General features: G+C 72.0%; 80 protein-coding genes and 1 pseudogene (1 of these 81 only partly in view). 33 read left to right on the top strand and 48 right to left on the bottom strand.

Features of this window, described 5'->3' with window-relative positions:
• From P1K89_RS26855 to P1K89_RS26840, 4 genes are all read left to right on the top strand, one after another.
• Positions 1-360, top strand: a 360-nt coding sequence (locus tag P1K89_RS26855; RefSeq protein WP_284619609.1) for a hypothetical protein, incomplete at its 5' end; no start/stop codon positions are given.
• Between the two features lie 168 nt (positions 361-528).
• Positions 529-3,510: a S8 family serine peptidase gene (locus P1K89_RS26850; protein WP_284619608.1), complete on the top strand. Its 2,982-nt coding sequence runs from the start codon at positions 529-531 to the stop codon at positions 3,508-3,510.
• Between the two features lie 184 nt (positions 3,511-3,694).
• Entirely contained in the window at positions 3,695-4,765 is a 1,071-nt protein-coding gene (locus tag P1K89_RS26845) for a S1 family peptidase (protein WP_350082212.1), read from the top strand.
• A gap of 21 nt (positions 4,766-4,786) precedes the next feature.
• Positions 4,787-6,016: a saccharopine dehydrogenase family protein gene (locus P1K89_RS26840; RefSeq protein ID WP_284619607.1), complete on the top strand. Its 1,230-nt coding sequence runs from the start codon at positions 4,787-4,789 to the stop codon at positions 6,014-6,016.
• Here the strand turns inward: P1K89_RS26840 and P1K89_RS26835 are convergent.
• Positions 5,986-6,714 (bottom strand): glutamine amidotransferase, encoded by a 729-nt coding sequence (locus P1K89_RS26835; protein ID WP_284619606.1) that lies wholly within the window; start codon positions 6,712-6,714, stop codon positions 5,986-5,988. The two genes, P1K89_RS26840 and P1K89_RS26835, sit on opposite strands and share 31 nt — an antisense overlap.
• A 94-nt stretch (positions 6,715-6,808) precedes the next feature.
• On the opposite strand from P1K89_RS26835, the gene P1K89_RS26830 reads away from it, so the two are divergent.
• Positions 6,809-7,690, top strand: a complete 882-nt coding sequence (locus P1K89_RS26830) for an AraC family transcriptional regulator (RefSeq protein WP_284619605.1) — start codon at positions 6,809-6,811, stop codon at positions 7,688-7,690.
• A gap of 29 nt (positions 7,691-7,719) precedes the next feature.
• Here the strand turns inward: P1K89_RS26830 and P1K89_RS26825 are convergent, their stop codons facing one another.
• Genes P1K89_RS26825 through hpaH form a run of 5 tightly spaced genes read right to left on the bottom strand, consistent with a single transcriptional unit; the run spans position 7,720 to position 12,856 of the window.
• Complete coding sequence (locus tag P1K89_RS26825; protein WP_284619618.1) at positions 7,720-8,691, bottom strand: 2-dehydropantoate 2-reductase; 972 nt, start codon at positions 8,689-8,691, stop codon at positions 7,720-7,722.
• 11 nt (positions 8,692-8,702) lie between these two features.
• Positions 8,703-9,650, bottom strand: coding sequence for a fumarylacetoacetate hydrolase family protein (locus tag P1K89_RS26820; RefSeq protein ID WP_284619604.1), 948 nt, complete (start codon positions 9,648-9,650; stop codon positions 8,703-8,705).
• Positions 9,647-10,522 carry a DODA-type extradiol aromatic ring-opening family dioxygenase gene (locus tag P1K89_RS26815; RefSeq protein ID WP_284619603.1) on the bottom strand — a complete coding sequence of 292 codons (876 nt, stop codon included), beginning with the start codon at positions 10,520-10,522 and terminating at the stop codon, positions 9,647-9,649. The genes P1K89_RS26820 and P1K89_RS26815 overlap by 4 nt, the downstream gene beginning before the upstream one ends.
• A gap of 17 nt (positions 10,523-10,539) precedes the next feature.
• A complete protein-coding gene (locus P1K89_RS26810) occupies positions 10,540-12,012 on the bottom strand; it encodes an aldehyde dehydrogenase family protein (protein WP_284619602.1) in 1,473 nt (490 codons plus the stop codon).
• Positions 12,013-12,028: 16 nt separating this feature from the next.
• Positions 12,029-12,856 (bottom strand): 2-oxo-hept-4-ene-1,7-dioate hydratase, encoded by an 828-nt coding sequence (hpaH, locus tag P1K89_RS26805; RefSeq protein WP_284619601.1) that lies wholly within the window; start codon positions 12,854-12,856, stop codon positions 12,029-12,031.
• An 87-nt stretch (positions 12,857-12,943) separates the two neighbouring features.
• Here hpaH and P1K89_RS26800 point away from each other — a divergent pair, with 87 nt between their 5' ends.
• Entirely contained in the window at positions 12,944-13,864 is a 921-nt protein-coding gene (locus tag P1K89_RS26800; RefSeq protein WP_284619600.1) for a LysR family transcriptional regulator, read from the top strand.
• Between the two features lie 72 nt (positions 13,865-13,936).
• Complete coding sequence (locus P1K89_RS26795) at positions 13,937-14,431, top strand: tellurite resistance TerB family protein (protein ID WP_284619599.1); 495 nt, start codon at positions 13,937-13,939, stop codon at positions 14,429-14,431.
• 28 nt (positions 14,432-14,459) lie between these two features.
• On the opposite strand, the gene P1K89_RS26790 is transcribed toward P1K89_RS26795, so the two are convergent.
• Positions 14,460-14,942, bottom strand: coding sequence for a hypothetical protein (locus tag P1K89_RS26790; protein ID WP_284619598.1), 483 nt, complete (start codon positions 14,940-14,942; stop codon positions 14,460-14,462).
• Positions 14,943-15,054: 112 nt separating this feature from the next.
• Between P1K89_RS26790 and P1K89_RS26785 the strand changes: the two genes are divergently transcribed.
• The 4 genes from P1K89_RS26785 to P1K89_RS26770 are packed head-to-tail and all read left to right on the top strand — an operon-like array spanning position 15,055 to position 16,959.
• Positions 15,055-15,306, top strand: coding sequence for a hypothetical protein (locus P1K89_RS26785; RefSeq protein WP_284619597.1), 252 nt, complete (start codon positions 15,055-15,057; stop codon positions 15,304-15,306).
• A gap of 10 nt (positions 15,307-15,316) precedes the next feature.
• Entirely contained in the window at positions 15,317-16,027 is a 711-nt protein-coding gene (locus P1K89_RS26780) for a penicillin-insensitive murein endopeptidase (protein ID WP_284619596.1), read from the top strand.
• A gap of 34 nt (positions 16,028-16,061) precedes the next feature.
• Positions 16,062-16,520, top strand: coding sequence for a Cd(II)/Pb(II)-responsive transcriptional regulator (gene cadR / locus P1K89_RS26775; RefSeq protein ID WP_284619595.1), 459 nt, complete (start codon positions 16,062-16,064; stop codon positions 16,518-16,520).
• 10 nt (positions 16,521-16,530) lie between these two features.
• Entirely contained in the window at positions 16,531-16,959 is a 429-nt protein-coding gene (locus P1K89_RS26770; protein WP_284619594.1) for an NUDIX hydrolase, read from the top strand.
• Here P1K89_RS26770 and P1K89_RS26765 read toward each other — a convergent pair.
• The 4 genes from P1K89_RS26765 to P1K89_RS26750 form a co-directional block, all read right to left on the bottom strand.
• On the bottom strand, positions 16,941-17,834 hold the full coding sequence (locus P1K89_RS26765) for a hypothetical protein (protein WP_284619593.1): 894 nt from the start codon (positions 17,832-17,834) through the stop codon (positions 16,941-16,943). The two genes, P1K89_RS26770 and P1K89_RS26765, sit on opposite strands and share 19 nt — an antisense overlap.
• 132 nt (positions 17,835-17,966) lie before the next feature.
• Positions 17,967-19,148 (bottom strand): acyl-CoA dehydrogenase family protein, encoded by a 1,182-nt coding sequence (locus tag P1K89_RS26760; protein ID WP_284619592.1) that lies wholly within the window; start codon positions 19,146-19,148, stop codon positions 17,967-17,969.
• A gap of 109 nt (positions 19,149-19,257) precedes the next feature.
• Positions 19,258-19,773 (bottom strand): peptidoglycan-binding protein LysM, encoded by a 516-nt coding sequence (gene lysM, locus P1K89_RS26755; RefSeq protein ID WP_284619591.1) that lies wholly within the window; start codon positions 19,771-19,773, stop codon positions 19,258-19,260.
• A gap of 99 nt (positions 19,774-19,872) precedes the next feature.
• On the bottom strand, positions 19,873-20,421 hold the full coding sequence (locus P1K89_RS26750; RefSeq protein ID WP_284619590.1) for a hypothetical protein: 549 nt from the start codon (positions 20,419-20,421) through the stop codon (positions 19,873-19,875).
• 215 nt (positions 20,422-20,636) lie between these two features.
• Here P1K89_RS26750 and P1K89_RS26745 point away from each other — a divergent pair, with 215 nt between their 5' ends.
• On the top strand, positions 20,637-22,289 hold the full coding sequence (locus P1K89_RS26745; RefSeq protein WP_284619589.1) for a S8 family serine peptidase: 1,653 nt from the start codon (positions 20,637-20,639) through the stop codon (positions 22,287-22,289).
• Positions 22,290-22,368: 79 nt separating this feature from the next.
• Here the strand turns inward: P1K89_RS26745 and P1K89_RS26740 are convergent, their stop codons facing one another.
• The 6 genes from P1K89_RS26740 to P1K89_RS26715 form a co-directional block, all read right to left on the bottom strand.
• Positions 22,369-23,451 (bottom strand): PDDEXK nuclease domain-containing protein, encoded by a 1,083-nt coding sequence (locus P1K89_RS26740; protein ID WP_284619588.1) that lies wholly within the window; start codon positions 23,449-23,451, stop codon positions 22,369-22,371.
• Positions 23,448-23,702: a restriction endonuclease subunit S gene (locus tag P1K89_RS26735; RefSeq protein ID WP_284619587.1), complete on the bottom strand. Its 255-nt coding sequence runs from the start codon at positions 23,700-23,702 to the stop codon at positions 23,448-23,450. Before P1K89_RS26735 ends, P1K89_RS26740 begins: the two co-directional genes overlap by 4 nt.
• The gene (locus P1K89_RS26730) at positions 23,677-24,072 is read right to left on the bottom strand and encodes a hypothetical protein (RefSeq protein ID WP_284619586.1); all 396 of its coding nucleotides are present in this window, start codon (positions 24,070-24,072) and stop codon (positions 23,677-23,679) included. Before P1K89_RS26730 ends, P1K89_RS26735 begins: the two co-directional genes overlap by 26 nt.
• A gap of 187 nt (positions 24,073-24,259) precedes the next feature.
• Positions 24,260-24,598, bottom strand: a complete 339-nt coding sequence (locus P1K89_RS26725; protein ID WP_284619585.1) for a TA system antitoxin ParD family protein — start codon at positions 24,596-24,598, stop codon at positions 24,260-24,262.
• A 23-nt stretch (positions 24,599-24,621) separates the two neighbouring features.
• The gene (locus P1K89_RS26720) at positions 24,622-24,870 is read right to left on the bottom strand and encodes a hypothetical protein (RefSeq protein WP_284619584.1); all 249 of its coding nucleotides are present in this window, start codon (positions 24,868-24,870) and stop codon (positions 24,622-24,624) included.
• A 58-nt stretch (positions 24,871-24,928) separates the two neighbouring features.
• Positions 24,929-25,831, bottom strand: a complete 903-nt coding sequence (locus tag P1K89_RS26715; protein WP_284619583.1) for a LysR family transcriptional regulator — start codon at positions 25,829-25,831, stop codon at positions 24,929-24,931.
• 170 nt (positions 25,832-26,001) lie between these two features.
• Here P1K89_RS26715 and P1K89_RS26710 point away from each other — a divergent pair, with 170 nt between their 5' ends.
• Positions 26,002-26,994, top strand: a complete 993-nt coding sequence (locus P1K89_RS26710; RefSeq protein WP_284619582.1) for a zinc-dependent alcohol dehydrogenase family protein — start codon at positions 26,002-26,004, stop codon at positions 26,992-26,994.
• Positions 26,995-27,161: 167 nt separating this feature from the next.
• Complete coding sequence (locus tag P1K89_RS26705; protein WP_284619581.1) at positions 27,162-28,637, top strand: DUF4139 domain-containing protein; 1,476 nt, start codon at positions 27,162-27,164, stop codon at positions 28,635-28,637.
• Between the two features lie 24 nt (positions 28,638-28,661).
• On the opposite strand, the gene P1K89_RS26700 is transcribed toward P1K89_RS26705, so the two are convergent.
• The 5 genes from P1K89_RS26700 to P1K89_RS26680 form a co-directional block, all read right to left on the bottom strand.
• Positions 28,662-29,261 (bottom strand): DJ-1/PfpI family protein, encoded by a 600-nt coding sequence (locus P1K89_RS26700; RefSeq protein ID WP_284619580.1) that lies wholly within the window; start codon positions 29,259-29,261, stop codon positions 28,662-28,664.
• Between the two features lie 39 nt (positions 29,262-29,300).
• Entirely contained in the window at positions 29,301-29,471 is a 171-nt protein-coding gene (locus P1K89_RS26695; RefSeq protein WP_284619579.1) for a hypothetical protein, read from the bottom strand.
• 80 nt (positions 29,472-29,551) lie between these two features.
• Positions 29,552-30,220 carry a histidine phosphatase family protein gene (locus P1K89_RS26690; RefSeq protein ID WP_284619578.1) on the bottom strand — a complete coding sequence of 223 codons (669 nt, stop codon included), beginning with the start codon at positions 30,218-30,220 and terminating at the stop codon, positions 29,552-29,554.
• Entirely contained in the window at positions 30,217-30,624 is a 408-nt protein-coding gene (locus P1K89_RS26685; RefSeq protein WP_284619577.1) for a YciI family protein, read from the bottom strand. Before P1K89_RS26685 ends, P1K89_RS26690 begins: the two co-directional genes overlap by 4 nt.
• Before the next feature lie 85 nt (positions 30,625-30,709).
• Positions 30,710-31,201 (bottom strand): cupin domain-containing protein, encoded by a 492-nt coding sequence (locus tag P1K89_RS26680; protein ID WP_284619576.1) that lies wholly within the window; start codon positions 31,199-31,201, stop codon positions 30,710-30,712.
• Between the two features lie 146 nt (positions 31,202-31,347).
• Here P1K89_RS26680 and P1K89_RS26675 point away from each other — a divergent pair, with 146 nt between their 5' ends.
• Entirely contained in the window at positions 31,348-31,620 is a 273-nt protein-coding gene (locus P1K89_RS26675; RefSeq protein ID WP_284619575.1) for a DUF2277 domain-containing protein, read from the top strand.
• Between the two features lie 31 nt (positions 31,621-31,651).
• On the opposite strand, the gene P1K89_RS26670 is transcribed toward P1K89_RS26675, so the two are convergent.
• Complete coding sequence (locus tag P1K89_RS26670; RefSeq protein WP_284619574.1) at positions 31,652-32,617, bottom strand: MerR family transcriptional regulator; 966 nt, start codon at positions 32,615-32,617, stop codon at positions 31,652-31,654.
• Between the two features lie 168 nt (positions 32,618-32,785).
• On the opposite strand from P1K89_RS26670, the gene P1K89_RS26665 reads away from it, so the two are divergent.
• The gene (locus P1K89_RS26665) at positions 32,786-34,354 is read left to right on the top strand and encodes a methyl-accepting chemotaxis protein (RefSeq protein ID WP_284619573.1); all 1,569 of its coding nucleotides are present in this window, start codon (positions 32,786-32,788) and stop codon (positions 34,352-34,354) included.
• Between the two features lie 27 nt (positions 34,355-34,381).
• On the opposite strand, the gene P1K89_RS26660 is transcribed toward P1K89_RS26665, so the two are convergent.
• Genes P1K89_RS26660 through ku form a run of 3 tightly spaced genes read right to left on the bottom strand, consistent with a single transcriptional unit; the run spans position 34,382 to position 36,928 of the window.
• Positions 34,382-35,056 (bottom strand): alpha/beta hydrolase family protein, encoded by a 675-nt coding sequence (locus tag P1K89_RS26660; RefSeq protein WP_284619572.1) that lies wholly within the window; start codon positions 35,054-35,056, stop codon positions 34,382-34,384.
• A 19-nt stretch (positions 35,057-35,075) separates the two neighbouring features.
• Positions 35,076-35,981, bottom strand: coding sequence for a tetratricopeptide repeat protein (locus tag P1K89_RS26655; RefSeq protein WP_284619571.1), 906 nt, complete (start codon positions 35,979-35,981; stop codon positions 35,076-35,078).
• On the bottom strand, positions 35,978-36,928 hold the full coding sequence (gene ku, locus P1K89_RS26650; protein ID WP_284619570.1) for a non-homologous end joining protein Ku: 951 nt from the start codon (positions 36,926-36,928) through the stop codon (positions 35,978-35,980). The genes P1K89_RS26655 and ku overlap by 4 nt, the downstream gene beginning before the upstream one ends.
• 285 nt (positions 36,929-37,213) lie before the next feature.
• Between ku and P1K89_RS26645 the strand changes: the two genes are divergently transcribed.
• Both P1K89_RS26645 and P1K89_RS26640 read left to right on the top strand, forming a co-directional pair.
• Complete coding sequence (locus P1K89_RS26645) at positions 37,214-38,296, top strand: Lcl C-terminal domain-containing protein (RefSeq protein WP_284619569.1); 1,083 nt, start codon at positions 37,214-37,216, stop codon at positions 38,294-38,296.
• Positions 38,297-38,333: 37 nt separating this feature from the next.
• On the top strand, positions 38,334-41,225 hold the full coding sequence (locus tag P1K89_RS26640) for a CHAT domain-containing tetratricopeptide repeat protein (RefSeq protein WP_284619568.1): 2,892 nt from the start codon (positions 38,334-38,336) through the stop codon (positions 41,223-41,225).
• A 46-nt stretch (positions 41,226-41,271) separates the two neighbouring features.
• On the opposite strand, the gene P1K89_RS26635 is transcribed toward P1K89_RS26640, so the two are convergent.
• Positions 41,272-42,537 carry an alanine racemase gene (locus P1K89_RS26635; RefSeq protein ID WP_284619567.1) on the bottom strand — a complete coding sequence of 422 codons (1,266 nt, stop codon included), beginning with the start codon at positions 42,535-42,537 and terminating at the stop codon, positions 41,272-41,274.
• A 4-nt stretch (positions 42,538-42,541) separates the two neighbouring features.
• On the bottom strand, positions 42,542-43,918 hold the full coding sequence (locus tag P1K89_RS26630; protein WP_284619566.1) for a D-arabinono-1,4-lactone oxidase: 1,377 nt from the start codon (positions 43,916-43,918) through the stop codon (positions 42,542-42,544).
• A gap of 86 nt (positions 43,919-44,004) precedes the next feature.
• Between P1K89_RS26630 and P1K89_RS26625 the strand changes: the two genes are divergently transcribed.
• Positions 44,005-44,679, top strand: coding sequence for a TetR/AcrR family transcriptional regulator (locus P1K89_RS26625; protein WP_284619565.1), 675 nt, complete (start codon positions 44,005-44,007; stop codon positions 44,677-44,679).
• Between the two features lie 2 nt (positions 44,680-44,681).
• On the opposite strand, the gene P1K89_RS26620 is transcribed toward P1K89_RS26625, so the two are convergent.
• The 5 genes from P1K89_RS26620 to ligD all read right to left on the bottom strand — a co-directional run bounded on the left by P1K89_RS26620 (position 44,682) and on the right by ligD (position 54,139).
• Positions 44,682-47,102, bottom strand: a complete 2,421-nt coding sequence (locus P1K89_RS26620; RefSeq protein ID WP_284619564.1) for a TonB-dependent receptor — start codon at positions 47,100-47,102, stop codon at positions 44,682-44,684.
• 774 nt (positions 47,103-47,876) lie between these two features.
• The gene (gene feoB, locus P1K89_RS26615; protein WP_284619563.1) at positions 47,877-49,757 is read right to left on the bottom strand and encodes a ferrous iron transporter B; all 1,881 of its coding nucleotides are present in this window, start codon (positions 49,755-49,757) and stop codon (positions 47,877-47,879) included.
• On the bottom strand, positions 49,754-50,014 hold the full coding sequence (locus P1K89_RS26610; protein ID WP_284619562.1) for a FeoA family protein: 261 nt from the start codon (positions 50,012-50,014) through the stop codon (positions 49,754-49,756). Before P1K89_RS26610 ends, feoB begins: the two co-directional genes overlap by 4 nt.
• A gap of 92 nt (positions 50,015-50,106) precedes the next feature.
• Positions 50,107-51,375 (bottom strand): HD-GYP domain-containing protein, encoded by a 1,269-nt coding sequence (locus tag P1K89_RS26605; RefSeq protein ID WP_284619561.1) that lies wholly within the window; start codon positions 51,373-51,375, stop codon positions 50,107-50,109.
• A 97-nt stretch (positions 51,376-51,472) separates the two neighbouring features.
• Positions 51,473-54,139 carry a DNA ligase D gene (gene ligD, locus P1K89_RS26600; RefSeq protein ID WP_284619560.1) on the bottom strand — a complete coding sequence of 889 codons (2,667 nt, stop codon included), beginning with the start codon at positions 54,137-54,139 and terminating at the stop codon, positions 51,473-51,475.
• Between the two features lie 214 nt (positions 54,140-54,353).
• Between ligD and P1K89_RS26595 the strand changes: the two genes are divergently transcribed.
• Positions 54,354-54,737: a hypothetical protein gene (locus P1K89_RS26595; RefSeq protein WP_284619559.1), complete on the top strand. Its 384-nt coding sequence runs from the start codon at positions 54,354-54,356 to the stop codon at positions 54,735-54,737.
• Positions 54,738-54,780: 43 nt separating this feature from the next.
• Here P1K89_RS26595 and P1K89_RS26590 read toward each other — a convergent pair whose 3' ends face one another.
• A complete protein-coding gene (locus P1K89_RS26590) occupies positions 54,781-55,413 on the bottom strand; it encodes a CHRD domain-containing protein (protein ID WP_284619558.1) in 633 nt (210 codons plus the stop codon).
• A gap of 436 nt (positions 55,414-55,849) precedes the next feature.
• Here P1K89_RS26590 and P1K89_RS26585 point away from each other — a divergent pair, with 436 nt between their 5' ends.
• Complete coding sequence (locus P1K89_RS26585) at positions 55,850-56,344, top strand: hypothetical protein (RefSeq protein ID WP_284619557.1); 495 nt, start codon at positions 55,850-55,852, stop codon at positions 56,342-56,344.
• Positions 56,345-56,405: 61 nt separating this feature from the next.
• On the opposite strand, the gene P1K89_RS26580 is transcribed toward P1K89_RS26585, so the two are convergent.
• Positions 56,406-58,943 (bottom strand): penicillin-binding protein 1A, encoded by a 2,538-nt coding sequence (locus P1K89_RS26580; RefSeq protein ID WP_284619556.1) that lies wholly within the window; start codon positions 58,941-58,943, stop codon positions 56,406-56,408.
• Between the two features lie 250 nt (positions 58,944-59,193).
• Between P1K89_RS26580 and P1K89_RS26575 the strand changes: the two genes are divergently transcribed.
• Complete coding sequence (locus P1K89_RS26575; protein ID WP_284619555.1) at positions 59,194-61,116, top strand: SagB/ThcOx family dehydrogenase; 1,923 nt, start codon at positions 59,194-59,196, stop codon at positions 61,114-61,116.
• 58 nt (positions 61,117-61,174) lie between these two features.
• Here the strand turns inward: P1K89_RS26575 and P1K89_RS26570 are convergent, their stop codons facing one another.
• Positions 61,175-61,384, bottom strand: coding sequence for a hypothetical protein (locus tag P1K89_RS26570; protein WP_284619554.1), 210 nt, complete (start codon positions 61,382-61,384; stop codon positions 61,175-61,177).
• Positions 61,385-61,545: 161 nt separating this feature from the next.
• Between P1K89_RS26570 and P1K89_RS26565 the strand changes: the two genes are divergently transcribed.
• The 5 genes from P1K89_RS26565 to P1K89_RS26545 all read left to right on the top strand — a co-directional run bounded on the left by P1K89_RS26565 (position 61,546) and on the right by P1K89_RS26545 (position 65,915).
• Complete coding sequence (locus tag P1K89_RS26565) at positions 61,546-62,004, top strand: DUF6841 family protein (RefSeq protein ID WP_284619553.1); 459 nt, start codon at positions 61,546-61,548, stop codon at positions 62,002-62,004.
• Positions 62,005-62,046: 42 nt separating this feature from the next.
• Positions 62,047-63,465 (top strand): hypothetical protein, encoded by a 1,419-nt coding sequence (locus P1K89_RS26560; protein ID WP_284619552.1) that lies wholly within the window; start codon positions 62,047-62,049, stop codon positions 63,463-63,465.
• Positions 63,462-64,310, top strand: coding sequence for a ChaN family lipoprotein (locus P1K89_RS26555; RefSeq protein WP_284619551.1), 849 nt, complete (start codon positions 63,462-63,464; stop codon positions 64,308-64,310). Before P1K89_RS26560 ends, P1K89_RS26555 begins: the two co-directional genes overlap by 4 nt.
• A gap of 92 nt (positions 64,311-64,402) precedes the next feature.
• Complete coding sequence (hemP, locus tag P1K89_RS26550) at positions 64,403-64,618, top strand: hemin uptake protein HemP (RefSeq protein WP_284619550.1); 216 nt, start codon at positions 64,403-64,405, stop codon at positions 64,616-64,618.
• Positions 64,619-64,628: 10 nt separating this feature from the next.
• A complete protein-coding gene (locus P1K89_RS26545; protein ID WP_284619549.1) occupies positions 64,629-65,915 on the top strand; it encodes a DUF2325 domain-containing protein in 1,287 nt (428 codons plus the stop codon).
• A 12-nt stretch (positions 65,916-65,927) separates the two neighbouring features.
• On the opposite strand, the gene P1K89_RS26540 is transcribed toward P1K89_RS26545, so the two are convergent.
• From P1K89_RS26540 to P1K89_RS26515, 6 genes and pseudogenes are all read right to left on the bottom strand, one after another.
• Positions 65,928-66,560, bottom strand: coding sequence for a DUF6151 family protein (locus P1K89_RS26540; RefSeq protein ID WP_284619548.1), 633 nt, complete (start codon positions 66,558-66,560; stop codon positions 65,928-65,930).
• A 52-nt stretch (positions 66,561-66,612) separates the two neighbouring features.
• Entirely contained in the window at positions 66,613-69,834 is a 3,222-nt protein-coding gene (locus P1K89_RS26535) for a protein kinase domain-containing protein (RefSeq protein WP_284619547.1), read from the bottom strand.
• A gap of 68 nt (positions 69,835-69,902) precedes the next feature.
• Positions 69,903-70,352: a carboxymuconolactone decarboxylase family protein gene (locus P1K89_RS26530; protein WP_284619546.1), complete on the bottom strand. Its 450-nt coding sequence runs from the start codon at positions 70,350-70,352 to the stop codon at positions 69,903-69,905.
• 199 nt (positions 70,353-70,551) lie between these two features.
• The gene (hppD, locus tag P1K89_RS26525; RefSeq protein ID WP_284619545.1) at positions 70,552-71,628 is read right to left on the bottom strand and encodes a 4-hydroxyphenylpyruvate dioxygenase; all 1,077 of its coding nucleotides are present in this window, start codon (positions 71,626-71,628) and stop codon (positions 70,552-70,554) included.
• Between the two features lie 83 nt (positions 71,629-71,711).
• Complete coding sequence (locus P1K89_RS26520; protein WP_284619617.1) at positions 71,712-72,809, bottom strand: CaiB/BaiF CoA transferase family protein; 1,098 nt, start codon at positions 72,807-72,809, stop codon at positions 71,712-71,714.
• 129 nt (positions 72,810-72,938) lie between these two features.
• A pseudogene (locus P1K89_RS26515) lies at positions 72,939-73,862 on the bottom strand (hydroxymethylglutaryl-CoA lyase); the annotation flags it as partial.
• A 115-nt stretch (positions 73,863-73,977) separates the two neighbouring features.
• Between P1K89_RS26515 and P1K89_RS26510 the strand changes: the two are divergent.
• Positions 73,978-75,006 carry a LysR family transcriptional regulator gene (locus tag P1K89_RS26510; RefSeq protein ID WP_284619544.1) on the top strand — a complete coding sequence of 343 codons (1,029 nt, stop codon included), beginning with the start codon at positions 73,978-73,980 and terminating at the stop codon, positions 75,004-75,006.
• On the opposite strand, the gene P1K89_RS26505 is transcribed toward P1K89_RS26510, so the two are convergent.
• From P1K89_RS26505 to P1K89_RS26480, 6 genes are all read right to left on the bottom strand, one after another.
• Positions 74,894-76,111 carry a branched-chain amino acid ABC transporter substrate-binding protein gene (locus P1K89_RS26505; RefSeq protein ID WP_284619543.1) on the bottom strand — a complete coding sequence of 406 codons (1,218 nt, stop codon included), beginning with the start codon at positions 76,109-76,111 and terminating at the stop codon, positions 74,894-74,896. The genes P1K89_RS26510 and P1K89_RS26505 overlap by 113 nt on opposite strands.
• 195 nt (positions 76,112-76,306) lie before the next feature.
• Positions 76,307-77,587 carry a glycerate kinase type-2 family protein gene (locus P1K89_RS26500; RefSeq protein ID WP_284619542.1) on the bottom strand — a complete coding sequence of 427 codons (1,281 nt, stop codon included), beginning with the start codon at positions 77,585-77,587 and terminating at the stop codon, positions 76,307-76,309.
• Positions 77,584-78,489: a 2-hydroxy-3-oxopropionate reductase gene (locus P1K89_RS26495; protein WP_284619541.1), complete on the bottom strand. Its 906-nt coding sequence runs from the start codon at positions 78,487-78,489 to the stop codon at positions 77,584-77,586. The genes P1K89_RS26500 and P1K89_RS26495 overlap by 4 nt, the downstream gene beginning before the upstream one ends.
• Positions 78,490-78,567: 78 nt before the next feature.
• Positions 78,568-79,347, bottom strand: a complete 780-nt coding sequence (gene hyi, locus P1K89_RS26490; RefSeq protein ID WP_284619540.1) for a hydroxypyruvate isomerase — start codon at positions 79,345-79,347, stop codon at positions 78,568-78,570.
• A 21-nt stretch (positions 79,348-79,368) separates the two neighbouring features.
• Positions 79,369-81,159 (bottom strand): glyoxylate carboligase, encoded by a 1,791-nt coding sequence (gene gcl, locus P1K89_RS26485; RefSeq protein ID WP_284619539.1) that lies wholly within the window; start codon positions 81,157-81,159, stop codon positions 79,369-79,371.
• Positions 81,160-81,355: 196 nt separating this feature from the next.
• Positions 81,356-82,300, bottom strand: a complete 945-nt coding sequence (locus P1K89_RS26480; RefSeq protein ID WP_284619538.1) for a hypothetical protein — start codon at positions 82,298-82,300, stop codon at positions 81,356-81,358.
• Positions 82,301-82,571: 271 nt separating this feature from the next.
• Between P1K89_RS26480 and P1K89_RS26475 the strand changes: the two genes are divergently transcribed.
• The 5 genes from P1K89_RS26475 to P1K89_RS26455 all read left to right on the top strand — a co-directional run.
• On the top strand, positions 82,572-82,784 hold the full coding sequence (locus tag P1K89_RS26475; protein WP_284619537.1) for a hypothetical protein: 213 nt from the start codon (positions 82,572-82,574) through the stop codon (positions 82,782-82,784).
• A 68-nt stretch (positions 82,785-82,852) separates the two neighbouring features.
• The gene (locus P1K89_RS26470; protein WP_284619536.1) at positions 82,853-83,761 is read left to right on the top strand and encodes a LysR family transcriptional regulator; all 909 of its coding nucleotides are present in this window, start codon (positions 82,853-82,855) and stop codon (positions 83,759-83,761) included.
• A 102-nt stretch (positions 83,762-83,863) separates the two neighbouring features.
• Positions 83,864-85,309: a hypothetical protein gene (locus P1K89_RS26465; RefSeq protein WP_284619535.1), complete on the top strand. Its 1,446-nt coding sequence runs from the start codon at positions 83,864-83,866 to the stop codon at positions 85,307-85,309.
• A 13-nt stretch (positions 85,310-85,322) separates the two neighbouring features.
• Positions 85,323-85,655 carry a hypothetical protein gene (locus tag P1K89_RS26460; protein WP_284619534.1) on the top strand — a complete coding sequence of 111 codons (333 nt, stop codon included), beginning with the start codon at positions 85,323-85,325 and terminating at the stop codon, positions 85,653-85,655.
• Between the two features lie 31 nt (positions 85,656-85,686).
• Positions 85,687-86,977: the 5' portion of a DUF4384 domain-containing protein gene (locus P1K89_RS26455; RefSeq protein ID WP_284619533.1), read on the top strand. The gene runs 362 nt beyond the window's last position; 1,291 of the gene's 1,653 nt are visible here — the first part of the coding sequence; the start codon lies at positions 85,687-85,689; its stop codon lies off the right edge, out of view.

The following is an 86,977-nucleotide window of genomic DNA, read 5'->3' as shown; positions in this document are numbered from 1 at the left end:
CGAGCGCAGCGAGCGAAGCTAAATGGACGGCGCGCCCCCGAGCCGCTCAAGCCCGGGAAGTCGGCCCCCCAGGGGCCGACCGCCGGACTCGCGCGATGCGGCCTGCCCGCCCGCGCCTTTGTCGCTCCACGCATCGCCAGTCCTTCGACCCCAACCCAGGCGAACGACCGCGACGGACCGGCAGCCGATCAAACGGAACGCTCGCCCAGCAGGAACCTTGACGACGCACCATCACCACTTCGATTGACGGCCGACTTGACAACGACGGAATCGTTGAAACGACGCCTAACGCTCATAAACAACGGCCGCCACAAGCACGCCCGCGAGCACCTCGACGCCGCCGACGCCTATCGCCCGTGAAGTGCGTCACGCACACCGCCCATGCACCCCCAGATCGAAGCCGCCATCGCCCCTGCCTAGGGATATCGCGCAGCCCGCCGAGAGGTCGAGCATCACGCCACCCGATGCGCAACCCGGCGCGCGGGCTCCGTGCACTGCCTGCACTCTCTCTTCCCAGGGAGGACCATCATGGCCTCGAGAGACAAGAGCGGCGCTTCCGCGCCCCAGTTCCTGCATCCCACCGCCGGCCCGTCGACGGCCGACTTCTCCATCGTCGCGGTACGCTGGCGCAGCACCAGCAGCGCGGCCGACAAGCGCGCCCTGCTGGACAAGCTGGGCCTCGTGCTGCACACGCTCGAAGGCCGCAAGCCGCAGATCGCGGTGAACCAGACCGACGGCCTGTCGTGGGTCAGCGCCCCGAGCGGCGAACCGCTCGCCGATGCCGTGGTCGATCAGCTCGAGCACAGCGAGCTCGTCGAATGGGTGATGCCCGCGATGCGGCCGCAATCGGACACCGCGGCGCGCCAGCAGCCGCGCGCCGAGCCGGCGCCGCCGGTGACGCCGATGTACACCATCAACCCGTCGCGCTTCTACGTGCGCGACGCGGTGATGGAGCGCGCCGGCGGGCCGGCGTCGCTGGCCGCGGGCCTGTCGGCCGATGCCCGGCACTCGCGCCTGCGCGGCTACGTGACGGTGAACGTGGCCACGCCCAGCTACGCCGGCGGACGCACGGCGATGCACATGGCGCTGAACCTGCCGCGCGGCGCGGCGGCGGCATCGAATGCCCCGAGCGCGGCCGACGTGAAGTTCGAGACCATCCCGATGCTCTCGCCCACCGCGGAAGTGCGCGACCGGCCGCTGGCGCACGTCGGCCACGACAAGCCGGCCCGCGTCGAGCGCGCGCCCACGTGCCGGCCGCCGCAGACCGAGCACACGCCCGACGATCCGATGTTCGCGACGCAATGGGGCCTGCAGCGCGTCGGCGCGCAGCGCGGCTGGCAGATCGCGCGCGGCGTGCCGGCGGTCACCGTCGCGGTGATCGACGAAGGCGTGCAGCTCGACCACCCCGACCTGCTGCTGCATCCGCAGTCGTTGAACGCCTCCGACGACACGCCCGACGGCAGCCCGACCGGCAACCACGGCACGGCCTGCGCCGGCATCATCGGCGCGCGCCTGGACAACGGCGCGGGCGTCGCGGGCCTGGCGGGCGGCTGCCGCATCATGGCCATCGCCACCGAGACCTGGGCCGACGTCGACATCGCCGAAGGGCTGTACTTCGCGGCCGACAACGGCGCGCGCATCGTCAGCATGAGCTTCGGCGTCTACGCGTCGTGGAACTTCTGGGACTTCGACCTCATCCGCGACGCGCTGCAGTACGCGCACGACCGCGGCCTGGTGCTGATCGCCGCGTCGGGCAACGAGAACGGCCCGGTGGCGCGTTTCCCCGGCAGCGATGGCCGCACACTTTGCGTGGGAGGCAGCAACCGCAGCGACGAGCGCAAGCGCATCGGCGATGCGTCGTCGGAGGCCTGGTGGGGAGCCAGCTACGGGCCGGACGTCGACGTCGTCGCCCCGTGCCTGGAGATGCCCACCACCGACCGCCTGGGCAACGACGGCTATTCGCCGAACGACTACTACGACCGCTTCAACGGCACCTCGTCGGCCACGCCGGTGGTGGCCGGCCTCGCGGCGCTGCTGCTGTCGCTGCGGCCCACGCTGTCGAACGTGGAGGTGCGCAGCCTGATCGAGAGCAGCTGCGACAAGATCTCGCCGGCGCTGTACACGTACCAGAACGTGCCGGCCAAGCCGAGCGGCACCTGGAACGACGAGGTCGGCTACGGCCGCATCAACGTCGAGCGCGCCTTGCTCGCGGCCTGCAGCGAAGCCGACTGCGCCTGCGAAGCCGAATGCAGCGGCTGCGGCGACGTCTGCCGCGACCCCACGCCCGAAGAGTGCCGCGGCCCCGAGCCGGTGCCGTGGCTGGCGCACGACCGCTGCATGTACTTCTACGAATCGCGCGTCTTCGACGGCAGCGGCGACCGTGCCGGCGCGCAACGCCTGCGGCTGCGCGTGACCTACCAGCATTGCCTGCGCCTGATCGGCCGGCAGCAGGGGCCGCTGCTGTACACCACCACGCTGCTGCCTAACGAGCAGGTGCGGCTGTACGAGCACGACCGCTACCGCCGCACGAAGGCGTCCTCGGCGCGCATGAGCGTGCACACCTCGTTCCGCCAGACGCTGAGCGCGCTGTCGCAGTCGCGGCGCGCGACGTCCGCCTCGGCCTACGCCGAAAGCATCACCGAGACGCGCAACCAGACCGACGCGTCGGTGTCGGTGGGCGGCGGCCTGGCCGGCTTCCTCGGCCTGCCCTCGGGCAAGGTCGACAGCAGCAGCGAGGTCGAGACCACCGTGGCCAGCGGCGCCAGCGTGCGGACCGTGACCGAGCAGTTCACGCAGTTCGCGGTCACCGCGTCGCAATCGGTCGAGGCCGAGCGCTCGCTGACCGTGAGCAGCTTCGAGGAGCAGGAGCACGTCAGCACCACGCAGCGCACGCTGCGCAACGACAACGACTGCTACGCCGTGACCTACTACGTGCGCCGCGTCAACGAGGTGTACGAGATCCACAGCCGCATCGAGGCGATCGAGTGGCGCCTCGGCGACGGCGGGGCCTGGCGCTCCATCGAGGACCAGCAGGGCCTGCCCGACGTGCTGCGCAAGCTGCTCGACGACCTGATGCGCCAGGTGCTTCGCCACGGCCAGAGCCACCGCGAGCCGCGCCAGATCACGCTGCCGACCGACGGCACGGTGTACGAGGCCGAGATCGCGCACTGCGCCTCCTGCGATCCGTTCGAGGTGACGCGGCACAAGATGCAGATCGAGCAGATGCGTCTGCAGACCCGCCGCGCCTGCCTGGAGAACGAGCTGCTCGAGCTCGAGGTGGCGCGCCGCAAGGCGCTGGCGATGTCGACGCAGGCGGTGGAACTGCAGGTGGGCGCCTGGCCGCTGCTGGCGAATGCCCATTCGAATGGCCATTCGAATGGCCACGTCAACGGCAACGGCCATGCGCAGGCGCTCGGCATGGGCTCGCCACTGTCGCTGCCGTCGGCCAACGCCGCGTCGTCAGGCGGCCTGGCGGTGATGACCCCGGCCGCCTTGCCGGCACCGAACTGAGCGCGTGATGGTGCAGGCGCGCCCGAGGATCACAGGCCCTCGGGCGCGCACCGGCCGGCACAGCGGGGAGTACAGTCGAGCTTCACCGGGGCGCGCTGTTCAGTGACACCGCCCTGACCTGCTTGAAGCGCCACCGGCGGAAGCGTCGCCCCTGACGGGACAAGTCCTTTGAGCGGAGTTGCCCTTGTCGTCGAATCGATCCGATCCCCCGGCCACCGATCCCCCGGCCAGTGATGCGGCGGCCGCTTCCCCCGTCGATCCGCCGGCTCCCGGCACGCCGGCCGCACCGGCGGCGGACAACGCGGAACATGCCGAGCTGCAGCGCCAGGGCGCCAAGGCGGCCGTGCGCGGCGAGGCCCGGGCGTCGAACCCGATGCTCGCCGCGATCAACCAGCCGGACCTGACGGGCGAGAGCCAGCAGGTGTGGTCGGGCCGGCGCGATGCCTGGGAAAGCGGCCACAACTCGCAGCAACTGCCGGTCAGCCTGCCCGTCCAGGCCGCGGGTGGCAGCGCGGCCGACGATCGCGCCGAGGACGAAGCGATCTTCGGCGTCACGCGTGTGCTGACCTTCGCCGGCAACCGGGGCCTCACCTCGGCCAGCGGATTCTTCTTCGAGCGCGACGGCCGTCTCTTCGTCATCACCAGCCGCCATGTGCTGTTCGACGGCCCGAGCGCCCACGCGCCCGACCGCATCGAGATCGACCTGCACACCGACCCGCGCGACCTGACGCGCCTGGTCACGCTGTCGCTGCTGCTGTATCGCAACGGCGTTGCGACGTGGCACCAGGCGCGCGACAGCGGTGGCGAGGTGGACGTGGCGGCGCTCGAGCTGGAACGCGACACCCTGCCGGCCGGCTGCGCGATCCGGCCGTTCGGGCCCCAGCACCTCGCGGCGGAGATCGACCAGTTCGATGTCGGCGCCCGGCTGGCCATCCCGGGCTTCCCGCTCGGCTTCTTCGACACCGTGCACCACCTGCCGGTGGTGCGCCAGGCGAGCATTGCCTCGTACTACGGCGTGCGATTCCAGGGGCTTGGTTTCTTCCTCACCGATGCCCGCATGCACCGTGGCAGCAGCGGCTCGCCGGTACTGGCGCCGCTGGTGCGCACGGGCGCCAACCCAGTGCGCTGGTGCCTGCTGGGCGTGCATTCGAGCCGCATGGACATGGCTTCGCGCGATACCGCGCAGGACGAGTCGCTGGGCCTGAACTGCGCCTGGTATGCCGACGTGCTGATGGCGCTGACGGCTCCCCGCTGATCGCGCTGACCGCCGGCCCGCATGAGCACTCCCGCGCGCGACCTCGTCGTCTTCGGCGCCACCAGCTTCGTCGGGCGGCTCTTGTGCCGCTACCTGCTCGAGACCTTCGGCACGCACGGCCCGCTGAAGTGGGCCGCGGCGGGGCGCTCCAAGGAAAAGCTCGAGGCGCTGCGCGCATCGCTGGGCCCGAAGGCCGCGCGACTGCCGCTGCTGGTGGCCGACGCGGCGGACGACCCGGCCTTGCGCACCTTGTGCACATCGGCGCGCGTGATCGCCTCGACGGTCGGGCCCTATGCGCTGCACGGCGAGCCGCTGGTGAAGGCCTGCGCCGAATCGGGCACCGACTACTGCGACCTCACCGGCGAAGTGCAGTGGATCGCGCGAATGGTGCGCACGCATGAAGCCGCGGCGCAGCGATCGGGGGCGCGCATCGTGCATTGCTGCGGCTTCGATTCATTGCCGTCGGACCTCGGCGTGCTCTTCCTGCAGCAATTGGCGAGGACCGAGTTCGGCGCGCCCTGCCCGCGCGTGAAGATGCGGGTGAAGACGGTGCGCGGCGGGCTGTCCGGCGGCACGGTGGCCAGCATGATGAACATCGCGAAGGAAGCGGTGAAGGACGCCGCGCTGCGCCGCGAACTGGCCGATCCGTATTCGCTGTGTCCGCCGGGGCAGGCGCCGTCGGTGCGACAGCACGAGGTGCGCACGCCGGAGTTCGATCGCGACTTCGGCGCGTGGATCGCGCCTTTCGTGATGAGCGCGGTCAATGCACGCATCGTGCACCGCACGAATGCGCTGAGCGGCCACGCCTATGGCGCCGACTTCCGCTACGACGAGGCGGTGCTGACCGGCCGCGGCCCGCTCGGCGGCCTGGCGGCCACGGCGGTCACCGGCGGCATGGCGGCGTTCATGGTCGCCGGCGCCATCGGCCCGGTGCGCGGCGCGCTCGAACGTTTCGTGCTGCCGAAGCCGGGCGAAGGCCCCAGCCCCGCGGCGCAGGAACGCGGCGGCTTCGACATCCGGTTCATCGGCATCGCGGCCGATGGCCGCACGCTGCGCACGCGGGTCACCGGCGACCGCGACCCGGGCTACGGCTCGACCGCGAAGATGCTCGGCCAGGCCGCCGCGTGCCTGGCGCTGGACGTCGGCAAGGGCGACAAGCCGGGCGGCTTCTGGACCCCGGCGACGATCTTCGGCGATCTTCTGATACAGCGCCTGCAGGATCATTCGGGCGTGACGTTCGAGCGGCTCTGAGCCCGGGGCCACTGCGCCATCCAGCGCGCCATCGCGCCGGTCAGCGCGCGCTGCAGCCCCGCCGCGTGGCGCCGCGCGTCGTCACGCACGGCCTGCGGCTCGATGCCCGCCTGCTGCAGTTCCAGCGCATGACCGATCAGCCAGCGCTCGATGGTGCGCGCATCCACTTCGAGGTGGAATTGCCAGGCCATCGCGTGCGGGCCGGCCAGGAAGGCCTGGTACGCGCACATCGGCGTCGACGCCAGCGACGGCAGCCCGGCCGGCGGCGCGACCTGGTCGCCATGCCAGTGCAGTACTGGCTGGCCCTCGAGCGCGGCCAGCGGCGATGCCCGGCCGGCGTCGCTCAGCGCGATCGGCGCGTAGCCGATCTCCTTCGCTCCCATCGGCTGCACACGCGCGCCGAGCGCCCGCGCCATCAGCTGCGCGCCCAGGCAGATGCCCAGCAGCGGCCGGCCACTGGCCAGGCGCTCGCGCACCAGCGCCGTTTCCGCAGGCAGGAACGGATAACGCGCATCATCCTCAGCCCCGATCGGACCGCCCAGCACCACCAGCAGGTCGACGGCCGCCAGGTCGATGCGGTCGAGCGGCTCGACGCCGACGTCGTGGGTCGCCACCTGCCAGCCGCGCTCGCGCAGCAGCGGCGCCAGCAGACCGAGGTCTTCGAACGCCAGGTGGCGCAGTGCGAGGGCGGTCTTCATCGGGTACAGACGGGGTGGTACGGAACCGCAGTCTCGCGCCGCCAGGCGATACCATCGATGTCATTTCGTCCCTTCGACAACACCGATCGTCCAGATGAGCGCCCCCGCCGACTCCCCCGCCGTCGACCGCCTCTCCGCCCTGCTCGACCGCTTCCGCGTGCGCACGCAGCTGTTCCACAGCGGCCCGCTGTGCGGCGTCACGACCTTCGACGCGCGCCCCGGCCGGGGCTTCCTGCACGTGCTGCGGCGCGGCGAGATGCGGGTGACGCACGCGCGCATCCGGGGCGCGACGCGCACGCTGCAGCTGGACCAGCCGACGCTGCTGTTCTACCCGCGCCCGCTGACCCACGAGTTCCACAACGCGCCGGTGGACGGCTCGGACTTCACCTGCGCGACGGTGGACCTGGGCGGCGGCGACCGCAACCCGCTGCTGCAGGCGCTGCCGCCGGTGGTGGCGCTGCCGCTGGCGCGCGTCGAGGGCCTGGGCCCGGCCCTGGACCTGCTGTTCGCCGAGACCGACCGCCTGCGCTGCGGTTCGCGCCTGCTGGCCGATCGACTGTTCGAGGTGGTGCTGATCCAGCTGCTGCGCTGGCTCGTCGACCATGCCGACGAAGCCGGCATCTCCAGCGGCCTGATCACCGGCCTCGCCGATGCGCGGCTCGCGCGCGCGCTGGTGGCGCTGCATGAGTCGCCCGGCGAAGCCTGGCCGCTGGAACGCATGGCCGCCGCAGCCGGCATGTCGCGCAGCGCGTTCGCGGCCGCTTTCAAGGTGGCCGTCGGCCGCACGCCGGCCGACTACCTCGCCGACTGGCGGCTCACGCTGGCCGAAGGCGAGCTGCGCAAGGGCCGCGCGATCAAGGCCATTGCCGACGAGCTCGGCTACGGCAGCGCGTCGGCGCTGTCGCGGCTGTTCAAGCACAAGCTGGGCGCCTCGCCGCGGCACTGGCTGGCCGACGGCACACCCGGCGCCCGATAGGGCGCTCCCGCTTGCACGGCACCTGCGCGCTACAAGCCCCGGGTGCGCGCGAACAGCCGCGCCAGGCCCAGCAGCGCGGTGGTGTGCGGCGCCACCACGCCGACGCGCTGCGCGATCTCGACCACCGCGCCGACGATCGCATCGAGCTCGACCGCGCGGCCGGCCTCGACGTCCTGCAGCATCGACGGCTTGAAGGCGCCGAGCTTCGCGGTCACCGCATGCCGGTCCTCCGGCGTCTGCGCGATCGGGCAGCCGATGCGGGCCCCGATCTCGGCGGCTTCGCGCATCACGGCCGAGCAGAAGTCGCGCACCGCGGGGTCGGCGAGCACCGCGTCGGCCGTCGCGCCGGTGATCGCGCATACCGGGTTGATCGTCAGGTTGCCCCACAGCTTGTACCAGGTGTCCTGGCGGATGTCGGCCGAGTGCGTGGTGTCGAAACCGGCCTGCGCCAGCAGATCGGCCACCCGCTGCGCGCGCTCGCTGCGGCCGCCGGCGGGCTCGCCGACGATCAATCCCTGGCCCATGCGGTGCCGCACGAGGCCGGGCTCGGGCGTCGCCGTGCTGGCATGCACGACGCAGCCGATCACTTGCTCGAACGGGATCGCGCGGCCGATCGCGCCGTCGGGGTCGACGCTTCGCAGCGGCTGCCGCTCGAAGCCCGGCACGCGTTCGCAGAACCACCACGGCACGCCGTTCATCGCCGGCAGCACCACGGTCTCGGGGCCGAGCAGCGGCGCGATCGCCGCGGCGACCGAGGCCAGCGCCGGCGCCTTCACCGCGATCACCACGAGGTCCTGCACGCCGAGCTCGGCCGCGTCGGCGCTGGCGCGCGCCGGTGCCTGCAGGCGTTCACCCCCCATCTCCAGCCGCCAGCCCTGCGTGCGCAGCGCGTGCAGCGTGGCGCCCCGGGCCAGCGCGCTGACGTCGGCGCGCCCCGCCACCGCGAGCCGCGTGCCGATGAAGCCGCCGATCGCGCCGGCGCCGACGATGCAGACCTTCATGCCAGCGCCGTTCATGCCTTGTTCCGCTCGTGGCGCGACTGCGCGAGGTTGTCCTTCAGATGCTGCGGCACCCGTTCGTCGAAGCCGAGTGCCACACGCCGCACCTCCGGCGTATCGGCGGGCGCATGGCCGACGCCGAGCGCCGCCGCGCGCGGCGCGTCGATGGCGCGCACCGTCGCGCGGAGCCGGCCCAATCCGGTGATCTCGCACTCGATCACGTCGCCGGCATCGATCGAGCGCGAGTGGCAGGGCGTGCCCATCAGGATCACGTCACCCGGCAGCAAGGTGATGTGGCGCGCGATGTCGGCGATCACGTAATGCGGGCCCCAGATCGTCTCGTCGCCGATGTGCGCTTCCTGCACGATCCGGCCGTTGACGAACGTGCACAGCGTCTGCTCGAACAGGTTCACACCGCGCACGAGGCCGGGGCCGATCGGCAGCAGCGTGTCGGCACCCTTGACCCGCAGCATCGAGCCCTGGTCGGTGTCGCGGAAGTCCTGCAGGCCCATGTCGAGCGCCGGGCAGAAGCCTTCGATGAAGTCCCAGGCCTCGTCGGGGGTCACGTTGCGGCAGGTGCGGCCGATCACCACCGCGTACTCGCCCTCGTAGTTGAGGTAGCGGCAGTCGGCGGGCTTGAGCACCTCGCCGCCATGGCCGTTCAGCGCGGTGGTCGGCTTCATGAAGTAGGTGGGCGTCGCGCTCGGCCTGGGCGCGTTGCGCGTCTCCATGCTGCGCGACAGGTAGGAGATGTGCACGGCGATGATCTTGCTCGGCGATACCGGCGGCAGGTAACTCGCGGTCGACGCGTCCAGCAGGCGGCCGTCGTCGAGCTTCAGCGTCACGCCGTCGTCGGCCATCGTGCCCCAGAAGGCGCTGCCGCCGACCAGCACGCGGCGGCGCTCGATCCGCGGTCCGCGCATCACGGCCGGCAGTTCACGCAGCGGAAATTCGAAGTTCATGCCGCCGCTCCGGGAAACCAGACATGGATGTTGCCGGTGCCGCGCGCGTTCTCGTAGGCCGACAAGGGTTCGCCGGCCGTGGTGCAGTCCGCACCGCCCATCGCGCCGATCATCTGCAGGTAGTGCGCGCCGAAGGCCTCCCACGGCAGCTTGCGGTACTCGTCCTGCCAGCGCTCGAGGATCTCGCCATGGCGGCCGGCCTGCATCAGCGCAATGGCCTGCTTGTCGCTGGCGATGTTCTCGGGCCGCGAGACGTTGCTCTCGTGGAAGATGCGCGGGTGGTTGGGCTTCCAGTCGATGTCGTTGAACCGGTGGCTCAGCGCGCCGGAAGCCAGCAGCAGCACGCGCTGGCCGCTGCGGCGGATCGCCTCGCCGACCGCAACGCCCGACTTCAGGAAATGCCGCCAGTCGCAGTTCTGGCACGAGCTGATGCTGACCACCGGCGTGTCGCTCAGTTCCAGCCGCAATTGCTTCACGAGGTTGATCGTCGCGTAGTGGCGCGCCAGGTCCGGATGCTCGATCGCGCGGTTGAAGCCGCCGCGCTCGCGCGAAACCGTCTCGATCGCCCGCGCCAGCTGCGGTTCGCCGCGATAGTCGTAAGGCACGCCGTGCAGGTACCACGGCATCTCGTCGGACGTGTACATGCCGCGGTAGCGCGCGCTGGCGTCGACGAGGTGGTAGCCGGTGGTGAACCAGTGCGAATCGAAGACGATCGCGACGTCCGGCCGCGCGGCGGCGATCTTCTCGCGCAGCCTCGCGTAGCCGGCAATCAGGTCCGAATCCTCGCCCGCGCCCTGCAGCCGGCGGAATTCCTCGCACTGCATCAGGCCCGGGTGGTGCGACACCAAGGCGGCGCCGACGATCTGTCCCATGACGTGTCCTTCTGAAGTTAGCGATGACTGAAGCTGGCGCGGAACGGCTTCTTCGGAATCACGATGTCCTTGACGTCGCTGAAGAACTCGAAGCTCCAGTCGCCGCCTTCGCGGCCGATGCCGGATCGCTTGATGCCGCCGAAGGGCGCCGCCAGGTCGCGGATGCCGAAGCTGTTGATCCAGAGGAAGCCGGTGCGCACGCGTTCGGCCAGCGCGGCGGCATGCGCCGTCTCGCCGTAGCAGACACCGCCCAGGCCGTAGTCGGTGCCGTTGGCCAGCGCGATCGCCTCGTCGTCGTCGGCGAAGGTCTGCAAAGTGAGCACCGGGCCGAAGACCTCGTTCTGCACGATCTCGCTGGCCTGCGCCACGTTGGCCAGCAGCGTCGGCTGGAAGTACTGCGCGCCGAACGGATGGCGCCCGCCGCCCCACAGCACCTCGGCGCCGGCCTGCCGCGCCCGGGCGACGAAACCCTCGACGCGCTCGACCTGCCGCGCATGGATGATCGGGCCGAGCTCGGTGGCCTCGTCGCGCGGATCGCCGATCACCAGCCGCTCGACGTACCCGCGCAGCGCCGCGACGAAGGCCTCGGCGATGCGCGCGTGCACCAGCAGCCGCGTGCCGGCCAGGCACACCTGGCCCGCGTTGCGGTACATCAGCGCGGCGGTGGCGGCGGCGTTGTCGAGGTCGGCATCCTCCAGCACGATGAACGCGCTCTTGCCGCCCAGCTCCAGGCTGGCCGGCACCAGGTTCGCGCCGGCGGCCTGGGCGATGGCCCGCGCGGTCGGCACGCTGCCGGTGAACGAGATGCGCGCCAGCCGCTTGTCCGACACCAGCGCCGCGCCGGTGCTGGCGCCGGCGCCCTGCACGATGTTCAGCACACCCGGCGGCAGGCCGGCCGCATCGGCCGCGTCGGCCAGCAGCGAGCAGGTCAGCGGCGCCCACTCCGGCGGCTTCAGCACGCAGGCATTGCCCGAGGCCAGCGCCGGCCCGAGCTTCCAGGTCGACAGCATCAGCGGCGCGTTCCACGGCGTGATGATCGCGGCCACGCCGGCGGGGTCGTGCCGCACGCGGTGCTCGGCCTGCTCGGTGTGGATCACGCGGTCCTGCAGCGTCAGCGCCTGTTCGGCGAACCAGCGGATGTTGAGCATCGCGCGCGGCACCACGCCATGCCGCATGCGCGACAGCAGCACGCCGGCGTCGCGGCTTTCGAGGCGGCAGAACGCATCGGCGCGGCGGCCGATCTCTTCGGCGAAACGATCGAGCACCGGCTTGCGGCCCTCGGCACCCAGCGCGGCCCAGGCGGGAAAGGCGCGCGCGGCGGCGCCGACGGCGGCATCGACATGCTCGGCGCGGCCTTCGCTCACCGCGCCCAGCACCGCCTGGTCGATCGGCGAGCTCAGCGGGAAGGTCTGATCGGAGGGCACCCGCCGGCCGTCGATGTAGTGATCGGGGGAGACGGCGATGCCGTCGACGTCGAGAAGTCGGTTCATGAGCGGCCGGTTCCTATCACACGAAACGCACGGCGATCGAACCCAGCGGGCCGTAGTCGGCGTGGAACACGTCGCCGGCGGCGCAGGCCACCGGGCGGGTGAACGAGCCGCCGAGCACGATCTCGCCGGCCTGCAGCCCTTCGTCGTGCGCGGCCAGCTTGTTGGCCAGCCACGCGACGCCGTTGGCCGGGTGGTTCAGCACCGCGGCGCCGAGGCCGGATTCCTCGATCACGCCGTTCTTGTGCAGCAGCGCGCCGGCCCAGCGCCAGTCCACCGCATCGGGCCGCATCGGCCGGCCGCCGAGCACCAGGCCGGCGCAGGCGGCGTTGTCGGCGATGGTGTCGCGTACCGTGCGCGGCGCTTTCGTCTCGCGGTCGAACTGCTCGATGCGCGCATCGATCAGTTCCAGCGCTGGCATCACCCAGTCGGTGGCGGCCAGCACGTCGAGCAGCGTCAGGTGCGGCCCCTTCAGCGGCCGCGCGAGCGAGAACGCGAACTCGACCTCCAGGCGCGGCACCAGGTAGCGCGCGGTCTCGACCTCGCCGCCGTCCTTCAGCAGCATGTGATCGAGCATCAGGCCGTAGTCGGGTTCGGTGATCTGCGAGGCGATCTGCATCGCCCGCGAGGTCAGGCCGATCTTGTGGCCGATCGCGCGGCGGCCGGCGGCCAGGTCCAGCGCCGTCCACGCGCGCTGGATCGCGTAACTGTCCGCGATGGTCATCGCCGGAAAGCGCTTCGAGAAATGCGCCAGCGGGCGGCGGGTGGCGCGCGCGTCGCGCAGTTCGCGGGCCAGCGTTGCGTGCTGGGCTGCGTCGAGCGTCGGCTTGGGAGGGGCGTCGTCCATGGCGGGCGAGTGTCTTCCCGCGCCGTCTTGACCACAAGCAATCGATTCGACGCAATCATCAAGCCGGCCTTGATAATCTCCCGCGCCATGCCCTTGACCCGCTTCACGCTGCGCCAGCTCGAGGCCTTCGACGCGGTCGCCGACCTGCACAGCTTCAGCGCCGCGGCGGACCGCCTGGGCTTGTCCGCGCAGGCCGTCAGCCAGCAGGTGGCCGAGCTGGAAGCGGTGCTCGGCTTCCGCCTCTTCGACCGCACGACGCGCCGCGTGTCGCTGAGCAGCGCCGGCCGCGACTTCGCCGCGTCGGCGCTGACGGTGCTGCGCCACGCCGCCGCGGCGGACACCGCAGCGGCCGACGTGCGCAACCGCGCCGCCGGCACGGTGCGCGTGGGCGCCCCGCTGGTGCTGGCCGCCACCGCGCTGCCGGCGGCGATCCAGGCCTATGCGACGCAGCGGCCGAAGGTGGTGGTGCGCATCCGCGACATCGCGGTCGACCGGCTCGTCGACGCGGTGGCCGCGGGCGACGTCGACCTGGGGCTGGGCCCCGACCGCGCGACCGGCGCGGAAGTAGCCGCCGAGCCGCTGTTCGACAGCCGCTGGGTGCTGTGGTGCGCGCCGGACCATGCGCTCGCCAAACGCCGCCAGGTGCGCTGGCGCGAGCTGGCCGGCCACCCGCTGGTGGCCGCCGGCCGCGACCACGAGCGCAGCGTCGCGCAGATGCGCGCGACGGCGCCGGAAGAAACCCGCATCACGCCGGTGGACGTGGTCGACAACACCACCACCGCGCTGGGCATCGCCGCGCAGGGGCTGGCCGCGACGCTGGCGCCGGCCTACGTCGGCGTGCTGGCCAGGCCGATGGGGCTGCAGATGCGGCGCGTGGTCGAGCCGGAGACCATCCGCAGTGTCTGCCTGTACCGGCCGCTGGACCGCACGCTGTCGCCGGCGGCCGAGGGCTTCGCCGCGCATGCGCGGGAGTGGCTGGCGCGCTGGGGGCGCGCGCAGCAGCGCTGAGCGCACGGCACGGCGGCATCGATGGCCGCCCCTTCATGCCGCGCGGAGCCGGGCTTCGGTCATCATGCGGCGATGCTGAAGTCCCTGAAGGCCCTGTTCGACACCCTGCTGCCGCCCGCGCCCGGCGCCGACGCCGCCAGCGCCGAGCACCAGCTGCAGCTGGCCACCGCGGTGATGCTGGTGGAGGTGATGCGCGCGGACACCAGCTTCCACGCCGGCGAACGCGAAGCGGTGCTCGCGGCCCTGCGCGACAAGTTCGCGCTGACCGACGACGAGGCCACGCGTCTGGCGGAGCTGGCCGAGGCCACGTCGCGCCAGTCGACCGACCTGTTCAGCTTCACCTCGCGCATCAACGAACGGTTCGAGATGCCGCAGAAGCTGCGCATGGTCGAGCACCTGTGGCGCGTGGCCTATGCGGACGGCCACCTGGCCGACCATGAGCGCCATGTGCTGTGGCGCATCGCCGACCTGCTGCACGTGCCGCCGGCGGCCTACCAGCACGCGCGGCTGCGCGCCCAGCAGGCCGCCGCCGGCGGGGCACCGGGCCAGGACACGCCGGCGGTCTGATCAGCGCGGGACGCGCCGGCGCGACTGCTCAGCGCGGGACGCGCTGGTCCAGCCCCGCGGGCGCCGCATCGAGCCGGCGCCGGCCGCGCACCAGCAGCTCGCGCTGCAGAAGTTCGTCCAGCTGCTGCAACCCTGGCGAGCGGTCGGCGCCCAGCGCGGGCGCGCGCAGGCTCTCGAGCGCCGATTGCAGCGCGGCCGACGGCAGCGCGTCCAGCGAGCCCCCGTGCGTGGCCAGCGCCCGCCAGAGCTCGCGCAGCGGCTGTGCGGCCGGGCCGCGCGGCAGCTGATGGATCAGCAGCGCCAGCTCCGCGACGGCGGGCCGCGGGGTCGTCGGCAGGCCCAGCGGAACCGGCAGGCGGCGGCGGTCGCGGTCGCGGTCGCGGTCGCGGTCGCGCGCGACGTCGTCGCCCGCACGCGCGGTCGGCGCCGCGCGGAATGCACTGCGCCAGGTGTCGGCCAGGCTCTCGATCACCTGCCCGAAGGACCGGAAGGCGGATTTTCCAGAGCTCATGGCGCAGCACTCCGATGGCCCCGCAGGGGCAGGCGCGGGAAGGCAACGCGCGTGCCCGGGCAGGCACGACGTTTGCCAAACGTGTCGCCTCGAAACGCGCTGGAGGGAAAAGATGCAGTACCCGTCGTCGTCCGCACCCGAGGCCGTCGTCGGCCTGTGCAACGGGGACGTCTGGGTCGGCGGCTCCGAAGCCGCGGGCCGGCGATTCCGCAGCCACTTCGGGCACGTCGTCGAAGTGCTGGACGACGGCCGCATACGCCGCGTCGGCCGCCACCTGAGCTACGCCGGCCCGTGGCTGCTGGTCGACGCGCCGCTGGAGCAGGTGATCGAGCGGGCACTGGGGGACGACGCGCCTGGGGGATGATGCGGTCCTGATGGATCGCCCGGAAATCACCCGCTTCGTCGCATCCGCGCTGCTCGCAACGCTCAGCGCGAGCGCCGCCACCGCGGCGCCGCCGGCCAGCCAGTGCTTCGGCACCGTGTCCAAAGGCCGGCTCGAAAACGGCGTGGCGCTGCCGACGCAAGGCGCCAACTTCAGCGCCTACAGCCGGATCGCCGCGGCGGCGGGTCGCACCCACGTGCACTCGACGGTCGAGGCGATCGTGACCGACGCCTACGCCGCCCTGCGGTCCAGCCAGCCGGCCGTCGCCTATGTCTACGGTGAAACAGGCTGGGCCGATGGCGGCCGTATCCGCCCGCATCGCACCCACCAGAACGGCCTGTCGGTCGACTTCTTCGTGCCGGTGCGCGACGCGCGCGGCCGATCCGTGGCGCTGCCGACCGGGCCAACGAACCGGTTCGGCTACGACATCGAGTTCGACGCCGATGGGCGCTTCGGCGAATACACCATCGACTTCGTCGCGCTGGCCGAGCACCTGCGCGCGCTGGACGTCGCGGCGCGGGCGCGCGGCGCGACGATCGCGCTGGTGATCCTGGATCCACGTTACCTGCCGCGCCTGTTCGGGACGCCGCAGGGCGAAGCGCTGAAGCGCAGCCTGCCTTTCATGAAGCGCGATGCCTGGGTGCGCCACGACGAGCATTACCACGTGGACTTCGCGCTACCCTGCAAGCCCCTGCGCGGCTGAGCTGGCTGCGCGCATCCTCCTCCGCGAGATACCCATGCGCATCGGCGACCTCGCCGCCGCCACCGGCACCCCCATCGAGACCATTCGCTACTACGAGCGCGAGGGCCTGCTGCCGCCGCCGCGGCGTTCGGCCAACAACTACCGCGAATACCGGCCCGAGCATGCCGAGCGGCTGGCCTTCATCCGCCAGTGCCGCAACCTCGACATGACGCTGGACGAGGTGCGCGCACTGCTGCAGCTGCGCGACGCACCCGGCGGCGACTGCGGCGCGGTGAATGCGCTGCTGGACGAACACTTGCAGCACGTGGGCGAACGTATCCGCGAGCTGAAGCGCCTGCAGCAGGACCTGAAGGCACTGCGGGCGCGCTGCAATGCCGTCAACGGTGCGCTGGACGACTGCGGCATCCTCAACGAGCTGGAGGCAGGCGGCGCGAAGACCGCCTCACGCGCCGACGCGACGCCGCCGAAGCGGCATGTGCGGGGTGCGCATTGAACGCTGCGCCATGACACCGACCAAGGCCTGCCCGGTCGTGTTGCGCGGCGAAGGCACCGCCACCGAGATCCTCGCCTTCGTTCATCCGCTGGCCGGCCGGCAACTGGTCAAGGGCACGATCGAGCCGGGCGAGTCGCCCGCGCAGGCAGCGCTGCGCGAGCTCGCCGAGGAAGCCGGACTGCAGGCAACCGTGGCGGCAGGCGCGCTGGGCGACTGGCCCAGCGGCTTTCGCGGCCAGGTCTGGTCCTTCCAGCGGGTGCACTGCGTCGGCCCGATGCCCGATGGCTGGACGCATGCATGCGCCGACGACGGCGGCCATGTCTTCCGCTTCTTCTGGCACCGGCTGCACGGCGCGCCCGGCGCAGACTGGCACGGGGTGTACGTGGACGCGCTGCGCTTCCTGCGCGACGCGCTGGGGCCTCAGCGCGTCGCGAGGTAGGCCGAGTACAGCGGCGCGCTCAAGCTGCGCAGCGCCTCACGGCGTTCCACCAGCGCCTGGTGCTCGCCGCGGCGCTCCAGCCCCAGCAGTTCCAGCAGCAGCCGCAGCGCGCGTTCGGGCGCGCTGTTCTGCGCCGCGGGCGCGTGCGCGAGGCCGGCTTCGAGGTCCGGGCGGTCGATCAGCAGCCAAGCGGGGAACCAGGCCAGGTCGCTTTCGTCGCCGGCGCCGTCGAAGACCGCGGCGAAGCGGCGCACCAGCTGGCACAGCAGCGGGTCGGGCACGGCGCGGCGGGCCAGGTCGGCCAGCGCCGACGGCGCCAGCCACGCCAGCTCGGCGACCACCGGCCAGCAGGCGCCCAGGCCGTGCGCATGCAGCTTGGCCTCGGCCATCCAGGCCAGCGTCTGCGTCTGGCGGCGCCAGTTCTCGATCGACGCGATCGCGCTCGCGGCGGCCTTCCACTGGTGCGCGCGCATGAACAGCGGCGCCGCATGGTCCTGCGGCCGGTCGGGGCGGAACTTCAGCAGCTCGGCGCGCTGGGCCAGCTCGATCCAGTGCGGCGCCAGCCACGCCTGCGCGTCCTTCGTGCCGAACGCGCGCTGCGCCGCCGGGGCGATGCGCTCGTCGAGCTCGCGGCGCGCGGCGGCCAGCGCGTCGTGGTCGAGGAACAGCGCCGTGCACGGCGGAACCAGCGTGGCGACAAGCTCGCGCAGCGCCGGCAGCAGCGCATCGTCGGGAGATTCGGCCGCCAGGCGATCGGCCGCGTCGGCCGCGGCAGCGGCATCACGCCGGTCTATCGCCGCCAGGGCGTCATTGCGCAGCGCAACATCGTGGCTGTGCTCGAAGATGTCCAACTGCGCCGGCCGCTCGAATGTCACGTTAGGCCCTCCTTGACGCGTGGAAGGCGGCTGGCGTGCGTGCCGGGCCGCCGGGGGAGAGCCGTGATGCTACCCAATTCGGTGCATCGCGGCGCAAATCCCCGCTCAGGATAGGCGTTACGGAACCCGGCGTTACAGGTTGCGCGCGATCACCTCCTTCATGATCTCGTTCGTGCCGCCATAGATGCGCTGCACGCGCGCATCGGTGTACATGCGCGCGACCATCGTCTCGTTCATGTAGCCGTAGCCGCCCCACAGCTGCAGAAGCTCGTCGAGCACGCGGCCCTGCGTCTCCGAGCCCCACAGCTTGGCCATCGACGCGGTGGCGGTGTCCAGCGTGCCGGCGACGATCGCCTCGACGCAGCGGTCGACGAAGGCGCGGCCGGCCATGATCTGCGTGGCGGCCTCGGCCAGCTTGAAGCGTGTGTTCTGGTAGGCGGCGATCGGCTGGCCGAAGGCCTGGCGCTCGCGCACGTAGGCCAGCGTCGCGTCGTAGGCGCCTTCCATGCCGGCGAGTGCCGCGACGCCGATGATCAGGCGCTCGTACGGCAGGTCGCTCATCAGCTGGAAGAAGCCCTGGCCCGGCTCGCCGCCAAGCACCTTGTCGGCCGGCACGTGCAGCTCGTCGAAGAACAGCTCCGAGGTGTCCTGGGCCTTCATGCCCATCTTGTCGAGGATGCGGCCGACGCGGAAGCCGGGGGTGCCGGCCGCCAGCCCGGGGTCCTCGTCGGAGGCCCGCCCGGTGTCCACGATCAGGATCGACGTGCCGCGCGCGCCCTGGGTCGGATCGGTCTTGCAGACCACCAGCACCACGCCGGCGAGGTAGCCGTTGCTGATGAAGGTCTTGCTGCCGTTGATCACCCAGTGGTCGCCGCGGCGCTCGGCGCGCGTGCGCACGGCCTGCAGGTCGGAGCCGGCGCCGGGCTCGGTCATCGCGATGGCGCCGACCAGCTCGCCGCGCGCCAGCTTCGGCAGGTAATGCCGCTTCTGCGCATCGGTGCCGTGGTTCAGGAAGTAGTGCGCGACGATCGAGTGCACCGAGGTGCTCATGCCGGTGAGCGCGCGGCGCGCCATCTCTTCGTCGAACACCGCCTCGTGGCGGAAATCGCCGCCGGCACCGCCGAATTCGGACGGGATGTCGGTGCACAGGAAGCCGAGCTCGCCCGCCTTGCGCCACAGCGCATGGCCGACATGGCCGCGCTTGCGCGCCGCTTCGTCGCCGGGCAGCACCTCGGCTTCGATGAAGCGCACGCACGCGTCGCGGAAGGCCTCGAGGTCGGGATCGCTCCAGGAGCGCGTGAATTGCAGCGGCATGGTCTCGCACCCTCCCCGCTTCACGCGCGGGGCGGTGCGAGCTTAGCGCGGGCCGGATGGGTCGCCGGCTGGGCCGCCGGACGGGTCGCCGGACCGCGCCGGCCGACGATCAGGCCGCGGGAACCCGCAGCACCTGGCCCGGATAGATCTTGTCCGGATCCTTCAGCATCGGCTTGTTGGCATCGAAGATCTTCATGTACGCATTGGCATTGCCGTACATCTCCTTGGCGATCTTCGACAGCGTGTCGCCTTCGTGCACCGTGTACAGGCGCGACGGCGGCTCGGCCTGCGCCGCGGCCGCCGGGTTGACGGCGCCTTCGGTGGCCACGGTGAGCTCGTCGCGCACGACCTCGACGCCGTCGACGTTGCCGCAGGACAGCACCACCTTCTCGCGCGTGGCCTGGTCGGGCACCTCGCCATGCACTTCCACCGTGCCGCTCGGGCCGTCGAAGCTGACCTGCAGGTTCTTCACCGGCAGCTGCTGTGCACGGATGTACTCGGCGATCGCCCGCGCGGCATTCGCGCTCATGCCGCCGCCGGGCGCGGTGGCCGGCGCCGCCTTGGCTTCACCGCCGCCGAACAGCTTCTCGCCGGCGTTCCGCAGGAACTTGAACAGGCTGCTCATGGGCTTGTCTCCGTGTGATCGTGTCGGGAGACGGCTTATGGGCAAGCGGTGTGCCCGGGCGGGCGTCCGGGCGTCAAGGGCCCGGCCCGGAAAATTCGGTCAGAAGCCGAGGCGCTTGAAATGGGCGTCGAGTGCGGCGGCGGCGTCCCGGCGGCGGGTGGCCGTGCCGGGGGCCGCGTCCGACTTCATCGAGGCCTTGCGCGGTGCCCTGGTGCTGTTGTCGGCCTGGTGGTGCTCGGACGCATCGACGCCGGCGACCGTTGCGACCGGCGGCTCGGGCTGGAATACGACGTGCTGAACGAGCGTGGGCGCGCGCGAGGGGTCGCGGCGCCGGCGCAGCTTGGGCACGGACGGGGGCTCCGCATCGACAGCGGTGTGGTCGACCCGTTCCGCTTCCCGCGGCGGGGTGGGCAGGGCCGGCGCCTGCAACGTGAAGACCTTGGGGGCCTTGGCCGGCGTGGTGGGCACGTCTTCCTGCGCCACATCGGGCCCTTCGACGAGGCGGCGGCGCTTGAACGTGACGGTGGGGCCGGACTCCGGCGCTGTCGGACCCCAGGGGGACGTTGCTGTCGGGTACGCCCCCTCGTCAGGAGCTTGCGTGCTGGAGCGGCCGAGGCCGAACTGCGGGGCCAGGAAACCGTGATTCATCGTTTCGCGATGGGAAGGAAGACGGGAATGGAGCGTTGGGGAGGATAACAGTCGGCAGGGCTTTGGCGCGCGGCATTGCCATTGACGTTGCTTATTGCGTGCGATGGCGCTGGGCGAAATGCGACGATCCGCTCCCCGCGCATGGGAGGGACAGGTCGGGCGGTAGACTGCGCCAGCGACACCGTGGCTTGCCGGGAGGTCAGATGCATCTAGCGATGGCAACCATTCGCGCGGCAAGACTCAAGGATCAAGTCCGGGAGCTTGCGGGCCAAGTTGTCTGGGCGATAGTGAGCTCGGGCATCAGCGAACGGCACGTGCACTTCCGACGCCACCGCAATCTCGATCTGCCTGCGGGACTCGAGCACATCGATCTGACCGCCGCTGCCGCACAGGGCGCCTCGCCGCTGAAGGATTGGGATTCCCATGGCACGATGATCGCCGGCATCGTTGCCGGCGAAGTGCTGCGAGGCGAGGGCACGCTCGAGAACGGCCTGCCGCTTCCGCCCCAACTGGGCGGCGCCAGACGCAAAGCCAAGTCGTCACCCATTCGTGAGCCGCTGCCGGATCTGTCGGGCGTGGCACCCCCGTGTCGCCTGCTCTCGGTCAAGGTGCTGGGACCCGACGGGCAAAGCGATGACGCCACGATCCTCGAAGGCCTGCGAAGACTCCAGGCCATGAACGATTTCGGGCGCGTGCACAGAGTTCACGGGGTTCTCTTCGCTCTTGGCGGCGAGTTCGACTCGTCGATCTACCCCTGTGGCATGAGCCCCCTGTGCGTTGAAATCGACCGCATGGTCCGAATGGGCATCTGCGTGGTGGTCGCGGCAGGCAATGAAGGCTTCATCGAAGCACATGGCGGCGACGAACGGCCATCCCTCAGATTGGGTTCGATTGACGATCCTGGCAATGCGGAACTTGCAATCACCGTCGGATCGACGCATCGCGAGATACCTGAGACGGCAGGCGTTTCTTACTTCTCGAGCAAGGGCCCGACCCGGGACGGGAGACTGAAGCCGGACATCGTTGCACCGGGGGAGCGGATCGTTTGCTGTTGCCCCAACGAGTCGGCCAAACGCACGGCACCGACATCAGGCTACACGCAGAGCAGTGGTACGTCGTTTTCAGCAGCCATGGTGGCCGGCGCCGCGGCGGCGCTTCAGGGCGCATTTCCTGGGCTCATCGGGCGGCCGCTGGAGGTCAAGCGAATCCTCTTGGACAGTGCGCTCGACCTCAAGCGCGATCAGAACTTTCAAGGGCGCGGCCTTCTGAACCTGGAGGCGGCATTCGATATGGCAAGGAGCCGTTTCGGGCCAATCGCCGCACCGCAGCCGCAGACGGCTCATCGCGACACGATCGCCGTAGCACGCCATGCCGCACGAGCCGATCAAGGCGAGCGACCCGCGAAGCGCATCGTCGTTCGACTGATGTGCAGTTATGCCCATGCAGACCTGACGCTCTGGGAGGAACTGCAGAAGCACCTGGCCGGGCTCAAGCGCCAGGGTTTGCTGGAAACCTGGTACGACCAGGAGATCGATGCGGGGTCGGAATGGGAGAAGGCGATCAAGCAGAGGCTGGAGGACAGTGATGTGTTCATCATGCTGATCTCATCGCACTTCCTGGCCTCCGACTACTGCTGGAGCACCGAGATGACGCGGGCCCTCGAACGCCACAATGAAGATGCGGCAGTGGTCATTCCTGTCATCGCTCGCCCATGCGACTGGGAGGCGGCTCCCTTCGCCAAGCTTGAAGCAGTGCCGCGCAAAGGAAAGCTCCCGGTCACGTCGTTCGACGATCAGCATGAAGCCTGGTCCGAAGTGACGAAGAAGGTTCGCGCCGTCGTCGAACGATTGGTGGAAGAGGGTCGTTGACAATGAGGACCCGAGCGCAGAAACGCCCTGCCGCTCGTAGGTGAGCGCGTCGCGGTCGTCGGCCTCCATGCCGAAGTGTTCATTCGGGGGTGGAATCTTTGTGGACCAGCCGCAGTTGCGCCTGCACCATGGCGTCGTGAATCTTTTGCTGGAACACCTCGCGCGGGGGGAGCACGGTGAGGTACTCGGCCACGTGAATGCCCGACTTATCGAGCTCCAGCAGCTCGATCTGCTCGTGCTTCTTGCCGGTGCACAAGATGATGCCCAGCGGCGGCGCGTCGCCCGGCTCCTGGTCGTTCTTGGCCAGCCAGCGCAGGTACAGCTCCATCTGGCCCTTGTACTCGGCCTTGAACTCGCCCAGCTTCAGCTCGATGGCCACCAGCCGGCGCAGCTTGCGGTTGTAGAACAGCAGGTCGAGGTAGAAGTCGTCGCCATCGAGCTGGATGCGGCGCTGCCGCGCCACGAAGCTGAAGCCGGCCCCCAGTTCGAGCAGAAAGGTTTCGAGCTCGCGCAGGATGGCGTCTTCGAGGTCTTTCTCCAGGTAGCGGTCGTGCAAGCCCAGGAAGTCGAGCACATACGGGTCCTTGAGCACCAGGGCCGGCGTCACCTCGCCCTTGGCGTGCAGCGCATCCAATTCAAGGCGGGTCAGCTCATCGGGCTTGCGAGACAGCGCCGTGCGCTCGAACAGCATCGAGTCCACCCGATCGCGCAAGGTGCGCACGCTCCAGCGGTCGAGGCTGCACATCTGGGCGTAGAACTCGCGGGCCAGCGGGTCCTTGAGGGGCAACAACGCCAGGAAATGCGACCAGCTCAAATGTCGTGACAGCGTCACGACCTTGTCTTCATCGGCAAAGAGCTCGGCGAACTGCACCATGCGCCGCAGGTTCTTCTCTTCGAAGCCACGCCCGTAGTCGGCCGCCAATTGTCGCGACAGCGTCACGACAATCTCGGCGCCGTAGCGAGCCCGCTCACCGCCCAGTACCTCGTGGCGGATGCGCGCGCCGATGCGCCAGTACATCAGGGTGAGGCTCGCGTTCACGGCGGCCGCGGCCGCCCGCCGGGACTGCTCGATCAAGCCGCGCAGATCGGCCAGCAGCCCGGCCGCATCCACCGCCGCCGCGCGGGCCTGCGGCTTCGCGGCCGGGGGTTTGGCCTTGCTCATGCGGGCTCCCTGGCCTTGCGGGCCCGGGGCTTCTGCTGGGTTGCCCGAGCATCCCGTTCGGCGCGGATGCGTTCCAGCAGTACCGAGGCCGGTTCGTCGTTCGGGTCCTGCGGCACGGGCTGGCCGGCGAAGGCGGCGCGGAGGATGTCTTGGCGTTGGGCAGTGGATTGCTTGAGGGCAAGAGCGATGGCGTTCTCCTGTGCAGCAACCTGGTCCAGTACAGATTCAACCAACCGCACAACTTCTGTCATTTCCGCCGGCGGCGCCAATGGCATTTGCGATGCTCTCAACGATGGACTTGTTCAGCGCGGGTTGGTTGTTGCCGCTGGCCCCTCGACGAGTTTGTTCGTACTGGGACCAAAGCCAGCAATACACAATCGAGCGGGGTGCAGGGTCGGCGTTGTCGGTGAAACGGATGATCTCGCCCGTGGCTTCGATCACGCCGCAGGCCGTGCGATTGACGAAGAGCACGTAATCGGCCGGGCCGGTGTCGGTGGGGTACTCGCGCACCGCCACGCCAACCCCAGCGGCGAGGTTGAGCTGCCTCATGTCTTGAACAACCCAGCCGGCGATTTCCAGCTTCTGGTCAATCTGCTGCCGCGCTTTGGCTTCAGGTGTCATGTCACGCGCCACTCCCCCAGTGCCGATCATGTCGATCGGTAGATCGTCTACTACAGTTCACGCGCCAAAATGCGGCATTCGACCCAACTGACCCTCTGCAGCGTTGCTGCGCTTTGGGGTCAGCTCGGCGCCGCGCTCGGTACGGCGCCCGAGACGCCTGCGTGCGCAGTGCCACCCATCGCAAGGCTCAAAACGGCGAATCGATGGCCTTTGCCCGCCGCGCTCGTCCGCCCGAGAACCAACTCATGGACTCGTTGCTCGCCTGGCCGGACTCAATGGCCGCGATGTCGCGCGCCTGCTGTGCGCGCTTGGCAGCCCAGAGCACGCCTTCCGGCCGCTGGCCGCCCGCCATCTCGCCGCGCAGCAGCACAAGCAACTCGCCAAGCGACAGGTCGCTTTGCTCGACCATGGCGCCCAAACGCACCCAGTGGTTGATCTGTTGCGACGCCGAACGTGACAGGATCTCGCCTTGGCGCTGCGCGTGCTCGAACAGCTCGGACGAAATGCGGATCGACTTGCTGCTCATGCCCGGGTGCCCGGTTCGTGTCGTCACGGCCCACTCATCACCGGCGGCTGCGACAGATCCGCGTCGATGTTCATCAGCACACTCGCCAGCTCCAGCTTGCGCCACAGCGACGGCGGCATCGCCATGATCCCCTCGGGCGTGCGCGCGCGGGTGATCCACGCGCCGATCTGGGCGTGCTGGTCGTCGGTCAGCAGCCTGCGGTCTCGCATCTCGTCAAGCGTCTGCATGGTCGCGCCCTCCTCGCTGCGTTGATAGATGGCCGTTTCAAGCATGCAGGATGCCAGAGTTCGGCGCCGGCCCGCAGGACGTCGCGCTTCTCTTCTTCACGCCTCACCCCGCCCTCAACCGCTCCACCAGGAAGTCCACCGCCACCCGCACCTTCGGAATCTGGTAGCGGGTGCGCAGGTACATCAGGTAGATGCCCGCCTCGCCGCCGCGGCCCACCGACACCGGCTGGTCCATCGTCACGGGCAGCAGCTCGCCGCGCTGCAGGTACGGCTTCAGGCCCCATTCGGGCAGCAGCACCAGGCCGCGGTGCTGGCAGGCCATCGCGATCAGGGCGGCGCCGTCGTTGCTGATGAAGGCCGGCGGCACGGCCAGCTCGCGCCAGCCGTCGTCGTCCTGGCCGTGCCACTTGATGAGTGCGTTCGGACCGCGGTAGAGCAAGGCCTGGTGGTCCTGCAGGTCGTCCAGCGTGCGCGGCATGCCCTTGGTCTTCAGGTACTGCGGCGACGCGGCCAGCATGAAGTGGTTGGGATCGAGCTTGCGCGCGACGACGCGCCCTTCGGGCTGACGGGTGCCGCGGATCGCGATGTCCACCTGGTCGCGGCCGAGCTCGACCACCGCGTCGCTCAGGTGCAGGTCGAGCAGGATGTCGGGGTAGCGCGCGCTGAAGTCCTGCAGCGCCGGCAGCAGCAGCACCTGCCCGTAGCTGGGCATCGCGCTGATGCGCAGCGTGCCGCTGGGCGTGCTGCCGCGCTGGCCGACCAGCTCCCCGGCATCGTCCAGCTGGGCCAGGCCGGCGCGCACCTGCTCGACATACTGCGCCCCCAGCTCGGTCAGCCGCACCGTGCGCGTCGTGCGGTGCAGCAGCTCCACGCCCAGCTCGGCCTCCAGGTCGGCGATGCGGCGCGAGATCGACGACGCCGGCACGCCGAAGGACTTCGCGGCGCGCGAGAAGCTCAGCGTGTCAGCGACCTTCAGCAGGTAGTGCATCGCGCGCAGCTTGTCCATGGCGTCCCTCCTGGCGTCTCTTGCTGAATCCCGGCGGGTTCAGGCGCCGGGGCCTGGTTGTCGCCGGCTTTGTTGTCATTCCGACAAAAGAATTTGGCGACTGCGACGGATTCCCTCACGAGTCAGTTTGCCCGAGCATTCACACACCGCAAACTAACCGGCCCTTCATCGTGCTCAAAGCCCAGTACACCCAGCGCGGCCCGGTGCCGCAAGACGTCATCGCCGCCGTGCCCTTCGAAGCCCCCGCCCTCGCCGCCGGCCAGGCGCTGGTGGCCGTGCTGGCCGCGCCGATCAACCCGAGCGACGTGCTGACGCTGACCGGCCAGTACGGCATCCTGCCGCCGCTGCCCGCGGTGGGCGGCAGCGAAGGGGTCGGGCGCGTGGTGGCGCTGGGTCCGCAGACCGAAGGCCCTGCCGTCGGCCAGACGGTGCTGCTGCCGCCGGGCAGCGGCACGTGGGCGACGCACCTGGTGGCCCCGGCCGCAGCGCTGGTGCCGCTGCCGAACCAGGCCGACCCGCAGCAGCTGGCAATGCTGACCGTCAACCCGCCGACCGCCGCGCTGCTGCTCAGCGATTTCGGCCATCTGCAGCCGGGCGACTGGCTGATCCAGAACAGCGCCAACTCCGGCGTCGGCAGCTACGTGACGCAGCTGGCGAAGCAGCGCGGCTTCAAGACGGTGAACGTGGTGCGCCGCGAGTCGGCCGTGGCCGGCGTGCAGGCGCAGGGCGGCGACGTGGTGGTGGTCGATGGCGACGACCTGGCGGCGCGCGTCAAGGCCGCCACCGACGGCGCGGCGATCAAGCTGGGCATCGATGCCGTCGGCGGCGCGGCCACCATGCGGCTGGCGGCCACGCTGGCCGAAGGCGCCACCGTCGTCAACTACGGCGCGCTGAGCGGCGAACCCTGCGTCGTCTCGCCGCGCGAGCTGGTCTTCCGCGACATCACGCTGAAGGGCTTCTGGCTGGCACGCTGGTACCGCATCACGCCGCCCGCCCGCACGCGCGCGCTGCTCGGCGAACTGGCCGGGCTGATCGCCAGCGGCCAGCTCCGCACGGCCATCCAGGCCACCTACGACGTCTCGCAGATCAAGGAAGCCGTGGCCGCTGCGGCGTCGGGCGGACGCGACGGCAAGATCCTGATCGTGCCGCGGCACGAGGGCTGAACGGCACGCGCCCCGGTCGATTGCGCCGGGGTCCGGGCCGCGCCGGATCCACCCGCCTCGACGCCGCTCGCGAATGGGCTTGACCCGCGCTTGACCCCGTTCGCGCTTCTCCGCCGTGCAACCCGACGAGCCCGCTCCGCGGCTCGTCGACGTTCACTGGAGAAACCATGTCGAAGGCGCCCTACCGCCGTCTGTTTCCGTTCGCGCTGTGCACCGTGGCCGCGGCGCTGCTGGCCCTGCCGCTCGCGCAGGCCCAGGCCACCCCGCCCGAACGCCGCAGCACGCTGGCCGACCAGCAGTCGGTCGCGGTGACGATCTACAACGAGAACCTCGCGCTGGTGAAGGACACGCGCAGCGTGAAGCTCGACGGCGGCGCGAATGCGCTGGCGCTGCGCGACGTCAGCGCGCAGATGCAGGCCAAGACCGCGCTGCTGCGCAGCATCACGCAGCCGGGCGCCTTCGAGCTGCTGGAGCAGAACTTCGACTTCGACCTGCTGACGCCGGCCAAGCTGCTGGAGAAGGCGGTGGGCCGCACGGTGCGTGTGGTGCGCACGCACCCGACCACCGGCGCCGAGACCATCGAGACCGCCGAGGTGCTGGCCGCGAATGCCGGCGTGGTGCTGAAGATCGGCGACCGCATCGAGACCGGCCTGCCCGGGCGGCTGGTGTTCGACGGCGTGCCGGCCACCTTGCGCGACCGGCCGACGCTGGTGACGCAGCTGCTCAACAAACGACCGGCCGGCGCCCAGACACTGGAGCTGTCGTACCTGACCGGCGGGCTGTCGTGGCAGGCCGACTACGTGGCCGAGCTGAGTCCCGACGACAGGTCGCTCGATCTCAGCGGCTGGGTCACGCTGACGAACCGCAGCGGCACCGCCTATCCGAACGCGAAGCTGCAACTGGTGGCCGGCGACCTCAACCGTGTGCGCGAGGAGATGCGCCCGGCACAGGACCTGATGCAGCGCAAGGCGCTGGCCGCCGCGCCAGCCCCGGCGCCGATGGTTCAGGAGTCGCTGTTCGAATACCACCTGTACACGCTGGGCCGGCCGACGACCATCGCCGACAACCAGACCAAGCAGGTCGCGCTGATGAACGCGGCCGGCGTGCCGGTGAAGAAGGAGCTGCTGCTGTCCGGCGCGGCGCACTACTACAGCGATTCGGTCGGCGAGATCGGCAAGAAGCTGAAGGTCGGCGTCTTCGTCGAGTTCGGCAACAAGGAAGCCTCGCGCCTCGGCATGCCGCTGCCCAAGGGCGTGGTGCGGGTCTACAAGCGCGACGGCGCCGGCAATGCGCAGTTCGTCGGCGAGGACCGCATCGACCACACGCCGAAGAACGAGACCGTGCGGCTGAAGCTCGGCGAGGCCTTCGACGTCACCGCCGACAAGAAGCAGACCGACTTCAAGCGCCGCGAGCCGACCAACCGCGCGAGCTACGTCTTCGAGAGCGCCTACGAGCTGGTGCTGCGCAATGCGAAGACCGAGGACGTCACGGTCACCGTGCGCGAGCCGGTGCCGGGCGACTGGACGATGCTGCAGGAATCGCACAGGCACGCGAAGGTGGCTGCCGGCACCGCCGAATGGCAGGTGAGCGTGCCCGCGGGTGGCAGCACGACCTTGAAGTACCGGGTGCTGGTGCGGTATTGAGCGAGTCGGTCGGACGGGCGGGTGCTAACGCGTGATTGGCGCGTCGTCGTACGAGAACCGGTCGCGCTGCAGCCAGCGCTGCGCACCGGCCTCGTCGAGCAGGCCCAGCGCCTGCGCGATTGCGGCGGCGAAGGTCGCGCGCGCCCACCACTGCGCGGTGATGAAGGGTGGGTCGACCACCAGGTCGGCGCGCTCGAAGCGCACGCCCGCGAAGATCGGATCGGTGCAGGCCAGCACCTCGGGCGTGGTGTGCTCGGCGGTGTAGTTGTGCGTCGCGCGCCGGCCGACGAGCAGCCCGCTGCGCGCCAGCACCAGCACGCCGGCACAGATGCCGGCCAGCAGCGCGCCACGTTCGCGCGCACTGCGCAGCACCGCGTTCGCGTGGCCGGGATCGATGATCGAGTCCGGGTCGCCGCCGGGCACGATCACCGCCGCCAGCGGCCGGCCGACCGCATCGTCGTACCGGCCATCGGCGAGCAGCCGCGTGCCGTTCGACGCGGCATGCGGCGCGCCGTCGGGCGTCAGGACGTGCAGCGCGCAATGCGGCGCCAGCAGTTCCAGCGCCGGCGCGATCTCCCCGAAGATGCAGCCGGGGTACAGCAGCACGGCGACGTCGGGACGCATCGTCAGGTTCCTTGGGGCAGCGAGTCGTGACCGCCGACTCTACGACTGCGCGTCGCGCTGGTATTCCTCGGCCGGCGCCGACTGCTCCTGCGCCGGCCGCGTGCGGTTCGGCGGCGGGAACGGCGGCGGGAAGCCGACGAAGCACATGAAGACCAGGACCGGCAGCAGCACGTAGAACAGCGGCCGCTTCCAGTTGAGGTTGATCTTCATCGCCACCACGTGGGGGCTGGGCCGCGTACGCACAGGCCCGGAATTTCAACCCCCTATCACCGCGGATGGGTGGAGGCGCGTCAGAGGCAGCCGTCGGCAGATGGTGGATCGGGATCACCATAGCGCAGCCGCAACAGCGGCACCTGCGCTGCGGCCGCAGCGCCTGCGGCCGGCGGGGACGCCGGACCGGCGACCGGCGCGACCGCCAGGCTCAGCACGAAGGCCTGGCCGTAGCTCGTCTCGCACAACCACGGCAGGCGCGGGCCGCCGAGCGCACCGATCAGCATCGGCACCGTGTCACCGTGGCCGACCACCAGCACGGTGCCGCGCTGCGCACGCACCGCCTGCACCAGCTCGGCGATGTGCGCCGCGCCTTCGCCGCGCCGCGCGGCGACCACCTGTGGCTCGATGCCGAGCCGGCGCGCGAGCGGCTTCGCGGTCTCCTGCGTGCGGCGGAACTGCGACGTCACGATCGCCGTCACGCCGGACGAGCCGAGCGCCTGCGCCAGCGCCTCGGCGCGGCGTTCGCCGGCCGGCGACAGCGAGGGGTCGCCCACCGGTTCGCTGCCCTTGTCGGCATGGCGCACCAGGATGACGAGCGATGGCTGCGCTGTTGCTGCGAACGCGCCCAGGCCGAGCGCGGCGGCGACGAGCGCCCGCGCCGCGAGGGTCGCGAGTGCCGCAATGGCCGGGAGGGCCGGGAGGGCCGCCGGCGCCCCGCCAGTCGGCGTCGATCGGCGCCGCGTCACGGGGTGCGCCGGGGCGCCGCCGGCACGGTGCCGGGATAGAACACGCGGAACTCGTGCAGCTCGTAGCGGAACACCTTCGCCTGCATCGACGGGTCCTGCTGCATCATCGCGTTCGCCGCGTCGGCATTCGGCGCGCGCAGCAGCACCAGGCCCTTGTCCGCATAGCGCGCGCCCATCACCAGGTGGCCCTCGTCGCGCAGGCGCTTCAGATTCATCGAGTGCTCGCGAAAGTGCGCCTGTTCCTGCGGCGGTTTCGCCGCGTCCCAGGCCGGGCCGGTGGTGATCTCGACCGCGAACAGCGCGCCGGCCGGCGCCTCGGCGGCGGTGGCTGCGGTTTGCGCGTGCGCGGCCGCGCTCAGCACGGCCGTGGCGGCCAGGGTCAGCATCAGGGACGTGGACTTCATCGCGGATCTCGCAGGCTGGCAACGGCGGCGGCGTGAAGCATAGCCGCCGGCCGGCACGCGCCGGCACGCCGGGTCCGGTCCCGCATCAGGCCGCCGGCCCGAACGGCGTGCCGTCCTTGCGCCGGTAGACGGGCACGCCGTTGGCCACCTCGACCGCGAGGTCGTCGTCGGGATAGACCGCCCGGTCGCCGCTCTGGCGGTCGCCGACCTCGAGGTACCAGACGTCCGCGGCGCTGTCGTTGCGCAGCTGGTGCGCGTTGCCGCTGCCGGCCTTGAAGCCGGCGCACATGCCGGGCTCGAGCCGCGTCTCGCCGGCATCGGTGCGCAGGGTCGGCGTGCCTTCGAGCACGTAGATGAACTCGTCCTGCCGGCTGTGGTGGTGCCGCACCGACGACACCGCGCCGGGTTTGAGCCGCGTGAGGTTGACGCCGAAGTTGCTCAGGCCGAAGACCTCGCCGAGGCGTCGCTTCTCGCGGCCCTTGACCATGGCCGCGAAGGGTTCGGGGTAGGCGGTCTGCCGCGGATGCAGTGCGACGTCGAGGGCGCGCAGCGCGGCGGGGGTCGAAGGGGTCGACATGGCGGATCAGGGAACCGGTCGGATGCCGATCCTACGTGCCCGTGGTCGAGCCGGCGGGGCAACGTCGGTGCCGGCAGGGCAATGCGCCACCGCCGGCCGCAGGCTGGCTACGATCAGCTGATTCGCCGCCATCGAGCCCCTTCCGCATGTGCCGCAACATCAGGACCCTGTTCAACTTCGAGCCGCCCGCCACCGAGCTCGAGATCCGCGACGCCTCGCTGCAGTTCGTGCGCAAGCTCAGCGGCTTCACCGTGCCGTCGAAGGCCAATGAAGCGGCCTTCGAACGGGCCGTGGAGGAGGTCGCGGCGAGCGCGCGCACGCTGATCCGCTCGATGGTGACGACGGCCGAGCCGCGCAACCGCGAGGTCGAGGCCGAAAAGGCCCGCGCCCGCTCGGCCCAGCGCTTCGCGTCGGGGTGAGCGGCCGGCACGCGGCGCTTCGCGCGCCGCGTCAGGCCGTCGGCGGCCGGTCCGCCCCGGCTGCGTCGACGGCGCCGTGCCAGGCCTGCAGCGCGGGCGCGATCTGTTCCAGCGACGAGAAGGCGCGCACGCCCGGCGGCGTGCGCCGGTGCAGCGCGGCACACGCGCCGCCCGCCCACAGCGCGGTCTGCGCGGGCAGCAGTTCGCGCAGGTCGCGCAGCGCGTGCAGAACACTTTCACCATGGGCCGCCGCGGACATCGACAGCGCGACGATGTCGGCCCGATGGTGGCGCGCGGCCTGCGCGATCTCCGGCACCGGCACCTGCGTGCCCAGCGAGACGGTGCTGCAGGCCTCCACCGCCATGATCGACTGCGCCATCAGCAGGCCCAGGCCGTGCAGCTCGCCCGGCAGCGTGCACAGCAGCACGCGCGGCGTCCGGCCCGGCGGCAGCGATGCGAGCGCCGTCCGCAGGACCACCTGCACGACCTCGCAGTAAAGGTGCTCGCCGGCGACGCTCAAGTCCCCGCGCGCCCAGGCCTCGCCGACCACCGTGGTCAGCGGCGCCACCAGGTTCAGCACCAGGCCGCGCAGGCCGTGCGCCACCAGGGCCTGCGACAGCGCCGCGCGCAGCGCCTCGACATCCTGCGCGACCACCAGCGCTGCCAGCGCCTGCAGCCGCGGATCGTCGGGTGACGCACCCGCCGGGCCGCCCGCCGCGCGGCGCTGTTGCGGCCGTTCGAGCAGCGCAGCGAGCTCGTCGGCGCTGCAGCGCATCAGCGCGCCCGGCCGGTGGCCGGCGTCGAGCAGGCGCTTGAGCACACGCAGGCGCATCACCTGGTCGGGCGGGTAGATCCGGTCGCCCCCGGCGTCGCGCTGCGGCGCGGGAAAGCCGTAGCGCCGCTCCCACACGCGCAGCGTGTCCTTGGGCAGGCCGGTATCGCGCTCCACGGCGGCGATGGTCATCGCGCCCGCAGCGGTGTTTCGGCGGGAAGGCATCGGCATGTCTAGGTCAATTTTTGCATGTATTTGCTGAAATCGACAGTTACATTGAAACTTACACTCAACTTGTCCAGGACAAATGACGACAAAGCACGCTGGACTCGCTGGCGCACCCGAAGCGCCCCGCGAGCCCGTCCGAGCAACCGCACGCGAAAGGATGAACACATGAAGAGCCTGATGGACTGGAGGATCGGCGTCCGTCTGAGCCTCGGTTTCGGGATCCTGCTGGCGCTGCTGCTGACCGTGGCCCTGCTGGCCATGGGCCGCATGGCGCAGCAACAGCATCGCATCGAGGAGATCGCCCAGGACAACGCCGAGGTCAAGCTGGCCGACGCGATGCGCATGGCCCTGAGCCAGATCGCCCTCGGTGCCCGCAACATGGTGCTGCCGGCGAACGCGCAGAACCGCGGCGCCGAGCGGGACAGCCTGCAGGCAGCGCGCACAGAGTACGACGCGGCGGAGGCCCGGCTGGCGCAGTTCATCGCGCGCCCCGAGAAGGACCCGCGGGCGAAGGAACTGTTCGCGCGCATCCAGCAGCTGAAGGTGCAGGCGCGGCCGCTGATGGACCGCGTGGTGGACCTGGCGGCGGCCGACGACGTGGCCGCCGCCACCCGCCTGCTGCTGGAGGAGGCGCATCCGGCGCAACGGGCGTGGATGCTGGCCACCGGGGAGCTCGTGGCGCTGGAGTACGAGCTGAACGATCGGGCGGCCGCCGCGGCCGCCGAAAGTTATCGGGAGGCGCGCCTGCTGATGGTGGTGCTGGTGGTGGCGGCCGTGGGCGTGGGCGTGGCGGCCGCGTGGCTCATCACCCGCTCGATCACCAAGCCGGTCGAACAGGCCGTGCTCGTCGCGCGCACCGTGGCCGCCGGCGACCTGAGCCTGCAGATCCGGGTGGACCGTCGCGACGAGACGGGCCAGCTGCTGGCGGCACTGCAGGACATGACCGACAGCCTGCGCCGCGTCGTCGGCCAGGTGCGCGCCAGCAGCGACAGCATCGCCACCGCCTCCGGGCAGATCGCAACGGGCAATGCCGACCTGAGCCAGCGCACCGAAGAGCAGGCCAGCAACCTGCAGCAGACCGCGGCCTCGATGGAACAGCTGACCAGCACCGTGACGCAGAACGCCGAGACGGCACGCCAGGCGACGCAGCTGGCGGCCTCGGCCAGCAGCGTGGCGGCGCGGGGCGGCGACGTGGTGGGCCAGGTGGTCGGCACGATGGAGCAGATCGCCGCGTCGAGCCGCCGCATCGCGGACATCATCGGGGTCATCGACGGCATCGCCTTCCAGACCAACATCCTGGCGCTGAATGCCGCAGTGGAGGCCGCGCGCGCCGGCGAGCATGGCAAGGGCTTCGCGGTGGTGGCGTCCGAAGTGCGCGGCCTCGCGCAGCGCAGCGCGGAAGCGGCGAAGGAGATCAAGGACCTGATCGGCGAGAGCGTGGGCAAGGTGGAGCTGGGCAGCCGCCTCGTCGCCGACGCCGGCACGACGATGCGCGACATCGTCGCGCAGGTGCAGCAGGTGACCGCGCTGATCGAGGTCATCAGCGCCGCGACACAGGAGCAGAGCACCGGCATCGGGCAGGTCGGCATGGCCGTGGGTCAGCTCGACGAGGTGACGCAGCAGAACGCGGCCCTGGTGGAAGAAAGCGCCGCCGCGGCGGAGAGCCTGAGCCAGCAGGCCCGCGAACTGGTGCAGGCGGTCAGCGCCTTCCGGCTGGCGGCCGAGCCGGCGTAGCGCGGCGCGGTCAGGCCGGCGGCGCCGTCAGGCCAGCGCCGCCGCCCAGCCGGCGATCACGTCGGCCAGCGCCTGCAGCACCTGCGCATCGGTGCGGCCGGACTTCGCGCGCACGTGGAACGCGTGGTCGGCGTCGTCGAACCACTGCAGGCTCGCGCGCTCGCCCAGCGACCGCACGACCTCGGCCAGCAGCGCCGCATCGGCCAGCTCGTCGCGCGTGCCCTGCAGGAAGAGCATCGGCAGCTGCACGTTCGCGAGGTGGTCGGCGCGCTGCTTCGCGGGCGCGCCGGCCGGGTGCAGCGGGAAGCCGACGAAGACGAGGCCGCGCACGCCGGCCAGCGGCGCGGCCGCCTGCGCCTGCGAGCTCATGCGGCCGCCGAAGGACTTGCCGCCGGCCAGCAGCGGCAGGCCGGGCCAGCGCCGCGCGGCCTCGGCGACCGCGGCGCGCACCGCGGCCTGCGCGACCGGCGGCGGGTCGACCCGCTTGCTGCCGCGTTCCATGTACGGGAACTGGTAGCGCAAGGTCGCGATGCGGCGCTCGGCCAGCGCGGCGGCGAGCGCGGCCATGAACGCATGCTGCATGCCGGCGCCGGCCCCATGGCCGAGCACATAACCCGCGATCGGCGCGGCCGGTGCCTGCAGCAGCGCGGACACCTCGCCCGCACCGGGCACCTCGAATCGCAGCGCTTCGACGGTGCTCATCGGCCGCTCGCCGGGGCGCTCACGGCTGCAGCCGCCGGTAGGCGCTGTAGTGCCGCAGCGCGCCCTGCATCTGGCCGAGCTCCTCGTGCAGGCGGGCGGCGTTGAAGTGCGCGTCGGCGAGCTCGGGCGCCAGCGCGAGGCAGGCGTTGTACGCGGCCAGTGCGTCGAAGGGCCGGCCGTCGTCCTCCAGCGCGATCGCGCGGTTGAAGTGCAGCAGCGGCTCGTCGGGCATGGCCGCCAGCGCGGCGTCGTAGACCGCCAGCGCGTCGGCCGCACGGCCGTGGGCGCCGAGCAGCACGCCGAGGTTCAGCGCCGCGTTGACATGGCCCGCGTCCAGCGCCAGCGCCTGCCGGTAGGCGGCTTCCGCGCCGGCGGGATCGGTGCGTTCCAGCCGGTCGCCGCGCCGGAAGCAGGCGTCGGCATCGTCAGCTGGCGCTGCAGCAGCCTCGGCAGGCAGCGCAGCGGCCTCGGCGGTTGCCGCGGCGGCCGGCGCCGCGGGCAGCGCATGCTCCAGGAAGGCCACCGTGCCCGACCCCGCCGCGGCCACCTCGAAGTCGATCAGCAGCTGGCCGTTTTCGGCATTCCACGCGGTCGACCCCTCGCGCACCGCGACGTCGCTGCCGACCGCGGTGATGCGCAGCCCCGACAGCGGCACTTCCTGCGGCAGCCGCGCCTTCAGCTGCTTCAGCGAGCTCAGCACCCGCCGCGCCGGGATGCGCGCCGCGCGCAGCTGGTAGGCGGTGCGCAGCAGCACGACGTCCTGGAAGGTGAAGCGGTATTCGTTGCGCGCGCCGCGCGAGGGTGCGACGAAACCGGCCTCGATCAGCCCGGTGATGACGCCGCGGCCGAGACCCAGCATCTCCTCGAGGCGCTTGAGCGTGTAAGGCGCGTCGGGTGTGTCACCGCGCGCGGGCGGCTTGGTCACTTGCGGGCACGGGCGCGCGCGGGCGCGGGTGCGGCAGCCGCCGCTTCTTCCACCACCGCCGGTGCGCGCTTCGCGGCCTTGCGCTCCTTCAGCGCGCCGGCGGGAATGGCGTCGACCGTTGCCGGCGCCGCGGCGGGCTTCGTGGCCTTGGCCGCCGCCTTGCCGGCCTTCGCGCCACCGCCCAGGCTGGCGCGCAGCGCTTCCATCAGGTCGATGACCTGCGCGCCTTCATGCGCCTCGGCGCGTTCGGAGGCGACGATGTGCTTGCCGGCGATCTTCTCGTCGATGGCCGCCAGCACGCGCTTCTTCTCCTCGTCCTGGAACGCCGTCGGGTCGTAGCTGTCCTGCGAGATCTGCTCGATCAGCTGCAGCGCGAGGTTCAGCTCGGCATCGGTCACCGGCACCGGCTCGATGCCCAGGTCCTTCATCGAACGCACTTCCTCGGCGTACAGCAGCTGCTGCAGCACCAGGCCGTCCTCCTGCGCGCGCACCTGCACGACGTACTGCTTGGCCTTCCAGCTCCAGCGCGCCAGCGCGCAGCGGCCGCTCTTGCGCATCGCGGCCATCAGCAGCGCATAGGGCTTGCCGCCGCGCTTGTCGGGCGCCAGGAAATAGGCCTTGTCGTAGTACAGCGGGTCGACCGACTTCTCGGGCACGAAAGCGACGATCTCGATGACGTGCGTCGACGCCTCCTCCAGCGCCTTCAGCTCGTCCGGCGAGAACAGCACGAAGCGGTCCTTCTCGAACTCGTAGCCCTTGACCATCTCGGCCCGCTCGATCACCTGCCCGGTCTTGTCGGACACGTACTGCTGCTTCAACCGCGAGCCGTCCTTCGACAGCAGGTTGAAGCGCACCGTCGACGACGATTCGGTCGCCGAATACAGCTTCACCGGGATCGACACCAGGCCGAAGCTGAGCGTCAGGGAGGCGATGGAACGGGCGGCCATGGGCAAGTGCTCCTGAGGCGGCGCAGCAGCAAATGGCGCGCCAGCCGATCGCAGTCGGGGATGGGCGCAGCATAGCGGCGCCCCCTGCACGCTGGAAAGCGCGAGGCACTGTCGCGACCGGCTGGACGGTGCACAGCGTGGCGTCGGCATCACAGGGTTATCCCTTGGGTTCGACCCGTGGAACGCGACGAGGCGCCGTGCGGGAAGCGCCTGGAACGCCCCCCGGCCCTGCGGGCGCCCGGCGCACAATCGCTTACTGGCATCCGTAACGCAGCGGAGGCGACGATGGCACGGACGAGGCGCGCGGCGGTTTTTCTGACGCTGGTGCTGGCGGGGTGTGCGCTCGCGGCGGGCCCGTCCGCCGCGGCAGACCCGTCGCCCGCGCCGGCGGCACCGGCGGCGGGCCCGATCGCCGGCTTGCCGATCACGCTGGGCGACCCGGTGGCCCGCGTGCAGGCGGGCCTGGGCACCACCGTGCCGCCGCAGCCCTACCTGAGCAACTCGGGCGAGGACCGCGGCGAGCAGGTGCTGCGCGTGCCGGGCACGGGCGTCACGGTGCTCTTCAACCGCGACGGCCTGGCCAGGATGATCGTGCTGCAGCCGCCCTTCGCCGGCGCGGTCGGCGGCCTGCGGCTCGGGGACGATGCGGCCCGGCTCAAGGCCCTGCTCGGCGAACCCGGCCGGCCCGGCGTGCCGGCCGGCCTGTCCGACGCGGCCCGGCGGGCCGCCGAGGAACGCATCCGGCGCCAGCACCTGTACGAGCTGCCCTCGGGGCACGGCGCCCTGTTCGAGACGGACACGGCGGGCCGCATCACGCTGGTCTCGCTGTACCCGCGGCGTCCGGCCGCGCCGCTGGGCATCGGCACCGGCCGGCCCCCCGCCGCGACGCAATCCGCGCAACGCGATGCCGCGTCCGCGGCCTCATCGTCCGGCTGCGACGACCCGCTGCTCGAGCGCGACCGCTTCACGGTCAGCGAGCTCGAGATCGTCGATGCGAAGACCTCGCTGGTCTGGTTCCGTTGCCCGGCGCTGTGGGTGGGCCCGGGCGGCACTTGCGACAAGGCGATGGTGCTGCCGTCGCAGACCTGGGCCAGCGCGATGGAGGTGCCGCGCAGCGCGCCGCGGCGGCGCAGCGCATGGCGCCTGGCGTCGGTGGAGGAGCTGGACACGATCGCCGCCAAGGGCTGCGGCCACCTCGTCAACCCGTCGTTCATCGAGATCATGTTCGACACCGTCTGGACGCGGTCGCGCGCCGGCGGCAACCTGGTCTGGCGTTATGGCGTGGACCGCCAGCGCGTCGAATCGCCGGTGCTCGGGCGGCCGGAGGAACTGTTCGCGCAGACGATCTATGTGCGCGATGCGCCCTGAGCGCGCGGGGCGACGGCAACGCCGCCCGCTGCATGCGGTGCGCGCGCTGCACGCGCTGCGGGCGCTGCGGGCGCTGCGGGCGCTGCGGGCGCTGTTGTTCGCCGCGGCGCTCGGCGGGCCGCTCGCGCCGGCGCTGGCGGCCGAGCCCGATCCGGTGCGGCAGCGCCAGGCGCAGGAAGCGCAGCAGCGCGGCGACCATCGCACCGCCGCAGCGCTGCTCGAGCGCGAGGTCGACACGATGCGGCGCGCGCACGGCGACGACGACCCGCAGACGCTGGGCCTGATGGGCGACCTCGCCGACGTCTACCTGGCGCTCGGCCGCATCGGCGAGGCCCTGCCGCTGGCCGAGCGCACGGCGGAACGCTCGCTGGTGGCGCTCGAGCGCGGCCATCCGGACACGCTGGCCGCGATGGGCCGGCTCGCGCAGCTGCTGCAGCTCAGCGGCCGCGGCGACGACGCAATCGGCTGGTCGGAACGGGCGCTGGCCCTGGCCCGCGAAGTACGCGGCCACGAGTCGCTACCGGCGCTCGACGCGATGACCACGCTGGCCAACCGCTACACCAACGCCGGCCGCTTCGGCGAGGCGCTGGCGCTCGAGCAGCAGGCGCTGGCGCTGGGCCGCCGGCTGCGCTTCGAGAACCACCCCGACACGCTGGTCGCGATGGGCAACCTCGCGTCCACCTACCGTCGGCTCGGGCGCTTCGAGGACGCGGCCGAGTTCGAGCAGCAGGTGCTGCGGCAGTTCGAGCGCAGCCAGGGCGAGCGCGCCGACGTGACGCTCATCGCGATGAACAACCTCGGCGGCACCTACGCGGCGCTGGGCCGCCATGACGAGGCCGCGGCGCTGCACGAGAAGGTGCTGAAGGCGCGCACCGCGGCACGCGGCGAGCGGCATCCGGACACGCTGGGCGCGATGCTCAACCTCGCCGGCGACCTGCAGTCGCTGGGCCGGCTGCCGGAGGCGCTGGCCTTGGCCGAGCGCGCCCGCACGCTCACCGGCCAGGCGCTCGGCGAGCGCCATCCGACCTCGCTCGCCGCCCTGGACCTGCTGGCGGACCTGCTGCGCGCCACCGGACGCCCGGCCGAGGCGCTGCCGCTGCGCGAACGGCAGCTGGCGCTGTCGACCGAGCTGCACGGACCGCAGCACCCGGCCACGCTGGCGGCCATCGGCGCGCTGGCCTTCGAGCTGGCGCTCGCAGGCCGCATGCGGGAGGCGACGCGGCTGACCGACCGCTACGTCGACGGCGCCGAGCACCAGCGCACGCTGCCCGGCCTGGCGGCGGAGGACCGGCGTGCGCTCTTCGCGAGCCATGCGCAGGTCTACCGGCTGTTCTCGGTGTTCAACGCGCTCGACGGCGACACGCCCCGCGGCTGGCGACTGGCCGAGCTCGGCAAGGCGCGCTCGCTGCTCGACGGCATGACGGCCCAGCGGGCCGCGCGCGCCGGCGTGCTGCCGCCCGCCGACCGGGCCGCACTGGACGCGCTGGTGCGGCAGCTGGGCGAGCTCGACCAGCGCCTCGCGCTGGCACCGACGCTCGAAGCCCGGCAGGCGCTGGAGCCGTCGCGGCTGGCGCTGGTGCGGCAGCTCGAGACCCTGCAGGCGGCGCTGCGCGATCGCCACCCGAAGTACGCCCGGCTGAGCGACGTGCGCGTCGTCGACGCCGCGCGACTGCCGGGCCTGGTGCCGGCGGACGCCATCGCGATCAGCTACCTCGTCGACAAGGACTGGGTCTGCGCCTGGCTGGTCGGGCCCGACGGCGTGCCGGCCTTCGTCGACCTCGGCGCGATCCCGAACCTGGCGCAGCTGGTGACGATCGCGCGCCGCGGCGCCGAGCGCAACGGGCCGCTCGCGCTGGCGCTGGCGGCCGACGGGCAGCGCGCCTGGCGCCTCGCCAACGGCGGCTTCGTGCTGCGGCCGGCCGCGCAGGCACCGCCGCCCGGCGCCGTCGAATTGACCGATGCCACGCAGGTCAACGGCCTGCTCGGGCAACGGCTGCTGCTGCCGCTGGAGCAGCGCCTGCTGGGCCGGCGCCGCTGGATCATCTCGCCCGACGGGCCGCTGGCGCTGCTGCCCTTCGAACTGCTGCCCTTCGGCGGCGCGCACCGCACGGTGCTCGACGTCGCCGACGTGCACCTGACGCAGTCGCTGTCGGTGTTCGCGCTCGGCCGCGAGCTGCAGGCGCAGTACGAGCAGGCCGGACCGCGGCGCGCGCTGCTGGCGATGGGCCACGCGCAATACCGCCCGGTGCCCGAGCGCGTGCGCGAGCGCCGGCGCGCGGGCCTGGCGCCCGCGCTGAGGGGCTTGGTGGGCCAGGTGGGTCTGGTGGGCCTGGAGCAGCTGGACGGCCTGTGGGAGCCGCTGCCGGGCACCGAGCGCGAGGTCAAGGCGGTGGCCCGGCTGTTCCCCGGCGCCAGCAGCGTCTACCTGGGCGAGCAGGCCACCGAGCAGCAGCTGCAGGCGCTGAACGCGGCGGGCGCCTTGCGCGGGTACCGCTACCTGCTGCTCAGCGCGCACGGCTACGTCTCGCACGAGCAACCCGCGCTCTCGGCCATCGTGCTGGGGCTGACGCGCCGCACGCCGCAGGCCGATGGCTATGTCACCGCGGCCGAGTGGCCGGCCTACGACCTGCGCAGCGACGTCGCGGTGCTGTCGGCCTGCGAGACCGCGCTCGGCCGCGTGGTGGGCGGCGAAGGCGTGATGGGGCTGCCGTTCGCGCTCTTCGTCGCCGGCAACGTCAACACGGTGCTGACGTTGTGGGCGGTCGACGACGAGGCGACCGTCAGCTTCGTCACCCGCCTGTTCGCCCGGTTGCAGAAGGGCCAGCCGGCGGCGCAGGCGCTGGCCGACACCAAGCGGGAACTGGCGCGTGACCGCCGCTGGTCGCACCCGCGCTTCTGGGCGCCGTTCGTGCTGGTGGGTCCGGGCTGAACGGCGCGCGGCCGCCAGCTCCGGCCGCCCGCGCAGCGGCGCTCGCTCAGGCGGACGCCGGGAACACCGGCCAGCGGTCGACGATGCGGCCCTCGTCGACCACCACCAGGTCGCCGAACTGCAGCAGCACCGCTTCGCTCTGGCGCGGGCGCAGGAACAGCCAGTCGCCGGGCTTCAGCGCGGTGGACGGCGACGCCACCAGTACCTGCTGGTTCGACGACGGGCCGTAGAGGCCGCTGGGCTGAACGCCCGGCGGCGACGCCGGATCGGCCAGCCAGTGGCCGCCGTGCATCGCGAACGCGCGGCGCTGGTTGACGTCCCACGCGCGCGCGGCGCCGGCGATCCACTCGACACCCCGCGGCAGCCGGAAGTCGCCGAGGTCCTTCAGCACCGGCGTGGCGATGAAGGCCGCCGGCTGCAGCGCGGCGAGCGAGGGCTTGTCGAAGTCGGCGGGCTTGACGGCCGCCGAGCCGACCGACAGCTCGTTCGCGCTGCTCGAGGCGTCGTGCAGGTGGAAGGTGGGCGAGCCGGCGGCGTTCAGCGTCCAGGGCCCGGCCGGGGGTCCGAGCCGCTGCCTGGCCAGCGCCAGCAGCGCGGCATAACGCCGGGCGGCCTCGGCCTGCGCGCCGCTGCGCGCGCCGGGCAGGTCGGGGATCGCGGCGAGGTGCGCGTCGTAGCCCATCAGGCCGGCGAAGCGCAGCAGCGGCTCGCCGCGGATCAGCTCGAGCAGCGGTGCCAGCGCCGCTTCGTCCTCGACACCGCCGCGGTGCAGGCCGACGTCGATCTCGAGATTGATGCGCAGCGGCAGGTTCTTCGCCCGCGCCAGTGCGCGGTACTCCGCCAGCCGCTCGGCACTGTCGACCAGCCACTCGATGCGCTCGGGCGCGCGGCGCTCGGCGGGCACGTTGTCCAGCACCCAGGCCGCCGCGGACGCCGGCAGCGGCTTGCCGAGCAGCATCTTCACGGCTGGGCGTTCGGTGGCCACCAGCGCCAGCTGCGGCGCGTTGAAGACCATCGCGCGGTCGCTGCGCCAGTCGGCGAGCGCGGCGTCGATCAAACCGAGCGAGGGCAGCGACTTGACGACGACGCGCAGCGGGTGCCTGGCCTGCTGGCGGATCGCGGCGAGATTGGCCTTCAGGCGCGCGCGGTCGATCACCAGCGTGGGCTGCGCGGGCAGCGGTGCGAGGGCTTTCGCCAGGCCCGCAAAGTAAGCGTCGTGCGCGCCGCCGCGGTCGCCCGGCCGCGCCAGTCCGGCGGCGACGAGCCCCGCGGCCGTGCCGCCGATCAGCCAGGTCCGGCGCGACATCGCCATGGTCTCAGCTCCCTTCGAAGAGTCGCCGCAGGTACGGATTCAACAAGCGCCCCTGCGGATCGAGCTCGCGCCTCAGCGCCTGGAAGTCGCGCCAGCGCGGGTACAGCGCCGCCAGCTCGGCCGCCGAGCGGTCATGCAGCTTGCCCCAGTGCGGCCGGCCACCATGCTTGCGAAAGACCTGGCCCACGTCTTTCACGAGGTATTGCCACGGCTCGTCGGCCGCCGCGTGCACGGCGATCGAGCAGCTGTCGCGGCGGTGGAAAGGCGACAGCCAGGCGTCGTCGCCCCGGATGTACCGGAATTCCAGCGGGAAGAAGGCCTCGTCGTGGCGCTCGATCGCCGCCAGCGCATCGCGCAGGCAGGCGAGGCCCGCTTCGCGCGGCACGTGCGCCTCGCTTTCGTTGAAGAGCGTCGGCCGCACGGTGGACAGCAGCTTCCACGACCAGTCGGTGGCCTCCTCGCGCTGGTCCAGGTCGATCAGCTTGGCCGCAAGCCAGCGGCGCAGCTTCGGGAAGCGGCCGGCCCAGTCGCGCAGGCGCTTCAAGTCCTTCAGCACGTCCTCGTCGGCCGAATGGCCGCGTGGCGCCGGCGCTTCGTTCACTTCGTCGTGCACGATCACCGCGCCGACGCCGGTGAACGGCAGCAGGTAACACTCGAAGTGGCGGTGCTTCGCGGCCAGCGCGGGCGCTTCGTCGAGCAGCGCGGCGATCGGCCGCAGCCAGACGCGGCGCTTCAGCACGAAGCGCGGCCGCACGCGCAGCGTCATCTCGCTGATCACGCCCAGCGCGCCGAGCGAGACCTGCGCGGCGGCGAAGAGCTCGGGGCGTTCGCTGCGGCTGCAGGTCAGGCGTTCGCCGCGCGCGGTGACGAGGGTCAGCGCATCGAGCTGCGCATGCAGCGCGGGCAGGCTCGCGCCGGTGCCGTGCGTGCCGGTGGCGCAGGCGCCGGCGAGCGTCTGCACGTCGATGTCGGGCAGGTTCTGCAGCGCGAGGCCCTGGTCGTGCAGCGCCTGCGAGACCAGCGACAGCCGGGTGCCCGCGCCGACGCTCGCCAGGCCCGCGCCGGCATCGACGCGCCGCAGCCCGGCGAAGTGGTCGAGCGCCAGCACCGTGCCTTCGCTCGGCACCAGCGCGCTGAACGAATGCCCGGCGCCGACGCAGCGCAGCGGTGCGGCGCCGCGCTGGAGCAGCTCGGCCAAAGCGCCCTCGTCGGCGGGGGCGACATAGGCGCGCGGCTGGCAGTGTTCGAGGCCGGACCAGTTGCGCCAGCGCGGCGCGGCGGGTGGCGTGGCGGTGGGGGTGGCACCGGCGAGGTCCGGCCGCAGGCCGGCGGCAACCCCTGCCGCGCCGAGACCCGCCAGGAATCCGCGGCGGCGCGTCATCGCAGCCTCCCGGGCCATCGGTCATGTTCAATAGCTATAACTAGCTTTCTCGTGTGGCCCCGGGCCGCGACAATAGGCGCCGCACCATGCCCACCACCCGCACCCGCCGCAGCGCGCCGGCCCCCTCGCCCGCCGGCCCCGACCTCGAGGCCAAGGCACGGCCGCGCCAGGAGCGTGCGCTCGACACCTTCGAGCGCATCCTCGCCGTCACCGCCGAGCTGCTCGGCGAAGTCGGCATCGAGCGCCTGTCGACCAACCTGGTCTGCGAGCGCGCCGGGCTGACGCCGCCGGCGCTGTACCGCTACTTCCCGAACAAGTACGCGCTGCTGCGAGAGCTCGGCGAGCGGCTGATGGCGGTGCAGAACGACCTGCTCGCTGCCTGGGCCACGCCGGCGACGATGAAGCTGGCGCGCGCCGACTTCGAGCGCAGCGTGCTGGTGCTGTTCGCGCAGACGCTGGAGCTGACGCAGCAGGTGCCCGGCGGCGTGTGGATCACCCGTGCGCTGCGCGCGGTGCCGGCGCTGCAGGAGGTGCGCATCGGCTCGCATCGCCATGTCACCGGGCTGATCGAGGACGCCTTCATGAGCGCCTGGCCGCAGGCCGACCGATCGCATGTACGCGTGCTGGCACGCCTGGCGGTCGAGGCCGCCTACGCGACGACCGAGATGCTGTTCGACGACCCGGCGCTCGATGCGCAGGCGGTGGGCACCACGCTGGCCGCGATGATCGGCAGCCAGATCGTCGCGTTGCGCAAGACCTGAGTTCACAGGGACGCCCGCAGTTCCAGGAGCACGCTGCGCGGCGGCGTCAGCGTCACGAAGTGCGCGCCCAGGCCGTCGGCCAGCGTCCACAGCCGCGACACGTAGCGCTTGTCGAGCAGGTTGTTGGCCACCACGCCGATGCCGAAGCGGCCGTCCGACGAGTCCCAGCCGATGCGCGCATCGAGCCGCTCGCGCGGGCCGCCGACACGGAAGGCCGGCGTTGTATTGCACGCGCCCTGCAGCGCGAGGTCGGTGTTGCAGCGCCGGGCACCGACATAGGCCGCCGACAGCCGCGCCGAGAGCTGCCCGCCCGCGAGCGGCCAGCGCCCTTCGACACCGGCGGCCCCCGAGAAGCGCGGTGCGCCCGCCGGCTGGCCGCCGGCATCGCTGCCGTCCAGCGCGGTGTGGCGGCGGTAGGTCTGGTCCAGCCACTCGCCGCTGGCGAAGAGCCGCCAGTCGCGGCTGGGCGTCCACTGGGCCTCGACATCGAGGCCGGTCGCCTGCTGGTCGCTGACCGTCACCTGGTACGCCGGGATGCCGGCCTGGTTGCCCGAGGGCACGAGGTTGAGCTGCTGCAGGTTGGTGAAGCGGTAGCGGAACAGCGACGCGTTCAGCTGCACGCCGGCCCGCGGCCAGCCGCCCTTGAGACCCAACTCGACATTGACCACCTTCTCGGGCTCGTAGCGGCCGTTGACCTGCAGGCCGTTGAAGCCGCCGGCCTGGTAGCCGCGCGTCCACGACGCGTAGGCCATCCAGTCCGGATGCAGGCGGTGGTCGATCACCAGGCGCGGGCTGGCATCGGTCCAGCGTTTTTGCACCTCCACCGGCCGCGCCTCGGCGCCGCGGCTGTCGAGCAGCTGGCTGTTGCGCAGCAGCGCCTGCAGCGCGGCCGCCTCGTCCGGTGTCATCACGTCGGCGGCAACCAGGCCGTCGAAGAAGCCCCCGGCGGCCAGCGCATCGAGCTGCGCATCGAGGCCGGTCGCGGTGCGCGGCGGGCTCGACCACGAGAAGCGCTTCTGGTCGCGCGTGAAACGCAGGCCGCCGGTGACGCGCGTCGCCGGCGTCCATTGCCAGATCACGTCGCCGTACAGCGCCGCGGCGCGGTTGCGCGCGCGGTTGTGCATCGCCTCGGTCCACGGCAGGCCGAGCAGGTCGATGCCGGGGACGCCGAGCAGCTGCGTCAGCATGTTCACCGTGCTGAAGGCCGGCAGCCCGGCGACGTTGCCGAACAGGGCATCGAGCGCCGTGGTGTTGGTGAGGATCTCGCTGGTCTGCGACGCGCGCTCGCCGAAGAAGCTCAGGCCCGCCACCCAGTCGAACGCGCCTTGCTTGCCGGCCAGTCGGAACTCCTGCTGCCAGGTGGTGCTGTCCTCGATGTTCGCGGTGGCCAGGAAGGTCTCGGCGCGCCGCGTGCCGTCGTTGTCCTGGCGGTTCAGCGCATCGAAGCGCCGCCACGCGGTGGTCGACGTGAACTCCGCCCACGGCAGCGTGTGCTGGAAACGCAGCGTCGCGCCGTCGAACTCGCGCGCCTCGCGGCTGTCCGGCATGTCGTTGTAGAGCGGTGCCTTGAACGGATCGAGGTAACGCGCCGGGACCACCGGATACGGCAGCGCCGTACCCACTGGCGGCTCGGCCTGCAGGCCGAAGGCCGCGCGCGAGCGCTGGTCCAGCTTCTCGTGCTCCCACGACAGCGTCGCGCTCGTCGCGTCGCCCAGGCTCCAGCGCAGCGCGAGCCGCGTGCCCCAGGCGTCGTCGCCCCCTTCGTGCTGGCCGCTGCCGGCGTCGCGTGCCCAGCCGTCGGAGCGCTGCGCGACCGCGCTCACGCGCAGCGCCAGGTTCTCGCCCAGCGGCTGGTTCAGCATCGCCTGCGCCTGGCGCGCCCCGTGGTTGCCGACGCGCACCAGGCCGTTGGCCGCGAAGTTCGCGACCGGCGCGTTGGTGATCACCGAGATCGCGCCGCCCGCGCTGTTGCGGCCGAACAGCGTGCCCTGCGGGCCCTTGAGCAGCTCGATGCGCTTGATGTCGTTGAAGTTCAGCAGCGCACCGCCGGTCTTGCCGGTGTAGACACCATCGACGTAGAGGCCGATCGGGCTGTCGGTGCCGATCAGGAAGTCCTCGTTGGCGATGCCGCGCAGCGACACGAAGGGCTGCGTCGGTTGCGTGTTGTCGATCTGCAGGCCCGGGAGGTAGCCATTGAGGTCGGCGAGGTTCACCGCGCCGAGCTTGCGCACCTCGTCGGGCGACAGCACCTGCATCGTGATCGGCACCGTCTGCGCCTGCTGGCTGCGGCTTTGCGCGGTGACGACGATCTGCTCGGCGGCGGGCGCGGTCTGCGCCAGCGCGGCGCCCCCGCCCGACAGCAGGGCGAGCGAAGCCAGCGCCGTGCGCCGGAGCAGCCGGCGGCGCGGTCGGATTGCGGTCATGGCGAATCTCCTCCGTTCGGAGGAAATATAGCGATGACTATCTAACTCGAACCGAGGGCTTTCCCGCGCCCGATGCACGGGTCAGATCACGATGACGCTCGCTTCGTCCGTTCTCGGCCCGTTGCGGACGCTCGCGTGGGTGGTCGATGGACTGGCGATGTGCAGAGCGACAAAGGCGCGGGCGGGCAGGCCGCATCGCGCGAGTCCGGCGGTCGGCCCCTGGGGGGCCGACTTCCCGGGCTTGAGCGGCTCGGGGGCGCGCCGTCCATTTAGCTTCGCTCGCTGCGCTCGCTACGCACAGCGCCGGCGAGTCAGTTGTCGAAGCTCGCTTCGCTCGCCGCCCCCGAACCGCTCAAGCCCGGCGCCTCCCACGCGCGCTGCGGCCTGCCCGCCCGCGCCTTTGCGAGCCACCGAGGACTTTGAAGGACCGCATGCCACCACCTCGCAGGAGAGCGGCTCGGGGTGCGGGCACGGCGGGCCGTGGGAGGCGGTGAGGACCGCAGGCCCGGGGCCGGCGAGCGAAGCGAGCATCGACAACTGACTCGCCGGCGCTGTGCGCAGTGAGCGAAGCGAACGAAGCTAAATGGACGGCGCGGCCCCGGGCCGAGGACCGCAACGGAGTCGGCCCCCCAGGGGCCGACCGCCGGACTCGGCCCGCCGTGCCCGCACCCCGAGCCGCTCGGGCGCTCCACACCGTGCAAAGAACAGCGGCTTCCCCACGCGAACGTCCGCAACGGTCCGCGACGGGCCGCAACGGACAGTGCGATCAGCGGGTCACGCCGCCCCGAGCCACAGCGCCGTGCGGTAGGTGACGAAGGCGGCGGCATACGCCAGCGCGAACAGGTAGGCCGCGGTGATCAGCGGCACGCGCCAGCCGCCGGTCTCGCGCTTGATCGTCGCCAGCGTGCTGAGGCATTGCGGCGCGAACACGTACCAGGCCAGCAGCGACAGCGCGGTGGCCAGGCTCCAGCGCTGCGCGATGATCGGCGCGAGCGTCTCGCCGGCGTTCTCGGCCGTCGCGGCCAGCGCGTAGACCGTGCCGAGCGCGCTGACCGCGACCTCGCGCGCGGCCAGCCCCGGCACCAGCGCGATGCTGATCTGCCAGTTGAAGCCGATCGGCTCGAACAGCACCGCCAGCCCGCGGCCCAGCGTGCCGGCCAGGCTGTACTCGATCGCCGGGCCGGTGGCGCCGGCCGGCGGCGCGGGGAAGCTGGCCAGCCCCCACAGCGCCACCGTGAGCACGAGGATGATGCCGCCGACGCGGCGCAGGAAGATGACGGCGCGCTGCTTCAGCCCGATCGCCATGTTGCGCAGGCGCGGCCAGTGGTAGGCGGGCAGCTCCATCATCAGCGTGCGCACCTGGCCGCGCGCGGTGAAGTGCTTCAGCACCCAGGCCACCGCCATCGCGCCGGCGATGCCCGCGAGGTACAGGCCGAACAGCACCAGGCCCTGCAGCTCCACGCCGCCCAGCACCTCGCGGCGCGGGATGAAGGCGCCGATCAGCAGCGCGTAGACCGGCAGCCGCGCCGAGCAGGTCATCAGCGGCGCGATCAGGATCGTCACCAGCCGGTCGCGCGGATCGGCGATCGTGCGCGCGGCCAGGATGCCGGGTATCGCGCAGGCGAAGCTCGACAGCAGCGGGATGAACGACCGCCCCGACAGGCCGACGCTGCCCATCAGCCGGTCGAGCAGGAAGGCCGCGCGCGGAAGGTAGCCCGACTCCTCGAGCACGAGGATGAAGAAGAACAGGATCAGGATCTGCGGCAGGAACACCAGCACGCCGCCGACGCCGGCGACCAGGCCGTCGACGACCAGGCTGCGCAGCCAGCCTTCGGACATGGCGCCGCCGACTGCCGTGCCCATCCACGCGGTGCCGGCTTCGATCCAACCCATCGGCGCTTCGGCCCACGCGAAGACCGCCTGGAAGACGAGGAACAGCACGATCCCCAGCAGCAGCGGGCCGGCCACCGGGTGCAGCACCAGCTTGTCGAGGCGGTCGCTGGCGGCATGCGGCACCGCGTCGTCGAGTTGCAGGCGCTGCAGCAGCGCGCGCACGGTGTCGTGGTCGCTGGCGGCATCACCCGAGGGCCGCTCGGCGGCGGCACCCGCGGCACGCCACACCGCCGCATCGTCCAGCAGCGCGCGCAGGCTTTCGGCGCCATCGCCGCGCACCGCAACCGTCCGCACCACCGGCAGCCCGAGCTCGCGCGACAGCGCCTGCTCGTCGATGCGCAGCCCGCGCTGTTCGGCGAGGTCGACCATGTTCAGCGCGATCACGCAGGGCAGCCCGAGCCGCCGCACAGCCAGCACCAGCCGCAGGTTGCGGCGCAGGTTGGTCGCGTCGACGACGCAGACCACGAGGTCCGGCCGTTTCTCGCCGGTGGCCTGGCCGCGCAGCACCTGGACGGTGACCGCTTCGTCGGGCGAGCGCGGATGCAGGCTGTAGGCGCCCGGCAGGTCGAGCAGGCGCAGCGCCTTGCCGGCCGCGCTGAGCAGCCGGCCCTCCTTGCGCTCGACCGTCACGCCGGCGTAGTTCGCTACCTTCTGGTGGCTGCCGGTCAGGCGGTTGAAGAGCGCGGTCTTGCCGCAGTTCGGATTGCCCACCAGCGCGACCAGCGGGCCGCCCCGGTGCACGTGGATGACCGCGCTGGTCACGACGGCGTCAGCACGCGGATGCAGCGGGCCTCGGCGCGGCGCAACGCGAAGGTGGAGTCGCCGATGCGCACGACCAGCGGATCATGGCCCGGCCACGCCCGCGCCATCAGCGTCACCGGCTCGCCTTCGATGAAGCCGATCTCGGCCAGGCGCTGCGCCCATTCGGGCGCATGCGGCGGCGGCGCGATGGCCCGCACGGTGGCGGGCCGGTGCAGCGCGAGGTCGGCGAGGGTGAGCGGCGGGGCGGTGGCGGTCATGGGACGGGACCCGAAGGCAGGGTCCCGTCATATTAAACGCGAATGATTCGCATTGGCTTGACCCGCGTCAGGCCCCGTTCACCCGGGTGCCGTCAGCGCGCGTAGGCCTGCAGGTCACCGCACAGCCGGTCGAGCAGCGCCGCGTCGGCCGCAGCCAGCGTATTGCCGGCGCGCAGGCGCATCGCGCGTTCGATGCCCTGCAGGCGGAAGAACAGCTCGTCCTCGACCGCCTCGACCTCCGCGGTGTCGCTGGCATTGGCCAGCGCATCGGCGCTCCACAGGCCGCTGGCGTACCAGCCGGTGCGCAGGCGGCCGAGCAGGTGCTGCGCGAGGCCGAGCGCCTCGACCAGCGCCGGCGCCGTGGTTTCGCGGCGCGCCTCGGCCACGCCATCGAGCGCCGACTTCAGTGCCGCGTCCAGGCGCGCCAGGCGCATGCGCACGTCGGCGGTCTTCAGCGCCGGGTGCAGCTCGGGCTCGGCGCGCGCGGCCTCGGCGATGCGGCCGACCCAGCCGAGGTCGAACTCGCCCGGCACCACCCGCAGCGCGACGCTGATGCGCGCCAGCCACGGCCGCTCGCCGCGCAGCACCGCCAGCGCGGCCTCGGTCACCGCGACCAGCCGGCCCAGCGGCGACACCGCCTCGCGCTGCAGGCCGTGCGGATACCCCGAGCCGTCGAGGCGCTCGTGGTGCTCGCCGATCGCGCGCGCGATCGCCGCCGGGTAGTTCGTCAGCTGCGCGACCAGCAGCTGGCCGACGTGCGGATGCACGACGAGGTGCTGGTAGCTCTGGAAGTCCATCGCCCGGTCGGCATCGGCTTCGCCGTGGTGCGGCGCGATGTACATCTCGCCCAGGTCGTGCAGCAGGCCGCACAGCATCGCCACGCGCAGCTCGGCGGTCGAGCCGCCTTGCGCGCACATCAACGCGCCGGCCAGCGCCATGCCTTGCATCGCGTGATCGAAACCTTCGGGCCGCGAGGCCTGGCCGGCGGTCAGCAGCAGCTGCACCACCGAGTGCAGCGGCAGCTGCGGCACCTCGTGCGCGATGCGCGCGGCATGCGGCCGCAGCAGCGCGGCCAGCGGCGTGGTGCCGTCGACCAGTTGCTGCAGGCCCTGCTGCAAGGTCTGCGTCGTGACGCCGTCCTCGGCCATCAGGCAGCTCTCGAGCGGGTTGCGCAGCTGGCGGTCGAGCAGCTTGCGCTGCAGCGAGGCCGACACCGGCTGGTCGCGTGCCCACAGCTTGGTCCCGGAGAGGTCGAAGATGTCGCGCGACGCGATGATGGTCTTCGTCTGGCTGGCCTCGAGGATGGTGGCCAGGGCATGCGGGTTCGCGGTGCCGAAGGCGGCCTGCGCGGCTTGGGTCATGACGACGCTCCGAAGGGACGGGGATGCCTTCGTCATCGGCCCGCTGGCGCCGCACTGAACGGGCGATTGGTGTCCGATCGCAACCGCTTGCGCCAGCTCAAGCGATGCGCCCGAGCGCTTTCGCCAGCGTCTGGCGCGACTTCGCATAGTCCGCCCACGGGTCCTCCTTCACGAAGGACAGGTGCTCGCGCGCGTCGGCGATGGTCCAGTGCGCGCCGCTCCTGATCTCCGGCAGTTGGTCCCAGGCGATCGGCATCGACACGCCCAGCCCGGGCCGCGCCCGCGCCGAGTACGCGGCCGCGGTCGTCGCGCCATGGCTGTTGCGCAGGTAGTCGACGAAGATCCGGCCGACACGGTTCGACGCGCCGCTCTTCGCTACGAAGCGGTTGGGAATGACCTTCGCGAGGTGCTGCACCACCGCCTGCGAGAAGTTCTTCACCGTGTCCCAGTCGTGCTGCGGCTTCAGCGGCACCACCACGTGCAGGCCCTTGCCGCCGCTGGTCTTCAGCCAGGATTTCAGCCCCAGCTCCTCGAGCAGCCCGCGCACCAGCACCGCCGCCTCGATGACCCGCGGCCAGGCCACGCCTTCGCCGGGGTCGATGTCGAAGATCACGCGGTCGGGGTGCGCGATGTCGCGCACGGTGGCGTTCCAGGTGTGGAACTCGATGACGTTCATCTGCGCCGCACCGGCCAGCGCCAGCGCGCTGGGCACCTCCAGCAGCGCCTGGTGATCCGGCCAGAGCGCCGGGTCCAGCGTCTTGAGCTCCGGGATGCGCAGCGCTTCCGGATGCTTCTGGAAGAACAGCTCGCCGCCCACCCCTTCCGGCCCGCGCACCAGCGAACACGGCCGGCCCTTCAGGTGCGGCACCATCCAGTCCGCGACGCTCTCGTAGTAGCGCACGAGGTCGAGCTTGGTCAGGCCGGTCGAGGGGTCGATCACGCGCTCGGGATGCGAGACCTTCACCTGACGCCGATTCGACGCGTCCACGGCGCCGTTCTTCGCGGCGCTCGCCGGCCTTCGTTTCGCCGCCGGCGCCGGGTCCACCGGCCGCGGCACTTCGCGGCGCACCTGCTCGGCGGGCTTGTCGAACCGCAGGCCCTCGAACGTGGCGTGGCGGATCTGCTCGTCGGGCGTCCACTCCGCGAAGGTGACCTCGGCGACGAGCTGCGGCTCGACCCAGCGCTCCTGCCCGGCGTTGCGGCGCGACCAGCGGCCCGACGGCGGTGCGGCATCGCCGGCGAACGGCGACGTCGCGCGCTCCAGCGGCACGAGCCGGTCCTTCAGCTCCGCGGCGCTGCGGCCGTCCCAGCCGGTGCCGACGCTGCCCACCGGAACCAGCTTGCCGCGCTCGTCGAGCACGCCGAGCAGCAGGCTGCCGATCTCGCGCGCGCGGCGTTCGCCGCCGCGGTCGGTGAAGCCGCCGATGACGAACTCCTGGCGCTGCCGCGCCTTCAGCTTCAGCCAGGTCTCGGTGCGCCGCGACACATACGGTGCATCGGCACGCTTGGCCATCAGGCCTTCGAGCTTCAGCTGCCGCGCCGACAGCAGCAGGCTCGCCGGATCGGCGTCGAAGGCGGCGGAAAAACGCAGCCGGCCGGCGCCGGGGTCGCCGTCTTCGTCCCGATCGCGCAGCACCTGCTGCAGCAACGCGCGGCGTTCGCGCAGCGGCGCCGCGCGCAGGTCCCAGCCGTCGAGGTACGGCAGGTCGAACAGCATGTAGACGATCTGTTCCGAGCGGCGGTGGTCGAACGCGTTCTGCAGCGCGTTGAAGCTCGGCAGCCCGTCGGCGCCGAAGACGACCACCTCGCCGTCGAGCCACGCAGACTTCAGCGCCAGCGCCCGCAGCGCGTCGGCGATCGGCCGCATCTTCGCGGTCCAGTCATGGCCGCCGCGGGTGATCAGCGCGACCTCGCCGTTCGCGATGCGGGCCATCACCCGGTAGCCGTCGAGCTTGACCTCGAACAGCCAGTCGCCGCGCTCGGGCAGCGCGCTGGTGGCGGTGGCCAACTGGGGGCCGAGCTTGTCGGGCAGCGCAGCGCGCTTCGCGCCGGTCAGGTCGCCCGGCTGGCGCACCACGCCGGCTTCGTCGACCAGGCCGCCGCCGCGGCCCGGCAGCGCCGCCGCATCGGCCGGCGGCAGCGGCTTGGCGACCACGCTGTCGGGCAGCGCGCTGACCACGTCGTATTCGGCCCGCGGCCGCGCATAGGCGTCGCGCTTCTTGAACAGGATCCATGGCACCTGCTTCTCGCGCTTCGCGGCAGTGCCGCCGGAAGCCGGCTTGTCGCCGTGCACGTCGCGCTCCTCGTCCTTCTTCGCGATACGCACCAGCTCCCAGCGGCCGGCCAGCTTCTGCCCATGCAGCGCGAACACGAGCTTTCCGTCGGCGAGGCCCTGGTGCGCATCGCCCACCGGCTCCCAGGTACCACGGTCCCAGACGATGACGCGGCCGGCGCCGTACTGGCCCGGCGGAATGACGCCTTCGAAGGTGTTGTACGAGATCGGATGCGCCTCGACCTGCACCGCCATGCGCTTGTCCTGCGGGTCGAAGCTCGGCCCCTTCGGCACGGCCCAGGACAGCATCACGCCGTCGAGCTCGAGACGGAAGTCGTAGTGCAGGCGCGACGCGTCGTGCTTCTGCACGACGAAGCAGAGCGCACCGTCGCCGGCGGCGGCCACATCGCCCGCAGGCTCGGGCGTGCGCTGGAAGTCGCGCTTGGCGCGGTAGTGCTGGAGCCTGTCGACCGATCTGGAACGCGACGCCATCAGCGAGCGCCCGGCCGCACTGGACCCCGGAGGGGTCCGCTCACGCGAACCCGGGGCGCCGAGCCCCACCCGGGGCGAACGAATGACGTGAGCAGGGGCCAGGTCATCCGGCGATTTTGGCCCCGTCCTACACCCGCGGGCCCGTCTGCCTACAGACGTCGCCGCGGGGCCTGCCTAGGCTGAAACCATCCATCCCACCATCAGGAGAACGCAGATGGCCAGCAGCAGCATCCAGGGCGGCATCCCCGTCCAGCCCCGGGCCCGCGGACGCGATGTCGAGGCCCTCGGGCCGAGCGACAGTTCCGACAGCGGCAGCGACGTGATCGGCGAACAGCCGCTGGCGACCGAGACCGACAACCCCGGCGAGCTCGGCGCCGTGCCGGCCCACCGCGACAGCGCGAGCGATGCGCTGGGCACAGGCGAACGGGCCACCGCGACCGGCAACGACGCGCGCGACGGCGCGGACCTGCTGCCCGACCGCATCATCGACGGTTCGGCGCACAGCATCGATCAGATGCTCGACGCCGCCGACGAAGCCGCCCTGCTGCCGGAGGACGAGGCAGAGGACGACGAACTCGACGGCGACGACGAACGTTGAAGAAGATCCCCGGCGGCTGCCTGCCCGCCGGGGAGGATGCGCATCAGCGCAGCTCGCGGCGGCGACGCCACGCGGCCGCACCGACCACCCCCAGGCCGGCCAGCGCCAGCGCGTAGGTGGACGGCTCCGGCACCGGCGTGACACCCACCAGCTGACCGCGCACGGCACCGCCAGGATCGGCGGCCGTGTGCACGTTCACGTAGGCCAGCTGACCCTGCAGCATGTCGAGGAACGACATCGCCGGATGGCCCGCGTTGTTGGCACCCGCCGGCGTCTCCGGAATCATCGTCACCGGCACGTCGTCGCCGCCGACCAGCAGCGTCGAGCCCATGTTCAGCGAGACGAAGGGCGAACCGTCGAGCGCGACACGCACCGGCGCGTTCTCGGTCGTCGTGGCCGCGCCGTGGATGTGATAGCCGCTGGCGGCCGTGCCCGCCGCGGTACCGCCGGACAGCCCGAAGACGGCCATCGTGAAGTCGTAGGTGTCGTCGGTCAGGGAGGCCGTGTCATGCGTGTCGTAGATCAGCGACGCGAGGCCGGTGGCAGCGGAACTGCTGCTGCCGACTTCGTTGGCGCCGTTCAGCGTGGCGTTGAAGGTGTACGTGACGGCCGAGGCCGCCAGCGGCACCATGCCGAGCGCGGCCGCGCCCAGCAGCGAAACGAGGGTTTTGTTCATGGGGACATCCTTGGATCGATTGAGGAAAGTCGGCGGGTCGTGAGCGACGCGGCCGTGCACCGCCGAGGGCTCTGCACGGCTCGAAGCTGACCTTAATCCAAACCAGCCTCGATGGCCGCGTACTTTTGATGCAAGCACATGTTCCAGGATCAGCCCCTGGCAATGACGCCCTGTTGCAGTTGTCCCTTGACACGTCTTTTGGGTGATACGTCTCGGAACATGGGTAACGCCGGCACCGCCTTCGGGCCTTTTCTGGCCGCGTCTTTTCAACGTTATCACCCAGAACTCACGACTCGTCACGCGGGCCGCAACCTTTGCGCTTCACGGTTCTTTACCGAGGCTTCACGCGGCAACGGTGAACCGCGTGCGCTGTCGCGCCGTTGAGACGGTGCAGGCCCCTCGAGCGGGCCAAGACCCCAGAAGGAGTACGGTGAACATGAGCAACAAGACCCAGTGGATCGTCGCGGCGCTCGGCCTGGCGGGCGCGATGGCCGCCGGCACCGCGCATGCGGGCGGCAACGTGCAGTGGTCGGTGTCGATCGGCGTGCCGCTGCCGGTGATGGTGAGCCCGGCGCCGGTCTACGTGCCGGCCCCGCGCGTGATCGTGCCCGCCGCAACGGTGGCCTACCCGGGCTACCCGGTCTACGGCCACAACCCCGGCCACCACTACGGCCACAACCCCTACTACCGCGGCGTGCGCAGCGGCGACCGCGACGGCGACGGGATCCCGAACCAGCTCGACCGCGTCTACAACCCGCGCTGGGATCGTGACGGTGACGGCATCCCGAACCGCCACGACCGCCGCTACACCCCCGGCTGGGACCGCGATGGCGACGGCGTGCCGAACCGCTACGACCGCGACAGCCGCTGGGATCGCGACGGCGACGGCATCCCGAACCGCAACGACCGCCACCCGGGACGTCGCGGCTGAACGGCAAACCGCGCCGCGCCATCGACAGGATGGCGCTGGCGCGGCGCGGCTCGGGTGACCCTCAGAGGCGCACGACCGCCGGCGCCTCTTCGTCGTTGGGGTCGTCAGGCTCCGACGGATGGACCGGCTCTCGCGGCGGCGGCAGCTCGCGTTGCGGCGATGGCTCCCGCAGCGGCGGTAGCTCCCGCGGCGCCGGTGCCGGCAGCTCGCGCGGTGTGGACCAGCGCAGTACCGGCGCCGGGGCTGGCGGTACCGGCGTGAGCGTCTGCACCGGGGCCGCACGCAGGCCCTGCAGGTTCGGCACCACCGGCGGCGCGTCCGGCGGCGACAGCGGCGCCTGGATCGGCGGCGGCAGGGTCGGCCGGGGCGGCGCCGTTGGCGGCAGCGCGCCGGCCGCCAATGCGGCATGCAGCATCGGGGACGTCTGTGCACCCGGATCGGCCGACATGTCTTCGGGCACGGGTTCGGGCTTCGGCAGCACCGGGAAGCGCGCACGCTGGTCGATCCGGCCCGCCTGCAGGCCCGCGCGCAGGAAATCGCCGACGATCAGCAGCGCGTTGCGGCCACCCTGGCCCCAATGGTTGCTGCGCATCGTCACGCGCTGGTCGTTGAAGCCCACCCACGCCCCGGCGACGAGGTCCGGCCGCATCGCGATGAACCAGCCGTCGGTGTTGCGCTGCGTCGTGCCGGTCTTGCCCGCCACGTCCACGCGCAGGCCGAAGCGGCTGCGCAGCCAACCGCCGGTGCCGCTGTTCACCGCATCGCGCAGGATGTCGACCATCTCCAGGGCCTGCGTCTCGGTCAATACACGCTGCGGCTCGGGCGCGAAGCGCGCCAGCTCGCGACCGTGGCGGTCGGTGATGTGGCTGATCAGCACCGGCTGGCGCTTCACGCCCAGCGAGGCGAAGCTGCCATAGGCGCCCGCCAGCTCCAGCAGCGTGACCGGGCTCGTGCCCAGCGCGAGCGAGGGCACTGGATCGAGCTTCGCGCGCGAAAGGCCCATCAGCTGCGCATAGCGGATCACCGCCGACACGCCCACGCGCCGCATCACCTGCGCGGTGATGGTGTTCTTCGAACGGGCCAGGCCCTCGCGCACGCTCAGCGGCTCGCCGGTGGCCTCGCCGACGTCGCGCGGCGACCAGACGGTGCCGTCCGGCAGCGGGATCTCCACCGCCTCGTCGTAGAGGATGTCGGTCGAGCGGATGCCCGACTGCAAGGCCGCGCCATAGACGAAGGGCTTGAAGGTCGATCCCGGCTGACGCTGCGCCTGCGAGACATGGTCGAACTGGTCCTGCGCCGGATCGCGGCTGCCGACATGGGCGCGCACCGCGCCGCTGGTGGGGTCGATCGCGACGAAGCCGGCCTCGAGCCGCGTCTTCTGGAACTTCAGCGCCTGCAGCGCGTCGCGGTCGGCCAGGCCACGGCGCAGCGCCAGCGCGTCGTCCAGCCCGGCCGCGCGCGCCTCACGGTAGGCCGGCGTCTCCCGCGCCAGCTCGGCCAGCAGCGTCGGCTGCTGCGACCAGAAATGCGTGAAGGCCGTCGGCGAACGCGCCGGTTCGCCACCCGGAGAACGCGCCGTTTCAGTCTGGCCGCCCTGCCCGGCCGCCAGCGCATCGGCACCGGTGCGCAGCGCCGGCTTGCTCCACTCCTGGTCGGCCACCGCCTGCAACAACGCCGCCTGCCGCCGCACGGCCTGCTCGGCCAGGGCCTGCAGGCGGGTATCGATCGTCGTGTGCACCGTCAGGCCCTCGACGCGCGGATCGGCGCCCTGCGCCTCGGCCCAGTCGTCGAGCTGCGCGCGCACCAGGCGCACGAAATGCGGCGCGTGCTGCGGGCCCAGGTCCAGCCGCTGCAGGTGCACGCCCAGCGGCTGCGCAGTCGCGCGGGCGCGGGTCGCCTCGTCGATGGCGCCGGCGCGCGACATCAGCGTCAGCACCAGGTCGCGGCGCGCCTTCGCGCGTTCGGGCGCCTGCTCGGGGTCGTAGCGCTTCGGGCCCTTCAACATCGCCACCAGCAGGGCCGATTCGTGCAGATCGAGCTCCTGCGCCGACTTCGAGAAATAGGTTCGCGCGGCCATCTCGACACCGGTCACGCGGTAGGGGAAGCGCACCTGGTTCAGGTACAGCGTCAGGATCTGGTCCTTCGTGTAGGCGCGCTCGATCTTCAGCGCCAGCGTGATCTCGCGCAGCTTGCGCAGCAGCGATCGCTCCATGCCGATGCGCTGCGGGAAGAGGTTGCGCGCGAGCTGCTGCGTCAAGGTCGACGCCCCCTGGATCTCGCCGTTCATCACGTTCCACGCGGCACCGACCATGCGCCGCAGGTCGAGGCCGTGATGTTCGTAGAAGCGCTTGTCCTCGGTGACCAGCAGCGCCTGCACCAGCGCCGGCGACACCTGGTCCAGCGTGCGCGAGGCATGCAGGCGCTCGCCGAGCGTGTCGATCAGCACGCCATCGGCCGACAGGATGCGGGTCGGCTGCTCGGCCGCCCGTTCGGCGACCGCGGTGGCGTCGGGGGTGTGGCCCACCAGCCACCACGCGCCTGCGGCACACAGCAAGGCCAGCGGCACCAGCACCATCGACGCCCACAGGGCGACGCTCACGGCCACGCGCGGCCATCGCGGATCGCTCCGCAGGACGGAAGAAGCCGCGGGGCGGGCTGCCGGAGGGTCGTCGCGCGAGGTGTCCATGGCGGCGATGGTCGTCAAGATCGCCGCACGTGTCGTTCGGGCGCTGCCGCGAGCGACTGTGGGTGCGCTCCTACAGCCCTCGCGTCAGCCGCCACGCTACCCGCCGCGCCGCGTGCACGCTGCCTAGAATGCCGCTCCTCCGGGGCCGATCGACGAGGCCGGCATGCCCAAACTGCTGTGGGTGGCACTGCCCCTGCTGGCCGCGCTGGCCTGGCTGGCGCTGCAATGGCTGCGCGGCCGCCCACCGTCTCGCCTGGCGCTGAACATCGGCGCCAGCCTGCTGCTGCTGGCCTACGTCGGCACCACGGCGGGCCTCGGCATCTTCTGGGTCGCGAACCAGCAGCTGCCGGTGTTCGACTGGCACTACCTGTTCGGCTACGGCACCGTGCTGCTGGTGCTGCTGCACCTGGGCTTCAATTTCCCGCTGGTGTGGCGCTGGATCACGCGGCGGGGCGCGGCGCGACCTTCGGCGGCGGTCGACGACGCGTCGGCGCGGCGCGGCACGCTGGCCCTGCTCGGCGGCGGGTTGTTCGCGGCACTGGCCTTCATGCTCGGTCTGCGCCACGGGCGCAGCGAGCTGCGGCTCGATTCGGCGCCGCTGGCGGGTGCAGGTACGGCTGCCGGCGCGGCGCCGGCCCGCGTCGCCGGCGGCGATGCGCTCGCGCTGGTCGAGCGTTTCCACGCCTTCTCGTCGCACTCGCGGCGCGGCGTGCTGCTGCGTGCACCGAGTGTCGACTGGGGTGATCCGCCGGCGCCATTCAAGCGTTATGCCGATGCGCCGAGCATCACCCTGCCGCCGCCCCGGTCACACCGCGGGGCGGCCTTCGACGGCGTGGCGCTCGGCACGCTGCTGTGGCATGTCGCCGGCGTCACCGAAGAACGCGGCACGCTGAAGCTGCGCGCATCGCCGTCGTCGGGCGCGCTGTTCTCGACCGAGCTGTACGTGGCCGTGCGGGCGCTGGACGGGCTGGCGCCGGGCCTGTGGCACTACGACGCCGAGCACCACGCGCTGGAGCGGCTGTCGGCCACCGCACCGGACGATGCGGCGCTCGGTGCCGCCGCCGATCCGGCGCTGGCCGGCGCCGAGGTGCTGCTGCTGGCCACCGCGCTGTTCCGCCGCAGCGGCCACAAGTACCGCGACCGCACCTACCGCTACGTGCTGGCCGACCTCGGCCATGCGCTGGAGAACGCGCTGCAGGCGGGCGCGGCGCTGGGCCGGCGCGTGCAGTTCGTGCACCGGTTCGACGAGTCCCGCGCCGCGGCCGCGCTGGGGGTCGACGAAGCGGAGGAAGGCGTGCTCGCGCTGCTGGCGCTGCATGAGTCCGCGCGGGCGCCGGTGCTCGCGTCGACGGGCGCGCAGCGCTGGGCGCCGCCGGCCCTCGGCGGCGACACGGCCGAGCGGCTGGGCATCACCGGCACGCTGCACCGCGCGACCTCGCTGCGCGCCGCGGTGGACGGGCCGTCGGCATCGCCACCGGCCTCCGCCGCCTCGTCACGCGATGGCGCCCATGGCGGCGCGATCGCGCTGCCGCAACCGGCCGCACCGCCGCACGATGGCGTGCTCGCGCTGATCGCGCGTCGCCGCTCGGTGCGGCGCTTCGCCAGCGCGGCCCTGCCGCTCGAAACGCTCGGCGGTCTCATCGCCGGGCTGCGCACGCCGGACCCGTGGTCGGCCGCATTGCGCATGCACCTCGTCGTGCACGCGGTGAACGGCCTCGCCGCCGGCGCCTACCGCATCGACCTCGATGCACACCGGCTGCTGCCGCGCCGAGCCGCCGGCGTCACGCGCGCGGCCCCGCGCGCGGCCGCGCTGGACCAGGACGTGATCGGCGATGCCGCCGCGGTGTTCATGCTGACGGTCGACCGCGCGGCCTTCGCCGCCGACCCCGCCGGCGCCGCCCGCGGATACCGCCATGCCCTGCTCGAAGCCGGCCGGGTCGGCGAACGGCTGTACCTCGAAGCCGGTGCACGCGGGCTCGGCGTCTGCGCGGTCGGCGCGTTCTACGACGAAGAGGCCGCGGCCCTCATCGGCATCGACCCTGCCCGCGCGTGGGTGGTGCACCTCGCGGCGCTGGGAGTCCGGTGAACCGGGCCGCAGGCCTCGGCGACGGCCCGCGCCGGCCGGACCCGAGCGCCGCGTGCCGCTAATTTCCGGCCAACGTGCCGCGCGCCTTCGTTGCCGAGCGCCGCTGCGACGCGCCGGCGCGTTCGGTGCTGCCTTCTTCGCTCGGGATGTCGCGCTCCTGGCGCTGCTCGGGCTCCTCGTGGTCGAGCCCCGGCGTGCGCGGCATCGGACTCTGCAGCGGCGGCAGCGAGTCGCCCTCGGTAGGCGGCTTCGGGGAATGGCGGTTCATGGCGATCACCTGAGAGGAGGTTGTCGACGAGCAGGCAAGCGGTGTGCCGGCCGCTGTCGGCCGCTTCCTACCGCCAGTCGCGCGCTCGGACGACCGGCCATCGGCGCAGCGTTGGATGAAATGGCGCATCGCTCGCCCGACGAGCCGAACGAGGTTTGCGCATGAACGCTCCCGACTACCGCGAGTTCTTCGAACGTTACGTCGACGTCTTCAACCAGGTTCTCGACGGCCACGCGCCGGCCGAGCAGGTGCGCGCGAGCTACGCCGAGCACTTCGTCAGCGCCAGCGCCGGCGGCATGGTGCAGGGCGGCGCGAACGACGAACGCTACGCGCAGGTGCTGCGCGACGGCGCCGAATTCCACCGCCTGATCGGCACCCAGCGCATGCACCTGCGCGGCGTCGAGGCGATGCCGATCGACGAGCAGCACGACCTCGTGCGCGTGCGCATGCGCAGCGACCACGAGCGGCGCGATGGCCAGCCGCTCGGCCTGGACTTCGTCGTCACCTACCTGCTGCAGCGCCGCGACGGTGGACCGAAGATCTTCGCCTTCATCGCCGGCGACGAGATGGCGCTGTACCGCGAGCACGGGCTGGTCGACGAGCAGGGCCGGCCGCGCTGAATCGGCGCCCACGGCGGAGCCGCGCTCCGCTACAGTGGGCCGATGAGGTCATCGCGCACCGGGTCGTTGATCGCCTGCCTGATCGGCTGCTTGATCGCCGCGGTCGTCGCCGGTCTCGCGGCCACGGCGCCCGCCGCCGAGGCGCCGCTGTCGGTGGCCGCACCGAGCTTCCCTGTCAGCTTCGTGCTCGACCAGTTCACCGCCCGCGCGGCCTTCTTCGCCGGCAAGGCCACCGGCGAGCCTTCGCTGCCGGCATCGAAGGCGGTGCGCGAGCTGCAGCTGATGATCGCCAACGCGCGCACCGAGCTGCGCCCGGTGGCCGACGACAAGTGGGACCGCCTGGCGGCCGACCGCATCACGATCCTGCGCGCGCTCGACCGCCAGCTGCTGGCCCTGCCCGACCCCGCCGCCGACCGCGGCCGCATCGAGCGCCCGGTGACGCTGGACGTGGGCGCCGCGCTGAAGGCCCTGCCCTTCGATGCGTCGACGCCGGTGCTGCGCCGCGTCGAGGGCGCCTCGCACTACTTCCGCGCCGGCCGCGACGCGCGCATCACGATCACCACCAACCTGCCGACCGCCGGCACGCTGAGCTACGCGGTGACGCTGGCCGGCCAGCCCGCGCCGCCCGGCTGGCTGCAGGTGCAGCCGCCGGACAAGCTGCAGCTGACCATCCCCGCCGCCGCGCTGGCCCCGCTGTTCGTCGACCGCGCACTGACGCACGTGCCGCTGGAGCTGACCGCGCTGATGCCGCAGGGTTCGTGGAAGTTCTGGCGCTCCGACACCGCGCAGATCAAGTACCCGATCAGCCTGGAGCTGTTCCCGCGCAAGCCGATGGCCTATCAGCTGAAGGAAGCGGCCGCGCCGACCGCCGTCGACGACAAGCGCACGCTGCTGACCAGCAGCAGGCCGCAGAGCATTCCCGGCTGCGGCAGCGCCGGCTGCGAGCGCGATCACACCGTCTGCCGCGAGGCTCCTGCCGGCGCAAAGCCGCTGGAGACCGTGAACTACACCGACAGCGTGACCCCCGGCGGCGACGGCAGCGGCTGGACCGGCGGCGTGATGCCCTCGGGCAACGGCTTCTGCGCGTTCTACAAGCAACGCTCGCCGGCCACCGCGCGCAGCGTCAACTTCGAGGTGCGCTACCACCCGTCGACCGGCGAAGCCACGTTCACCGAGCGCAAGCTGAAGCCCGTGCAGCCCGACAAGCCGGGTGATGCACCGGCCGATGCCGATGCGCTGGAGGTCGGGCGCGCGTACAGCGGCGAACTGTCGCCGCAGATGCAGGGCTACACGCTCGTGCTGACGGCGTTCACCGGGCAGACGTGGACGGCGACGGGGCCAACGCCGGCACCCGTCTCGACGGCGCCCGCCGCGACGCCGCCGGCGCTGCTGCAGGCCGGGCCCCTGGAGCGCGCGGGCGAACGCAGCCGGCTGGCCGTGCGGTTCAACTTGCCGTGGTGATCACGCCGTGCCGGGCCGATCCGACCATCCGCCGGCGGCGCTGGGTGCTGGCCGGCCTGCTCGGCGCAGCGCTGGCCGCCCTCGAAGCTTGCACCGTCCCGCGGCCGGCGGCCGACTCGGGGCTCGACCTGCGCGGCGCGCCGCTGATCCTGCTCGGTGAAGTGCACGACAACGCCGCCCAGCACGCGCTGCGCGTGCAGGCCCTGCGCGAGTTGCTCGACACCGGCGCGCGGCCGGCGCTGCTGATGGAGCAGTTCGACCGCGAGCAGCAGGCGGCCCTGGACGCGGCCCGCACCGCGCCCGGCGCGTCACCGGCCTCGATCATCGCTGCCGCCGGCGGCAGCGGCTGGCACTGGCCGCACTACGAACCCTTTCTCGCCCTCGCGCTGCAGCACGGGCTGGTGGTGATCGCCGCCAACGTGTCGCGGACCGATGTGCGCCGTGTCATCGCCGATGGCCTCGCGGCGCACGGCTTCGACGCCGCGGTGCCCGAGGACCTGATGGCGCTGCAGGTCGAGGCCCTGGTCGCCGGGCATTGCGGCCAGCTGGATGCGAGCGGCGCGCGGCGCCTCGCGCTGGCGCAGGTGGCGCGCGACCAGTTCATGGCGCGCCTGCTGGTCCGGCATGCGGCCGGCGGCGCGGTGCTGCTGGCCGGCAACGGCCATGTGCGCAGCGATGCCGGCGCGCCGCGCTGGTTGCCGCCGGCCGAACGCGCGCGCAGCCGGGTGATCGGCCTGCTGGAGTCGGACGCCGACCCGCCCGGCCGCTTCGACCGTGTGCTGCGCACCGAGGTGCAGCCCCGGCCCGACCCCTGCGCTGCGTTGGTTCCCGCCCGCCCCGGCTGAGCCTGGCCTCGCAGGTCCGGGCCACCACGCCAACAGGCCGCGGACGCTCCATCGGCTTGCTAATGCGAACGATTCGCATTACAGTAGGGCCCATGAACGCCACGCCCCGTTTCGCCTCCCTCGCACCGGCACCGTCCCGCGACCACGCGGCGGCCCCGTCGTCGCCCGCGCCGGTGCGACGCATGCCCTGTGCGCGCCTGCAAAGCTCGGCCCTCCTGGCCGGCGCCCAGGAGATCGAGATCGACCACCTGGGCGCGATCTACCGGCTGCGCATCACCTCGCTCGGCAAGCTGATCCTGACCAAGTAGCCCCCGCGGCATGCAGCGCGCTGACACCTTCCAGCAGCCGACGCGGCCGGAGACGGTACGCGCCGGCTCGCGCCGCCGCCGCCTGTGGGAGCTCGGCTCGCATGCCCATTGCCCGGTGATCGGCGTGTGCCTGCCGATCGGCGCGCTGAGGCGCCTGACGGACAAAGTGCTCGGCGTGACGGACAAAGTGCCCGGCGCACAGGCGCTGGCCGGCGACCACGAACTGCACTGCGGCGCGATCGCCGAGTGCCGGCTGCGCACCCGGCTGGCCGAGGCCCTGCAGAAGGAGCTCGACCGGCGTCACGCGCCTGCGCTGCGCCGCGCCGCGACCCTGAAGACGACCGACGCGCTCGCCGCGTGGTGGCGCGAGGCCGCCGCTGGCCCCGACCTGGCCGGCCGCTTCTGGGCGGTGATGACGCACGCGCGCTGCGACGATGCGCTGGCGCATGCGGTGCTCGGCGACGTGCACATGCTGCAGCACCAGATCGGCATGGCCACCCGCGTCGACGCGGCGCGCTTCGATGCGCTGATCGACGAGAACGCGGTGCTCGCACGCGAGCTCGGCGCGGTGCAGCAGCGGGCCACGCGCCTGGCCACCGAGCAGGCCCGCCGCATCGCGCAGCTCGATGCGCTGGCGATGCAGCTGCGTGCCGAGCTCATCGGCCGCGACACCACGATCGCCCAGCTGCGCGAGCAGCTGGCGGCACTGGAAGCCGCGGCCCCGGAGCTGCGCACGCGCTTCGAGCTCGCCCGGGAGAACCGCGCGCTGGCGGAGCAGGTGCACGCGCTGCAGCGCCAGGCGCTGCAGGCGCGGCAGGACGCCGAGCGCCAGCGCCGGCGGGCGGATGAAGCGCTCGCGCTCCAGGCGCCCGACGCCGTGGCGCCCCCGGCCGCCGCGACGGCCTCGCCGCTGCACGAGCGCGCGGTACTCTGCGTCGGCGGCCGCTCGGCCAGCGTGCCGGCCTACCGGCGCCTGATCGAGCGCACCGGCGGCCGCTTCCTGCACCACGACGGCGGCGAGGAGGGCAAGGTCGCCCAGCTCGACGCCACGCTGGCCGCCGCCGACCTGGTGATCTGCCAGACCGGCTGCATCAGCCACGACGCCTACTGGCGCGTGAAGGACCACTGCAAGCGCACCGGCAAGCGCTGCGTCTTCGTCAGCAACCCCAGCAGCTCGGCGCTGGAGCGCAGCCTGATCCGCCTGATGCGCGCCGGCGCGCCGGATGCCAGCGCCGCGGACGGCCGCGTCGTCGAGCTGCAGGCCGCGACGGCCGACGAAGCCCAGGCGTTGAAGTAAGCGGCCAGGCCTTCAGCGGTCCGCGGCCCGCAGCGCGTCGCGCTCGGCGCCCGACAGCACGCGCGGCGTGACCACCGGCCGGCCGGCGGCATCGAAGAACGCCGTCGGCCGCTGCGCACCGGCCAGCCGCGCGCGCAGAAGGAAGCCGACGGTGCGGGCGATCGTGCGCAGGGATGCGCGCGGCTCTGCGAAGGCCGAGACATCGCCCAGCGCGAGGCGGCCGTGCACATGCGTCGGCGCGCCGAAGAGGCGCTGCGCGCTCGCGTCGTCCACCTCGAGGCAGGCGCGCAGCAGCCCGACGAAGGGCCAGCCGGCGCCCAGCGCATTGCCGATCGGCGTCGCGCAGCAGGCGCTGTGGAAGCGCAGCATGCCCTTGTCGCTGAGCTTGAGGCAGGCCAGCTGCTCGCGGCCGGTGTCGAGCGTGATGCGCGCCGGCGTGGTCTGCCAGACCGCCGAACCGCCGAAACGGTCGAGCAGCTCGGGCCGCTTCAGCGCGCGCACGAAGGCCCGGCAGTCGTCGCAGTAGCAGACCACGTGCAGGCCCGGCCGGCGCCGGCCGGATGACGAGGCATCGACGCGGCCACGCAGCCGGCCGCAATGGCAGCGCAGGGTCAGGATGTCGGCATTGGGTCGTGCGGTCGTCATCGGCAGCAGTGGAAGGCGCTCGCGGCGCACCGGGTCGGCGAAGCGCCGAACTCTACGTGGTTTCGCCGCGCGCTTCGGCCCGCGCGAGCACCAGCGGATCTTCGCGCGCGCCATCGGCCCGCAGGCGCGCGAAGGTCTCGTCGCCCAGGCGCCCTGCCAGCTGCGCGCACAGCGCCGACAGCCGCTGCATGCGCACTGCATTCGGCACCGCCTGCGCGGCGCGCTGCAGCACGTCCATCGCGCCGAGCAGGCGCGCGCCGCGCACGGGGTCCGTCGGCGCATGCAGCGCGGCACAGGTCTGCAGCGACGCGGCGACCGCGGCCGGGTTGTCCAGCGCCAGCCGCAGCGCGAGGCCCTCGCGCGCATGCCGCGCGGCGGACTCCGGCCGCGCCTCGAGCAGCGCGACCTGCGCGAGGTGGTCGAGCTGGTCGGCGATCGCGCCCTGGTCGCCGGCCCGGCGCAGCGCGGCAAGCGCCTGCTCGAAGTGCGCCCGCGCGGTGTCCAGGTCGCCGGCGCGCAGCGCGCAGCGGCCGAGCCCGTCTCGCGCATAGGCGGCGGACCACTCGTCGCCCAGCGAGGCAAACAGGTTCAGCGAGGACTCGAACAGCGGCTGCGCCTGCGCCGCCTGGCCATCCGCCTGCTCGAGCTCGGCCAGGCTCAGCAGGCCGTTGGCGAGGTCCACCGGGCGCTTCGAGGCGCGGTGCAGCTGCAGCGCCGCGGTGAGGTGCTCGCGCGCGCCGGCGACGTCGCCCATGTCGTTGAGCACCATGCCCAGGTTGTTGTGCGCCTTTGCGCGCTCGGCCAGGTCGCCGAGCACCGAGCACAGCGCCAGCGCATCGGCGAAGCACCGGCGCGCCGTGGGCAGCTCGCCGCGCAACGTCGCCACCGAACCGAGGCCGCCCAGCAATCGGGCCTCGAGCGCACGCTCCCCGGCCGCGCGGGCCAGCGGCAGGCCGCGCTCGAACCAGGCGCGCGCCAGCGCATGGCGGCCGAGGAACATCGCCAGGCGGCCGGCGGGCTGCAGCAGCTCGGCGAGCGCGATGCCGTCGGGCGGGTCCTGCGCGATGAGCCACTCCAGCCGCGCGACGCCGTCGGCCAGCACGCCGTGCGCGAACCACCATTCGGCCAGCGCCTTCGCGCCCGGCAGCGCGATGTCGAACCAGCGCGCGGCGCCGGCGGCATCGAGCGCCGCGCGCATGTTGTCGTGCTCCAGCTGCAGACGCGCGTCGGCCGCCGCATGGTCGCTGCCGTGCAGGCCGGCAACCGTCGAGACGGCGAGCACGAGGTAGAAGACCGCGTGGCGCTGCTGCAGCGCCGCGGCTTCGCCAGTGGCGCCGAGTTTCTCGGCGGCGTACTGGCGCATCGTCTCGAGCAGCCGGTAGCGCATCTCGCCGCCGCCCGGGCCGGGGCGTTCGTGCGCGACGACCAGCGACTTGTCGACCAGGCTGGCCAGGCCCTCCAGCACGTCGAGCGCCGGCGCATCGGCGTCGTCCGGCAGCACGGCCTCGGCCGCGTCGAGCGAGAAGTCGCCGGCGAAGACCGCCAGCCGGGCGAACAGGCGCTGCTCGCACGCAACGAGCAGGTCCCAGCTCCAGTCGATCAGTGCCCGCAGCGTCTGCTGCCGCGGCAGCAGCGTGCGCTGGCCGCCGGCGAGCAGCTTGAACGCATCGGCCAGGCGCGCGGCGATCTGCGGCGGCGTCAGCAGCTTCACCCGCGCCGCCGCGAGCTCGATCGCCAGCGGGATGCCGTCGAGGCGGCGGCAGATCTGCGCCACCGCGGCCGCGTTGTCGGTGCTCAGCATGAAGCCCGGGCGCACCGCCGCGGCGCGTTCGACGAACAGGCGCACCGCATCGACCTCGGCCAGCTCGTTGACGCTGGCCCGTTCGTCGCCGGTCGGCAGCGGCGGCACCGCGACCACCTGCTCGCCCGGCACGCCCAGCGGCTGGCGGCTGGTGGCCAGCACGCGCACGCGCTCGCAACGTTCGACGATGCGACGCGCCAGCGCGGCGGCCGCCTCGATCACGTGTTCGCAGTTGTCGAGCAGCAGCAGCGCCTCGCGCGCGCGCAGCTGGTCGATCAGCGCCTGGGCCACCGCGGCGCCGCCGCCGGCCTCGCGCAGGCCCATCGCCTCGGCCAGCGCGTCCAGCAGCGCGGCTTCGCCGGCCTCGGCCGGCAAGGGCGCGAGCTCGATCAACCAGACGCCATCGGAGAAGCCGTGGGCCAGCCGGCGCGCGACGTGGTGCGAGAGCCGCGTCTTGCCGGTGCCGCCCGGGCCGGTGAGCGTGACCAGGCGCGCCTGCTGCAGCGACGCGGCGATCGCCGCACTGTCGCGCTCGCGGCCGATGAAGGACGTGGCGTCGAGCGCGAGGTTGCCGCTGCTGCGCGGGGTCGGCGGCGCCACCGCAGCGGGTCCCGCGCCGAGCAGCGCGTCGAACGCGTCGCGCACGGCCACGGCGCTCGCCGGGCGTGCCGCCGGGTCCTTCGCGCACAGGCGCTCCAGCAGCGCCAGCAGCGCGTCGGGCAGGTCGGGCGCGAAGCTGCGTGCATCGGGCAAGGGCTTGTTCAGGTGGCCGTAGAGCACCGCGGCGCCGTTCGCCGCCGCGAACGGCGCACGGCCGGTCAGCAGTTGGAAGGCGGTGCAGCCGAGGGCGTAGACGTCCGACAGCGGCGTCGCGGCCTCGCCCATGCACTGCTCGGGCGACAGGTAGGCCGGCGTGCCGAGCAGCGCGCCGGCCTGCGTCAGGTCAGACGGCGCCTCGTGCAGCCGCGCGAGGCCGAAGTCGACCAGCTTGACCTGGCCGGCCGCCGTGCGCATCAGGTTCGACGGCTTGACGTCGCGGTGCACCAGGCCGGCCGCATGGGCTGCGGCGAGCCCCGCGGCCGCATCGCGCAGCGCGGCGACGGCTTCGCGCCACGGCAGCGCGCCACGCTCGCGCAGCACCTGCGCGAGGTCGCCGCCGTCGAGCCACTCCATCACGATGAAGGTCAGCCCGTCCTGCCGCCCGACCTGGTAGACCAGCGCGACGTTCGGATGGATCAGCTGCGCCGCGCTGCGCGCCTCGCGCAGCAGGCGCTCGACCAGCGTCGGGTCGGCGCCGCCGGCGGCGCCATGCAGCAGCTTGATCGCCACCGGCCGGTCGAGGTCGACGTCGCGCGCCTGGTAGACGACGCCCATGCCGCCGTGGCCGACGGCGCGCAGCTGCGTATACTGCAGCAGGCGTTCCGGCGCGGCTGACGAGCCGTGGACGCCGATCGTGCGTTCGTCGTCGGCCATGTCGACCGACTATACGGACAGCGCCCGCCGGCGAGCGACCCCCGGACCGCGCGGTGCGTCGCAGGCGCTCAGGCCGGCATCGGATGGCGCAGGCTCGCGTTCAGCGAGTTCCAGGCGCGGATCGTGACGATCACGAAGCCGAGCTCGGCGATCTCCTCGTCGCTGAAGTGTGCGCGCAAGGCGGCGAATTCCTCGTCGCTTGCATCACCCGCGGGCAGCGCGTTGACGAGCTCGGCCCAGCGCAGCGCGGCGCGTTCGCGATCGGTGAAGAACGGCGCCTCGCGCCAGCCGGCCAGCGCGTTGATCTCGCGCGGCGCCATGTCCTGCTTGATGAGCTCGCGCCAGTGCATGTCCATGCAGTAGGCGCAGCCGTTGATCTGCGACAGGCGCAGCAGCACCAGCTCGACGAGCCGGGGGCCGAGCAGGTCCTTGCGCAGCGAATTGGACAGCGCAAGCAGGTTCTGGAACGCCTTCGGCGCGAGCTGGAAGTACGGAATGCGGGCGGTACGGGTGGTCATCGGCAGGGTCCCTGGGTCTCGAAACCGGGCGGCCGCCCCATGCGGCCGCTCCTGCTGTCAAGACGAAACACGGGGGCCGCTCGTGACAGCCCGCGTCAGGAACTTCGTCGCGCCGGGCCCGCTGCGCTTACAGCGATGCGCGCATCCCCCTTCGAACGGGCGCCCGCGGGCGGGCCGCCACGCAGCGTCCGCCCGTTGGTCAGGCGGTGCCCAGCACGCCGCGCCGCACCTGGTCGCGTTCGATCGATTCGAACAGCGCCTTGAAGTTGCCCTCGCCGAAGCCCTCGTCGCCGCGGCGCTGGATGAACTCGAAGAACACCGGGCCGAGCAGCGCCTGCGAGAAGATCTGCAGCAGCAGGCGCTTCTGGCCACCGGCGGTCGATCCGTCGAGCAGGATGCCGCGCGTCTTCAGCTCGGCGATCGGCTGGCCGTGGCCCGGCAGGCGCTCGTCGAGCATTTCGTAATAGACGTCATTCGGAGCGGCCATCAGCGGCACGCCGGCGAGCGCGAGGCGGTCGATCGTGGCGATCAGGTCGTCGGTCAGCAGCGCGATGTGCTGGATGCCCTCGCCGTTGAACTGCATCAGGAATTCCTCGATCTGGCCGGAGCCCTTCTTGGATTCCTCGTTCAGGGGAATGCGGATGCGGCCGTCGGGCGCGGTCATCGCCTTCGAGGTCAGCCCGGTGTATTCGCCCTGGATGTCGAAGTAGCGGATCTCGCGGAAGTTGAAGAGCTTCTCGTAGAACGCCGACCAGTAGGACATGCGGCCGCGGTAGACGTTGTGCGTCAGATGGTCGACGATCTTCAGGCCATGGCCCACCGGGTGGCGATCGGCACCGGGAATCCATTCGAAGTCGATGTCGTAGATCGACCGGCCTTCCTCGAACCGGTCGATCAGGTACAGCGGCGCGCCGCCGATGCCCTTGACCGCCGGCAGCCGCAGCTCCATCGGCCCGGTGGGAATCTCGATCGGCTGCGCGCCGAGCTCCAGCGCGCGTGCATAGGCCTTGTGCGAGTCCCGCACGCGGAACGCCAGGCCGCAGGCCGAGGGCCCGTGCTCGGCGGCAAAGTACGCGGCCATGCTGTGCGGCTCGCGGTTGACGATGAAGTTGATGTCGCCCTGGCGGTACAGCACCACGTCCTTCGAGCGGTGCCTGGCCACCGGCGAGAAGCCCAGCTGCTCGAGCACCGGCTCCAGCGTATTCGGCGTCGGCGACGCGAACTCGACGAACTCGAAGCCCATCAGCCCCATCGGGTTGTCGAAGAGGTCGGCCATGGTGGTCTCCTGAAGGTTCGTGCGCCGGGCGATGGCTCGATGTTGGCGCGGCTCGGGCCGTTTGACCAGCGTGCCCCGGTCACTCAGCCCGGCTGACCGGCGCGGCGCAGCGCACCGAACACCTCGTCCTGGTGCTCGCCGGCCTTCGGCAGCGGCCGCTGCACGCCGAGCCGGCGCCCGCCCAAGGTCAGCGGCAGCAGCACGACGTCGGTGGTGCCGCCGTCCTCGGTGGCCATCGGCACCAGGCCACTGCTGGCCTTCAGGTGCGGGTCGTCGACCAGCTGTTCGGGCCGCATGATCGGGGCATACGGAATGCCCGCGGCCTCCAGTTTCGGCATCAGGTCCTGCACGTGGTGCCGCAGCAGGATCTCGCCGAGGCGTTTCAGCAGCTCGGGCCGCACCGCGACGCGGCGCGCGTTGTCGGCGAAGGCCGGCTCGGCGGCGAGCGCGGCGGCGTCGAGCACGCGGCACAGGGTCAGGAACTGCTTGTCGCTCACCGCGCCGATGAACAGCTGCTCGCCGTCGGCCAGCGTGAAGACGTCGTAGACGCTCCACGCGGATACGCGCGAGGGCATCGGCGGCGGCGCTTCGCCGGTCATCAGGAACTGCTGCATGTGCTGCGCCGACAGGAAGACGCAGTTCTCGAACAGCGCGCTCTGCACTTCCTGGCCGCGACCGTTGGCTTCGCGCTCGCGCAGCGCGGCCAGCACGCCGATGGCGCCGAACATGCCGCCCATGATGTCGTTGACCGAGGTGCCGGCGCGCAACGGCCGCCCGGGCGGGCCGGTCATGTACGACAGGCCGCCCATCATCTGCACCACCTCGTCGAGCGCCAGGCGCTTCTCGTACGGCCCCGGCAGGAAGCCCTTGTGCGACACGTAGACGAGGCGCGGGAAACGCTGCGCGAGCGACGCGTGGTCCAGCCCCAGCGAGGCCATCAGCCCGGGCCGGAAGTTCTCCAGCACGACGTCGGCGGTGGCGATCAGCGCCTGGGCATCTGCGCGGCCCTCGGCCGTCTGGATGTCCAGCACCACGCTCTTCTTGTTGCGGTTGAAGGTGCGGAAGAAGCCGATGCCCAGGCCCGGCAAGGTGCGCGTCTTGTCGCCGCCGGGCGGCTCGACCTTGATGACCTCCGCGCCGAGGTCGGCGAGGATCATCCCGCAAGTCGGGCCCATCACCATGTGGGAGAACTCGATCACGCGCACGCCGGCAAGCGGCAGCGCGCCGGCTCCCCCGTTCACGGCAAGCGGCAGCGCGCCGGCGTCGCCCACGCCGGTCGCGGGCCGGGTGGACGACGACGACACGGGCGCGGCCGGCCGGAAGGTCTTCGGCAAGCCGGCGCAGGCCAGCGTGCCGTGCAACTGCTCGCCCGGCAGCCAGTGCGCCAGCCGTGCGCGCAGCGCCAGCAGCGCGTCGACGTCGATGCCGGTCGCGATGCCCATGTCCTCGAGCAGGAAGGCCAGGTCCTCGCTGGCCGCGTTGCCGCTGGCGCCCGGCGCATGCGGGCAGCCGCCGATGCCGCCCAGCGTGGCGTCGAACCGCGTGACCCCGGTGCGCAGCGCCGCGGTGACGTTGGCCAGCGCGAGGCCGCGCGTATCGTGGAAGTGGCCGCACCAGAAGCGCTCGCCGGCGGTGCGGCGGGCCTGCTCGAACAGCGCCTCCACCGCCGCCGGGTTCGCGTAGCCGACGGTGTCGGCCAGGCTGACGCGGTCGGCGCCGGCGTCGAGCAGCGCCTGCAGCAGGCGCAGCACCTCGGCCGGCTTGACCTCGCCCTGCAGCGTGCAGCCGAAGGCCGTGCCGACGCCGCCTTCGATCAGCGTCTTCGCGCCCGAGGCGTCGCGCAGTGCCCGCATGCGCGCGACCTCGGTCACCACCTCGTCGGGCGTCCTGCGCAGGTTCGCGAGGCTGTGCGCGTGGCTGGCCGACAGCGGCACCAGCATCAGGTCGGCGCGGGCCTCCAGCGCGCGTTCGGCGCCCTTCAGGTTCGGCACCAGTACCGAGGTGAACAGCCCCGGCAACGTCTTCGCGTAGGCCACCAGCTCGGCGGTGTCGGCCAGCTGCGGCAGCAGCCTGGCCGGCACGAAGGAGCCGACTTCGATCTCGCGCTGGCCGGCGTCGTAGGCGGCCCGTATCCAGTCGCGCTTCGAGGCCGTGGGCAGGATCGTCGCGATGCTCTGCAGGCCGTCGCGCAGGCCGACTTCGCGGATCACGGCATGGGAAGGGAGGCTGGACATGGCGGCGGCTCGGGTGAAACGGGGATGGGTTCACTCTAGGCTTTCCAGATCAAACCGCCAGCGATCATTCGGAAGGTTCAGAATTCCGAGCCGGAACGCCTGGAGCGCCCCCGCCATGCGCGACATCGACCTGAAGACGCTGCGCCTGTTCGTCGCGGTCTGCGATCACCGCACGATGGCGCGCGCCGCCGCGCAGGAGCACATCGAGCCGTCGGCGATCAGCAAGCGCATCGCGCAGCTGGAACACGACCTCGGCACGCCGCTGCTGCTGCGCGCGCGCCGCGGCGTGCAGCCGACGCCGGCCGGCCAGGCGCTGCTGGAGCACGCGCGCGACGTGCTGTTCACGATGGACCGCATCGCCGGCGACATCGCGTCCTTCGGCGCCGGCGTCAAGGGCCGTGTGCGGCTGATCGCCACCGCGTCGGCGATCGCCGAGTCGCTGCTCGACGACATCGCGTCCTTCATGCGCGAGCCCGCCAACCGCGCGATCCAGGTCGACATCGAGGAGCGCTTCTCGCGCGACCTGGTGCGCCAGCTGCGCGAGGGCAGCGCCTCGGTCGGCGTGTGCTGGGACACCATCGACTTCGAAGGCCTGCCGCACCGGCCCTACCGGCGCGACCGGCTCGCGCTGGCGGTGCATCCGGACCATGCGCTGGCGAAGCATGCGTCGCTGCGCTTCGAGCAGACGCTGGCGCACGAGCATGTCGGCCTGCCGCCGTCGACCGCGGTGCACACGATGCTCGCGCGCGCCGCGGCCCGCGCCGGGCGCACCGTGTCCTACCGGGTGATCGTGTCGACCTTCGACGCCAGCTTCCGCGTCGTCGCCGCGGGGCTGGGCGTCAGCGTGGTGCCAGTGGAGGTCGGCGCCTCGTACGCGCAGCTGCTGGGCCTGCGCATCATCCCGCTCACCGATGCCTGGGCCGAGCGCCGCTTCGCGGTCTGCTTCCGTCCGCTGGACACGCTGCCGCCGGCGGCGCAGCGGCTGGTCGAGCACCTCGTCGCGCGGGCAGCCGCCGACGAGGACCTGCCGATCACCAACGGTCCGAGCGCATCACCGGCAGCCAGCGGCCGCCGCTCAGCTGGTAGACCGAGACCGCGCCGTAGCGCTGCTCGCCGTCGGCGCCGAAGCGCATCGAGCCGGTGACCGGCGCGTGGCCGTCGAAGCGCTTCAGGCGGTCCAGCAGCTTCGCCTTGTCGGTCGTGCCGTTGCGGGTCAGCGCGTCGGCGACGAGGTGCACCGCGTCGTAGCCGTAGTGCGCGCCGTAGACCGGCGCATCGCGGAAGCGCGCGCGGAAGCGCTCGAGAAAGGCCCGGCCGGCGGGCAACTCGCCCACCTCGAGGATCGGCGAGGTGACGTACACCGCCTGCAGCGCGCGGCCGGCGGCGAGCAGCTTGTCGGTCTTCAGCGTGTCGCTGCCGATCAGCCGCACCTGCGACAGGCCGGCCGCGACCAGCTGGCGCACCAGCGCCTCGGCCTGGAAGTCGCTGACCAGCGCGACCACCACTTCGGCGCGCGTGCGCCGCAGCTCGGCGACGAAGGGCTCGAAGTCGATGCTGCGGCTGTCCGACGAGTGCCGCGCGGCGAGCGTGACGCGCTGCTCGGCCAGCAGGCGCACGACGTCGTCGGCCAGGCCCTCGCCGTAGGGCGTGCCGTCGTCGAGCACCGCGTAGCCCTTGCCGTCCTTGCCGTCCTTGCCGTGCGCGAGCTGCCGCGTCTGCTCGGCGATGGCGCGCGCCTGCAGGTCGTCGTTGGCCACCAGGCGCAAGGTCGTCGGCAGCTTCAGCTGCGTGAACTGCGGCTTGGTCGAGATCGCCAGCTGCGGGATGCCGGCCGCGGCATAGGTCGGCGCGGCAGCGATGCTGACGCCGGAGTTCAGGTCGGCCACCGCGACCAGCACGTCGGCGGCCACCAGCGCGCGGGCCGCGGCCTTGCCTGCTTCGGGCTCCGCGCGGTCGTCGGCCGGCACGACCGCCAGCTTCACCGCGCGGCCGCCGATGCGCACGCCGCCGGCGGCATTGATCTCCTCGACCGCCAGGGTGACGCCGTTGAGCATGTCGGCGCCCTGCGCCGCGAGCTCGCCGGACAGCGGCTGCGCGACGCCGATGCGCAGCACGTCCGGCCCGCGCCAGACGGGCAGCAGCGTGGCCGCGCCGACCATGGCCAGCGCACCGAATGCACCCAGCGCGCCCAGCACGATCAAGCCCGCGCGCCGCCTGCGCTGACGCCATGCATCCGTGATCGACACCATCCGAACCCTCTTGCTGTCGCGGCATCACGCACCGCTCGAGGGGCGTGGAAAGCAGCCGCTGTGCCAGGCTGGTGCGTCGACGCGCCACCGGGGTGCGCAACGGACCCCGCTGTCACCGAAGCCACACAGGCCGGCCGCCGGCCGTGTATCGGCGCGGCGCCGGTGGCCGGAGCTCCTGGGTCGAACAGGCGTCGATCAGGCGTCGATCAGGATCGCGCGGAAGTCGTTGACGTTGGTGCGAGTCGGGCCGGTGATCACCGCATCGCCGATCGCGGCGAAGAAGCCGTGGCCGTCGTTGTTGGCGAGCGCATCGCGTGCCTTCAGGCCCGCGGCGCGGCCGCGTTCGAGCGTATCCGGGCCGATGATCGCGCCGGCGGTTTCCTCGATGCCGTCGACGCCGTCGGTGTCGCCCATCAGCGCATGCACCTTCGGCAAGCCGGCCAGCGACACCGCGCAGGCCAGCAGGCATTCGACGTTGCGGCCGCCGCGGCCGGTGCCGCGCACCGTCACCGTCGTCTCGCCGCCAGACAGCAGCACGCAGGGTGCGGCGACGGGCTGGCCGTGCAGAGCAACCTGACGGGCGATGCCGGCCAGCACGGTGCCCACTTCCTTCGCTTCGCCCTCGATCGCGTCACCGAGGATCAGCGGCGTGACACCGTGCTCGCGGGCGACGGCCGCGGCCGCTTCCAGCGCCTGCTGCGGCGCGGCGATCACCCGCACCTCGTTGCGCGCGAGCCGCGCATCACCCGGCTTGACCGTCTCGCCGCGGCCGGACTCCAGCAGCGTGCGCACCTCGGCCGGCACGTCGATCGCATGGCGGCGCAGGATGTCGAGGGCATCGGCGCAGGTGGTGGGGTCGGCCACCGTCGGGCCGGAGGCGATGTCGACCGGGTCGTCGCCCGGCACGTCGGACAGCACCAGCGTGCGCATCGGCGCCGGACACGCGGCGGCCAGGCGCCCACCCTTGATCGCCGACAGGTGCCGGCGCACGCAGTTCATCTCGACGATGGTCGCGCCCGAGCGCAGCAGCGCGGCATTCAGCGCCTGCTTGTGCTCGAAGCTCAGGCCCGGCGCGGGCAGCGGCAGCAGCGCCGAGCCGCCCCCGCTGATCAGCGCCAGCACGAAGTCGTTCGTGCGCAGGCCCTGCACGTAGCGCATCAGTTCCTCGGCCGCCGCGAAGCCGGCGCGGTCGGGCACCGGGTGCGCGGCCTCGATCAGGCGGATGCGCTCGCAGGGCGCGCCGTAGCCGTAGCGCGTGACGACCAGCCCCTGCAACGCATCGGGGGGGCCGGCCCAGTGTTCTTCCACCGCGCGCGCCATCGCCGCCGAGGCCTTGCCGGCGCCGATGACGATCAGCCGGCCGCCCTTCAGGTCGTCGGGCGACGGCAGGTGCCGGGGCACGCACAGCGCGGGCTGCGCCGAAGCGACGGCGGCATCGAACATCTGGCGCAGCAGCGCGCGCGGTTGAATGGTCATGAAACGCTGTTCTCGATCTCGAAACTGGCGAGCTTCTCCAGCGAGCGCACCAGGGCCGAATGATCCCATCCCTGGCCGCCGGCGGCCGCGCAGGCGTTGAAGAGCTCCTGCGCCGTCGCGGTGTTCGGCAGCGAGACGCCCAGCGCGCGCGCGCTGGACAGCGCGAGGTTCAGGTCCTTCTGGTGCAGCCCGATGCGGAAACCCGGCTCGAAGGTGCGCTTGATCATGCGCTCGCCGTGCACTTCGAGGACGCGCGAGGCCGCGAAGCCGCCCATCAGCGCCTGGCGCACCTTGGCCGGGTCGGCGCCGGCCTTCGCGGCGAAGACCAGCGCCTCGGCCACCGCCTCGATGTTCAGCGCGACGATGATCTGGTTCGCGACCTTCGCGGTCTGGCCGTCGCCCGCCTTGCCGACGAGCGTGATGTTCCCGCCCATCAGCTCGAACAGCGGCTTCACGCGTTCGAACACCGCCTCGTCGCCGCCGACCATGATCGACAGCGTCGCGTTCTTCGCGCCGACTTCGCCGCCGGACACCGGTGCATCCAGGTATCCGCAACCGATGTCGGCGAGGCGCTGCGCGAAGCCCTTGGTGGCGATCGGCGAGATCGAGCTCATGTCCACGACCACCTTTCCGCGGCTGATGCCGGAGGCGACGCCGGTCTCGCCGAACAGCGCCTGCTCGACGTCGGGGGTGTCCGGCAGCATCAGGAAGACGATGTCGGCGCGCTCGGCGACGCCGCGCGAATGGGTGCAGATCGTCGCGCGGCTGTCGGTGATGGCCGCCGGCAGCTTGCCCCGGCTGTGCACGAACACCGTGTGGCCGGCGGCGATCAGGTGGCCGCACATCGGCGCGCCCATGATGCCGAGGCCGATGAAACCGATCTTGAGCGGTTGGGAGGTCATGGTGGATTCCTAGGGAATGAAAAGAGCGTCATGGCGTGCGTCGAGACACCATGACGGAAATCGGATGCGGGTGGCGGGCTACTGCGCCAGTTGCTGGCGCCAGTGCAAGCCCGCCTCCGTGGTCGTCGCGGGCTTGTATTCGCAGCCGATCCAGCCGGCGTAGCCGATGCGGTCGAGGTGCCGGAACAGGAAGGCGTAGTTGATCTCGCCGGTGCCGGGCTCGTGGCGGCCGGGGTTGTCGGCCAGCTGCACGTGCGCGATGCGCGGCAGGTGCTTCTCGAGCGTCGCCGCGAGCTCGCCTTCCATGCGCTGCGCGTGGTACAGGTCGTATTGCAGGAAGGCGTTGCCCGCGCCGACCTCGTCGAGGATCTGCAGCGCCTGCGCGGTGCGGTTGACGAAGAAGCCGGGGATGTCGACCGTGTTGATCGGCTCGATCAGCAGCTTCAGGCCGGCCTCGCCCAGCGCGGCGGCGGCAAAGCGCAGGTTCTCGACCAGCGTCGCGTGCGCGACCGCGTGGTCGACGCCGGCCGGCGCCTTGCCGGCCAGGCAGTTCAGCTGGCCGACGCCGAGCGCCTGCGCATAACCGACCGCGCGGCCGACACCGTCCCGGAACTCGCCGATGCGGTCCGGATGGCAGGCGATGCCACGCTCGCCGGCGTCCCAGTCGCCGGCCGGCAGGTTGTGCAGAACAAGCTTCAGGCCGTGGCGGTAGAGCCGCTCCTGGATCTGCGCGGCCGGAAAGGCATAGGGAAACAGGAACTCCACGGCATCGAAGCCGACGCGTGCGGCGGCCTCGAAACGGTCGAGGAAGGGCAACTCGTTGAAGAGCATCGTCAGGTTGGCAGCGAACTTGGGCACTGTGCTTCTCTCTCGGTCGATTCAGTCCAGCAGTGCAACGGCCGTAGGCACGTCGGCGGAGGCGGCGGCGAGCTCCTCGAACTCGACCACGTTGTCGATCTCGGTGCCCATCGCAATGTTGGTGACGCGTTCGAGCATCACCTCGATCACCACCGGCACCTGGTACTCGGCCATCCACGCCTCGGCCTGCCTGATCGCCGGCGCGATCTGGTCGGCGCTGAGCACGCGGATCGCCTTGCAGCCCAGGCCTTCGACGACGCGCACATGGTCGACGCCGTAGCTGCGCGCCGGGCCGTCCTCGGGCGCATTGATGTTGTCGAAGCCCAGCTGCACGCAGTAGTCCATCGAGAAACCGCGCTGCGCCTGGCGGATCAGCCCGAGGTAGCTGTTGTTGACCACCATGTGGATGTACGGCAGCTTGAACTGCGCGCCGACCGCCAGCTCCTCGAGCATGAACTGGAAGTCGTAGTCGCCCGACAGCGCGACGATCTTGCGCGTCGGGTCGGCCGCACGCACGCCCAGCGCCGCCGGCACGGTCCAGCCCAGCGGGCCGGCCTGGCCGCAGTTGATCCAGTGGCGCGGCTTGTAGACGTGCAGGAACTGCGCGCCGGCGATCTGGCTCAAGCCGATGGTCGAGACGTAGCAGACGTCCTCCCCGAAGGCGCGGTTCATGCACTGGTAGACGCGCTGCGGCTTCATCGGCACGTCGTCGAAGTTGGTCTTGCGCAGGTACTCGAGCGAACGCTTGCGGCCCTGGCATTCACCGGCCCACGCGGCGCGGTCGCGCAGCCGGCCCGCGGCCTTCCAGTCGCGCGCGACCGCGATCAGCTGCTCGAGCGCCGCCCTGGCGTCCGACACGATCCCGTAGTCCGGCGCGAAGACACGACCGATCTGCGTCGGCTCGATGTCGACGTGGATGAACCGGCGACCCTTGGTGTAGACCTCCGGCGAGCCGGTGTGGCGATTGGCCCAGCGGTTGCCGATGCCGATGACGAAGTCGCTCGCCAGCATCGTCGCGTTGCCGTAGCGGTGCGAGGTCTGCAGGCCCACCATGCCGGCCATCAGCGGATGGTCGTCGGGAATCGTGCCCCAGCCCATCAGCGTGGGGATCACCGGGATGCCGGTCAGCTCGGCGAATTCCACCAGCAGGTCCGACGCATCCGCATTGACGATGCCGCCGCCGGCGACGATCAGCGGGCGCTCGGCCGTGTCCAGCATCTCCAGCGCACGCTCGGCCTGCTTGCGCGACGCCGTCGGCTTGTAGACCGGCAGCGGCTCGTAGGTGTCGATGTCGAACTCGATCTCGGCCATCTGCACGTCGAACGGCAGGTCGATCAGCACCGGGCCCGGGCGCCCCGATCGCATCAGGTGGAAGGCCTGCTGGAAGGCGCGCGGCACCTGCGCCGGCTCGAGCACCGTGGTGGCCCACTTGGTCACCGGCTTGGCGATCGACGCGATGTCGACGGCCTGGAAGTCTTCCTTGTGCAGCCGCGCGCGCGGCGCCTGGCCGGTGATGCACAGGATGGGGATCGAGTCCGCCTGCGCGGAGTACAGCCCCGTGATCATGTCGGTGCCCGCCGGCCCCGAGGTGCCGATGCACACGCCGATGTTGCCGGCGCGGGCGCGGGTGTAGCCCTCGGCCATGTGCGACGCCCCCTCGACATGGCGCGCCAGCACGTGCGCGATGGTCTGTCGCTCGCGCAGCTGCGCGTAGAGCGGATTGATCGCCGCGCCCGGCACGCCGAAGGCCTGCGTCACGCCTTCCTTCTCCATCACCAGCACTGCCGCCATCGCGGCCTTCATCCTTGCCATTGCTGCCAGACTCCTTCGAAGGTCCTTCCTGGACCGGTTGGCAGCGATGGTCGGCGGCGACAGGCGCGGCGAGAAGACCGGTGCGCCGATAACAGTCATTCCGCGGCGGAATGCCGAGGCCTCGAGCGCCGCAACGAAGACGGCGGCCGGACCCGAAGGCCCGGCCGCCGCAGCGAGGCAATGGCGAGCGGCAGACCTAGCCGCGGTTGCGCAGCTCCAGGCCGTCGCCCGCGAAGCGCACTGCGTCACCCACGCGCACCGGCGGCGAGTTCTCGTAGGTCACGATGCGGCGGCCGCCTTCATCGGTACGCACCACCACTTCATACTGCGCCTCGCGCCACGGACCGCGATCCAGGCGGCTCACCGATTCGACGATGCCGCAGCGATCACCCGCGCAGCCAGTGAAGCGACGCAGGTCGAGGCCCGCATAGGCGTTGCTCAGCGTGCTGGTCGCCACGCGATTGCCCAGGCGCAGCTGCGCCACCAGCGGGCGGTCGGTGTTCAGCACCTGGTTGCGGCGCAGCACGTGCACGGTCGAGTATTCACCCGGCCGCACCTCGTCGAGGATCAGCGTCTGCGGGTCGCTGCCTTCCAGCTGCACCGTCGCGCGGCCGCCCGGAGTGGCCTGCATCGTGAAGCGCAACGCCTGGCCACCGCGGCGCCAGCCTTCGTCGGCAATGTTCAGGTGCGTGATCTCCGGCGAGTTGACGACCGCGACGTTGGCCGCCGGCCAACCTTCCTGCAGGCCGCGCGCCAGCTGCGCGCTGGCGACCTGGTCGCCGCGGCGCATCGTCACGTTGACGCGCGAGTTCGGGCCGATGCGATCGCGCCGGCTCACCGTGTAGGTGCCTTCATAGACGCCAGCGCTGGCCTCGGTCAGCATGATCGTGCGCTGGCCGCCGTCGATCGTCAGCGACACCTGCGCGCCCGGCGCGCCACGCACGCTGAAGTCGAGCTCGGCACCCGGCCGCACCCGCTGCACCTGGTCGACGTCGAAGTCACTGATGAAGACCGCGAACGGGTGGCTGCTGGTATAGGCCGCCGGGGCGGCGGCCTGCACCGTCATCGGGGCGAGGCCGAACGTGCCGAAGGCGCTACCGGCTACCAACAGCGTCGCGATGGTTGTCTTTCGGAACAGCATGATCGTCTCCTTGGGAGATGCGAGGACGAGTTCAGCTTAGGAAACCAGGCGGGCCGGCACGGTCGGAGTGCGGCGGCTGTGGGCGTAGGGCTTGGCCTACGGTGATGCCTGTCCGACAGACACGTCAGATCCGGCGGTTTGGAAGCACAACGACGGCCCCCGCGAAGGCCTGTAGGACGACGGCTACAGGCGCATTTCCCGTGATCCGGCGCAAGGTGCGGGCGCGCGCCGCGACCATGCTCGCATTGCAGACACGACGCAAGGAAATGCCATGAGCCAAAACGCCCAGATCATCGGCAAAGTCGAATACCGCGAAGGCGACGGGCAGCCGATGCCGATCCGGCCCGGCCCGGTCGAGATCGAGACCACCCACAACGACGCCACGCTGAGCTGGACCGACGGTCCGACGCACGGCGCGGCGGCGATTCCGCTGAGCGATTTCAAGCGCTACGTCGCGGAAGGCGCGATCCGTCTGCTGCATTGACGCGCTGATGCGCGCACGTCGGCGCGCAAGTCGGTCGACCCGGGCAGCGCACCTTACAGTGCGGGCCCATGGACCGCATCACCGGCGTGCAGCTCTTCATCCGCGTCGTCGAGACACAAAGCTTCAGCAAGGCCGCTGCCGAGCTCGGCATCACGCAGCCGACCGCCACCAAGGCGGTGGCGTCGATGGAGCAACGTCTGGGCGCCCGCCTGCTGCACCGCTCGACGCGCGGCGTCACGACCACCGAGGTCGGCGCGCTGTACTACGACAAGTGCAAGCTGATCGCGCGCGAGCTCGACGAGGCCGACAACCTCGCCACCCTGCTGCAGGCGAAGGTCGGCGGTACCTTGCGCGTCAGCACGTCGGTGGCCTTCGGCCGCCGCGTGCTGGTGCCGCTGGTGCTGCGCTACATGCGCGCACATCCCGAGGTGGTGGTCGACCTGAGCTTCGACGACCGCTATGTCAACCTCGTCGAGCAGGGCATCGACCTGGCCGTGCGCATGGGGCGGCTGGCCGACTCGACACTGGGCGCGCGCTACCTCGGCAGCAACCCGTGGCTGATGGTCGCGGCGCCGGCCTACCTCGAGCAGCGCGGCACGCCCGCCTCGCTCGACGACCTGGCGCAGCATGCCTGCCTCGTCTACAGCAGCGTGCAGGGCGACGACCGCTGGAGCCTCACGCTGCCTTCGGGCGACGAGCGTTCAGTGCCGGTGAAGGGCCCGCTGCGCTCGAACAACCTGTCGGCGGTGCTGGCCGCCGCGCGCGCCGGCTTCGGCCTCGCGATCCTGCCCTGGTACGTCGCGCGCGAATCGGTCGCCGACGGCAGCGTGCGCCCGGTCCTGCCCGACCACGGGCTGCCGGCGCAGGAGGTGCATGCGGTGTTCCCGTCGCCGAAGCTGGTGCCGTCGAAGGTGACCAGCTTCATCGGCTTCCTGCAGGACGCGCTGCAGGGCGACTGGTGGGTGCGTTCGGCGTGAACTAGTGCGCTGGAGGCAGGCGGCGCCGCGGCGTCCGCCACCGCCCGCGATGCCGTAGGTGCGCTCACACGGTCGATGTCCGGCCGGCCCCAGGAGCGCACGATGTTGTTCAAGTCCACCCCTGTCGCCCTCGCCTCGCTGCTGCTGCTCGGCGCGTCCGCGGTGCATGCCCAGCGCGCGCCCGGCAGCGTCGCCGACGGCACGTCGAACACGGTGCTGCTGCCGGAACGCGGCGCCGGCAACAACCTGCGCCAGATCGGCGACGGCTCTTTGCGCGCGGTCGAGCCGGCCGGCGCCAGCCTGACGGTGCGCGGCACGGTCAACGGCAACGTCACGCAATCGAACCTGTCGACCGGCTTCCTCGGCAGCCGCCAGACGGCCTCGGTCGGGGGTATCAACCAGCCGACGCAAGTCGGCGGCAGCATCACGACGCAGGGCACGCTGGCGGGCAACCTGTCGCAGACGCGGCGCAGCGATGCCAACGTCGAACAGTCGATCGCCATCGGCGCCGTCGACGGCTCGCTGACGGTGCGCGGCAGCGCGACGCTGACCGGCACCGTGCAGGCCAATGTCACGCAGCGCAGCGACGAGTTCGGGCCGAACACCAGCGGCTCGCAACGGGTCGACGTCGGTGCCAGCCGGGAATTCAGCGGCGGCAACCTCGACGCCACCGGCACGCTCACCGCCGCGCTGACCCAGACGCAGCGCGGCGGCACCGCGCAAGCCGTGCGCATCGGCAGCGCCGAGGGCGCGACCATCGGCAACGCGGTGCTGCAAGGCACGGTCAGCGGCGTGGTCACGCAATCGAGCACCGCGTCCGGCGGCAGCAGCGGCGGCGGCGAACAGCGCCTGGACGTCGGCTCGGCGCAGGGCTCGCAAGCCAACGCCGTGCGCACCGACGGCCTGCTCGCCGCCACGCTGTCGCAGAGCCAGACCGAGGCCACGCAGCAGATCGTGCGCATCGGCGCGGTCGAGAACGTCGATGCCGCCGGCCAGGTCTCGGCCACCGGGCAGGCCCTGGGGGCGCTGTCGCAGTCGGCCACCGGACGCACCTCGCAGATCCTGAGCATCGGTTCGGTCGGCGGCGGTTCGCCGCAGGATGCACAGGCCCGCGGCGTGGCCACCGGCGCAATCAGCCAGACGGCGAGCGCGCCGGGCAGCGCGTCGCAGCTGATCTCGATCGGCAGCATCGAGCTGGCCAGCGGCCGGGCCATCACCGATGCCGTCGTCAGCGCGGCGATCACGCAGACGCTGACCGCCGGCGCCAACGGCGCGTCGCAGAACCTGGCCATCGGCAGCGTGCGCGGCACCACCGGCAGCGTGCAGACGCGTGTGGTGGTCGGCGGCGCGATCAGCCAGAACGCCAACAGCGCCAACGCACGCCAGGTGATGCGCCTGGGCAGCGTGCAGGACACCGGCGCGAACGTGCGCACCGACGTCACGGTCAACGGCACGCTGTCGCAGTTCAGCAACCCGTCGGCGCAGACGCAGACCATCCTGGTCGGCGCGGTCAGCGGCAGCGGGCCGAACGACGTGGTCGCGGACTGAGGCGGAGGCGGCCATGCGACTGCCCCTGATCGCCCTGCTCGTCCTCGGCGGCACCGCCGCGCTGGCCGGCACGCCCGAGATCGGCGACGACATCAACGCCCGCCTCGCCCGCGGCAAGAGCCAGGTCGCCGCCGAGACCGCCGCGCGCCAGCGCGCCGGCCAGCCGGCCAGCGCGGTGGCCTTCGGCCGCGGCGCCGGCGGCGCGAGCACGCAGGCCTTCGGCAACGGCTGCACGATCGCGATCGGCAACGTCTTCGAGGACAAGCCGCGCATCGGCAGCCCGCGCCGCGAGACGACCGTGATCGTCACCGGCGACATCATCCAGGCCGGCAACAACTGCCGCTGATTTTGACGGTTATCCGTACCGGAGCGTTGCCATGAAGTCCCTCGCCCTGCTCGCCGCGCTGGCCGTCGCCGGCTGCTCGTCCACCTTGCCGCCGCGCGCGCAGGACCAGGCCGCGGCGCTGAAGCCCGCGGCGCCCGCGCTGCCGCAGCGCAACGTCACCGGCTTCGGCGACGCGCTGCGCTGCATGGACAACCTCTACCTCGCCTACGGCACGCGCGACGTCAGCGTGATGTTGGAGGACCTGACCGACACGACGAAGAAGGTCAACGCCGGCACCCGCGACATGATGATGTCGGCGATCTCGGACATGACGCGGCGCAGCCGCGCGTTGCAGGTGGTGGCCTTCGGGCCGGACGCGAACAACGTCGTCGCCTTCCTCAACAGCGCGCAGCAGCGCCAGCCGTTCGCGGTGGTGCCGCAGTACGACCTGCGGGGGTCGATCACCCAGCTCGACGAAGGCGTGCTGCGGCGCCAGGCCGATGCCGGCGTGTCGGCGGGCACGGTGCTCGGGGCCGGCGCCTCGCGCAGCCGGCAGCTCAACGTGCTGGGGCTGGACGTCGCGCTGGTCGAGACGCGCACGCTGGCGCTCGTGCCGGGCGTGGTGTCGAAGAACGTCACGACGGTGATCAAGGAAGGCGATGCGCTCGATGCGCAGGCGACGATCAGCAAGCTCGGCATCAACTTCAGCAGCTCGTTCCAGCGCACCGACGGCACCGCGCAGGCGCTGCGCAACATGGTCGAGCTGTCGGCGGTGGAGCTGTTCGGCAAGCTGCTGAAGCTGCCGTACTGGCGCTGCCTGGGGCTCGACGCCCGGCTGCCCGAGATCCGCGACGAGATCGAGGACTGGTTCATCGGCATGGACCGCGGCGGTGAGCTGACGCCGTACTTCCAGCTGCAGTTGCGCAACCGCGGCTTCTACGACGGTCCGGTCGACGGCCGCATCAGCCCGGCGCTGCGCCGGGCCGTGGCCGCCTACCGCGGCGCGCTCGGGCTGGGACACGAGCCGGTGGTGGACCTCGCGCTCTTCACCCGCTTCATCGAGGCACCGGCCCCGGTGGCGCCGGAGCAGCCGTTCCGCGACGGGGGGCCGGAGCCGGCCCGTCCTGCCGCTGTCTCGGCGACCCCCGCGGCCCTCCCCGTCGCCACCCCGACGGCCACCCTGCCCGGCAGCGGCGGCCTGCAGTCCGCCATGGCGCAGCCGGCCACCGCCGCGATCGCCCCGGTCGCCGCTGCGCTGCCGCTGGCCGCGTCGACCCGCGCCCGCCCGCTGGCCGTCGCGCTCGAGCCGCTGCCCGCGCTGCCCGACGGCTCGCTGTCGTTCC

This window comes from Aquabacterium humicola (genome assembly GCF_030167915.1).
Lineage (GTDB): Bacteria > Pseudomonadota > Gammaproteobacteria > Burkholderiales > Burkholderiaceae_C > Pseudaquabacterium > Pseudaquabacterium humicola.
The sequence above is the reverse complement of the archived record's forward strand: the minus strand, read 5'-3'. Positions and strand labels throughout refer to the sequence as shown.

Excerpts from the sequence above, each read along its gene's own strand:
- P1K89_RS26850 (WP_284619608.1), top strand. The coding sequence starts at position 529 with ATGGCCTCGAGAGACAAGAGCGGCGCTTCCGCGCCCCAGTTCCTGCAT.
- P1K89_RS26840 (WP_284619607.1), top strand. The coding sequence starts at position 4,787 with ATGAGCACTCCCGCGCGCGACCTCGTCGTCTTCGGCGCCACCAGCTTC.
- P1K89_RS26835 (WP_284619606.1), bottom strand. The coding sequence starts at position 6,714 with ATGAAGACCGCCCTCGCACTGCGCCACCTGGCGTTCGAAGACCTCGGT.
- P1K89_RS26830 (WP_284619605.1), top strand. The coding sequence starts at position 6,809 with ATGAGCGCCCCCGCCGACTCCCCCGCCGTCGACCGCCTCTCCGCCCTG.
- P1K89_RS26825 (WP_284619618.1), bottom strand. The coding sequence starts at position 8,691 with ATGAAGGTCTGCATCGTCGGCGCCGGCGCGATCGGCGGCTTCATCGGC.
- P1K89_RS26820 (WP_284619604.1), bottom strand. The coding sequence starts at position 9,650 with ATGAACTTCGAATTTCCGCTGCGTGAACTGCCGGCCGTGATGCGCGGA.
- P1K89_RS26815 (WP_284619603.1), bottom strand. The coding sequence starts at position 10,522 with ATGGGACAGATCGTCGGCGCCGCCTTGGTGTCGCACCACCCGGGCCTG.
- P1K89_RS26810 (WP_284619602.1), bottom strand. The coding sequence starts at position 12,012 with ATGAACCGACTTCTCGACGTCGACGGCATCGCCGTCTCCCCCGATCAC.
- hpaH (WP_284619601.1), bottom strand. The coding sequence starts at position 12,856 with ATGGACGACGCCCCTCCCAAGCCGACGCTCGACGCAGCCCAGCACGCA.
- P1K89_RS26800 (WP_284619600.1), top strand. The coding sequence starts at position 12,944 with ATGCCCTTGACCCGCTTCACGCTGCGCCAGCTCGAGGCCTTCGACGCG.
- P1K89_RS26795 (WP_284619599.1), top strand. The coding sequence starts at position 13,937 with ATGCTGAAGTCCCTGAAGGCCCTGTTCGACACCCTGCTGCCGCCCGCG.
- P1K89_RS26790 (WP_284619598.1), bottom strand. The coding sequence starts at position 14,942 with ATGAGCTCTGGAAAATCCGCCTTCCGGTCCTTCGGGCAGGTGATCGAG.
- P1K89_RS26785 (WP_284619597.1), top strand. The coding sequence starts at position 15,055 with ATGCAGTACCCGTCGTCGTCCGCACCCGAGGCCGTCGTCGGCCTGTGC.
- P1K89_RS26780 (WP_284619596.1), top strand. The coding sequence starts at position 15,317 with ATGGATCGCCCGGAAATCACCCGCTTCGTCGCATCCGCGCTGCTCGCA.
- cadR (WP_284619595.1), top strand. The coding sequence starts at position 16,062 with ATGCGCATCGGCGACCTCGCCGCCGCCACCGGCACCCCCATCGAGACC.
- P1K89_RS26770 (WP_284619594.1), top strand. The coding sequence starts at position 16,531 with ATGACACCGACCAAGGCCTGCCCGGTCGTGTTGCGCGGCGAAGGCACC.
- P1K89_RS26760 (WP_284619592.1), bottom strand. The coding sequence starts at position 19,148 with ATGCCGCTGCAATTCACGCGCTCCTGGAGCGATCCCGACCTCGAGGCC.
- lysM (WP_284619591.1), bottom strand. The coding sequence starts at position 19,773 with ATGAGCAGCCTGTTCAAGTTCCTGCGGAACGCCGGCGAGAAGCTGTTC.
- P1K89_RS26750 (WP_284619590.1), bottom strand. The coding sequence starts at position 20,421 with ATGAATCACGGTTTCCTGGCCCCGCAGTTCGGCCTCGGCCGCTCCAGC.
- P1K89_RS26745 (WP_284619589.1), top strand. The coding sequence starts at position 20,637 with ATGGCAACCATTCGCGCGGCAAGACTCAAGGATCAAGTCCGGGAGCTT.
- P1K89_RS26740 (WP_284619588.1), bottom strand. The coding sequence starts at position 23,451 with ATGAGCAAGGCCAAACCCCCGGCCGCGAAGCCGCAGGCCCGCGCGGCG.
- P1K89_RS26735 (WP_284619587.1), bottom strand. The coding sequence starts at position 23,702 with ATGACAGAAGTTGTGCGGTTGGTTGAATCTGTACTGGACCAGGTTGCT.
- P1K89_RS26730 (WP_284619586.1), bottom strand. The coding sequence starts at position 24,072 with ATGACACCTGAAGCCAAAGCGCGGCAGCAGATTGACCAGAAGCTGGAA.
- P1K89_RS26725 (WP_284619585.1), bottom strand. The coding sequence starts at position 24,598 with ATGAGCAGCAAGTCGATCCGCATTTCGTCCGAGCTGTTCGAGCACGCG.
- P1K89_RS26720 (WP_284619584.1), bottom strand. The coding sequence starts at position 24,870 with ATGCTTGAAACGGCCATCTATCAACGCAGCGAGGAGGGCGCGACCATG.
- P1K89_RS26715 (WP_284619583.1), bottom strand. The coding sequence starts at position 25,831 with ATGGACAAGCTGCGCGCGATGCACTACCTGCTGAAGGTCGCTGACACG.
- P1K89_RS26705 (WP_284619581.1), top strand. The coding sequence starts at position 27,162 with ATGTCGAAGGCGCCCTACCGCCGTCTGTTTCCGTTCGCGCTGTGCACC.
- P1K89_RS26700 (WP_284619580.1), bottom strand. The coding sequence starts at position 29,261 with ATGCGTCCCGACGTCGCCGTGCTGCTGTACCCCGGCTGCATCTTCGGG.
- P1K89_RS26695 (WP_284619579.1), bottom strand. The coding sequence starts at position 29,471 with ATGAAGATCAACCTCAACTGGAAGCGGCCGCTGTTCTACGTGCTGCTG.
- P1K89_RS26685 (WP_284619577.1), bottom strand. The coding sequence starts at position 30,624 with ATGAAGTCCACGTCCCTGATGCTGACCCTGGCCGCCACGGCCGTGCTG.
- P1K89_RS26680 (WP_284619576.1), bottom strand. The coding sequence starts at position 31,201 with ATGTCGACCCCTTCGACCCCCGCCGCGCTGCGCGCCCTCGACGTCGCA.
- P1K89_RS26675 (WP_284619575.1), top strand. The coding sequence starts at position 31,348 with ATGTGCCGCAACATCAGGACCCTGTTCAACTTCGAGCCGCCCGCCACC.
- P1K89_RS26670 (WP_284619574.1), bottom strand. The coding sequence starts at position 32,617 with ATGCCTTCCCGCCGAAACACCGCTGCGGGCGCGATGACCATCGCCGCC.
- P1K89_RS26665 (WP_284619573.1), top strand. The coding sequence starts at position 32,786 with ATGAAGAGCCTGATGGACTGGAGGATCGGCGTCCGTCTGAGCCTCGGT.
- P1K89_RS26660 (WP_284619572.1), bottom strand. The coding sequence starts at position 35,056 with ATGAGCACCGTCGAAGCGCTGCGATTCGAGGTGCCCGGTGCGGGCGAG.
- ku (WP_284619570.1), bottom strand. The coding sequence starts at position 36,928 with ATGGCCGCCCGTTCCATCGCCTCCCTGACGCTCAGCTTCGGCCTGGTG.
- P1K89_RS26645 (WP_284619569.1), top strand. The coding sequence starts at position 37,214 with ATGGCACGGACGAGGCGCGCGGCGGTTTTTCTGACGCTGGTGCTGGCG.
- P1K89_RS26635 (WP_284619567.1), bottom strand. The coding sequence starts at position 42,537 with ATGGCGATGTCGCGCCGGACCTGGCTGATCGGCGGCACGGCCGCGGGG.
- P1K89_RS26630 (WP_284619566.1), bottom strand. The coding sequence starts at position 43,918 with ATGACGCGCCGCCGCGGATTCCTGGCGGGTCTCGGCGCGGCAGGGGTT.
- P1K89_RS26625 (WP_284619565.1), top strand. The coding sequence starts at position 44,005 with ATGCCCACCACCCGCACCCGCCGCAGCGCGCCGGCCCCCTCGCCCGCC.
- P1K89_RS26620 (WP_284619564.1), bottom strand. The coding sequence starts at position 47,102 with ATGACCGCAATCCGACCGCGCCGCCGGCTGCTCCGGCGCACGGCGCTG.
- P1K89_RS26610 (WP_284619562.1), bottom strand. The coding sequence starts at position 50,014 with ATGACCGCCACCGCCCCGCCGCTCACCCTCGCCGACCTCGCGCTGCAC.
- P1K89_RS26605 (WP_284619561.1), bottom strand. The coding sequence starts at position 51,375 with ATGACCCAAGCCGCGCAGGCCGCCTTCGGCACCGCGAACCCGCATGCC.
- ligD (WP_284619560.1), bottom strand. The coding sequence starts at position 54,139 with ATGGCGTCGCGTTCCAGATCGGTCGACAGGCTCCAGCACTACCGCGCC.
- P1K89_RS26595 (WP_284619559.1), top strand. The coding sequence starts at position 54,354 with ATGGCCAGCAGCAGCATCCAGGGCGGCATCCCCGTCCAGCCCCGGGCC.
- P1K89_RS26590 (WP_284619558.1), bottom strand. The coding sequence starts at position 55,413 with ATGAACAAAACCCTCGTTTCGCTGCTGGGCGCGGCCGCGCTCGGCATG.
- P1K89_RS26585 (WP_284619557.1), top strand. The coding sequence starts at position 55,850 with ATGAGCAACAAGACCCAGTGGATCGTCGCGGCGCTCGGCCTGGCGGGC.
- P1K89_RS26575 (WP_284619555.1), top strand. The coding sequence starts at position 59,194 with ATGCCCAAACTGCTGTGGGTGGCACTGCCCCTGCTGGCCGCGCTGGCC.
- P1K89_RS26570 (WP_284619554.1), bottom strand. The coding sequence starts at position 61,384 with ATGAACCGCCATTCCCCGAAGCCGCCTACCGAGGGCGACTCGCTGCCG.
- P1K89_RS26565 (WP_284619553.1), top strand. The coding sequence starts at position 61,546 with ATGAACGCTCCCGACTACCGCGAGTTCTTCGAACGTTACGTCGACGTC.
- P1K89_RS26560 (WP_284619552.1), top strand. The coding sequence starts at position 62,047 with ATGAGGTCATCGCGCACCGGGTCGTTGATCGCCTGCCTGATCGGCTGC.
- hemP (WP_284619550.1), top strand. The coding sequence starts at position 64,403 with ATGAACGCCACGCCCCGTTTCGCCTCCCTCGCACCGGCACCGTCCCGC.
- P1K89_RS26545 (WP_284619549.1), top strand. The coding sequence starts at position 64,629 with ATGCAGCGCGCTGACACCTTCCAGCAGCCGACGCGGCCGGAGACGGTA.
- P1K89_RS26540 (WP_284619548.1), bottom strand. The coding sequence starts at position 66,560 with ATGACGACCGCACGACCCAATGCCGACATCCTGACCCTGCGCTGCCAT.
- P1K89_RS26535 (WP_284619547.1), bottom strand. The coding sequence starts at position 69,834 with ATGGCCGACGACGAACGCACGATCGGCGTCCACGGCTCGTCAGCCGCG.
- P1K89_RS26530 (WP_284619546.1), bottom strand. The coding sequence starts at position 70,352 with ATGACCACCCGTACCGCCCGCATTCCGTACTTCCAGCTCGCGCCGAAG.
- hppD (WP_284619545.1), bottom strand. The coding sequence starts at position 71,628 with ATGGCCGACCTCTTCGACAACCCGATGGGGCTGATGGGCTTCGAGTTC.
- P1K89_RS26520 (WP_284619617.1), bottom strand. The coding sequence starts at position 72,809 with ATGGTGATGGGCCCGACTTGCGGGATGATCCTCGCCGACCTCGGCGCG.
- P1K89_RS26510 (WP_284619544.1), top strand. The coding sequence starts at position 73,978 with ATGCGCGACATCGACCTGAAGACGCTGCGCCTGTTCGTCGCGGTCTGC.
- P1K89_RS26505 (WP_284619543.1), bottom strand. The coding sequence starts at position 76,111 with ATGGTGTCGATCACGGATGCATGGCGTCAGCGCAGGCGGCGCGCGGGC.
- P1K89_RS26500 (WP_284619542.1), bottom strand. The coding sequence starts at position 77,587 with ATGACCATTCAACCGCGCGCGCTGCTGCGCCAGATGTTCGATGCCGCC.
- P1K89_RS26495 (WP_284619541.1), bottom strand. The coding sequence starts at position 78,489 with ATGACCTCCCAACCGCTCAAGATCGGTTTCATCGGCCTCGGCATCATG.
- gcl (WP_284619539.1), bottom strand. The coding sequence starts at position 81,159 with ATGGCAAGGATGAAGGCCGCGATGGCGGCAGTGCTGGTGATGGAGAAG.
- P1K89_RS26480 (WP_284619538.1), bottom strand. The coding sequence starts at position 82,300 with ATGCTGTTCCGAAAGACAACCATCGCGACGCTGTTGGTAGCCGGTAGC.
- P1K89_RS26475 (WP_284619537.1), top strand. The coding sequence starts at position 82,572 with ATGAGCCAAAACGCCCAGATCATCGGCAAAGTCGAATACCGCGAAGGC.
- P1K89_RS26470 (WP_284619536.1), top strand. The coding sequence starts at position 82,853 with ATGGACCGCATCACCGGCGTGCAGCTCTTCATCCGCGTCGTCGAGACA.
- P1K89_RS26465 (WP_284619535.1), top strand. The coding sequence starts at position 83,864 with ATGTTGTTCAAGTCCACCCCTGTCGCCCTCGCCTCGCTGCTGCTGCTC.
- P1K89_RS26460 (WP_284619534.1), top strand. The coding sequence starts at position 85,323 with ATGCGACTGCCCCTGATCGCCCTGCTCGTCCTCGGCGGCACCGCCGCG.